Origin of the sequence: Colwellia asteriadis (assembly GCF_039523295.1) — a bacterium.
Lineage (GTDB): Bacteria > Pseudomonadota > Gammaproteobacteria > Enterobacterales > Alteromonadaceae > Colwellia > Colwellia asteriadis.
In genome coordinates this window covers 230,687-346,029 of record NZ_BAAAFA010000003.1, presented here as the reverse complement: position 1 = coordinate 346,029, position 115,343 = coordinate 230,687, and the positions used below count along the sequence as shown (strand labels likewise).

Below are 115,343 nucleotides of genomic sequence, written 5' to 3'. Positions count from 1 at the left end.
AAGGTATTGGCTTACGTGCTCACGCACAGAAAAACCCTAAGCAAGAGTATAAACGTGAGTCTTTTGAGTTATTTACAGAAATGTTAGATAACCTAAAATATGATGTTGTTGGTATTTTATCAAAAGTACAAATCCGTGCAGAGTCTGATGTTGAAGCGGTAGAAGAGCAACACAGAAAGTCGGAGGAAGTTGCTAAAGACTTTCAGCATGAATCAACGCAAAATGAAAGCGCTGCATCGCAAATGCCAAGGGTAGGACGTAATGATCCATGTCCGTGTGGCTCAGGTAAGAAATACAAGCAATGTCATGGAAAACTCTCTTAACTAGTCATTATGACTACTTAAAAAGTATTTAAATCGAATTGTTTATAAAATACCAGTCAATGACTGGTATTTTTTTGTTTTGTCATCAAAAGCCCCTAATACATAGGTTTAGTAACATCGATATAAAACGAAACGTTCATATCGAGTAAGCGAAAGAGGAGTACGCAAGCTATGAGTCAACTTGTTCAGGTTGCTGTTGGAGTTATCACCCGAGTAGATGATAATAATCAGCGGGAGTTTTTTCTAACTAAACGCGCAGAGCATGTCCATCAGGGGGGGAAATGGGAATTCCCAGGGGGTAAGGTCGAAGACGGCGAAACTGTAGCTCAAGCGCTTGCTAGAGAACTTAACGAGGAAGTTGGTATTGAGGTGCTGTCTGGTCAACCCTTAACGGTAATAACGCACGACTACGGTGATAAGTGTGTGTCGTTAGAGGTTTTTATCGTAGAAAACTTCTTACATGAGCCGACTGCGCAAGAAGGGCAGCTACAAGGGTGGTTTTCTTTACCCTCATTAAAAACGCTAGATTTTCCTGCGGCTAATCAGACTATTATTGAGCTACTTGATACGCTAACCTGAACTCAGGTTACAATAGTTTAATAATGTGCCTTAGTCGCTTATTCTGGCTCAACAAAAAATTTATTATGCAGTAAAAACTCATCTTCTAAGGCATCTAGCATTTCTTCGCTTATCGCACTGTCCATCTGTATGGGTTGGCTAATTTTATGCCCTTCTTCTGCCCATTCACCTAAATCAATAAGCTGACATCGTTTTGAGCAAAAAGGACGAAATTCATTGCTAGGTAGCCACGCTACTTTAGCTTTACAGTGAGGACATGATACTTCAAGAGTCATAAGGGCAAGGTGCTATTATTAATGGTAGAAAGGATTATACACCGAAAGAGGATGTGCTAACAGCGAGCAAGTTGAAATTCAGTAGCCTGATTTGAATACCGTCTACCCGTATGCTGGCAAGGTAGCATAAAACGAATAGAGTAACGGAATTTATTGCCACTGACGGTGGGATAATATTGTAAGTTTTGGGCTAATTTTATACGCAATAATAATAGACCTTCGCCATTATCTTGGTAGAAGCCACTATCGGTATTAATGGTTTCAAATTCTGCGCGTTGGCGAATAAAACGTAATACTAGCTTTAGTGCTTGATTTACGTCATTGAGTAAGGTTATCCAGCCTACGACTTCTTGCTGTATTATATGGTGCGGTTGGTTAAGCCAAAAGGTTAACTGAGGCAAATCAAAACTTGAACTACCACCTTGAATAGCAAAACGCTGCTTTAAACCGGCAAGAAACTTATTGTCTTTGAGTTGATACCATGTTGGCTTATTAGAGCGTAAACGGCTTATTAACTTTACTGTTTCAGATAAGTTATCTTCTAGAGCGCTAGTGTCAATATCTGGAGATTTAGACCAAATAACTAAGTTCTGCTCAAGTTTTTCCATGTCTTTAATAAGGTCGCCACGAATATCACAACGCTCAAGCGTATCGATAATGGCAAATAAGCTGTTAAAAAATACTTGATTGCTTATTTGTAGATCACCTTCAATACAACGGTTTGCCTGGGCAAAAAGCTGCTCAAGCTTTAAATAATTACGAATACGCTCATTGAGCGGGTGTTCATATAAAACCGTTGACATACAAAGCTAAAGTCTAATTGCAAAAAAGGTAAAGATATACTACCTCTACCCAAGCTAAATGGCGAATTATTTAGCAATTTTACTTAAAATTAGCTTGATTTCAATAGTATTTTGAGGCGATGTGACTTAATAAAGACTGTTATTTTGCTTAGGCTAAGTTAATAAGTTAAGTCACGCTAAGCTAAGGTATTTACGGTGAAGCTGGTGAACATTATCCAAAAGTAGATTGCTTACATTATTTTCAGTATTATTTACATCATTGCAAATAATGTCATCGGCTAATGAGAGTCTATGCTCTCTACTCGTTTGGCTGGCGATAATCGCTTTAATTTCATCAGTATTACTGGTATCACGTAATAGAGTGCGCTTAATTTGAGTTGCCTCACTAACATCAACCACTAGTAGTCTATCAATGAGTGACATTAGGTTATTTTCAATAAGTAAAGGTGCCACTAAAATACAATAAGGGGAGTTTGCTGCAGCTGTTTGTTGTACTAGTTCAGCTCTAATTATTGGGTGCAGTAAATTATTAAGCCACTCTTTGTCATTGGTATTGCTAAATATTCGAGTACGTAATAAAGCGCGGTTTAATTGACCATCAGCATTAATATAACTATCACCAAAGTGCTCAGCAATTGCATGCAATGCCGCACTGTTAGGTTGAACTACTGTTCGAGCAATTATATCGGCATCAATAATATCGATACCTAAGGCTTCAAACATTGCTGTTACGGTGCTTTTACCGCTACCAATACCGCCAGTTAATCCGATAATAAACTCTGACATGCTTTGCTTCTTATCTTTTAGATTAAGAGATTAAATTAGAGGCTAGATTAGAGATTATAGTAATGTTGCTAAATACCATGACCATAAATTATTGCCCCATAACAGGGTGATCCAACCAGCAATAGCTAAATAAGGCCCGAAAGGGATCCCTTGATCTTTTTGGTGGTTTTTAAAGAGCATTAACGCAATACCGATAATAGCGCCAACAACTGAAGCCATTAAAATTAATATGGGTAATAATTGCCAGCCAGCCCATGCACCAAAAACAGCAAGCAACTTGAAATCGCCAAAGCCCATGCCTTCTTTGCCGGTGAGTAATTTAAATAACCAGAAAACACAAAATAAGCTCATATAACCAGCAGCAGCACCTATAACAGCATCGGTTAACGGGACAAAAGTACCATTAATATTGATTAATAACCCAAACCAAAGTAACGGTAGAGTAATTTGATCAGGCAATAACATATGATCAAAATCAATCATAGTTAGTGCGACTAATCCCCAAGTGAGCAGTAGAACATATAAGGCCTCTATACTTGGCCCATAATGTGCAGCGACAACGAGGCTTAACAATGCTGTTGATAGCTCTACCAATGGGTAACGACTAGAAATACTTTGTTTACACTGGCTGCATTTTCCACGTAATGTTAACCAACTAACTAACGGAATATTTTCATAAAAACGAATTTTATGCTGACAATGCGGACAAGTTGAAACGGGAGTTGATAAGGTAACTTTTTCTAACTTTTTTGCTTTAACATCTTTTACCTCATCAGCTAAAAACTCCCGACACTCTTGGTACCAAGTGTATTCCATCATTTTAGGTAAACGATAAATAACTACATTTAAAAAACTTCCTACTGACAGTGATATAAGCGAAACGGACAAGTAGAAGAAGCTAGGTACTGTTTGAAATAAGTGGTAAATGTTATCTGTTAAGGTTGAAATAAAGCTGATATTGAACAAGTTGAGTTCCTAAGTGGTTTGAATATGAGGATAGTGTCAATTAAGGTCTCGGAAATAGTTTATATACCGAGACCTTAAACTTTATTAATAGTTTAGTTAATTGCTTTACACAACCATACCAATTTGGAAAATAGGTAAGTACATAGCAATGATAAGACCACCAATAACTACCCCTAAAACGGCCATTATCATCGGCTCCAATAGTGCCGTTAAACCATCTACCGCATCATCTACTTGCTGCTCGTATACTACAGCTACTTTAGAAAGCATGTCATCTACAGCGCCAGACTCTTCACCAATAGCGACCATTTGAATAACCATATCAGGAAATATTTTACAATTACGCATCGCTAAGTTCATTTGCATACCTGAAGATACTTCGGTGCGAACCTCTAAAATAGCATCGCGAAATACAGCATTACCTGATGCACCGGCGGCAGAAGCTAACGCATCTATTAAGGGGACACCTGCCGCAAAGGTTGTTGATAGTGTACGAGCATAACGTGCAACAGCTGCTTTTTCTAACAGATCACCAATTACCGGCAGCTTTAAAATATTTTTATCGACTTTATCGCGTAAGCTTTGACTATTGCGATGTGCACGTTTAAATAAATAAGAAAAAGCAAATAATACTCCTAACCCCATATACCAGTAAGCTTGCATAAATTCGGATATTGATATTACTAGTAAGGTAAAGCCGGGGAGTTCAGCGCCAAAGCCAGCAAAAATCTCTTGAAAAACAGGTACCACAAAAATCAGTAATATTGCGGTAACAATGAAAGCGATTACAAGTACGGCAATAGGGTAAGTTAGTGCTTTTTTTATTTTACTTTTAAGGGCTTCTGCTTTTTCTTTATAGGTTGCGATACGAGCATAAATGGTTTCTAGGGCACCTGATTGCTCACCAGAGGCAACTAAATCGCAATATAGATCATCAAAAAATAATGGATGCTCCCGTAAGCAGTCTGACAAGGGAATACCTGAAGAAAGTTTATGACCTATTTCCCCTAAAAGCTTTCGCATTTTTCCGTTGTCATGACCTTTACCAATCATATCAATGGTTTGTACAAGAGGTACCCCTGCGCCAAGCATAGTGGCTATTTGACGCGTAATTACAGCGATATCGGCAGGAGTAATTGCTTTATCGCCCCCCAAGCCAAATAAGGCTTTAGGTTTCTTCTTAACCCTGCTAGGGGTAATACCTTGTTTGCGTAGTTGTGCTTTTAGTTCAATAATATTATTGGCAGGTAATTCACCATTTATTTTTTTACCTTTACGGTTCACACCGTGCCAAATAAAAATATCTTGCTCTTTTACCTTCTCTACTGCTTTGTTTTTTTTTGTTGTTGAGATTGCCATAGTGATACCTAGCTATAACTAGCAAATATAAAATGTAATTAATAAAAGCTAAGACTGTATATACGAGTAATGATGATATAAGGTAAGTGTAGCTTTTATACTTAATGTACAATAACTTAAACTAATATTAACTACTAGTCACGCGATTAATTTCCGCTAAGCTCGTCATACCATTCATGGCTTTTTGCAAACCAGATTGACGTAAGTTATTGTAACCTTCTTTTTGACATTGGGTTGCAATATCAAGTGAGTTACCACCTTCCATGATAATTGAGGCGATTTGAGGACTGATTTTAATAACTTCATAAATGCCAACACGGCCTTTATAGCCACCGGTGCAGTGAGTACAACCTACCGCTTTATATAAGGTGATTTCAGCTAGCTTATCGGCAGGAAATCCTTGCTCTGCTAATTGTGTTTCTGATAATACTTCTTCTTCTTTACATTGCGGACATAAGCGTCTGGCAAGGCGTTGTGCGATAATAATTGAAACTGAGCTAGCAACGTTATATGAAGGCACCCCCATATTTAATAAACGGGTTAGGGTTTCTGCGGCAGAATTGGTATGTAAGGTCGATAATACCAAGTGACCGGTTTGTGCGGCTTTAATTGAAATCTCAGCGGTTTCTAAGTCTCGAATTTCACCAACCATTACAATATCAGGATCTTGACGTAAAAAAGAGCGTAATGCCCCAGGGAAGGTTAAACCAGCGCGATTATTAATTTGAACCTGATTAATACCTTCTAGGTTGATTTCAACTGGATCTTCTGCTGTGGAGATATTTCGTTCTTGAGTATTAAGAATATTTAAGCCGGTATATAAAGAAACGGTTTTACCTGAGCCGGTTGGGCCCGTTACTAAAATCATTCCTTGCGGCTGCTCTAATGCATCCATATAGATTTGTTTTTGCTCTGGCTCATAGCCAAGCATATCAATACCTAGCATAGCACTGGACGAATCAAGAATACGCATTACTATTTTTTCGCCCCACATCGTAGGCAGCGTACTGACACGAAAATCAATTGATTTTTTCTGGGAAAGTGCTAGTTTTATTCGACCATCTTGCGGCACACGACGCTCTGCAATATCGAGTTTTGACATTACTTTTAAGCGAGCCGCCATACGAGCGGCTAAACTGACTGGTGGACGGGCTATTTCCGCTAAAATGCCATCAATACGAAAACGGATACGGAAAGACTTTTCATAAGGTTCAAAGTGTAAATCCGAGGCGCCTTTCTTTATTGCATCAAGTAATATTTTATTAATAAAAACAACAATGGGAGCATCTTCATCGGTGCCATTATTGTCATCTTTTTTAGTTTCTTCAACATCAATGCCGGCAAGTTCATCAGAGTCTATATCACTTATATCTAGAGCACTGCTTTCATCTTCAAGTACTTTTTCAATACAGCTTTGTAAACTTTTCTCATCACATAATATAAGCTCGGTACTATATCCCGTATTAAATTGAATCTCTTCTAATGCGTTTAAGTTTGTCGGGTCTGACATTGCAACAAATAGCACTTTGCCGCGTAAATACAATGGTAGGGCGTTATGTTTTAATATCAGTTTTTCGTTACGAACCCCCTCAGGCATTAAACTGGTATCAAAATTGTTCAGTTGAATTTGCGGGTAGCCAAAACTTTTAGAGAGCACTTTTGCGATTTTAATGCCATCAAGGCTTCTATCATCAATTAAATAACGAATAAAAGGGACGTTTTTATTTTTAAAATCATCTGATATTTCATCAAATAGCTCAGGGGGGATGAGGTTTTGTTTAGCAAGTGCAGATAAAACGCTTGATTGTTGGTGACTTCCTTTCATTTTTTACTTTATCTCGCTTCTGAGTAACTAAAACAACGACATTTTAGCATATTGGTTTCTATCGTCGATTGGAACAATATCAATAATTGTTAAGCTATGATTCAAAACTACAACACCTATACGGTTTTTACCAGCAAGTACTTTAAAATGGTGGCTTTTCGTATATTTTTTTTTAATTGAATTAGGCAGGTTATCATAATCAAAGTTATCATCTTGCAATATTTTACTTGTTAGTTTTTGATAATTGTTAGCCGAATATAATAAAGGCAAATAAGTTAAGTCTAAATCATGACTTGTTTCATTAACCATACCATAATAAATGAAGTTATATGTAGGTAGAGGCAGTTTAGTGTTGAGGTAATTTTCATTTATTTCTTTAACTGGAATTTGGTGAAACATGCTATTTGCATAAATAATAGCAAAAGGTCGTTCATTATATATTTGATTTAGCCCGTATGTTAAGGCTGTGCCTTGCATTGAGATAATAACTAACATATCAAAGGTACGTTCTAATTTACTTTTTTTTGTATTTATTAATACAAATGTTATTAGTGGTCCTAAAACAATATCAACAACAGCCAATGTTAGTATTGCAAACCAAGTACCGTCTAATATTAAGAATGGTTTTGGAAACCAAATATATATGCTAACTAAACTAATAGAGCTTACTATTAGTGTGCTGATGGCTAAATGCCAATAGAAATATTTAGCTTTGACTTTATTCATGTTTGTTTTTAGATTTGTGTATTATTGTTATTTATAACGAAAAAAGCTCCTATAGATAGGAGCTTCTTAATATAATAGCTAGTATTTCTAGTATTTATAAAATACTAATTAACATACACCATTTTCTATACACGTACCAGTTTGTGCCCAAGATAGCGTATTATTAGCAGCTGTTGGGGTAAATATGTAGGTTGAAGAACCAGCATCATTACCTTCACCTGTTATAACAGCTGTTGTAGCAGCAATATTTACAGATGCTACCTCAGCACCAGCTTCGACACCAGCTTGTACTGCCCCTATTTTTGCATATGTATCACAATTTGCTAAATCATAATCACCACGTGTTTGGAAGCAAATATCAATAGCTGATCTTACTGAACCTACAGCTAAAGTAACTTCACTATATCGCGATTTTTCAGTGTATGTATTGTAAGCAGGTAATGCTACCGCCGCCAAAATACCGATGATTGCAACAACAATCATTAATTCAATTAGGGTGAAACCCTTTTGTGCATTGCTTTTTACTTGTTGTAAGTTTTTCATAGTTATATTTCCATTTAATTATCTACGGGGACTAAATTCATACTGCGATAAAATTCTACAAATGTAAAACTTTTTCACAAATTATTTTACTTTATATGCTGGCATACCAGCAATGATTTCTTTTATAACTCATTATTATCTATAAGTTAACTTAAATTTTTAATTATTGTGAGAAACATTGATCTGTGCCCTGATTTTGTTTTATGAGCTAATAAACATAACTTGTTACCTTTTTGTTTGGTATTGCCTTGCTATTTATAAATGTGGGTAATTACAGTTACCTGTGTACCTTATTTTAATTAAATTTAAGAAACTTATATCTGCTATAAATAGCGTTATAGTTAAGAGTCATTATTAATATAGCTATAAAATGCAAAAGATTAAAAAATGTGCGTGATTTTTTTAAAGTGTTTCTGTATAATCCGCGCTCCCTACGTTACAAATGCTTTTGTTTTATTGCTTGATGTACGTCGGCTTTATCAATAAAGGCGCTGGGCTCGATGCTCGAAGGGGCAATGGCGTAGTCCATTTAACCGATGATTTATTACTTATACTAGCTTTAGTTGGGTATTAGGTTGTCATTTAAGTAACACTTTTAAAATTGGGTTTTTTAATGAAAACTTTTGTAGCTAAACCAGCAAGCGTTGAACGCGAATGGTTCTTAGTGGACGCCGAAGATAAAACTTTAGGTCGTATCGCTACTGAAATTGCAAGCCGTTTACGCGGAAAGCATAAAGCAGAATATACTCCTCATGTTGATACTGGCGATTACATCGTTGTAATTAACGCTGAGAAAGTACGTGTAACAGGTAACAAAGCGAAAGGTAAAATTTACTACTCGCATACTGAGTTCCCTGGCGGCCTTAAGCAAATTAGCTTTGAAAAGCTAATTGAAAAAGCACCAGAACGCGTTCTTGAATTTGCTGTTAAAGGCATGTTACCTAAAGGTCCTTTAGGTCGTGAGATGTTCCGCAAATTAAAAGTATATGCTGGTGCTGAGCACAAGCATACTGCACAACAACCACAACTTTTGGAGCTTTAAGCAATGGCTGATAATCAATATTACGGTACTGGTCGTCGCAAGAGCTCTACTGCTCGTGTGTTCATGAAAGCTGGTAACGGTGCAATCACAATTAACAAACGTGACATTTCTGTGTACTTCGGTCGTGAAACTGCTCGTATGGTTGTTCGTCAACCATTAGAGTTAGTTGAAATGTTAGAAAAGTTTGACTTTAACATCTCTGTAGTTGGTGGTGGTATTTCTGGTCAAGCTGGCGCAATCCGTCACGGTATTACTCGTGCATTAATGGAATTCGATGAAACTTTACGTAGTTCTTTACGTAACGCTGGCTTCGTAACTCGTGATGCGCGTAAAGTTGAGCGTAAGAAAGTGGGCTTACATAAAGCACGTAAGAAACCACAATTCTCAAAACGTTAATTTTATTATATTCGGTATTTGTACTGGGTTGTTATCATTATTGGTTTTTATAGTTTAGTAACCTAATCGTAAAAATTATAATTAAACGACTCATTTAAGTGCAGAATATTTAGTAAATATACATTTAAAAAGCCGACATTCAGTGTCGGCTTTTTTATACCCAAAAATTAATGAGTGCTAGGTACCTAAAAAGGTTTCTTTAAAAGCTAATCATTATGATTAAAGCCGTGTTGTTTTTACTTATATTCTTCTGTTTTGATTTATTTCAAACTATTTCAATTTATTTCGTCTTTTACTTAGCCTAAGTTCCTTTTTACCTTGTAAAAAATGGGGGTTTTCTTTATGATCGGAAAAATTTTTTATCGATATACCGCTTGGTATGAATTTGATCTAATAAAAACAAACGCTATGCTTGTTGGTAATTATAATTATATAGCCTCAAGCGTTAAAAAATTGTTTAAATTAGTGTCTTAGTTGGAGAGTATGAATGAGCAATGTGCCTGTTAATAACGGCCGCAGACGCTTCTTAACGGCTGCTACTGCAGTTGTTGGTGGTGTTGGCGTCGTCGGAGCGGCTGTGCCTTTTATTGCTTCCTGGAATCCAAGTGCTCGTGCGAAAGCAGCGGGCGCTCCAGTTGAAGTTAATGTAGGTAAAATACAGCCTGGTCAATTAATCCGTGCTGAATGGCGTGGTAAACCTGTTTACGTAGTGCGTAGAACAGAAAAAACTGTTAATGCCTTGGCTAAACACGATGACCAATTACGTGACCCTAATTCTGAAAATGCTCAGCAACCCGAGTACGCCACTAATGCTTACCGTTCAATTAAGCCTGAATTCTTGGTTGCTTTAGGTGTTTGTACTCACTTAGGTTGTGCCCCAACTCACCACGGTGGCGATTTCGCTGAATTCGTTGAAGGCGTTGATGATGGTTTCTTCTGTCCTTGTCATGGTAGTAAGTTTGATATGGCTGGCCGTGTTTTCCAAGGTGTTCCTGCTCCGTTAAACCTTGTTGTTCCTGAACACTCTTTCATTAACGACGACACCCTGTTAGTTGGTGTTGCACCAGGAGAGGCATAATGTTGACTAAACTCGTTACCGACCTAATGGGATGGGTAGACAAACGTTTGCCTGTAACAGAAGCTTGGAATAAGCATGTTGGGCAATACCCAGCACCAAAAAACTTTAACTTTTGGTACTTTTTTGGCTCTTTAGCCATGCTAGTACTTGTTAATCAAATCCTTACGGGTGTTTGGTTAACGATGAACTATGAACCATCAGGTGAGGGCGCTTTTGCCTCAATTGAATACATCATGCGTGATGTTGATTACGGCTGGTTGCTTCGTTATATGCACTCTACAGGTGCATCAGCATTTTTCGTTGTTGTGTACTTACACATGATGCGCGGCCTAATGTACGGCTCTTACCAAAAACCACGTGAGCTACTGTGGATTTTCGGTATGTTAATCTACTTAGTGTTAATGGCTGAAGCATTTATGGGTTACTTATTACCTTGGGGTAATATGTCGTTCTGGGGCGCACAAGTTATTATTTCGCTCTTTGGTGCTATTCCAATTGTTGGTGAAGACTTAGCAACGTGGATCAAAGGTGACTATGTTATTTCTGGTGCAACGTTAAACCGTTTCTTCGCTCTACATGTTATTGCATTGCCATTGGTATTAGTAATACTTGTATTCTTACACATTCTTGCACTTCATGAAGTTGGGTCAAATAACCCAGAAGGCGTAGAAACGAAGAAGCCTAAAGGTAGTGTTAAACCTGAAGAGCTATCTAAATTTAAGTTCCATGAGAGCTACACGAAGAAATATGATATCGTCGACTCTATTCCTTTCCACCCTTACTACTCTGTTAAAGATATTATGGGTGTTGCAGGCTTCTTAATTTTATTTTGTTGGGTAATGTTCTTCTTCCCAGAAGGTGGTGGTTACTTTATTGAGGCGCCAAACTTTACACCTGCTAATGGTTTGAAAACACCTGAGCATATTGCGCCAGTATGGTACTTTGGTCCTTTCTACACCATTTTACGTGTAGTACCTGACAAGCTTGGTGGAATGCTTCTAATGTTTGCGGCAATTGGTATGTTATTTGCTCTACCTTGGTTTGACCGTGGTACAGTTAAATCTGTGCGTTTCCGCTCAAAGTGGCACTTAGCTAACTTAATTCAATTTGCTATTTGTTTCATAATATTAGGTATTTTAGGTACTATGCCAGCAACACCAATTGCTAACCTTATTGGTGTAATCACAACGTGTGGTTACTTTGGTTTCTTTATCGCTTTATGGTTCTACAGCAAAAACGAGAATACTAAGCCGGTACCAGAGAGGGTTTCTCACTAATGAAAAAATTAATCTTAGCCTTTGCACTTAGCATTGCAGCCCTTGCACCGTCAGCAGCTTTTGCTGCTGGTCCAAGTGTGCCAGTAGATAAAGCAAATAATGATTTATCAGATAAAGAGTCATTAAAAAGAGGCTTTCAAACTTACATTAATTATTGTTTAGGTTGTCACCAGTTACAGTATCAACGTTATAACCGTACTTTTACTGATTTAGGTATTGAAGAAGCGGATGGTGTTGAAAACTATATGTATACTGGTGAAAAATCGGGTGACCATATTACTAACACTATGCCTAAGAAAGACGCGGCTAAATGGTTTGGTACTGCACCACCTGATTTAACATTAATAGCCCGTTTAAAAAGCCCTGATTATATTTACACTTATTTGCGTACTTTCTACATAGATGAGTCGCGTCCATTTGGTGTAAACAATACCACCTTTAAAGATGTTGGTATGCCACATGTATTGCAAGATCTTCAAGGGATACAGGTTAAGGTTGTTGATAAGCCAGCTATTGCCGCAGATCCTGAAAATGGCATTAAAGCGCAAGCAGAAGTTAGCCATTTAGAGCCTGCAAGAGGTGGCACGCTAACAACTGAGGAATATGATGACCTAGTACGTGATTTAACTAACTTTTTAGAGTATGTTGGTGAGCCAAACAAACTTGAGCGTAAAAGCTTAGGTTACTGGGTTATTGCTTTCTTATTCTTCTTCTTTATTATTGCTTATTTACTTAAGAAAGAATATTGGAAAGACGTACATTAAGTTGTTGAAGTAGTCGGTAAAAGTAGGGGGATTTGATAGTTTTATCAAATGCCCCTTTGTTAGTTTTGAATAGATAGAATTTTAGGAGGCCCAATGGCCGTAGCAGCAAACAAACGCTCTGTGATGACTTTGTACTCACTTGCCGATGACATGTATAGTCATCAAACTCGTATAGTGTTAGCAGAAAAAGGCGTGGGTGTAGATATACACTTAGTTGAAATGGGAAATTTACCTGAAGATTTATTGGATTTAAACCCATACGGTACAGTGCCAACACTAATTGATCGTGAGTTAGCGTTATATGAAGCTAAAATTATTGTTGAATACTTAGATGAGCGTTTTCCACACCCACCATTAATGCCTGTTTACCCGGTATCTCGTGGTCGCAGCCGTTTAATGATGCATAGAATTGAGCAAGACTGGTACAGCCTTGCAAAAACTATTAATACAGGTACTGCTGAGCAAGCTGCGAAAGCTCGCCAAGAATTAAAAGAAAGCTTATTAAGTGTTGCGCCAATTTTAAATGAAGCACCGTACTTTATGAGTGAAGAGTATAGTCTTGTTGATTGTTATTTAGCACCGCTATTATGGCGTTTACCTGCCTTTGGTATTGAACTTGAAGGTCAAGGCGCTAAAGAGCTTAAAACATACATGTTACGTTTGTTTGAACGTGAATCATTTCAAGCTTCATTAACGGAAGCTGAGCGCGAATTACGTTTTGGTAACCCTGCCTAATGAGTGATTCAAATATTAACAATATGACTTCAAATAAGCCTTATTTAGTTGGCGCTTTTTATGATTGGATATCGGATAACGATTTAACGCCTTATATTGTTGTTGATGTTAATGTTTATGGCGTTTTGGTACCGATGAACTATGTGGCAGATGGGCAAATAGTGTTAAACATTGCCAGCTCAGCAGTGGGCGCAATTTCTATGGGTGAAACTGCTATAGAGTTTAGCGCTAGATTTGGTGGTAAGCTTGAACATATGACAGTGCCTTACGGGGCTATTGCAGCTATTTACGCTAAAGAAAATGGTGCAGGTACGTCATTACCTATTGAACATCCAAGTGATGAAGAAATAGATGAGGAAACGCTTACATCAGAGCCTGCGCCTGAAAAGTCAAAAACGACGTTGAGTAGTGTTACATCAGACAGTGATGATAGAGATAAGAGTGCTTTGCCTAAAGTAAAAAGCAAGGCAAGTTTAAAAGTCATTAAATAATGACCCAGTAAACATTAACTCATTATTGTAAACACAACTGTTAAACATAAAAAAGCGAGACACTGTCTCGCTTTTCTTTTACTTGATGTTGAGATATTTAACTTAAGTTCATCAGGCTCCATATCTCTTGAAAATATTTAGTCCAGGTATTCAAACGCTTTAAATACCTTATTAACGCCACTAATATTTCGAGTGATATCAATAGCCGATGCCGCCTCTTTGCTGCTCACTAACCCCAACAGAAACACCTCTGCATTCTCGGTGACTACTTTAATGTCTTTACCATTAACGTTATCACTAGCAAATAAAGCTGACTTTACTTTTGACGTTAACCAAATATCGTTGGTTTGTGTTGTCATTGACGTGACAGAGCTAATACGAATTTGGTTATGAATTTTAACCACATCATTAACAGCAGATACAGTTTTCACTGCAAGGTTACTTAAGTAAGTATTTGGCGCCTGACCAACAATTAATACAGTACCGTTAACACTAGTGACATGAAGATTAGTATGTTCACTTAATTCTTTTTGTTTTGCTAAGTCGTTATGAGCGGTAAACTCTATTAATTGATCATCAATTTGTTGGCTCATAGTACGACGGTCTGTAGCAATTGTTGCACCGGCAGTTATGGCTGTTACTGTCGCGACCGCACAGCCTTGGAGTAGTGATATTAAGGTAAGGGCACCGACTAGCTGATAAGTTTTGTTAGTTGGCGGTTTAAGCGTATTTTTAGCCGATAGATTAGGCTTTTTGAAGTAAGCTAAAGAGAACTTCATAGGTTTACTCCGATTGTGGAAATAAAGTGGTATCAATAATTTCGCATAAACTATGCAGTACAACAAGATGCACTTCTTGAATACGTGAGGTACGAGCAGAGGGGACTCTAATTTCCACATCATTAACACCCAGTAAACCCGAAATATCACCGCCGTCAAAGCCTGTTAAAGCGATAATAGGCATATCTCGTGATACTGCGCTTTCAATAGCTTTAATAACATTGCGAGAGTTACCGCTGGTTGAAATCGCTAATAAAACATCACCATTATTGCCTAGCGCACGAATTTGTTTAGAAAACACCTCGTCATACTGGTAGTCATTGGCGATTGAGGTAATGGTTGCTATATCACTACTCAGTGAAATTGCCGGTAAGCTAGGTCGTTCGGTTTCGTACTTGTTTAATAATTGCGAGCAAAAATGTTGACTATGTCCTGCTGAGCCGCCATTACCACAAGCGATTATTTTATTACCGCCGAGCAAACATTGCACTAGTATCATACCTGCGTGCTCCATTGACGGTGCTAATAACTCACTGGCGGCAATTTGTGTTTGAATGCTTTCAGTAAAATTATCTTTGATCTGATCTAACATAAGAAAAATATACCTTGTGACTTATTTTTAAAATTGTTTATACGCGCTATTTTTTGAGTTCTTGATGTCAATTGCTTAGTTCAAGGTGCTAGTTCAAGTTATGAATAAGTAACCTTACTAAAAGGCGCTTTTTAGCCAAGTAACTTCGGGTTTATCTAGGTTGCCTTCTAAGGCGATAACATCAATACGACAAGGGGTATTATATTCATTTAACCCAGCGTTATGGAGATAAAATGTAATAGCATGTTTAATTTTTTGTTGTTTAGCTGGCGAAACAGCATTTATCGCGCCACCAAAAGCTTGGCTTTTTCTGTACTTAACCTCAATAAATACATAAGTTTCACCCTCTAACATAATAATATCTATTTCACCTTGTCGGCAATGTACATTACTATCCACTAAAACTAAACCATGCTGAAGTAAGTAATTAATAGCATACTGCTCAGAAATACTACCAATGGCACTACTGGTTTTAGTTGTTTTATCTTGAGTAAATAATGTGGTGATTTTTTTAGTTAATTTCAACTTCTGAAACCTTGCCGCGTTTATATTCTCCCCACAATAAACTACGGTTTAATATACCATTTTCATGAAGTTGTAATATACCCGTTTGACCATAGTGTCTAATGTAAGGCACCTTTGGCATCAAAGGTAAAGTATCAAGTAAATTATAACTGTCATACCCTAAGGCAAATATGCGTGACAGACTATCGCTGCGATTAGGCCACAACTCTTTACTAAGTTTAGCGAGGCTTTTATTTTGTTTTGTTGAGTCTAATAGCCAAGGAATTTCGGTAAATGTTAATCCTTGCAGATCGGTACTGCTGCTATTGTCATATTGAATGCTATGGCTACGAGAGCTTGCATAAACAGGAATGCTTGGAGCAAAAGGGCTAATATTAACCTCAATGTAAGGTTTAACTAAACGGCTCTCCTTAGAAGAGCCTATTAAGTAAATCATATCTACATCGCGGCGGTTTCTTGTTTGTGTTTTTATTGAATATTTTAAGTGACTTTCAAACTCTTTAATACGCGCTTCACTTTCATGAACATCAAGGCTTGATTTGATATCAGTTTGCATCTTTTTACCAGTATCAAAATAAACCACATCAATAGTAGAGTCGGTCATTAACTGCCATTGCTGAGCAAATGCTTGCGCGATACGCTTACTTACCGCATCATCATGGCTAAGTACAATAGGTTGTTTATAATTAGCATAACTTAACGAGGCGGCGGCTTGCTTACCTTCATCTTCAGGTCGCATTGATAGAGCATAATGTTGAGCCTTTAATGGTAAATTAGCGGGCACATTTAATAACAACGTAGGAATGCTGCTTTGGGTCGGTGTAAGTGAGTTTTCATTATCTGCGAAGTTGTTACTGATGTTATTATCAGACTCTTCAGTAGACATAGAAGGGCTAAGCTCTAGTGCTAAATATTGTGCTAAGTTGTTTCTTAGTAAAGGCCCAATCACAAAATCAATGGTTAAATCAGAAAATTGTTGATTCAAGCTGTTCCAATCTAGCGTGTTAGTATCAAAAAAGTGCAGATGCTTGTTACTGTCTGACTGATAAGCGGCTAAAATACCTTGTTGTGCTGTTAGGCCGGCAAGTTGCTGTGAACCGCTTAACGGTAATAGCACAGCAATATTTACGATTGGCGTGGCGCTAAGGTTTGTTGAAATTAGTTGCTGCACAATTGAATTGGCAGGATGCACGGCAAAGCGACGTTGCCATGTGGCTAAGGCATCTTCAAGTTCTTCAGAGTTTGAACCCCATTGGTTTGCAGTGTTAGTTAATGCTAACCAACCCTTAATGTAAGGTGCGTTTTTTTCTTGTAAAAGCTTAACTTGCCAGGGCGTTAAGGCAGAGAATTTACGCCATAATGCATTAACATTAACTTCACTATCCTCAGGTGTAGAGCTTTCTTGTAATGAAAAAATAAACAACTCTGTTTGTACTAATTCTATAGGTCTGTTTTTACTTTGCCATATGGTGCGCTGTGTTTGGTAATAGTCTAGAGTTAACGCTAAGTTATGCCCTTTAGCGTATGTTTCAATCTCAATCAATTGTTGCTGTACTAAGTCAATTGATTGTTCATCGAGTGCTAATAAGCTTTTTGCTTTAATTAACTTTAATTGATAACGCTGATTAACCGTAGTTTCGTTATGTAATTGCGTATTTGCATTAATAAGCGTTAAACTTTTATCGGCAAGCCATAGTGATTTTTTATAGTGGTTTGGCGTCGTCGCGCCTTCTGTAAACAAGAGTTCGCTGGCACTAATAAGCTCAATAATGGCTTGCTCTGAATTGCCTTCACTGAGTGATTTTTTAGCAAGGGCGAGTTTGTCTGCACTGGTTACAGCATTGTCGGCTTGTGTGTTAACTTCTTTTGTCGGTGTTGTGCTGTTGGTTTTTTTTGGTTGTTGAGAGCTACAACTGGTAATAAGAAAAGCCGTCAAAGTAATTAGGCATAATACCTTTATTGATGAAAATAAATGGCCTAAACGAGTATTAGCGGATGAGCCTAGCGGTGATAAAAATGAAATTGTTTGACCCACAATGAAGAAATCCGTGCATTTTGTTATCAGTATGGGTTTATAATAAACGTCATTGTAGCCCGCCACAACCAAATCAAGTGAAGTAAATATAAATGAGTGAAACAACGGTTAACCCAGGCACGTTATATATAGTCGCCACCCCCATTGGTAATTTAGGTGATATAAGTCAGCGCGCTATTGATATATTAACGCAAGTTGATGTTATTGCATGCGAAGATACACGCCATAGCGGTAAGTTACTCTCTGCTTTTTCGATAAAAAATAAAACGTTATCAATGCATGATCACAATGAAAGGCAGCGCCAAGAACAAATTGCCACTATGTTGCAAGAAGGCAAAACAATTGCTTTAGTTTCTGATGCGGGCACGCCATTAATTAGTGATCCTGGTTTTCACCTTGTGCGCCATTGTCGTAGTTTAGGTTTAACTGTTTCTCCTGTGCCAGGTGCATGTGCGGCAATTTCTGCCTTATCGGTTGCGGGCTTACCAACGGATCGATTTAGCTTTGAAGGTTTTTTACCGTCAAAACCGGGGGCAAGGCAAAGTACGTTATTAGCATTAGAAAACGAACCTCGAACTATGGTTTTTTATGACGCACCAAGACGTGCCATTGATACCGTGAAAGACATAGTAACAACGCTAGGCGGCGAACGTTATGTCGTTATTGCTCGCGAGTTAACTAAAACCTTTGAAACCATTCATTCGGATAGTGCGCAAAATTTATTAGACTGGTTAGAACAGGACCCTAATCAATTAAAAGGTGAAATGGTGCTTATTATTGAGGGCCATAAAGTTGATGCTAATGATATTCCAGCCGAAGCCATTAACACATTAAAGTTATTATTAGCTGAAATGAAACCTAAAAAAGCCTGTGCTATTACCGCTGAAATACATGGTATTAAAAAGAATGCCTTGTACGATATTGCCCTGTCATTAAAGTAGTGCAACAAGGGGGGTAACTTTAACTTGCAGCAAAGCCGACAGCTAGGTAGAATGCGCCTCGAGTTGGCCAGACAATCGCTGCTTTATCGTTGTATTTTGAATTTCGGTTCTTAATAGACAGATAAGGGGGAGGAAAGTCCGGGCTCCAATGAGCAGGGTGCCAGGTAACGCCTGGGCGGCGCAAGCCGACGACAAGTGCAGCAGAGAGAAGACCGCCGATGGCTCACTTATTTATAGGTGATAAAGCACAGGTAAGGCTGAAAGGGTGCGGTAAGAGCGCACCGGGCGACTGGTAACAGTTCGCAGCAGGGTAAACTCCACCTGGAGCAAGACCAAATAGGGTTTCATGATTATTTTAACGCAAGTTAATATAATATAAGCGTGGCTCGCGTGGAAACCGGGTAGGTTGCTTGAGCCTTAGCGCGAGTTAAGGCCTAGACGAATGATTGTCACTTTTTTCATTTTGGTGATTAAAGCTACAAAACCCGGCTTATAGTGCCAACTCAAACTATTCTATAAAAAAACCGCTATATTGCTATAGCGGTTTTTTTTGTTGCTGTTGCGTATATATTGCTAAGTAAACTAAAAGCTGACTTCTAACCAGTCTTGGTTTTTGTCAAAATATAAAGTACGTATATTCCCTTTGCCTTCAATATTTACCATATTGATTTGTGTTGGCCATAAATCACGTAAGCTACCGTTATATAACTTTAACCCAGGAAGCTCCTCAGGTAACTCTACCTCTTGGTAAACCCAAAAAAACTTCCCTTCAGTTTCATAACCAACCTCACTCAGCGCTAGCGGTTTATCATCTAAACTTCGCACTAAGAATTGTTTGGCAACATAATCAGCAAATTGTTGCTGCGTTTCTTTTGAGTTTAAAATATCAGCTTTTTTATCAAATAATGTGTGAACGGCATGCTCAGTATCATGTAAGTAAAAGCGATGCGAGACTTCTAATGTTTTCGCATCTTTACTGATTAACATGGTGGTTTCTGCTGACTTTTGTTGATGGGCAAACGATAGATTGGCCCATAAAATAAACATCATCAGTGGTATGACTTTACCTATGTTTAGTATGCTCATACTAATTACCCTTTTCTTGTTCATCATCAGACTTTTCATCATCGACAGGTTTTAGCTCAGTTTTAATATCTTGCATGATATCGCGCTTAACTTTGTCTGTGCTTTTCTTCGCTTTGTATGCTTGTACTCGTGAAGGAATAATACGGCGTGGGTAGTAGTTGTTTTCTATTTCAACATCTGCAGTTTCCCAACCAGGATCGACAACAACGGAGGCAAGCTCTTTCTTTTTTTCTGTCACAATAAGTTTGCGAACATTCTTGGGAGTGCGTCGCCATATTTCAGCTGGAATATATTGCTCTTCTTTTGTGCCGTCGGTATAGGTTAACTCTAATAATATCGGCATAACTAACCCACCACGGTTAGAAAACTCTAATACATAGTAGTTATTATCTTCTTTAACGGCTCGAGCTAAAACTTCTCGCTCCCATGGTTCCATTTTCTTTAAAAGTTTTTGGTAAGCATTACGCTCTTTATTCGTAACGGTAAAACGGTCATTTGCGTCATAAAAGTCGGTTATGTCTTTATTGCGATCTACCCATAGCTCTTTATTTAATGCTTTATTACGCTCAACAAACAGCGAGGAAGGTTTGTTTTGTTCAATGTCACGTAAGCGAGCAAAGTCTATGTCTGGGTTGTGAGTATCTAATCGCATTTGATAAACTTTATCGATTGAAATATCAACATGGTCAGTGCTGTAGAACCAACCGCGCCAGAACCAATCTAAATCCACCCCAGATGCTTCCTCCATTGTTCTGAAAAAATCAGAAGGGGTAGGGCGTTTGAACTTCCAACGCTGGGCATATTCTTTAAAGGCAAAATCGAAAAGTTCTCGGCCTAAAATAACCTCACGTAAAATATTTAATGCTGCGGCAGGCTTAGTGTAGGCATTAGGCCCTAAGCGCAATACACTATCTGACTGTGTCATAATAGGCACTTGGTTTTCAGATTTCATGTAACCAATAATATCGCGAGGTTCTACGCCCCAAGGAATAGTATGATCCCATTCTCGCCCTGCAACTCCATCAAGGAAACTGTTCAAGCCTTCATCCATCCAGGTCCATTGACGCTCATCTGAGTTCACAATCATCGGAAAGTAAATGTGACCTACTTCATGAATAACAACACCAATTAAAAAACGTTTTTCGGCTTGAGAGTATGTACGACTGCCGTCATCTTGCAGTTTAGTACGAGGTCCATTGAAAGTAATCATTGGGTATTCCATGCCCCCAACTGGCCCATTTACCGATTGTGCAGTAGGGTAAGGATAGTTAAATGAAAAACGTGAATAGACTTCCATAGTATGAATAACAGACTCGGTTGAGTACTTTTTCCATAAATCGCCACCTTCTTTAGGGTAGAACGACATTGCCATCACCTGTGGCATTTCATTAGAGTTTTGTTGGTAGCCTTTAGCATCCCACATAAATTTACGTGAAGATCCCCAAGCAAAATCACGAACGTTATCGGCTTTAAAGTGCCATGTTTTTCGCTTATCGGTACCTTTAGTTTCGTTTTCCAAGGCTTCTGCTTCGGTTACTATGAATACAGGTCGTTTAGCTGTTTCTGCTTGCTTGAGACGTTTACGTTGAGTTTTTGTCAATACCTCTTCAGGGTTTGTTAATTCGCCTGTAGCACTAACAATGTGATCAGCCGGAACATTAATTTCAACTTCATAATTACCAAACTCTAAGGTGAATTCCCCTCGGCCTAAAAACTCTTTGTTAGTCCAGGCTTCATAATCGGTGTAAGCGTGCAAGCGAGGAAACCATTGTGCAAGTAAGAAAATATCATTACCGCCTTCGCGTGCATCTTTTGGAAAATGTTCGTAACCAGAACGTGCTGATACTGCGTCTTCTTCCACAATATTAAAAGCAAAGTCGATGCTAAAGTCTATCGAATCACTTGGTTTGATTGGTTTTGGTAAGTCGATGCGCATTTGTGTGCCAACAATAGTAAAGCTTAATTGATTACCTTTGTTGTCTTTTACTGCGCTGATTTCGTAGCCTAAGTTGTTATCAGCCATAAACTGCTGGCGTCTTAATTCTCCCAAACTTATTTTAGCTGGCGTTTGTTTATCACCTGCTTTGGTATAAGGACCTCGTCGACCAATACCACCAAAGTTATTAGCTGTATTGGCAATAGAGCTTTCTTTAAAAATATTCTGATCAAGTTGTACCCACAGATACTTTAACTGATAAGGGGAGTTATTATGATAGGTAATTTCTTCGTGACCTGTAATGCGGCGTTTTTCCTCATTGAGTGACACTTTAATTTTATAATCGACACGCTGCTGCCAATAACGCTCACCAGGCTCCCCTGCTGCGTTTCGATAAACATTAGGTGTAGGTAGTACTTCGCTAAGCTGGCGAAACTTATCTTCAAAGTCGCCTTTTGTTTGTTTAATCGCTGATGCGTTAACCGCTGTAGCAAAGGTTATTGGCAGTAGTGCTGCTAATGCAATATAGTTTTTAATATTCATTTTTATCATTTTATGTTGCTTTTAGTGGGTAGGAGTAATAAATAATTGTGTTGTCGTTATAGCAATGAGGTAACTACTTTGTTGCTATGTTAGTTACTTTATTGGTGCTGTTTTATTGGGCTAAGGTGGGTGTACTTTTTGTTTTGGTATATAGGGTAATCTTTTTTTTAATTGTCGCCCTAGTGAGCAATTTATTAATAGTAGCATTAGCACTTAGCTCTTTTAAAGGCGATGAAAGCCGCAGGTATTGCCGCAATAAAAGTGCAGATAAATATCATTGCTAGCCATTGTATATTAATAATAGCCATAATATTTTCACTCAATGCTAGACCAAAGTTATCAACTAAGTAAGGTTTTGTCATTAATAAGAATAAATAGAGTAATATTACAGCAATACTAGTGCTTAGTAATGTGATCATCATAGCTTCAAGTTTAATAAAACAATATAGAAAGAATGATGAAGCCCCAATAGCACGCAAAAGTTTAATTTCTTGATCGCGTTCACGAATAGAGCTCAGCATCATGGCGCTTAACCCTATAATTGCAGATATAAAAACAAACAAAGAAATAAGCCGAAGCACATTCTCTAGAATAGCCATTGTTTGCCACAGCTCTGCGATGGCAACGCCAGGTAAAATTGCGAGTAATGGTTCATCTTTACTCGTGTTAATGTTTCGTTGAACAGTAAATGTTGACATTTTAGACTTCAGGCCAACCATTAAGGCGGTAATACTTGTTGGTGCAGTTTGGTGTTGCCAATTTACATGTAATGCATCTAAACCTTTTAAGCTAATGTGTAGTGTTTGATCAACAGGTGTGCCAGTGGCCTGTAAAATACCAACAATGGTAAATGGCGTATCATCATGGTTACTAAAGCTTGTACTAACCAGACCATGAGCTAGCGTTATTTTATCTCCTAATTTATAGCCTAGTTTTTTTGCGATATCAGCGCCTAATACCACATCAAATATATGCTCAAATGGCTTTCCATTATTAAAAGTTAACGGTTGTTGGTCACCATATTTAAAATGGGTAAAGTAACTTTGGTTAGTGCCTAGCACTCGGTAGCCTTTATGAGAGTCACCAAGGGAAATAGGGATAGTCCATGCGACTCGTTCATCAGTAGAAATTTTAGTAAACGCTTCCCAACTAATATTATTGGTAGGTGAGCCCATTCTAAAAACAGAATAGAGTAATAAGTTTAAGCTGCCTGTTCTTGTACCTACAATTAGATCAACTCCTGAAATCGTATTAGCAAAACTTGTTTTGGCTTGTGTTCTGATATGTTCTACGCCAAACATAACTAAAATACTGATAGTCATAGCTAATAGAGTTAATAGAACAGAGCCTTTACGATTAAGGAGGCTTTTAGTGGCAATACGTAAGAACATTATTGTTTGTTAACAATCTTATTGATACTCGGTAGTGCAGCTGACCGAGTGAAGTACTGATTGAGTTGTTGGTCATGACTAACAAAAAGCACGGTGATTTTTTGAGTTGTACATAGCTCTATTAATAAGCGCATAAAGTTTTCTTTATTATATGGATCAAGTGATGAGGTTGGCTCATCAGCAATTAATAGTTTAGGGTTGTTGATTAGCGCTCTTGCGATAGCTACACGTTGCTGTTGCCCAATACTTAGTAAGTTAATAGGTTTATGCCAACTCTCTATTGGCATGTTTAAGGCCTCTAATAAGTTATGTATTTTCTTTACCAGTGCAGTCGTATTGCTTGGCTTATTTTTACTTGAAAAATAATGCGCTAGGCGAATATTCTCAACACTATTCAAATATGGAATAAGATTAAAGTTTTGAAAAATATAACCTATATTGTTAGCTCTAAACCTATTGCGTTGATGATCGGTCATTGCTTCTAAAGACTCGCCTAAGACATTAATGCTACCAGAGGAAGGCAACAGAATACCGCTTATCAGGTTTAGCAAAGTTGACTTTCCACAACCGGAAGGACCATAAATAAATAACTTTTCACCAGGGTAAACTTCCCATTTATCAATACTTAGCACCTGGTTTTTAGGTGTGTCAGGGTAATGAAAATTAACGTTTTGTAAGGAAACAGACATTGATTAATGGCTTTGGCTAAAATATAAGTGTTATATTATAACAATTATATTTTGGAGTAAATGTAGTTTTAAACTGAGGAGAATTTTTAGGTGGAGTTTAATCGAGAAGCAATGAAAGGAGTTACGGTAAAAATAGCAATATTGTTAATTTTTATTCTTCTCTCTTTTTACTTTTTTAAGGGGGAAAATAAGTCTATTACCTCAGATGTTACACAGCCTGTTATAGAAGAAAAACAGCAGCAAGAAAATGAGAGTATTTTTGTTAGCGATATAGACTCAGCCTCTAAACTTAAATCTGATAATGAAGTTGATACAGCGACAAATACTAACCCGATCAACCCTTATAATAGCTCTCCTAATACGCAGCAATATAATACACTCGAATGGATTGCACTCATTCCAGAAAAGGAGCTCGAAGCACTTTTAAACCCGCCTGAGTACTTAGAAGAAATAAGCGACGGGACATTAGAAGATCAACTCGATAATAAACTTCAAGGTATTAAAAAATCAGTACCTGAAGATAGTTATCAACAAGCATTAGTCTCTACAAATATTATTGAGGCAATGAATGGAGAAAATATACGTATCCCTGGATTTGTGGTACCGCTTGAAATTAATAAAGCTCAAGTGATAACTCGTTTTTTTCTTGTGCCATTTTTTGGCGCATGTATACATGCACCACCACCGGCGCCTAACCAAATTATTTATGTAGAATCAGAACAAGGTATTATTATGGAGTCGCTATACGATGCTGTGTGGGTTTCAGGAAAACTTGCAACCACACTTGTTGAAAACGATATGGCTACAGCGGCTTACTCAATGCAAATGCATTTCATTGAAGTTTACGATCAAAGCTACTAGGGGCTGTTGATCTTTCACGGTTAAATTTTGTTCGAGATAAAAGCGTTTTAATCACGGCGGACAGTGTGTTGCCTAGTCATTCTAAGCAAATACTGTTCAACAAAGCGTAAAATGCTTTTAGCCGAATCCTTCGGACAGCGTTTGTTGGTCATTTTTACTGCGTTATCGCCTTTTTAGGTAACGCTACATGGATGTAGTTTATTAGACAATGCAGGAGCTTATTGTCCTGAATAACTACATTACAAAGGCTCTGCCTTGTATAAATACCCAACAAAAAGCTGCAAAAATAATCTCGAAAGATCAACAGCCCCTAGTGTAACCCTAAAGTGAAATAGTACTTATTTAAAGTACTATTTTTTTGCACCACACGAATATAAACAAGGCGCTTTTTTATGACTTAAATTAAAGTTTTTATAATGGCTATAAGCAATAATTATAGAGCCGATAACGGTCATTGTTTTTTCACCTAAACTACCTATATTTTCTTCTCCTAACAACACTGCTAAAACTAAAAAAATCAAACCAACTACACCAATAAAAAGCACCGATATTTTATTATGTTTTTTATAACCTAATATTAATGCATAGCAGCTGATAGGAACCACAATAAGCACCATGGCATAATGATATGTTTCTTGCTCTAGTGATAATTGAGCAATACTAGGTAGTAATATAATGAGTAGCGGTAACGCTAAACAGTGAGCTAAGCATAACAGTGATATACCAATGGCTATTTTATCACTAGTGATAGATATTTCTTTCATTGAACGAGCCTTATGTTTTATTAAATTTTTGTATTTTTATCCTAGTTGCCATTTCACTCTGAACATGAGTTACAAATACAATTTAGTTCTATGTGTGAGGATAGTAATTGGTACCCTGTTTCTTTTATATTGCTGTCTAATGCCGCCAAGTGAGACTGGTTGAGCTCAATTTCATCTACACGCTGACATTGGTGACAAAAAAGCAATTGTGAAATAGTTTGCTCTGGCGTACTTTTAATATGTCGACAAGCTACATACTTGTTAGCAATATGTAGTCGGTGAATGAGTTGAGATTGCTCTAAAAACTCTAAAATACGATAAACAGACATTGGGGGTAATGATTGTTGAAAATTACGCTTGAATAAGTCAATCAACTCATATGCCGATACGGCTTTACCAGCCTGTAATAATAAGGTCAGCACGAGTTTTCTTTTTGAGGTCAGTTGCACTCCAAGCTGTCGACATTTATCTTCCGCTTGCGTTAATCGTAACTGCGTTACGTCCATGTGATTACCTTAATTTAATGTCAATATTGTTTTTGAGGGGGTTAATAAATATGAGCCTTGCTTGTTTTCGCGTATCCATATTGCCCGTACTTGTTCAATGGCTGGGTAATGCTTAAATAACTCAAGTGAAATATTGTTTACTTTAGAGATTGATGCACAAGTAAATTGATAATTAATTTCTATTTCTGCGTGATTTTCGGCTCTGCTTGAGCGATTTTTATATGGTTTTGTGGCTTTGTGGTTTTGTGTTTTTGGGTCAACAGCCTGGGTATCAATTAAAGTATCTATTAACCGGCAGTCACCATTATCGAGCGTTAATATATTGTTAGTTGAAGCAAGATTATTTTTAATACGATTCAACGTAGCCAGTTCCTGTTCAGTAGCGGCCTGATGTTCAAACCCGAGTAAACTGTCAGCAGGTGATAAAATTTGTACCATTAAACTATTACCCTCAATGACCATTGTTAACTCAGCATAGCCATGTTGGTGTGTATTATGTTTATTCGTATTATGTTTATTCGTATTATGTTTATTAGTATTGTGAGTAGAGCAGGTTGTATGATCGTGTGCTAGTGCAATACTGTGTGAAGCCGCACTATTAAGTAGTAGTAACTTTAAAGTTACTACTATTAAATACTTTACTTTTGTATTGCGTATTAAACTCTCCATTAGACTAATTCACAAAATCTAACGTGAGCAATAAGCGGTGTTCATTTTGAGCAAGGATCGGTGAGCGGTGCACTAAGCCAGCATTTTCATTGTTATACCATGACTCCCCTTTTAATAAAGCAACATCTCCCGATGATAATTGCTGAACAGTAGCGTCAGGGTTAATAATACCAGAACATTCATCACTTAGTCCTTCACTGCCTGCACCTAGTTTTGTGCGATTTACTGCATTATGAGGTAGCCATTGTGTTGCCGAACCATAAAAGGTGGTAATTAAACGGCAAGGTACTTTATCAACATGAAACTTGGGGCACATAGGGCTATCGAGTAGCTTCAATCGTAACCCCGCATATTCTAAATCAAAAAGCGTACAAAACATGTCAACCAACAAGCAAATATGCTCGCTAAGCTCTTTACTTGTCTCAATATCTGCGAAGCACTCCCGCACATGTTCGCGTATATTGTTAGGGCTTACAGTCATTATGCTCTTAAACGCGGGCTTTTTAAGAATGATTTCTTCAATACATTCTTTCATATTGCTCGGTAATGGTCGTTTCCAAACCGCTAAGTTGATATCGTCTTCATAAATATCTGCAAGTACTGAGTAGTGTTCAGACATCGTTGTGCGCCGTAAAATGTTTGTTTCGCATTGACTTTTTTGAAGCGTGTTATTCGTATCTATCATCGATAATACCTGCCAAGCGGCGTGTTAAATTATAATGTATTTAGTTGTGTTGTTATTTACGGTATCTGAAGCTTATTCGTAAATAATGAACTGCATACTAATGTGATATAGTAACATTATCAAATGGTATTTATTTTTTTATTAGTTTATTTTTAATGTGTTACTTATTCACTTCTATTTTATTTTTGTGATTTTATCTTTTTATCGGCTACTTTTACTGACAGTGAGTAAGCTGGAGTATTATGCTGTGATAGCTGCTCTACAGAGGATAAGTTACCGTTTTGATTGTTATCCAAGCCGCTGTAAATATGAGGCTTTATTGCCGTGTTAATTGTTAACTTTTGCTATAAAGTAAAGGTAGAATGGTTTATTTCTCAAAGATGTTAATAAGAAGGTGGGGTAGAGCCCCCCACCATTAAATAAAGCGTTTTAAGTTTTTGATATCAAAAGGTGGCTTTGTCTTTTGGGTTGCGACTCATCAATACCAAAAATGCTGACATAAACAAGACTAGTGTTGCTGGCGTTGGTATGGCTGATGCGCCAATAATACGTCCATCATCTAACCTAACGATATACCCTATATCGGCAAATGAGGCTAAAGTGGTGTTACTTAACGTGGTGGGGAAGTTTAAATAGCCCGTCATTAAATCTGAGTCATTGCCTGTAGGAGTAAGCCATGTTTCATCCCAATGGCCGTTTGCTGTACCTGGGCCGCCGTCTAATTCTACGGGAATATAGCTTGCTGAGGGCAAGTTAAACTCTTCTTGGTACATTGCTAAGCCATGTGCGCCAGTATATTGCCCAGTACCATTAACATAAACACTCTGATACCCCAAAAATCCATAATCAGAAGGGTTCCATAAGGTACCAAAACCCATAACATGAGCCATTTCATGAAGAATAACGGCAAACAAGGCGCCCGATGATTCTAAGCTTGCTAAGTCCGCTATATCAAAGCGCATACTACCTATGGTGGTATATAAAAAACCATCAGCTCCTCCAACGTAATTTGGTCCTGCACTGCCTAATATTCCATTTACACCATCAATATCTTGGCCTGATGCGTTAATTGTTAATGAAATATCTGCATCAGCTTGCGTGCCAATTATATGGCTTTGCCAGAAACTTGAAGCAATATCAAAAATAGCTGACTGTGAAGTTGTTAAGCCACCATTGTCAGCAATATTAATGTTAAACAATCCAGCATTAGCAGTAAGTGATGATAGGGCCAATATCGAACCACATAACATGCCTTTAAATAAATTTTTCATATAACCTCCTTCAAATGATTAAAATATACTTTATAAACTCTTTGGTAAAATAGTAAATAGTATTTATTACAATGGTTTACTTGGTTTTTATATGATGTTCTTAGTGAGTTTTTATTGGAGTATAGTATAAAAATCATTAACACATTTTTTATGGTGCTTTTGGCCGCTGTACAGATTGACTCTTTGAGTTGTGGCAACTTGTTCAGTGATAATATCTAAATGCTGTAATCATATTAAACTTAACTTTTGTACGGTTGAGTAAACTATTCATTTATTTAATTTCTAATTTCTAATTTCTAATTTCTAATTTCTAATTTCTAATTTCTAATTTCTAATTTCTAATTTCTAATTTCTAATTTCTAAGTTCTAAGTTCTAAGTTCTAAGTTCTAAGTTCTAAGTTCTAAGTTCTAAGATAAGTAATTAGTATTGCCGTTTTGAAAATTAAAAATCAATACTATGTACTAGAGGCTGTTGACCTTTCACAGTTAAATTTTGTTCGAGATGAAAGCGTTTTAATCGCGGCGGACAGCGTTTGTAGGTCATTTTTACTGCGTTATCATCTTTTATGTGACGATACATGGATGTAGCTTATTAGACAATACAGGAGCTTATTGTCCTGAATAACCACACGACAAAGGCTTTGCTTTGTATAAATACCCAACAAAAAGCTGCAAAAACAATCTCGAAAGATCAACAACCCCTAATATATTTTGACTATACTGGAGAATAAACCTTAATTGATTAGACACTTAGCTTAAGTGTCGCTATGCTCTTATAGTACGTAAATACCTAGGATTGTTATGATCATTTTTAAGATCTCCACCGCCGTTAGTATATTTTTCGTCATGCTATTTTCCACTAAAGCTGCGTTAAGTAGTACGCTGATTAAAGTTGTCGATCAGCATAATACTCCTTTAGCTAATGTTGTTATTGAGTACCTGCCCGCTAATATTAAGTTTAAAAAAGCAGATCCTACTGAAAACTTGAAAGAAAACTCTCCCCCAGTTTATGTGATGGACCAGCTTGATAAAGCGTTTGTACCCGACTTACTTGTTATTCCCAAAAATAGTTTAGTTAGCTTTCCAAATAGTGATGATATTCGTCATCATGTTTATTCTTTTTCTGCTGCGAAAACCTTTGAATTAAAGCTTTATGCAGGCCAACCTAAAGAACCAGTACTTTTTAACAATGAAGGGCTTGTAGTTATGGGGTGTAATATTCATGATGCGATGGTTGGTTATATATATGTTTCAAATAATGATGATGTTTTTATTAGCAATGAAGAAGGTGAAGTGTTAATTAATACTACATTATCTACAGGTGATAAATTACAGCTTTGGCATGCTAATGCTAAAGCTGGAATAGATAATCGCACTTTAATGGCGTTTGATAAGTTATTGATAAATAATAATGAAGTACAATTACTATTGCCTGTTAACTCTCCAGTAGAGCGCAATAGCTTTGAAGATTTATTTTCACATGCTCACTAAGCTTAGCTTCAAAGCACAAGTTACCTGGCTATCAACCAGCTTAATTTTACTGACGGTAGTGTTTCTAACGGTAAGTAATTGGCTGCGATTTGCTGATTATGCTGAGGGACAAATTGATAACCAAATGTACTTCGCACAAAATGTGCTAGAGCAAAACCTTAATCAACAAGAAAAAATGCTCATTACTGCAGCCAATGTATTAGCCGCAGACTTTGGTTTTAAACAGGCTGTAGCGACGCTTGATAATAAAACGATAGATAGCGCACTACTTAATCATGGTAAGCGCATTAATGCCGACTTAATGATGTTATTAGATGTTGAAGGGAAATTAATCACCAGTAGCTCATCTTATGTATTTAATGCCCAAATGATTGAAAGAAACATCAATAAATTGCCCTTTCGAGATATACATGCTCGACTACTAAGTATTAATAATAATGTCTTTCAAGTGATTGTTGTTCCTGTAAAGGCTCCTAGAACCATAGCTTATACAGTTATCGGCTTTAAATTTGATAAAGAGGTATTGGTGCAATTTAAAAATTTAATTGCTCTTGATGTTACTTTAATTGATGGTGATACCATCATTGAGTCAAGTATTGAGGACGCTGTCATTAAGGAAACTTTGCTTAACAGCGCGAATGAACAATCAGTAAACCTATTATCAGCAAAATCTAATTATTTTCATAAAAAAATTCAGCTAGGTAATGCCAATAAAGTACAAGCCATATTATCAGCTTCATTACTTGGTATTTATGAAGACTTTAACCAGTTAGTGACGGCTATTTTAATTATCGCTTTAATTGTTATTTTTATTGCTATTGTTTTATCCCGCCTGTTATCACAAGGCTTAGCATCACCTTTAACTATTTTGATGAACCTCACAAAAAAGATGAGTCAAGGTGATTTTGGTGTTCCTAAGCTCGCTAAACGACTCCCTGTTGAATTTACCGAATTATATCAAGGTTTTTCAATAATGAGCTCGGCAATAGAACACCGTGAGCAAGAAATTATTTACCAAGCAGATCACGACTTATTAACCGGTTTGTATAATAGACATAAAATTGTCAGTAAAATAGAAGCGCATTTAAGTAATAATGTTCCTTTGTTACTCGTCACTTTTAATATTAAAGGCTTTAAGGCGCTTAACGATACTATTGGTGTGACCAATGCCGATGGCATATTGAAAGAAATATCCGTTAGAATTACTAAATACCTTACTGCTTTGAATATTGGTCAGTTAAATGAGGCTGTTGCCGCACGTACTAACTCCGATGAGTTTTTACTAGTGATGCCCATTGAAAGTATGGGTGAAGTAAACGGTTTAATTGAGTTATTACAAATCGAGCTCAACCTACCTTTTTGGGTTGATGATATTAAAATTAGTTTGTCGCTATATTTTGGTGTTGCAAATTCAATAGAGCACGGCGTTGATTCGCAACGTCTAATAAGGCGCTCTACTATGGCGGCTGTTTCTGCTTATCAAGAGCAACTATCTTTACGATTTTATCAAGAAGGTGAAGATGAAGCTTACCTGTATAATTTACGATTAATTGAAGAGCTAAAGTCGGCTTTAGAAAGTGAAGTCAGTCCGCTTTTTATGAATTACCAACCTAAACTCAACCTTGTTACAGGGAAAGTCGATAAACTTGAGGCATTGATTCGCTGGATAAATAAAGAAGGTGACTTTGTTAACCCCGAGTTATTCGTTGATTTAGCTGAAAAGTCAGGTTTAATTGTTACCTTAACTCGATGGGTTATTTTACATGTAATTCAGCAGGTTGCGCACTGGAATCACGCTGAACATTATTTTAAGGTTTCAATTAATTTATCAGCGCAAGACATTCAGCATGAGGAATTTATTGAGTACTTACTGACAACGGTTAGGGATTATCAGGTTAAACCCCAACAAATAACGCTAGAGTTAACAGAAAGAGATTTGGCAGAAAACGAAAAATTAGTAGCCTCACGCTTAGAACACTTGAAATCTTTGGGTTTTGAGGTATCTGTTGATGACTACGGTATTGGTCAGTCTTCATTAGCTAAGTTAAAAAACTTACCAGTTGATGAGTTAAAAATAGATAAAGTGTTCATTTTAGCTCTAGATCAATGTAAAAAAGATCAAGACATTGTGTCATCAACGATTTCTTTAGGGCATAAACTAGGGCTTAGAGTGGTAGCTGAAGGAGTCGAAAATAAAGAAAGTTTGGCGTTACTCGCTAAATTTAATTGTGATTATGTGCAAGGCTATTATTTATCTCGCCCTGTAACTGCGGAGAAATTTATTCAGTGGTATGAAAGTTATGAACCATCTATTTAGCGCATTACTGTTATCACTGGCTATGATTCCTACACTGAGTACTGCTAAGGGAAAAATACTAGCGACGCCAGGGGTTGCACAAGTTGAGGGAGCTGGCGGCGGCGGTTTAGTGCCATGGGCACAATTAGCGGGCTATGCTAGCGAAGATGAAATTGCGTTGTCTGCTTTTTGTACTCAGGCAACGGTGAGCGACTTTAAATTAAATAGTTGTGGTGCACAAGTTAATTTATACGACAGGGTAGAGGTTTCGTTTGCTCAACAAAATTTTGATGTTGATCCACTATCATTAACCCTTTCACAAAATATTATCGGCCTTAAATTACGGTTGTATGGTGATTTAATTTATAGCTCTTGGCCACAGTTGTCACTAGGTCTTCAACATAAATCTATTGCAGATAATGACATTGCTTATGCGTTAGGCGCTAAAGAAGATAGCGGTACAGATGTTTATTTAGCGGCAAGCAAACTACATTTAGGCTTGTTGGCAGGGTATAACGTTTTGTGGAATACATCTATTCGATACACTAAAGCCAATGAAATGGGGTTGCTTGGTTTTGGTGGTCCTACTGAATCTGGTGCATTACAGCTAGAAGCATCGGTTGCAGTCTTACTTAATAAGCATATTGCTATTGGTACAGAGTATCGGCAAAAGCCTGATAATTTAGGCTTAAAGGAAAGTGATTGGCGTGATGTTTTTATTGCCTGGTTTCCTAATAAACATATTAACCTAACTTTAGCTTACGTTGATTTAGGCACTATTGCCGCAGTGCCTGAGCAAACAGGCTGGTATCTTTCACTCTCAGGCTCTTATTAATGCTTAAATATTTTAACAGTATACTGATAATACTATTACTGGCCCTTATTGGTGGCTGCAGTGGTAATAAAGCAACGAGTCAAAATAATTTATATTACGACGTTGGTGAGCGGCAAGGAATTGAACGCTTGGTTGATGCTTTTATTCAGCGTATTGGTCAAGATGAAACTATATTGCCTTATTTTGCTAAATCGAGTGTGTCGCATTTTAGAGCAGGCTTTATTGAACATTTTTGTGATGTGATTGGTGGCCCATGTCAGTATCAAGGAGATACTATGAAAGATATTCATACAGGTATGAATATAAATGAGGCGAGTTTTAATCGTATTGTTGAGCTGTTAATTTTAGCAATGGAGGATGTGGATATTAGTTATCCAGTGCAGAATAAAATCCTTGCCAGATTAGCGTTATTACGAAGTGAAGTTATCCATATTTAACACCAGAATACTTTTAGCCCCAAATAAAATTTTGGCAGCCTTAAAAACTAACGACTATATTTAGATAACGCTTCATTCAGATATTAACTGAATGAAGCGCTATCACCTTCAAATGGACTTCAAAGGTATTTAACTTTACTCGTTATCTATATTGAGGTTTACATGCTTAAAAATTTAAAACTCTCTGCTCAATTAAACATCTCATTTACACTTATCCTCGTGTTATTAATTATTATTTCAGTACTCTCCTATCGTGGCTTGAATCAAGGGTATAGCAACTTCACTAGTTATAGAGGTTTAGCTGTTGACACTAATTTAGCCGGAAGAATTCAAGCGAATATGCTAATGGTTAGGTTAAATGCTTTAAAGTATTTGGGAGCACCAACACCTGAGGTATTAGCTGAATATAAAGAGAGATTAGCGCAAATGGATAGCTTTTTAATGGAGGCTAAAAATGAAATTAAAAACCCAACAAGAGCGGCTGATATTAATAGCGCTATTACCCTTATTGGTGACTATAGAAAGGGGTTTGAGCAAATAGTTAGCCTTATTGCGTTACGCAACGATATTGTCAATAAAGCGCTTAATCCATCAGGTCGCAGTATGAGACAAAATATAGCAGCGCTTTTAGAGCTTACCCATAAAAATGGGAATACTAGTGCGCATTATGCTATCGCCAAAACAGAAGAAGCGCTGTTACTTGGTCGTTTATACGTAGTGAAATTTCTCGTCACCAATAATAAAGGCGATTATGAGCGGGCTCAGTTAGAGTTAGGTGAAAACCTTGTCCGAGAAAAGAACCTACTTGTCGGGCTATTAAGCTCTAATCAAGAAAAAGATTATCTTCGTCAATTTGAACAAAACTATAATAGTTATTTATCTGCATTAGAGAGCGTCTATGATGCTATTGTTCAACGCAACGACATTATTGACAATACGCTTAATCGTATAGGGCCAATCGTTGCTGATAAAGTTGAGAGTGTAAAACTTTCAGTAAAAAAAGAGCAGGATCTACTCGGGCCAAGTGCTCAAAAAAATGCTGAGAACTCTGTCTCTTTAGTTATGTGGGTATCGTTAATAAGTGTTGTTTTAGGGGCGACTATGTCTTGGTTTCTTAAAGAAGCAATTAAACGCCCTGTTGGTGGTGAGCCTTTAGAAATAGCGAATATTACTCATTCAATTTCAGGAGGGAATTTAACTTACGACTTTGGTGATACACAAACAGCTACGGGTATATATTTAGCGATTGCTGAAATGACAAATAAGCTCAAAGAACTTATCGGAGGAATTGTCGAAACAGGCAATGAAATAGCCAGTAGTGCCAATCAAATGTCTGTTGTTTCAGATCAAACAAGTGATGCGGCAATGGCACAAAAAGAGTTAACTACACAAGTGGCTGCTGCTATTAATGAAATGTCATATAGTATTCAAGAAGTTGTTAAACATGCAGCTGACTCATCTATGGCTGCATTTGAGGCAAAAGGAAAAGCTGAAAAAGGTAAAGAGGTGGTAGATGGCACTATCGCCTCTATTGAAAACCTTGCGAGTAGCGTCGAAGAGTCAGTAGAGGTTATTAAATCGCTTGAGAAAAACTCTCTTGAAATAGGCACTGTTGTGCAAGTAATACAGAGTATTTCAGAGCAAACTAATTTACTCGCGTTAAATGCAGCTATAGAGGCAGCACGTGCAGGCGAGCAAGGGCGAGGTTTTGCTGTTGTTGCTGATGAGGTGAGAGGGTTAGCGCAAAGAACACGTGCGGCAACCAGCGAAATACAAGACATGATTCAAACTCTGCAAACTGGAACTAATGATGCCGTAAAAGTCATGAATGAAAGTAAAGATGAAGCGCAAGAAACCGTAGGGAAATCTAAAGAGACTGGTGATGCGCTTGCGAGTATTTTAGAAACCATTAATTTAATTAACGATATGAACACACAAGTTGCTACTGCAGTAGAAGAGCAGTCGGTTGTCGCGAGTGAGATCAATAGCAATATCACTTCAATCAGTGACTCCGCAGAAGTTACCGCTAATGGCGCTAGTGAAACCGCAGAATCGAGCCAGCACATGTCAAGCTTAGCTCAAAAACTTCAAACATTAGTCGGTGGCTTTAAAGTTAGCTAACTTTACTTTAGGTTAACTGCTTATCGTCAGTTTTAAGGCAGCTGTTTACTAAATGCAGTTGCCTTTTTATTACCGCGCCCAAATATTGCTCATATATTTATAGGCGTCCTGTTTAATATGATAACTTGTCTTTGAATATGAGCTTTTTCATTTAATTGTATGTTATTAATAGTAATCTAGGGTAGAACCCTTGTATTATCGTATATAATTTACACCTAAGGAATAAAGTTGTGAGTGAACGTCTACCTATTAATATTGAAAAGTCTAATGAGCTCATCACATTAACCCAAGGGAAGATACACTCAGTAACTAATAAACTAGAAGCACAGCTAAACTTCCAAACCATGATGGCAAACTGGTATGGAGATGAAGACAACATTATTGCTATTTCTTTATGGCTTTATACGCCGACTGAGTTTGATGGCGTGAAAATGCAATATCATGGCACTCACGAGCTAAAACATTTTTCTGATGATGTTTTTAGTATATTCACACCTGTTCATGGTGGTGATTTAAATTGTTATATTATGATCACTGAAGCTGAGTTAACCTTAGTTGCGAAGCACCCCAAAGTATTACTGCCTCTTTTAACCACTAAATTAACCAAGGTGTTAGGGCTTATTGCTAAGCAACTGGCCTATCCAGAATTACCTTAATATTTGCCCGAGATTCAATATTAATGGCTATTAGTCGAACCCGTTTAGATCGCTTTATTAGTGAACACTGCCAAGTTAATCGAAAAGCCGTGCGGCTGTACCTTGCTCAACAGCGTATAACGGTTGACGGTATCATTATCAAAGACGTAGCTCATATTGTTGATAAGTTTTCTCTTATTTGTATGGATGACAAAGTACTACAAGCCAATGAAGCCCGATATATTATGCTTCATAAGCCTATAGGTGTTGTATCAGCCACAAAAGATGAGCAACATAAAACCGTGATCGATTTATTACCTTACTCAGATAAGCGTGAATTACACATTGTTGGGCGTTTAGACTTAAATACTTCTGGACTAGTTTTACTCACCAATGACAGTCGTTGGTCTGAAACGTTAACCCAGCCAGAAAGTAAAGTTGAAAAAGTTTATCAAGTGACACTGAAGAACCCCTTAACGAGTGATTATATTCAAGCATTTGAACAAGGAATGTACTTTGAATATGAAGGTATTACTACTTTACCCGCTAAGTTACGAATTTTAACGAGCCACAGCGCCGAAGTAGTTTTACTTGAAGGTCGTTACCATCAAATAAAACGGATGTTTGGTCGTTTTCGAAACCCTGTGGTTGCCTTACATCGTAGCGCTATTGGTCAACTTAGTTTAGATTATTCGCTCAAGGTTGGCGAAAGTCGGCTGTTAACTTCGCAGGAAGTTGCTATGATTAATAATAACTCGTAATTATGTCACTCGCATTTGAAAATAGCCTGAGTATAATACTAAGTTCAACCGTTCCTAAATTCAAAATAACAATTACTTTTTAAGTGTAACTGGAAGATATTAATGAATAAATCACTATTTTTAGCATTGCCGTTAGGTTTCTTATTAGCGAGTTGTTCTAGCTCCGAGAATACATGTGAAGATATAACTTTAGCCTCAGAACAAATTCAAGAGTGCCAAGCTTTACACCGTAAAATAATTAATGCAAAAGGTGATGTGTTAATCAGAACCGAATTAGAAAGACGTTATCAGCAAGACTGTATTGAGATTCGTTACTATCGCGATGAGCATCAAGCAGCTATTTGTGGTAACAAGCATAAACTAGAAGAGATTAAGCAAAAAGCTAAGAAAGAGGCAAAAGAAATACAAGAATAAATTTAGTAATTACCTAGCATTATTCTCGATAAGCAATGGTAGATTTTAGTGTATAAATAGTTCATTATACTGAATAATAATTTAGTTGAGTGATTGGTTTCCAGAGTAGGCTTAATGTCGCGTCTGTCGCTAAAATGGCATAAAACCTAGCTCTAATAAAGATAACGTTGGTTTGATGGGTAAAATAGACAATAAGTGCGATCAACAGACTGAAGTAACTAACCACTCTGAAGATATCGAATTACTGCGTCAAAAAAATGATGACTTGCAAGCTCGTTACACAGCATTATTTCGTTTAAATCAATTATCTCAAGAGTGTGATGAACTTAATCACTTCTATGCTCAAGTACATCGAACAATTGCTTCACTAATGACCGCAGAAAATTTATTTATTGTTTTATACGATCAAACATTTTCCTTACTTGAGTTTGTTTATTATATTGATGAAGTTGATGAGTGTCCTGAAGGAAAAATAGATTTCGCAGATTATGAAGGCTCTTTTACATCCTTAGTTATAGAGTCTAAACAGCCCTTACTTGTAACTCCTGAAATAGATCAACAGTTGCAAGATAATGCGCTGGTAAAAGAGTTTGGTGTACGTGGTACCGATTGGTTAGGTGTACCGTTATTGCATAACGACTTGGTTATTGGTGTTATTGCCGTGCAAAGTTATAGTGAAAGTGTACGCTACCAAGAAGCCGACTTAAAGTTACTGACCTTTGCTGCCCAGCATGTTGTTGGCGCTATGGTGCGTTTGCAAGATCAACAACGTTTGAAAAATGCGGTTAATGCACGCACTAAAGAGTTAATGGCACAAATTCGTGAGCGTGAAAAAGCTGAAGTATTACAAGAGTCGTTATATAAAATTTCAGAATTGAGTACTGATGTTAATCTTGATATTAATACGTTTTACAGTAGCGTACACGATATTATTGGTAAATTAATTAACGCAAAAAACTTCTTTATTGCAAAGTATAATATAGAAGAAGAGTTATTAGAGTTTTGCTACTACGTAGACCAAAAAAAAGATGATCTAATTGAAGAGTTCAAACCGCGAAAGTTATCGAACCGTTTTTCTGAGCTAGTCTTACGTAATCGCAAAACAGTTTTACTCAGTTATGAAGATATGCTTGAGCTGTATAAGCAAGGCAAAACACAAAAACCTCATAAAAATATATATTCCTGGCTAGGTGTACCATTAATTTATTCCGATAAATTATTAGGTGTAATGGTTATTCAAAGTTACGAAAGTAAAACTATGTACACCGAAGGTGATGCTGAGTTATTGAACTTTGTTTCTAACCATGTTTCTGCAGCAATTAAGCGTAGAGAGTTAGCTGATTTTGAGCGACGCAGTCATGAGCTATTAGAGCAACAAGTGAAATTAAGAACGTTAGCGCTTGAAGATGAAATAACGCAGCGTAAACAAGCCGAAAAGCTATTAAAACATACAGCTGCTCACGATAGCTTAACGGGTCTTCCTAATCGCACTGTTTTTATTGATTTATTAAGCCACGCTATAGCTAGTCGTAAACGTAATACTGACTTTTCATTTGCGGTACTTTTTCTAGACTTAGACCGTTTTAAAGTCGTTAATGACAGCTTAGGCCATCATGCAGGCGATACGTTATTAAAAATAATTGCAACTGAATTACAAAGTATCGTTCGAGAAAAAGACACGGTAGCACGCCTTGGTGGCGATGAGTTTGTTATTTTAATTGAAGATATTGACACTCAAGGAGAGGCATTTGACGTTGCCGATAGAATAACAGAATTCCTTAGCCAGCCTTTTACTATTGAAGATCAATTAGTTTATACCGGCACAAGTATTGGTATTCTTTTTGATGATGACCGTTATGATAGCGCGGATCTGATGCTAAGAGACGCTGATACGGCAATGTATCACGCTAAAGATAGCGGTAAAGGGCGTTATGAAGTTTTTGATGCTAGCATGCATAAAAAAGTTCAACACGCGTTAAGTATGGAAGCTGATATAAGAGAGGCCATTAGCAAACAAGAGTTCATTCCTTATTTTCAGCCTATTTTGCGATTAGATAATGAAGAATTACGCGGCTTTGAAGCACTGGCCCGTTGGCAGAGCGACAAGCGTGGCTTCGTGTATCCTAATGACTTCATTCCGTTAGCAGAAGAAACCGCACTGATCCAAGCTATTGATATGCAAATAATCGAAAAAGCTTGTCAGCAAGTTCGTACTTGGCAACTAGATCTTGGGTGTAGCGAGCTTTATGTAAGCTGTAACTTATTCTCCCAACAATTTTTTAGTAGCAACTTACCGAATCAAATTAAACGAATTTTACAACGCTCTGGCTTAGCGCCTAAAAACTTGCGTATAGAATTAACTGAGCGTGCTTTATTAGAAAATACTGAAATTGTTTTAACCAATATGCAAGCGCTGAAAGAAATGGGCGTAAAATTATTGCTGGATGATTTTGGTACGGGTTACTCAAGTTTAAGTTACCTACATCGCTTTCCGCTTGATGTTCTAAAAATAGATCGCTCTTTCATTAGTAATGTTCATGAGCACGATAATCATAGAGCTATTATTAAAACCATTGTTGATTTAGCGACCAATTTACAAATGGCAACGGTAGGCGAGGGCATTGAAAACTTAGCCGATGCCGAGCTCTTACAACAAATGGATTGTATGTATGGGCAAGGCTATTATTTTGCTAAACCTATGTCTGCTGTTCAAGCGAGTGCGTACATACAAGAAAAAATACAAAGCAACTCAATATTGAAGTAATTTGCTATTTTAAACCATAAGCTAATGTGTCTTAATTCTTCTGGATTATTAAAAGTGATATAAAGATGCTTATCAGAATAAATATAGACGACTTATTATATAAATTACATCGCTATTTGTTTCTCCCTAACAGCTAAGCTTTTTTATTTTTGCACCCGTTGAAATAATAAGATAGCAGCTACAACTTATTAAAAACCATGTGTAATGCTGTGTTTTATTCTAAATTCAGTTTTTTATATGGGTAAAACTGGAATTTAACCAGCACATTCTGTCGAATACCTCCTAAAATGCGCCAATAATTGTATGCTGTCTAATACGATGAAAGAAGATCATTTTTACATACATTTTGTTAAAGTGATTAAGTAGATTATGTTACTACTATCTTTCTTTAAGAAAGTAACTATTAATACAACGAGACGTTTGATCATGAATCGCTCAAACGTTTAAAACACAAATCTTCAAGTAGGTTGGGTATATCTATATTCGTTACTATAACTAGGTATAACTTAATTTACTTTTAAGGATATTTACATGCTTTTTACTGATTCACTACAAACTGATTGCCCAATTCGTCAAAAAATTCGCGAGTTCTATCGTATTGATGAAAATATTGCTGTTGATCATATTTTACCTGCCGCAGAGGTAAATGTGAGTGCGCGTAGTCGTGCATGGGATCGTGCTCGCCGCATGGTATTGCAAATTCGTCAAGACCAAGAGGGTAATGGTGCAATCGATGCATTATTAAATGAATACTCACTTTCATCTGAAGAAGGTGTGGTATTAATGTGTTTAGCCGAAGCGCTATTACGTGTACCAGATAAGCATACACAAGATGTATTGATTCGAGACAAAATATCAAAAGGTCAATGGAGCTCACACTTAGGCTCTAGTGAATCATTGTTTGTAAACGCTTCATCATGGGGACTTTTAGTTACTGGCTCTATGGTAGATTTTGCCGACAAACGTAAAAAAGACCAATTTGGTTTATTGAAAAAAACCATTGGTCGCTTAGGTGAGCCTGTAATTCGTAAATCAATGAACTATGCCATGAAAGTCATGGGTAAACAGTTTGTTATGGGTGAAACCATTAAAGCCGCTACTGAGCGTGCAGCCACCAAAGAACAACAAGGATATGTGTACTCATACGACATGCTCGGTGAAGGTGCACGTACAATGGCTGATGCTGAGCGTTACTTAAAATCATACCAAGACGCTATTGATGCAATTGGTAAAGTGGCCGTAGCATCAGGTAAAAATAATCCGCGTAAAGTACCAGGTATTTCAATTAAGCTATCTGCTATTCATCCACGTTATGAATTTAGTCATCAAGGTCGAGTAATGGCAGAGTTGGTGCCAAAGCTTAAAGCACTTTGTTTACAAGCTAAAAAATACAACATTGGTCTAACGGTTGATGCTGAAGAGTCTGAGCGCTTAGATATTTCATTAGATATTATTGAAGCTGTATTTACCGATAGCGAGCTAGGTGACTGGCAAGGTTTTGGTTTGGCGATGCAAGCTTACCAAAAGCGAGCTATTTATGTTGTTGAATGGTTACGCGACTTAACATTACGCAGTGACCGTAAAATGATGGTACGTTTAGTTAAAGGCGCGTATTGGGATACTGAAATTAAAAACGCCCAAAAAGATGGTTTAAGTCATTTTCCTGTATTCACACGTAAATCATCAACAGATGTTTCTTACCACGCGTGTGCTAATAAATTGCTTGAATATCGTGACACTATGTATCCGCAGTTTGCGACACATAATGCCTACACCGCAGCAACTATCATCGAATTAGCAGGTGACGACAAAGAAGGTTTTGAATTCCAGTGTTTACACGGTATGGGAGACTCTTTGTATGATCAAATCGTGCGCGACGAAAGTATCCAATGTCGAATTTATGCACCAGTTGGTCATCATGAAGACTTACTCGCTTATTTAGTAAGACGTTTATTAGAAAATGGTGCTAACTCTTCATTTGTTAATGCCATTGTTGATGAAAGTCAGCCAGTTGAAGCATTACTTGCCGATCCTGTTGAGAAAACTCAACGCCTAAAAGAAAAATATAATACCCAAATTATTAAGCCGATTGACTTATACGGTGAAGAGCGTGATAACTCTAAAGGTTTAGACTTAACCGATGTTAACGAAATCACTCCGTTAAAAACAGCGTTAGATACATGGTTTGAAGATCACTTAATAACCGAGCAAGATGTACCTGAAGGTGCTAATGCTGTTAGAAACCCTGCCAACCATACTGAGGTTATTGGCTTTCACCAGCACCATAATGCTGATGAAATGTTAGCAATGATCGATAAAGCTGATACCGCCTTTATTGAATGGTCAAAAACACCGGTAAGTGAACGTGCAGCTTTATTATGTCGTATTAGTGATATCTTAGAACGTCATATGGACGAGCTAATCGCCCTTTGTATCAAAGAGGCTGGTAAGGTTGCTCAAGATGGTATTGATGAAGTACGTGAAGCGGTTGATTTTTGTCGCTATTACGCAGCAAGAGCGGTGAAATTAAGCGAAGATGATCGTCTTGAACCACGTGGTGTTGTTCTTTGTATTAGTCCATGGAATTTCCCTCTAGCTATATTTTTAGGTCAAGTTGCCGCTGCTATTGCTACAGGTAATACCGTATTAGCAAAACCTGCTGAACAAACAGGTTTAATTGCCTTACGTGCTATTGAACTAATGAAATCAGTAGGCTTACCTGAGAACGTTGTACAAGCGGTTATTGCTCGCGGTAGCGTGGTTGGTAGTACTATTATTCCTGATGCTCGTGTACAAACAGTTATGTTTACTGGATCAACTGAAACTGGCACACGTATTTCGCAAACTTTAGCAGAGCGAGGTGGCGATCAAGTACCACTTATTGCTGAAACGGGCGGCCAAAACTGTATGGTTGTTGACTCAACCGCGTTACCTGAGCAAGTGGTTGACGATGTTATTTCATCGGGCTTCCAAAGTGCGGGTCAGCGTTGTTCAGCATTACGCGTTTTATTCTTGCAAGATGACATTGCTGATAATGTGATTACTATGCTTAAAGGTGCATTAGCAGAGCTACACATAGGAAACCCAGCAAACTTAAGCACGGATGTTGGTCCTGTTATTGATCAAAAAGCACTAGATGCGTTAAATGCACATGCAAGCTATATGAGTAAACATGGTAAGTTGCTGTACCAATGTGAATTTTCAGAACAAGTGGTAGATGAAAATGGTCACTTCTTCTTTGCGCCGCGTTTATATGAAATTGACGATATTAGTGTTCTTAAGCAAGAAGTTTTTGGTCCTTGTGTACATATAGTTCGCTTTAAAGGCGAAGATATTGAAAACGTTATTGAAAAAATTAATGGTACTGGTTTCGGCTTAACTATGGGGATTCATACTCGTATTGAACATCGTGCGGTTGAATTAGCTAAGTTATCTCGAGCGGGTAATATTTATATTAACCGTAACATGATTGGCGCTATTGTTGGCGTACAGCCTTTTGGTGGTCGTGGTCTTTCTGGTACAGGCCCTAAAGCGGGTGGTCCAAACTATTTAACGCGTTTAGTAAAAGAAAAATCAACCCCAGATGCTGATGAGGTCATTTTCCCAGAGAAAAAAGAAACACGTTTAACGGATGACGCACAAGGGGAACATGAAGCTATTCGTATAATGGATAAAGCGAATTGGGCTGAACAAGAGTGGCGTTTAACAGACTTAAATACGCGAATTTCTTGTGTACGCCAATTACTGGCTAAAATTTCTCATGTTGAGATTGTTGACGATTTAGCCGATAACTTAAATAGAACAATTACCTCAGCACGCTCTCAGTTAATTGATATTGAAAAGCGTATGCGAAGAGCTCAAGAGTTACCTGGACCTACGGGCGAGTCCAACATCTTGTACTTAGAAAACCGCGGTAACATTATTTGTTATGCCGATGAAGATGTTAACTTCCACTTCTGGGTGCTTTCTGTTGTGACGGCATTAGCAACAGGTAACACCGTTGTATCAGTTGTATCAGACTTATTTTATCAAGAAGCATTGGCTTTTAGAGATAAGTTTCTTGCAACTGGCGCAGGTAAAGATGTATTTCAAGTTGCTAAATTAACTCACTTAGAAGCAATGCTAGCGCACCCTGCACTTGCAGGTGTCGTGGTAGATAGTCTTTGTAATAGTAAGCACTATATTAGTGAGAAGTTAGCGCAACGCCCAGGTGCTATACTGCCAGTTATTAGTTCTGAATACTTTGATAATCTAATTCAGCGTCTAGTAACAGAAAAAACAATTAGTATCGATACTACAGCCTCAGGTGGTAACACATCATTAATGACAATGATTGAAGCTGAAGAGTAAGCGTTAAATCGTTTATTTAATCTGAACTCGGTTTAAAAGATATTTAACAAATTGAAATATCAGCAAAAATTACTTTTATGAATCGCTAGCTTGATAGTTTTTCTTCTTTTCATATGATAAGCAAGGCAAATTTCGCGTCAATAGCTGGCCTATTGCAAGTAAATTTAACGAAGAAGTTAGGAAAATTAGCTGCTAGAGAAACATTTGTTAAGCCGAGCTCTGGTTATTTAGACTGCTATGATAAAGGCGCAATCATTTGATTGCGCTTTTTTTTTAGAATTTTATATGGCAATATTCAAAAATTACCACATAACGTAAGTGCTTTATGTCAAATTCCAAAAGAAAACCTTTAGATCGTATTGATAAAGTTATTTTATCCACCTTACAAGGTGATGGGCGAATCTCTAATGTTGAGCTTGCTAAAAAAGTAAACCTTAGCGCAAGCCCTTGTTTAGACAGAGTAAAGCGCTTGGAGAAAGAGGGCTATATTGAGCGTTACGGCGCTTTTTTAAATGCAAGTATGCTGAATTATGGTATGACTGCTTTTATTCAGGTCACACTTAATTGTACAACATCAGATGCATTCAAGTTATTCAAAAAAGAAATCGTTACCATAAAAGAAGTGGTTGAGTGTCACTTAATTGCAGGTGGTTATGACTACCTTTTAAAGATTCGATTTGCTGATATTGCTAATTATCGTCTAGTGTTAGAGAAAATAGGCGACTTACCGGTTATTTCACAAACCAGTACCTATATGGTAACGGAACAAGTGAAACGCGATAGCGGAGTGCCATTAGAGTAACAATTCTGTATGCTCGTATTGCTAGTCTAATTACAAATAGAAGGGATAACAATGAACGTACATGATTATGCATTGCAAGCTAATGGCTCTTTTGCATTACCTGATGCCTGCTTTAAAGTAAAAGCATTAATGGAAGACGAAACCGCTGAAATTGCTAATTTTGCTGATGTAATTGGTACAGATCCTTCAATGACATCAAGGTTATTGCAAATAGCCAATAGTGCTATTTATAGCTTCCCTGGTGAAATAAGTACTATCTCTCGTGCTATTACTATTATTGGTACACAAGCCATTTATAACATGATGCTGGTTGATGTTGCCGCTTCCGCTTTTAAACACTTTGAAAACCAAGCGATAGATCTAAAGCGATTTTGGCGAATGAGTATTTATTGTGGTTTAGTTTCTAAAAATTTAGCCATTAAAGCAGGTATCAGAGATATTGAACGCTTGTTTGTCGCAGGTTTATTACAAAATTTTGGAGAGTTGTTAGTTGCTAAAATAACCCCCGAAATTGCTCAACATTGTGAAAAATACACCAGTGATGATTTGCCTTGGCAGCGACAGCAACAGGTATTAGGTTTTACTTATACCGATATTTCTGCAGACTTATTAAAAATTTGGCAATTACCAGAGAAAATAATAATGCCGATTCGATTTTTTAATCAGGCGCAAGATATTCAAATAAATAAAGATGTGAAAGTGCTTTATTTGGCCTCTCGATTAGCGCTAATTGATAGTAATAGCGATGAGTTTACTAATGAGGCTTTAATCGATAACGATTTATGTGACGCACTTGGGCTATCTAGTGATGATTTAACACAAGTTAACGAAGTAGCATGTGAAGAGGCGGGGAGCATTTTAGCGTTAATGAACCCTAAGTTATTTTCCCAGTAAGTCAACTAAGTATAAAATAAGACGGCGGACTATTGGAGTCTGTCATTTCAATCGATTATTTTAGTTAATGATTTCAGTTAATGGTTTCAAGCAGTTATTGAAATAGCGCTTATTGAGGTGCTTTTTTGGGAATATCGGTTTGATAGACTTCTTTATAGGCACGATTAAAGTCTTCAATATCAGCTTTATCAATATAATGGCTATGCGCTTCGTAAAAAGCGTGAGTTTTATATAGTTTTCTCAATACGTTATTAATATCGGCAATCACCTCTTTGCCGAATTCGCTTTTATTGCACGCAATATGTCCTGTGATATAGCTAGGCATATTGGCAATTTCAAGAGAGACTAAATCCATCTCAATAGAAAGTGTATTTAAAGACTCTTTAATCATGGTTGGGTAGTCAATAATATAGTTAATACGCTCTTTAAATAGCATCTTGACCAATGCTCTAGAGCGATTTCCTCCACCTCGAACAATAATGTTGTGCGCATTTAAACTCGCTATTTGTTCATCTAGCATAGCACCAAAAGAGCGACCTTCATCAACGCCTAATAAATTTTCATGACTTTCTGAAAATAAACTCGATAAGTTTAGTAATTGTTGTTGTTCGTTTAATGCCGAAAGCGGTATTTTTGAAAATGTATTTTCTTTTTTATAATAAAGGTGTAAATCTAAGTAAAGATTAATGGGTAAACTATAAATGAACTTTTCCAAACGTTCGGGTGTTTTTATTCGATTTGGCGCGCAACTATTGGGAAGCTTTTCTAATAAGCGATTAATACTTGGTCCTTGAGCGAGATGTACTTTAAATTGATATTGAGGCAGGTTTTCCATTAATAGCCTAATAGTATCATTGGCGGTAGAAAGCTTTTCACTACTAGGTCTTAGTAATGTTTCATGATCATTTACTTCATTTGTTAACCAATATAGTTCCATATTGTCTGGCGTACTTGCATTAGACAATTGGCAAAAAAACAAAGATAAAGCACAAAAATAAAAAGTAATGAAGCGCATTGATAATATTAAGTTATTTTATAATTAGTACTTTATTTTAGCTGAATTCGTACTTTTTTTACACCGATTATATATCATTTTATTATCGTTTTTAGCCTAGCATATATGATGTGTCATTGTTTTATTTATGGCAGCCCGTAGTGGTTAATAATGTAACGCTCAGTAAATAAAGGTTTTTAAAAGCAAGACAAATTTAATAAAGCTTGTTAGCATCAAATGTAATAATTATTAGTCCATTACAATAAAAAATAAAGGAAGACTATGGCAGCCTCTAGAGAGCATTTTAGCTCACGCATTGGGTTTATTTTGGCGGCCGCTGGCTCAGCGGTTGGAATTGGGAATTTAGTGGGGTTTCCTGTTAATGCAGCTAAAAATGGCGGCGGTGCCTTTTTAATACTTTATGCTTTATTTGTTTTTTTGATTTGTTTGCCTGTGATGATTGCCGAAATGGCGGTTGGTAGGAATACCGCTAAAGAGCCTGTTGGGGCTTTCAAAACGTTGAGTCAAGGCAATAAAGCTTGGGGAGTTGCAGGCTTACTTGGTGTATTAACTCCGTTTATGATTGCGGTGTTTTATATGGTGATAACCGTCTGGATTTTTGGTTACATCGTTTTAACGGTAACCGGAAATTTAGATTACTTAGCCAGTGGCGCGGGCTTTGGTGAATTCATTAACAGTCCTTACCTTTTTGTTGCCTTATTCGCTGTGGCGGGTATTGTCAGCTTTATTTTAGCGGCAGGGGTGAAAGACGGTATTGAAAAAGCGGCTAAAACATTAATGCCAGCTTTATTCGGTATGTTAATTATTATGGTGGCTTTTGTCTTAACGTTAGACAATGCTATGGCAGGTATTGAATTCTTTTTAATCCCAGACTTTAGTAAATTAACACCAGGGGTTATTAATGGTGCGCTATCCCAGGCATTTTTCTCATTGTCTTTAGGTATGGGCATTTTACTAACCTATGGCTCTTATATAAACAAGCAAACCAATATTCCTAATTCTGCAAAACTCGTCGCTATTACCGATACTTCGGTCGCTTTTATTGCGGGTTTGATGATTTTACCCGCAGTATTCTCATTTAACCCTAATGTTAACCCTAGCCAATTAGAAGATAGTACAGTAGATTTGATTTTTACTTTTTTACCTAAGATATTTTTAGCGCTACAAACCTCTATTGGTTATGTGGGCGCAAGTGGCGTCGCAACCTTCTTTTTCGTATTGGTATTTTTTGCTGCTATTACATCGCTGGTTTCTATTATTGAAGTGCCGGTTTCTTACTTAGTGACAGAGAAAAAGCAAACGCGTAAAAAAGCATTAGGTTACCTAACACTTACCGCTGGGGTCTTAACTCTGTTTGCTATGGTCTCTTTTGGCATGGTCGATTTCTTTAGTCAATTTACATTTTATGCAGGGAAAGATAAATCATTTTTTGTTGTGGTATATGATGTTTTTTACGATACTATTTTACCGCTAAACGGCTTTTTATTGTGTATGTTTGTGAGCTACCGTTGGAAGAAAAAGCAGCTATCTGAAGAATTAAGCATAGGTAATGAAAACTATCGAGGTTCTTGGGTAGAAAAATACATTAACTTTTCATTAAGTACATTTATTCCATTAATTGTGTTGCTCATTTTTATTAATACCGTGGCAACCAAGTTCTTCGCCGTTAACATTTTTGGCTTATAAATGATTGAATTTATTTCAGCAACAGACTTTAGCGATACACAGCGATTATTTCATGGCCGTGGTCATGCCTACCCTGAATTAACTCATGTTAATGTTGATTGGTTTAATCCTGTTGTGCTTATTACCTTATATAGCCCTGTTGATGAACAATGGTTGCTAAGACAAGCGCTGGCATTGCAGGCGTTAATTCCTGAATGTCAGAGCGTACAAGTGCAGCGACGCTATGAAAAGATGGCACCGATGCAAGTTTTGTTAGGGGAGAGCATTGAACAAACGGTTGTGCAAGAGCAAGGGCTAAAGTTTAATATTGAGTTAGGTAAAGCACAAAATAGCGGTTTGTTTTTAGATATGGCTAATGGGCGTGCTTGGGTTAAAGAGCATGCGGATAATAAAAATGTTTTAAACCTATTTGCTTACACTTGCGCCTTTTCGTTAGCGGCCACTTTGGGCGGTGCTAGTCGCGTTGTTAATATTGACTTAAGTAAAGCGTCATTAAGTAAGGGGCGAGAAAATCATCAGTTAAACCTGTTATCTAAAAAAGAAGGGAAGCAGGTGGTTTTTGAAGGTGTTGATATTTTTAAATCAAATAGCCGAATAAAAAAATATGGCCCTTACGACTTATTAATTTGTGATCCTCCTTCCTTTCAAAAAGGTAGTGTGAATATTGAGCGAGATTACGCGAAAATTATCCGCCGTATTCCACAGTGGATGAATGCTGGCGCTAGGCTTATGCTATGTTTGAACTCTCCAGACTTAGATGAAGACTTTCTAAAGGCTGAAGTCGCTCGTGAATGTCCGCAATGTCAGTTTAATTATAAGGTTGATAACCCTGAAGTATTTAAAGAAGCTCAAGCAGGGAAAGGGTTAAAAGTGCTTATTTTTACTTATTTACCAGAACACTCATAGAGAATTGGCTGACGATAGATTTATCTTTTACTCTGCTCGCTTAATACGCCAAAAGCGGGCAAACCTTGGAACACCAGCTTGCGTTAAACCATTAAATTTATAAGTGATGATACTACCTATTGCTGGGGGATTTTTGCGTTCGTCATCACTAAACCCTGAGCCAATTTTAAAGACAACACCTTGTTCTGTTTTTACTTGTAATGCCCCCATCATACCTATGTATTTACCTTTGCCTTCGGTATAAGCAATAACAGTTGCTTCAGCATCATCAAACCTCTTTAGTTTAAGTAAAGCCTTATTTCGTCCTACCTGATAATAGGCACTCGCTAAATGCAGCATTAGCCCTTCACCTTGCATAGCAATTACGGTATTAAGCTTACTATTAAGCGCTGCTAATGTTGGTAAATGCTCTTGCGCTATCATCTGTAAATAATGAGATTTTGTGTTTTGAATAACCCTTTGCATTTGCTGTACGCGTTTTGAAAAGGGGTGATTATATTTAGGTAAATCAAAAACCATAAAGCGAACATTCGCCCAACAGCTACTCTGTTGATCTTCAACAATTGGACGACGTTTAATACACGACATTAATAACTGAAAAGTGTTTCTTCCTAACCAGAGTTCTCCATCCATGGGTGTTTGGGGCCAGTTTTGAGTAAACCACATGGGTGTTTTTATTAGGTTACCTCCTCGACTAATTAGTTGTGTGCCATTCCAATAACCGCGCATACCATCGAGCTTTTCTGACACATAGTAATGACTAATATCATCACTATTTTGCTCCGGTTGCTTTTTTATTGCACCTTTACTAAAGCTGAGGGATTTTTGTATGTGAGGTTTTTCAACAGCCTTCGTATAAGGGGAAATTGTCAGTAGTAATAGCAATAAAGATAATGTAGTGGTCGATATTACTCTGCAGTAATGAGTCATCATTAACATCCGTGTTATTGAGTGTATTAGTAAGAGTAGTCTATATTTTAAGAGTCACGATAGGTTTGACCAAAAGCGTAGCAAGGAGGCTATGATGAAAACAAAGGGTATGAAATTAATATTATCGGTTGTTTGTGTAGCCGTAGTTTTTTTGAGTGTTAATGTTGAGGCAAAAAAACGTTGTCGTCCTTTATTAGAAAAATTGCAAAATATACAAGCTTTGCAAAGAAGTGGTTATGGCTTAAAAAAGGGGCAAAGTTTAAGGGCAAGGGAAGATAAGGCGAGAGATAAGTGGTGGCAGTGTGAACGCTCATCTAGCTTTAAAACAAAGAGTAAGAGCAAAAAAAAGCGAAGTAAAGCTCAGGGTAGTAGCAACAAGGCTAAAGTAATCTATAAAAAATCAAGAAGTAAAAAAACTAAAAACGTTGCGGCCCCTTTTGCTAGTAAACAACGTATTGAAGTTAAATCTAAATACCCTAGAGAAAAGCAGTTTGCTTGGTTGCATTTTTATCAACGACCTGAGCGTTGCCATCAACCTAAGAGCTTAACTACATTTGCTTTTTGTAGTGAAGACAGGTTAATGCAACAAGCAGAGTTTGAGCATCAATATGTTGAGCCGGCTGCTACAGATTAATTTACTATTATCGCTTACATGCTTTTTTGATAGTCAGCTTTGTGCTGGCTATGTTGAGCTATCATTGCGTTTATGCCTTCTTGGTCATAATCACGCAAACCGCTTAGCAGCATATGCTTTTCACCGCGACCAATCACTTCACCGTTTGATAGTAAGTTAAACGCTAATAAGGCATCACCGCGTTTTCCATCAATCGTTAAGCTAGTTTGAGCTAAAACGAGTGAAATATCGTCAGTATTTAGAGTAAACAAGTCTATAGACATACTTTGGTACATAACCATTGGACGAGCAGGGTTAATCATTACATTATTCTCAGCCATCAGTTTGACTAATATATCGGGGAAAGTATGACCTGAAAAGCTTACATATGCTTTAGTGAGCGCATTAATTAAGCTAGTGTTAGTGGTGCTTTTACCACTTGCTTGTACACTTAAATAAACCTTGTCTGCGTCATCTTTGATATCGTAACTATTATCAATATGGGTTGGGAAGGTGAGTGCTACGTTATCGTTAACCATACCAGAAAAATCAAAGGTCATTTTTTCATAAAGGCCAGACTTGGCAATGATCACTGAGAATAATAAATCACCAGGAACACAAAAACGCTTAGCGTCAATGTTATGTAAGGGATTAAAGTCATCCGCAACTTGTTTGGCAAAATCACTGCCTTGTTGTCGAGTAAAGCTTATTTTATCAGCACTTACAGGGCAGTAGTTTTCAATAAACATTTTCTGGGTTGACATAATTATTCACTTCTCAATTAACATTAAAAACAGCGCATTCTAGCAGTAGTTTACAGTGAAATCGAAGTTTTGTTATCGAAAAGTAGCAGTTATTGATGTTTTTTCGTGTAAAGGTCAACCAGATGCTCTTTCTTTTGCTTCGTTAGCTTTCGTAATTGGTATTCTCTACTGGCTGCGGTGCTTTTATTAAGGGCTTCTTCTTGGTAAGCCAACGTTACGGGTCGTTTTGCACGGGTATATTTTGCCCCAAGTTTACTGGTATTATGCTCGTGTAAACGGCGGGAGACATCTGTAGTAATACCTGTATATAAACTATTGTCATTACAGCGTAGTAAATATACCCACCAAGTCGTTTGCATTGTCATAGGTAACATTGTGCCTTATTAGATAAATTGATGGTAAATAAATGTGTTAGAAATTTCAAATACAGTAAATTTAGCTGATTGGGAAATAGAATTAAGTGCTATTCGCTCGCAAGGTAACGGTGGTCAGCGTGTAAATAAAGTAGCGACGGCAATTCATTTACGTTTTGATATTAAACGTTCATCATTACACGCAGTGTATAAAGAAAAACTACTTAAATCAAAAGATAGTCGCATTTCAAAAGATGGCGTTATTATTTTAAAAGCGCAATCATTTCGCACTCAAGAGATGAATAAAGAAGATGCTTTAAACCGTTTAAAAGAGATCATTCAACAAGCGATGGTTGTAGTGAAAAAAAGGCGAGAAACTAAACCAACCAAAGGCTCGGTGATGCGTCGCTTAGACTCTAAAGCTAATAGAAAAACAATAAAGAAAACGCGACAAAAAGTTCAGTTTTGAGTGGACTTATAACATTTGACCCTTAATCGATTTGAACGAACTTAATACACAATTAATGAAAGAAGAGAGCAATATGGTTATTAGTGAAATAGGTGCTGTAGAAAAGTTAACGGCTCAGCTTGATGAAAACAATTTAGTGCATTACCAATTACCGTTAGCCAGTATTAATGGCGAAAGTACTAAGCAGAGTATTGAGTTGAACCCTTTAATAGGTAAAGAAGTTACGTTAACTTTTTCTGGCATGATTGCGTGTAAACATTGTGGTAAAAAAACTAAAAAAAGTTATTCGCAAGGTTTTTGCTACCCTTGCATGGCAAAACTAGCGCAGTGTGATTTATGTATTATGAAACCTGAAACTTGTCACTTTCACCTAGGTACTTGTAAAGAGCCTGAGTGGGGAGAGCAACACTGCATGGTTGAACATTACGTGTATTTGGCTAATAGCTCAGGGCTTAAAGTTGGTATTACGCGTCATACTCAATTACCTACACGTTGGATTGATCAGGGGGCTAGCCAAGCGCTTGCTATATTTAAAGTGCGAACACGTTTACAGTCTGGCTTAGTCGAAACAGCATTAGCTGAGTTTATTAGTGATAAAACGAATTGGCGCGCAATGTTAAAGGAAGCGCCTGAGTCCCTCGATTTAAAAGAAAAAGCCAAAGAGTTAATGCCAAAAATAGCGGAGAAACTTTCTCAACTGCGTTTAGAGTTTGGTGACGATGCTATTGTCGCATTAGATGAAGAAGTTCAAGATATTCACTACCCAGTGAGCGAATACCTCACTAAAATCAGCTCGTTTAATTTTGATAAAACGGAGCAGGTTTCAGGTGTATTACTCGGAATAAAAGGACAGTATTTAATCTTCGATAAAGGCGTTATTAATATGCGAAAGTTTAGTTCATATCAAATTAACATAGCGTATTAAGGTAATTTATAACTATAATCGTTAATAACATAATTAATTTGTATTGTTGGGGCTTAAGGATGCGATTAGAAGAGTATATTGAACAAGTGAGTGATGTTTTTGTTTTGTCTGATTCCTTTTTACGTATCAAAGAACTCGTTGATGATGAAGCCTCTACTATTGACGATATTTCAGAGGTTATTCTACTCGATCCTGCTTTAGCTGGTAGTATTCTTAAATTAGCCAATAGCTCTTTTTTTAGCTACCCAGGTAAGATTGATACTATTTCTAAAGCAGTTTTAGTCTTAGGGATCACTGAAATTTATACGTTAGTTCTCGCTTATTTTACTACCGAGGCATTCAAGTTAGACGATGAAAACAATGATTATTTAGAGCAGTTTTGGTTAAATAGTATTGATTGTGCTTTATTAATTAAGTTTTTAGGTGTTCACCTTAATGTTGCCAATGCTGAACGATTATTTATCTTAGGACTTTTGCATAACTTAGGTGAGCTAGTCGTTCACCAAGTTACCCCTGAGGCTATTTCTCGTTGTCGCGAGTCTGACTTACTACCCTGGCAGCAACAGCGCGCCGTTTTAGGTTTTAGTTACGGAGAGTGCTCTGCAGAGTTATTAAAGTACTGGCAGTTACCTTATAGCTTATTCTCATCTATCCGAAATCAGGATATTAACGAGGTAGCTCTACAAAGTATAGAGACGCAGCTACTCTATATTGCGAAACGGGTTACCTATAAAAGCATGGTTATGCCTAATGAAAGTATTAAAGCATTATCATATCAAGAGTTGATAGGTGAAGAGTTACTTGAACAGTTAGAGATAACAGATGAATTACTTGCTAATGCCGTTGACTATTGCATGTTAGATCGGATGGGAATGTTATCAATATTATGCCCCAGTGCAATGGTTATTTATTAAATAACCTGAACACGGGTTACATATTATAAGTGCAAGCTTATGAATAGTGTCGTGATAAATAACAAAGCGCTAATTATAGATAAATAGCGAATAATAAAATATTTTAGGTAATAAAAAAGGACATCTATTAAATAGTATGTCCTTTTTTTTAATTATTATAACGAGTAACTAAAGCTACTCAGTTATTAGTAATTAAAGAGCAACGATGTTTTCAGCTTGAGGACCTTTTTGGCCGTCAGTAACTGTAAATTCAACTTTTTGACCTTCAGCTAAAGTTTTGAAACCTTCGCCAACGATAGCGTTAAAGTGTGCGAAAACGTCTGGACCATTTTCTTGCTCGATGAAACCAAAACCTTTAGCTTCGTTAAACCATTTTACTGTACCAGTAGTAGTAGACATAATGTGTATCCTATAAATTTAAGAGTAATTCGTTAGTTAAATCAATTTATTTAACTAATCGGGGTTTGCTAAAAAGAGTTGCTATTACTTATAAATCAGGACGTGCTACATATGTCTTACCAAAGGTAAGAAAGTTTTTAACATCGAAATGGTGTACAAAAATATAAAACTAACTTCAAGCAGGGGTATTATATGTTTTATTGAATGTAAGTCAATATAAACATCTTGCGTGGCAGATATATAATAACGTGAATTACAATATATCTGCCTGTGTTTACGGGTTTTTTATAACTTAAACTCTTGTACAGAGTGTTGGAGTTCTTCGGCTAAACGGGCAACTTCACTACTTGATGTTGCTGTTTGTTTGGAGCCCTCAGTGGTTTGCTCTGCAATAGCAACAATAGATTCAAGGTTTTCACTAATTTCATTAGCAACCACACTTTGCTCTTCGGCAGCGGTGGCAATTTGAGAACTACGATCAAAAGCTTCATGTACGGCATGGGTAATTGTTTCTAACGCAGTATCGGCTTCTTCACTTTGTGTTACACAGTCACTCGCTTTGGCTTTACCAGTATCCATTACTGTAACGGCTTTAGTTGCGCCACTTTGTAATGCCTCAATCATGGTTTGAATCTCAGAGGTAGACTCTTGCGTTCTACTTGCTAAAGTTCTTACTTCATCAGCAACTACAGCAAAACCACGACCTTGTTCGCCTGCTCTCGCCGCTTCAATAGCAGCATTTAAAGCAAGTAGATTGGTTTGCTCTGCAATACCACGGATAACATCTAAGATGCTACCAATAGAAGCACTGTCTTGTTGTAATTGATTAATAACTTGAGAAGCAGAGTCAACTTCGTTGGCAAGCTGCTCAATAGTTTGGCGATTTCTTGCTGAAATAACTTTCACTCGTTCAGCTTCGTCATCAGCATGTTTAATTTCATTTAAGGCATCGTTAGCACTGGCTAAAACACTTTGAGATGTGCTGCTCATTTCTGTTGTTGCAGAAGCCGCTTGCTCTACTTGATTTCGTTGTTCTTCAATTGCCGTTGTACTTTGTGCTGTTACTGCTGATGTTTCTTCAGCAGCTGCCGAAAGCTGTGCTGAGCGGTTAACAATACTTTCAATAAGGTTACGTAAGCTATCAATTAACAAGTTACAGTTTTTAGATAGTTGCGCAAACTCATCTTTACCACTTTCATCAAGTTTATGAGACAAGTCACCTGAAGCGACAATGTTTAACATTTTATTAACTCGCTCTAAAGGTCGAGTAATACTTAACAAGGTGAATCGAGCAATAACAATTGCGATAACAATGCTAATGATCATAATGATGACAGTTTGATTGTTACTACTATTTACTGAATATTCTACTTGTTCAGCAACATCAAGGGTCGCTTCATTAGCAAGTTCAATTTGATTCGCTAATAAGTTATTAATATGAGTGGCATTTTTTTCTACATTTTCAAGCATTAGTTCAGCTTGCTGTCTGGCGTTAAGTTGGGCTTTTTTATTGGCAATAAAACCGTCATTCATCGATATAAGGTTTTGGATGTCATTAAAAGATCCCTGTACATCTTGTGCTACGGAATTTACTTTGTTGATATTTAGTTCCGAGATTATCTCATCGACAGATTGCTTCGCCCCTGAAAGGCTATAAGATAGCTCACTCTCAATAAGTTCAGCAGTGCTCAATGATAAAGTGTCTCTATATTCAAGGGCAGAAGATACTAAAGAATTTAATTGGTTTTCAAGTTGCTCACTTAAATTAATTGCTCGTTGTAGCTTAGTGTCAGCTAAATCATGATCGGCTAAATCAAGTAATAAAGTTACCATATCATCAGCTTGTTCTTCGAGAGTATCAATATCATTAATTAACTGCTTTTTTTGGTTAATACTGATTTTATGATTTTTGAATAAACTTAAAGATGATTGAGAGTAATCGTTGTAGGATGCTTCGATTTCACCCAAGCTTGCAAGTAATGTTTTTTCATTTGAAATTATTTGCTTTAAGTGAGAAAGTTTCTGATCAAACTCACCTTGAGTATTTTTATAATTAGTTAACTCTTTGGCCAGTAAATTTAGCTCAGTTTGATAATATGCTTTTAATGTTAGGTTAGTCATTTGACTAATTTGCAAAGCAAGCTGATTGCTACCTTTTAAGGTTGGAATAGCTAAGTCTCGTTGCTGGCTTGTCGCGCTATGGATAGTACTTAAGTTTGAAAGAGAGATGACACTAGTGAGTACTAGCAGAATTGTTAAAATGGCAAAGCCACCAATTATTTTCATCGCGACAGTTAAATTCATATAGTTCACCATTGGTTTGGGTTGTCCCCAGATTAATTCATTAGATTAACTTACTGCAAGTTATACGGCTCGTCTATCCATAAGTAGTATAAATAGGATAATACAAAGATATTTGTAATTTTAGCTGATAAGCTTGTAAGTTATCGGCTATTGATAATATTTATTTAATGTTATTTTGTATTATATTTCAAGTGAGGAGGCGCTTAAGTCTACTTATTTATATTTAGCTTGTTATTCGAACAATACTAACGTGTTATTTGTATAAAATAATACCTGTTGGTGTAAGTATTTATTGGTGAGCTTGCTCAATAAATACTTTCTTATCGCCCCAGCGTAGTAGAGTCAAATGACTACCCCACACACAGCCAGTGTCTAGCGGATAAATATTGCTATGAGAGCTATGACCCATTAAAGATGCCCAGTGACCGAAAACCCATGGGGTTTTATCAATTGTTTTGGATAGTGTAAACCAAGGAACTAAGTGCTCAGGTGTTTCCTCTGGAGTATTTTTATGGTGAAACTCTAAAGAGCCATCCATAAAGCAGTAACGCATACGTGTTAGTGCGTTAACACTGTAACGAAACCTTTCCTCTTCGGTTAGTGAAGCTTGCCATGAATTTGGTTTTTCTCCATACATTAACGCTAACCACTGATTACGCTCAGTAGAGATCAGTTTTTGATGTATTAATTGTGCTTGCTCAAGTGCATCCTTTAATAGCCACTGAGGAGAGATCCCTGCGTGACTCATATAGGCGGATTTTTTTTTATCGGGAATTTTTTGAATGAGAGGCTGTGCGGCTAACCAATTAATTAATTCATCTGCATCGGGTGATGTCAAAAGCTTATCTAGTTTATCTGCAGCTTTAGCTTTTTTAATACCAGCATAAACCGCCAGTAAGTGTAAGTCGTGATTACCTAATACCACTTTAGCACTATCGCCTAAGGCTTTGACAAAGCGTAAAGTTTCTAATGAGCTAGGGCCTCTAGCGACCAAGTCACCAGCCAAGTATAAAATATCGCAATCACGGTCAAAATTAACACGCTTGAGTAGCGCTTTTAATTCGCTATAACATCCTTGTACATCACCAACTAAATATATTGCCATTAGTCGAGCATATCGGGATTTACTGCATTAGGTGAGTCAGTCATTTGTTTTTTAGCCATGTGTCGTTTACTTTTTTTCGGCTTATTGTCTTCTTGAACTGGATTGTCGGTAATAAAATTCGCTAGGGTAATATAGTCATCAATTGATAAGTTTTCAGGGCGTAAGTTTGCATCAATATTTAAGCTTTCTAATTGCTCGACAGAAATTAAGTTTTTAAAGCTATTGCGAATAGTTTTTCGGCGTTGATTAAATGCCGCTAAACAAACAGTATTTAAAGCAGCAATATCTTTAACTGGGTTTTTAATCTCTTTATGAGGGATTAAACGCACAATGGCCGAGTCTACTTTAGGTGCTGGCTTAAAGGCTTCTGGGCCAATTTCCATTACAGGTAAAACCTGACACTGATATTGCGTCATAATGGATAAACGACCATAAGCTTTACAGTCAGGTCCTGCAGCCATGCGCTGTACAACTTCTTTTTGCAACATAAAGTGCATATCTTTTACTTGTGACTTAAAGGTTAATAAGTGAAAAATAAGCGGTGTTGAAATGTTATACGGCAGATTGCCGAAAATACGTAATGGTTTGTCTTCACTGGCGAGTTGTGCAAAGTCGAACTTGAGCGCATCGGTTTCATAAATAGTTAAATGTGGTGCTAAAAAAGGATGGTGACGTAAACGATGAGCAAGATCTCTATCGAGTTCAACTACGGAAAGTTTTTTTGCACGCTCTATTACCGGCTCAGTTAATGCACCTAAACCTGGGCCTATTTCTATAAGGTTTTCACCTGGCTCTGGATTGATCGCATCAATAATGTCACTTATTACCGCATCATTGTGTAAGAAATTTTGACCAAAACGTTTTTTTGCTTGGTGACCTAAATGGCTTTTACTATTCATTAATATCTCGTTGTTAATAATGGCGCTAATATCGCCATTATTTTTTGATTAAGCTGTGGTTATACTTTGATTACTTTAGTGTAGAACTCATTTACTTTTTAGCGAAGTAATAAACCCGTAGTCATGTTTACTATGACTTATTTAAGCATAAGCTGATGGCGCTTTTCATTGCCTCCATCATACTGCCAACATCGGCAGTACCTTTACCTGCTAGCTCTACAGCTGTTCCGTGGTCAACCGATGTACGAATAAAAGGCAGCCCTAAGGTGATATTGACTGAAGAGCCAAAACCTTTGTATTTTAATACAGGTAAACCTTGATCATGGTACATCGCTAAAATGGCATCGGCATCGCGAAGGTATTTATCTTGAAAAATAGTATCGGCGGGTAAAGGGCCAATAACATCAATACCTTCAGCACGTAACTCGTTTAAAGCCGGTTCTATTACTTCAATTTCTTCTCGGCCTAAGTGACCATCTTCTCCAGCATGTGGGTTAACACCACAGGCATAAATTCGAGGGTTACTAATCGCGAATTTCTCAATGAGATCATGATGCAAAATACGGGTGATTTTTTGTAAGCGCTCATAGGTTACGGCTTTTGAAACATAGGCTAACGGTATGTGAGTGGTAACTAAGGCCACTCTTAAGCCTTCTGTTGCTAGCATCATAACTACGTCACTACAGTTTGCTTGATGCGCAAAGTATTCGGTATGACCACTAAAAGCAATACCTGCTTTATTTATCAACCCCTTGTGTACAGGGCCTGTGACGATGGCATCAAACTCACCAGAGATATTTTTCTCACTGGCGAGGCGTAAGGTTTCAACAACATAACTACCATTATTACTGTTTAAAGTGCCCGCAATACAGGTGTCAGGCAGCTCAACATCTAGCACAGTAAGAGTGCCTGCCTGTTGTGCTTGTACTGCATTATTTTTGTCGTAGTCAATTAAGGTTAGTGGTAATGATAATTGTTGAGCACGTTCTAACAAAAGTTTTTTAGAGGCAATGACAACTAGCTCTACTGGCCATGCTTGTTGGGCAATCGTGATAACAAGATCTGGGCCAATACCTGCAGGCTCGCCAGGCGTAATGGCAATGCGTTTAGTCATTACTTGGTGTCCTGTTCAAAAATTTCAATATAAGCTTCGTTACGTATTTCACTTAACCAACGTGCACTCTCGGTACCAAATTTACGGTTATATAGCATTTGGTAGGCTCTGTTTTCATTCATTTGTGAGGTTGCATCAACCATGCGTCTGTCTTCAAGTTGAATAATGTGCCAACCAAATGAAGAGCGGAATGGTTTGTGGTACTCACCTGGCTTCATTGTCGCTAAGGCGTCTTGGAATGCTTTATCATATTTCGTTGGGTCAGCCCAACCTAAATCACCACCGCGAACAGATGTTGGTCCATCAGAGTGTTCTTTTGCAAGTTCAGCAAAATCAGCTTCGCCAGCTTCGACTTGATTTAATAACCCTTGTAATAACGATTCAGCTTTTGCGTCGCTTAAAATAATCGAAGGTTCAATCAAAATATGTCTCGCTTTCACTTCTTCAACTTCTACGACTTGTTTGCCGCGGATGTCGAGCACTTTTACAATACTAAAACCTAAGCCTGTTCTAATGGGCCCAACGACGGTGCCTTTCTTTTCACCATCAATTAGTTCAGCAAATAAGGTTGGCATTTCATTGATATTTTTCCAGCCTAAGTCACCACCACTTAGTGCATTCTCATCACCTGATGATGCAATAGCTATTTTTGTAAAATCTGAACCATCATTAAGTAATTTGATAACTTGATCAGCACGGGTTTTAGATGCCGTCATATCCGCTTGCGTTGGATTTGACGGAAACTGAATCAGAATATGACCTAGATGATACTCTACATTGTTATTGGTTTGTTCTTTCATAACCGCAAGCAAATTTGTTACTTCTTGAGGGGATATATAAATACGACGCCTCATGGTATTACGTTTTACTTCACCTGAAATAAGCTCTGTACGAACACTTTCACGGTATTTCTCATAATCTAAACCTTCACTAATAATAGACTCTCTAAATTGAGCTAAGGTTAACTTGCTTTCTTTGGCCATATTAGTAATGGTTTGGTCTAACTGAGCATCGCTTACTTGAATACCCATACGTTCACCTAATTGCGTGATCAGGTTATCGTTGATTAGCTTATCCATTACCTGAATGCGTAAAGCTGACTCGCCAGGTAAGCTTTGATTGTTTTTTTTGGCTTGTAATTTAATGCTTGCTAGTAAATCAGTTACTTCGGATTCAAGCACTACGCCAGAGTCAACAATTGCAGTTACGCGGTCTAATAGCTCTTCTTTAGCGTGAGCGTAATTAAAAGAGCCGACAATAAGACTTGTGATTAAAGCGAAGTTTTTAAGTGAATTTTTCATATAAATTTTATGTCTTCTTTTTTAAAGTGTTAGCAGTTTAATAGTTAATGTAAGTTAATCTGCTTTAATTATTTAAATAGTAAGGGCGCTTATAGCCAAAGATACTATCATTAAACATTTCTTGTGTACCAATAGCGGACTGCTGCCCATCAAGCCCTTTAATAATAAACTGTACCATGAAACCGCTATCAAATTCATCGCGCTTCTCGATATCATTATTATTTTCATCTAGATTAGAATTTATGTGGCGATGGTAGGCAACACGTATAGCCCAACAACAACTTTCATATTGAAAACCAGCATAGCTTTCTAAGCTTCTTTGTTGTTTTAAATCTTGAGTTATACGACCAACAAAAGACCAATTACTATTAATGGCCATACTAGTGAGCGCAGAGACTTGCTCTAAGCTATTACCTGAGACATCACGAGTATACCTATGGTTCAATTGTAAGGTATTAAATTTATCAAAGTGGTAATCTAAGTTTACTTGGCCTTTATTGGTGAAGTTCCCTAGGGTGTTATATTGAATGTCACCACTTATTTGCCATTGATGGTTTAAGCGAAAGAAAACATCAGCGGCAACAGAAGACTCTTTGGTGGTTAATGGTGTTGTTTGTACTAAAGCTGTGTTGTTATTTTCAGTAATGTTACGACTTGATAAATATTGAATACGACCAACACTAAAGCGAAATACCTCTAAATTTGAAGTGTCCAATATTCGACTGGTTATACCCCAAGTGTATTGATTCGCTGCAGATATCCTATCTAAACCACTGTAACGTCTATCACGGAAAAGTCCGTTGTAATCCTCTTGTAAGCTGGTTGTGTCGTATAAACCAATATTAGATTGGTCTTTTTCGGGAATGTACAAATATTGTAATTGTGGCTCAAATGTATGGCGATAATCGTTACCAAATGCAGTCATATTGCGATCAAAGTTAATGCCGCCATGTACACGTACTTTCGGTAAGGTTCGTTGTACGGTTTCGTCTAAAGGGCTGCCAACGTTAATATTACTTTGTTGATAATAGGTGTGCATAAGCTTCATTTCTGAGTTAAGAAACCAAGCTGGAGTTGATATTGGTAACGTAACTCCGGCTTCTACGTGATACCTATTTGCTTCAACTTGTCCCTCTTCAGCGGCTTGAAAACTGCTCATTTCAGAGTAAAGTTCAAATTGCCCTGATAAAAAGTTCAGCGGTTGTTGTGCCGCTATTTCTATATGAGGAATGGTTTTATAGCTAGGGTTGTGGCTACCTAAGACTTCGAAATCTTGTAGTTTTAGGGTGGTTTGCCATTGCTCGCCAAAATAAGATAATTCACCTAACTGGTATAAGTAAGCATCATTAGAGTTGTATTGCTTACTCCCAATATCAACGAGGTAGTTGTCATCACTGATTGTGGTGTAATCTATGTATGCACGAAAGTCTTCAGAGAAAGTACCGATGTGCTGAAATCTTGCTAAATAGCGAGGATCACTACTTTTTAAGGCTTTATCGTTATTTAAGTACTCTAAATCTATTTGACCTGATTGTAAGCCAGTTAAATAACGTACTTCTGTTTGTAGTTGCATGCCACGTTTTGACATGTAATGAGGAGTAATTGTTGCGTCTAAGTTCTCTGCTATATTCCAATAAAATGGTGTTTCAACCTCTAATCCTGAATTACTTGAGCTACTGATTTTAGGATAAAGAAAGCCACTAGTACGCTTTTTTGAAACAGGAAATGAGAAATAAGGAACATAAAGAATTGGCACATCCATCACTCTAAATTGAGCATGGTATGCTTCACCAAAGTCGCCAGTGGCAGATAAATTAATTTCTTTAGCTTTTATTTGCCAGCTAGGTACTTCGCCAGCGCACGTCGTGAAGGTCGAATCTAATAAACTTAAACGCCCATCAGTACTAACAAATAGTTTGCCTGCGCTACCGTGACCAGGGTTACCATTAAGTTGGTATGCTGCATCAGTCATCGCGGTAGAGCTTTCTTGTTTACTTGCGCTGAGACTATTTGCAAAAATATTAATATCGTTGCTTTGGTATTGAATATTGCCTAAAGCCTCTATGCTCATTTTAAGTCGATTAAATGACAATTCATCAGCAATTATTTTTTGACTTTTATCGACTAAGGTCACACCACCGCTAAATTGTGCAATTTGATCTTTTTCGATACCAGCATAATGCGAATATATGTTAATACTATTGTCATTAACTGTAGGTGTATTAGCTCCTATTTCTGCAAAAGTGGGAATAGGACAGAACATAGGCTTGGTTTCAGGTGCTTCGCTAGGTGTGGCTGAGTTAGCGCTTACTTCATGTGTAAGGCATAATAAGAAAAGGCAGAGAGAAACATTTATTTGTCGGGAAAAAAGCATTTAATATCCGGAAAAGTGGCGATAATGTTAATAATGATGATTTTTAATGTGATGAACTCATTATTTTAATGCTAAATCCAGTTATAATATAGCAATTTTTTGCGTTGTCTTTAAATCTTATGCTTTTTTAGCAATGTTATTTCTAAATCTTTTCAATAGGTCATAGTTTATATGCGTATTTGGGGTAAAATCTTAGGTTTTTTATTCGGTTTAATGTTGAGTAAAAATATTGTTGGTGCATTACTTGGAGCTTGGCTAGGGCACCTATTTGACCGAGGCCGAGGTTTTGATTTCAATGCTATGTCAGGCAATGAAGAAGATGATGTTTCCCGCCAAGCAACATTTTTTTATAGTACCTTCTCAATTATGGGGCATGTCGCTAAAGCGAAAGGGCAGGTAACGAGTCATGAAATTGCTTTTGCTAGTGCTTACATGGACAAATTGGGCTTAACAAGCCAGCTACGTAAACAGGCACAAGATGCTTTTAGAGAAGGTAAATCGGAAGCTTTTCCGCTCAAAGATCGTTTAATTAAATTTAAGCGTATCATGGGCAACCGTCAGGATTTATTGCTGATGTTTTTGGAAATCCAAATTCAAGTTGCATTTAGTGATGGCGAGCTCGATAAAGAAGAGCGTGCAGTGTTGCATACCATTGCTAAATATTTAGGTTATTCTGCGCGCGAGCTTGATAATTTATTGGAAATGATTATTGCTAGTGCATCATTTCATCAGCAATCAGGGTCGTCAGGGAGACAACAAAGTAGTCAAACAAGTGGTCAACAATTAAATAATGCTTATAAAGTTTTAGGTGTTGAAGCAAGCACCCCAATGCCAGCAATTAAAAAGGCATATAAAAAGTTAATGTCACAGCATCACCCCGATAAGTTGATTGCTAAAGGTTTACCGCCAGAAATGATGGAAACAGCTAAGCAAAAAACTCAAGATATTCAAGCCGCTTACGATTTGATTTCTAAACAGGTGAAGTAGTAAATGGGTTGCCTAGCTAATGGCTACCAGCCAATAGATTTCAGCCAACCATTAATTTGACTTAATAATTCATTATTAGGGTAATAGCCAGAGAGTGTATTGTTAAGTTGTCGTTGACGGTAATAAACTTTCATTTCTTGAGCTGATGACGACATTCGCATCGGTATCGCGGCGATTACACTGGGATGATCGTAATGTAAATAAAGATCGAGTAAAGGCAGTTCTAATAAAGCAACATTTTTAGCAAGGTCTTCATTGAGTTGAGTTTGAAGATCTCGGCTACCTCTGCGATAACTGCTTAATAGCACCAACGCATTAGGCGCGGTGGTTAACTTAGCTACATCATCTGCAGGTTCTGTATTCTCACTTAATAAATCGACTAAAAAGGCGCCATTGTTACCTTGTGCTATTACAATCACAATACCGGGATGTTCTTTCGCTTTATTCATTGTTGCGGTAAGTATTGCAGCAAGTTGCTTTTTATACTCAGTGATTAAGGGGGTATTTTGCTCTTGTTGTTCGGTTGCTGTAAGCGCGGTTGACGGATAACCTTCGGGTTTATCGTGAGGCTGAATCGTTATAGTAGTCCAGCCATGTTTTGGTAACGCCTTACGTAAAAAATTAATCGCTTTTGGGTTAGTTGCTCCTTGTTGCCAATCAGGTAATAAAATGGCAACGCCCTTACTGTTAGCCGTTGTGAATTTTTGTTCTAAGGTTAGATAGCTCTCAGGACCCGCAAGTAAAGGTTTAACCCGTTCTGCTGCGATATAATGCTTTAAGTCTTGTGTATGTTGAACGCCGTAATTTATCGGCATAGGTTGCTGTTCTTTTTCTTGCTCTTTATTTGGTGAGTCTGTTTTTGTTTTCGCTTGTTCGGTAGCCGTGCTTTCTTTCGTTTTTTCGGTTGCTTTACTTTCCTCAAATGCTTGAGTATTTAACGCGAGTACGCTTACAGTTAACAAGATAATACATGGTAATGAGAAAAGCTTAATGGGCATAATTATTGTTTCTCCAATGTATTTATCATGATCTCAGCTTATTGAGTGTTTTTATATATAGTACTTGCTTATATCTTATCGACACTTTTATACCAAGCGTTAATTACATTCTATATTTTATCTAAATATGTAACCATTTCAGTGATTAGTTAAACGGACATGGTGCGTTAAAGCTGACCTGCGCTTGAGTGCTTGGGTGTGTAAAGCTTAAGCTTAGCGCGTGTAACTGTAAGCGAGGGCTTAACGCTAACGCTTGTGGGTTTGCATAAAGACGATCACCCAAAATAGGGTTTCCTAACGCTAGCATGTGTACGCGTAATTGGTGCGAACGACCAGTAACAGGGCTAAGTTCAACCAAAGTGCTATTACGTTCATTACTGGTATCACGGCTCAGTACTTTGTAATGTGTTAGTGCGGCTTTACCGTAGTCATGGTCAACCATTTGTTTAGGGCGATTAGGCCAATCACAGATCAAGGGTAAATCGACACTACCTTGATCTTGTGCAACCTGACCGTAAACTCTGGCAATATAGCTTTTTTGGGTTTGTCGCTTTTCAAATTGGCGACTAATCGCTACATGAGCTGGCTTATTTAGCGCTAATAGCATTAAACCAGAGGTAGCCATATCAAGGCGGTGCACTATGGTTGCTGTTGGTAATACGCGTTGTACTCTATTTTGTAAGCAGTCTTGATGCTCAGGTAAGCGCCCAGGTACGCTTAAAATACCACTGGTTTTATTAATGATAACAATATCACTGTCTTGATAAATAATATCAAGATACGGTGACATTGGTGGGGTATAAATAAAGTCTGGGTTAGCAGCCATACATTTCCTTTTTTATAGCAGGGGCTTATTCATAACCCCTGCTAGTTTTTTGTTAGTGGGTAACCACTATCATACGTATCGCTTCAAAGGTGAGTTGTGCTTTGTCTATATAATGGCTCAACTCCTGTTGCTGTGTGGCAATAAAGTCTATTTCTTCTTGGCGTACACTCGGGTTTATGGCTTTTAGTGCGGTTAACCTTTCTTGCTCTTGTGTCAGCTTAATGTTCATCATGGCTAGTGCTTTTTCTTGAATGGCATTAATTTCTTTATCGCCATGAGCTTCTGCTTTAGTCACTAATGGGCCAATTTGACTTTTTAATGCTTTTACTAACTGCAATGCCATTTGCTTTTTAACCGGAGCAAGCTGCTTGTCTAACACGTCTTCACTGACTTTTTCTGCGAGATTGTTACCATTTTTATCCACTAAAATACGAATAGGCGTAGTCGGTAAATAGCGCCCTAGTTGTAAGTTAGCAGGCGCTGTTGCTTCTACAGTAAATAAACACTCTAAAAAGAAAGTACCAACGGGTAACGCTTCGTTCTTTAAAAGCCCGATACTGGCATTACCAATATCGTCACTAAGCACTAAGTCTAAAACACCACGCACCATAGGATGATCCCAAGTGAGTAATTGATAGTTCTCGCTTATCAGGGCAGTATCACGATTAAAGGTAACTGTTGTGCCATCTTCAGGTAAGCAAGGGAAGTTGCTATTGAGCATGTGCTCAGTTGGATTTAAGGCTATAGCATTATCGGCTTTGTCGTCTTGTTGAACACCAAAAACATCTAATGCTTGAAACATAAACTGAGGGAGGTTGATATCATTATCAACAGCCGCTATTTTCTCTACTAATTCGTGGGCACGACCTTGACCTGACGAGTTCAGCTCTAATAATTTATCACGGCCTGACTCTAACTCGGCTTTGATGTCTAAATGCTTTTGCCAACTCTGCGCGATTAATGTCTCTGCTTCGCTTGATTGTTGTTGAGCCGTTAAAGCTAAAGATAATAACTGTTCACCAAAGCTTTCAAACACTACACGGCCAGTAATACAGGTGTTTTCAAAAGCTTGCATGCCTTGGTGATACCAGTCAAATAACAAGTGCTGAGCAGAGTCACTGAAATAAGGTACATGTAAGCGAATAATTTCTTGTTGGCCAATACGGTCTAAGCGACCAATACGCTGCTCTAATAAATCAGGGTTGCTTGGTAAATCAAATAATACTAAATGATGCGCAAACTGGAAGTTTCGACCTTCACTGCCTATTTCAGAGCAGAGTAATAATTGGGCGCTGTCTTCATCTTGTGCAAAATAAGCAGCTGCTTTATCGCGCTCAAAAATAGATAAACCTTCGTGGAATACTGCCGCGCGTATTCCTTCTTTAATACGAAGAACGGCCTCTAAATCAATCGCGGTTTGTGCGTTGGCACAAATCACTAAAACTTTCTCTTTATTTAATGACTTTAATAGTTCAATTAAATAATCAACACGGGGATCAAAGTCTGTCCAGGTTTCGCTGTGGTGATCTAAGCCAAAGAGCATTTCAGGGGTAAAAATAAATTTAGCTTGTGGTGATGTCAGCAGTGCCTCAGGTGAGTCACTTAACATAAGCTTATTAATCGCTTCTTGATATTGTTCAGGCATCGCAAGAGCGGTTGGTTTGAGCTCTCTTGCTGGAAAGCCTTTAATCGTGTTGCGTGAGTTTCTAAATAAAATACGCCCAGTACCGTGTCTATCTAAAAGCTGTTTTAATAATTGTTGACGGGTATTTTTGGCAACTGTTTCATCTTTATCATTAAGTAACGGTAATTGCTTGGCAATATCAACTTCAGCTAATAAGCGAGTAAGGGTTTGTGCTTGCTCGCTTGTTAATGTTTGTTTTTCAACTAGGGCGTTAGCTGCACTGGCAACAGCGCCATAATGTGATTCTTCCTCAGTGAATTTTTCGTAATCGAAGAAACGATCAGGGTCAAGTAAACGTAAACGCGCAAAGTGACTTTCATGACCTAGTTGATCAGGGGTCGCGGTAAGTAATAATACCCCAGGAATCACTTGAGCTAATTGTTCAATACATTGATATTCAAGGCTTGGGTTGTTTTGTTGCCAATTAAGATGATGGGCTTCATCAACCACCATTAAATCCCACTCTTCGCTTAGTAGTGCTTCATACCACTCAGGGTTTTTAGTAATAAAATCAAGGTTAACTAAAACTAATTGCTCAGAGCTGAAAGGATTAACTTTTTTACCATCTACATATTCACCGTGCTGACTGCTTTCTACGCAGCGATCTGTATCGAATAAACTAAATTGCAAATTGAAACGGCGTAACATTTCAACTAGCCATTGGTGCATTAATGACTCAGGCACGATGATCAATACTCGCTTAGCGCGACCACTGACAAGCTGTTGATGAATAATAAGCCCCGCTTCAATGGTTTTACCTAAACCTACTTCATCGGCAAGTAATACTCGTGGCGCAAAACGGCTGCCTACTTCATCGGCAATATAAAGTTGATGGGGAATTAAACTGACTCTACCACCAGTTAAACCCATTAAATCTGACTGTTGTTGCTGGTATTGATGACGTAATGAGTCCTTGCGTAAACGGAACCAATCAAGTCGGTCAACTTGGCTGTTTAATAAGCGGTCGTGTGGTTTATTAAACTTTATGAAGTGGTCTATCATCACTTCTTTTAATGACGCTGACTCTTGAATATCTTGGCGTATACCTTCGTAAGTGATGATGCCGTGAGCTTCACTATACGACTCTACTTTTAACATCCAGCCTTCATGACTTGGAATAATATCGCCAGTATTAAAAATAACACGCGTTAATGGTGCGTTTTCTTTAGCGTATTTTCTTGATTCGCCTGTGGCGGTAAATACGATATTGACAAACCTATGCTCGACACCGGTAACTGTACCTAGTCCTTGATCTGATTCACTGTCACTGATCCAACGTTGACCGGGTTTAAATGGCATAGGCTTAATTCTCCAACTACTAAAATAATATTGTTCCCCTAATAATGTAGACAAATTATACAGAAAATTCAGGGGCAAAAAAGGGGCGCTATATTACTCTTTATCATAGAAGTGATCATTAAAAAAATAACCTATTGAAGGAAAAAATTATGCTTGCTAACTGAGAATGATGGTATTACTGTGAACAGGCTATACTTATAATCATAAGTGATGCGTAGATATTGTTTTTTTGTGCTTGTTTTATATGAATTTATATTAGGGACGTTGACTTTCGAGATTGTTTTTGCAGCTTTTTGTTGGGTGTTTATACAAGGCTGAGCCTTTGTCGTGTGGTTAATCAGGACAATAGGTTCCAACATTGTCTAATAAGCTACATCCATGTAGCGTTACCTAACAAGGTGATAACGCAGTAAAAATTTCCAACAAACGCTGTTAGAAGGATTCGGCTAAAAGCGTTTTACGCTTTGTTGAACAGCCCCTAGCTTTAATTAACCTAGAGTTGATTTATTACTGTTTTGTATTTGTTTTGTCAGTTAATCACGGAGATTGCTTATGACTGAAGAAAATATGAAGAACGAAAACGCCGCCGTAGAAAATATCATTTATATCTTAGACACGAATATCCTCTTGCACGAACCCTTTGCATTCCTTTCTTTTAAAGAGCACGACGTTGTTGTGCCTATGACTGTACTTGAAGAGTTAGACTCAATAAAAGATAGAAATAAAGATGTTAGTCGCGATGCCCGTGTGGCAATACGCGCACTTGAAGATACATTACGCGACGCTTCGCCTGAGCAAGTATTAACGGGAGTGAAATTACCACAAAATGATGAGCAACATCCAAGTGGTTGTTTAGCGATTATAAACGACTACGCACTAACGCAAACCGCAAGTGTATTATCGTTTAATGAAAACGATAATCGTATTATCAATGCCGCGCTTCATATTCAAAAGAAACATCCGAACAAAAAAATAGTCTTGGTTACTAAAGATATTAATATGCGCTTAAAAGCTAAAGGAGCAGGGCTAGCACATGTTGAAGATTATCGTACTGACCAATTAATTGATGATATTCAATTTTTAACTAAAGGTTATCATAAGTTTGAAGGTGATTTTTGGCAAAACATTAACTCGGTAAATAGTGAAGCAGAAGGACGAAATACCACGCATTACGTTAGCAAGTCAGTAGTGCCTCTAAGCTATATTAATGAATACCTTATTGACGAAACCGAGAACTTTGCGGGAAAAATTACTGGTTTTGACGATGAAAATATCTCTATTTTAGACTTAGGGAGAGATCGCCTACTCGCTAAAAATGCATGGGGCATACACCCTAAAAATATTTATCAGGGAATGGCGATGGACGCTTTACTCGACCCTAATATTGATTTAGTCATCTTAACGGGGCCTGCCGGTTGCGGTAAAACGGGTATTACGTCAACAATAATATCAATATTTGTGCAGACCTCAGTAAAAATAAAGTCTCTAGCTCATTTTTTACAAAGAAATATTATAAAAAACTTCTCATTCACTAATCAAATTAAGACTCCTTCTAAATTATTCTTAGGAGAGTGTTATGTTTAAAAATAAAATAATTATGGATTTAACTAGTAGTCACGGATTAATAAAAAATAATCTTGAGGTAAATCAATAATGAAAAATTCAAACGAAAATAGAAATCCACGTGTACTCGATACATCAGCTTTAGTACATGATCCTAAGAGTCTCTTAGCATACAGAGATGATATATATATCTGTCTAACCGTGCTTGAAGAACTAGACAACTTAAAAGAGCGCACAGACAAAAATGTAAGCCAAGACGCTCGTGCTGTTATTCGAATGCTTGAGGACATCATTAACGGTCACTCAAGTGAAGAAATGGAAAAGGGTATCCAGCTACCTTCTACTGAAACCGCAAAACGCGGAAAATTATTCATTGGTATTGATACTCAGATAGACTTTGCTAAAGAGTTAAAGCATGCCATCGGTAGTGATGCTGATAACCGTATTATCAATTACGCACTTCATTTGCAAAATACATTAAAGGAAGATGTGTCGATTGTAAGTCGTGATATCAATATGCGCTTAAAGGCACGGACAATTGGTGTTGATGCCGAAGATGTACTTGTCGATAATCAAATTTCGGATGTTGATTTACTCTACACAGGAGTTCAATCATTTACTGGTGACCTGTTTGATCGCTGTGAAGAAGAAAAAGATTTTGCGATGTCTGGAAAGTTATACCGTTTCAATCGTGATATTTTTAACGACGAAGCTCAGCCGAATATGTATTGGTATGATGAAGTTGGTCACGTTGGGAAAATAAAGGAAGTAACTGATGAACATATCTTCACGACATTACTTCAAAGAAAACCTGAAAAAATATGGGGAATACTTCCTAAGAATCAACGCCAAGCAGTCGCTTTAGATCAACTTACCGATCCTGATTTTGATCTAAATATCATCCTTGGCCCTGCGGGTTCCGGTAAAACTTTTTTAGCGATTGCGGCTGGGTTACACCAAGTTCTTGAATTAAAGCAATATAAAAAAATCGTTGTCGTGAGAAGTCGAGATTTCATGGATGATGATCCAGGCTTCCTCCCAGGTGATCTAACTGAAAAATCATTACCTTTGTTAGCTGGTGTTACAGATGCTTTGATTTCAATGCATTCAGACGATGAAGATGATGAAAAGAGTACTCGCGCTACTGTCGAACATATTATTGATAGAGCGAATATAGAGTTTACTTCCATGGCTTATTTTAGAGGTAGATCAATTGATGATGCCGTTCTCATTATTGATGAAGCTCAGAATATGACGAGAGCGCAAATGAAAGGAATGCTTAGTCGCGGTGGTAAAAACTGCCGAACTATCGTACTTGGAAATCTTGCGCAAATTGATGATAGGTTCGTTACTCCTGCATCATCAGGAGCTAGTGCAGCAGTTAATATCTATCGTAACTATGAAAAAGGTAGTGTTTTGATATTCGATGAAGTTGAAAGAAGTTCTCTAGCTGATTTCACAGAAAAGAATTTTTAGACCTAATTATCAATTGATTTAAATATGTAATAACAGCCATAGCTTTTAATTAAGCTATGGTCTGTTAGAGAGGCCAGCCTCCACCTTAGCAGGCCAAATAGAGTGATGTGATCTAAGTAAAAAGGCGCTGGTTTATTAGGTAGTGAATCAATCTAACACGCGATAAATAATCTTCTTTTGAATGTCATTCAATTTCACTCGTATATTTACCTTTATTTTGTAAATTCAAATCACACTTGTGATAGATAAATCTTGCTCACTTTTTTAGGTCTGTTTTATTTATAAAACAATGCCAGATGATATTTAGAGTATTTATTTTTTAGTATAGATTTCAATATATTAACTATGAGAAAATGATTGGTAGGAGTTAATTAATAGGAGATGACATAAATAATAATATTAAGGTAAGAAAATGAGCGTAAATTGTTTTTATAAAAGTGAATTAACAGAAGAGTTGAAAAAAGAGCTACTTAACAGAAAAGATTTTAGCAATAAAGATCAGGAAATCCTGCACTTTATGTTATTTGAAATAATCAAAGAGTACGAATTTTCAAAAATTTTAATTCAACAAAATGTAAGTGTGGCTGATGATGAAGGCATCGAATATTTATATTTTATTGACGGTCAGTACTTACCATTTCAACAAAGAAAAGATTTCGCAAGGTATGTTTTCAACAAATCTAAATTTGCGACAGATTTAAAAATGTCTTATCAATATCACAATCACAATGGCGAAGTCCTTATTAAATTTCTAGAAGCTGCGACAGCAGCATTAGTTGATTATGCTATTTCAGGTGTATTTAAAGATATAGTAAGTAATGGAGGGCTATTTGTTACGGCTCCAATAGAAACGGCTTAATGTGCTTCAATCCTCCTAATTATGGACGCTGCTCGTATTAAAGTTCCCCTCATCGAGAAAAATCTTTTAGCCATGATATGTATTACCTTGATGAATAATATCAATGCAGTAAAAACTGTTTATCATATTACTTAAAGTGGAATTTAGTGTAATAATAGACATGGCTTTGTATGTTTAATCTTGTAAAGTCAGGCCGTATCAAAGAGGCCAGTTCCCACATTAGCGGACGAAATGGATTTACTTTGATTAGTTAGTTAATTCGCATAGCGGATCATTTTCCAATAAAAATTTATTCAACAATAAGTGCAGTGGGCTTTTTGTTGTTTATTTTTGTATTGGTGAATAAATGTCGCTAAAAAATGACGACTTGCTTAATAATGTTAAAAGACAAGCAAAAAGGCTTTCGAAAAAATTATCTATTCCGCTTGGCCAAAGCCAAGAAATGTTGTCCTATGTTGTTTATGGCTGTGATAGTTATGGACAGTTAATTTCATTTCTGAAGTCTGATTCCTTTGAAAATCAAAATCTGATATTAGCGGCTTTACACCCAAGAGCAGAAGACTTCCTTCTAAAGCTCCTTCATACAGATATGAATAATATTTTATCTCGCTTTAATGAAAGAGTTGAAAAAATAAAAATAAACGAAAATAGCGTTGTTGAAATTTTCGGTATTGAACCAACTGATTTTAAAAGTAAAATAAAATAAAATCCTTTTAAATTATACAGATATGTATAATTCTGTTCTGTTTACAATCGTTTTACTCTCATATATATTAGCAAAAAAGGCTGTACGGACAGCCTATGCCTACACATATTTAGCTGATATTTAAATATGAACGATGAAGCAGAGCATCCGTAAAAATTTGGTTTTCATAATTAACAAACTGGCGTTAGTAGGCTGTTGTTTGTTTTAATTTATGGATAACTAAATGATCACATCAGACACATTAATCTTAAAGTTAACACTCCAAGCTAAACTCCTTGCAAAATTCCTAAATTTACCTGAATCATTTGGTTATGATTTATTAGCAACAACTATCTACCAACATATAGACTTTGAAGATTTATGCGACTCAATAGCTGAATTTAATTATGCATCAAGTTTTGGGGCTTTATCTGAATATCAAAAGTTAAAATACGTATTAATATGTGAAGTGGAAGACAAAGAATTAATTGAAGATCTTCATTTAGAAATAGAACAAATGGCGATTCGACTAGAATCGAAGGCAGTAATAAATATTTCTAAAATTGATCTAATATCAAACCTATTCAAATTATTTGGTCTCGAAAATGAGTCAAAATACATTGTAGATGCCGAGCACATCGAATTGGATTGGCAACTATGTTTTGATTCATTACAAGATCATCAAGCTGTTTTAAGCACTGATCTGTTAATCAATGAAATACCATTCCGTTTTCTAGCAACAAAAGTTTCATTTGATGAGTTCTCTGTTGATAACGTAAAGCATTCACTTCATACGAATCTTACACAATCAGATGACTCAACTGCTAAAACAAACGAAGAAAGAATAAAAATAGATGAACATATAAAATGGGTAGGTGATAGCTGTGACTGCTTATCAAATTTTGAATCAGATACTCCTGACCGAAATCCTTGTTATTTTAAAATAAATAACCAAAACTATCTGGTATATGGTTTCCCATTATCACCGCATTTGTCAATCACTGACATTGGACACGCCTCCAATATTAATATTCGGATAAAAGATACTGAAGAAAAGCAGGTGTTTATTTTAAATTTAGGAAGTGAAAGATTAACTCTTGAGTGCATTTTTCTGAACAAAATCGAGGACGGTGAAAAGTGCTATTCACCGAAAAACCAATGGATTAATGATTCACTTTTATCTCGTAAAGATGCATGTCAATTTCGAATTGTTTTCAATAACTCATATTACCTAATGATCTTGAGACCTTTTGCTCACGTAGATTGGCTGGTGAATGCGTTATGATAAAAACATTCTTAAAAAGCGCAACAGTATTGAGTGTTTTTGATTTCCATAATGATGAGAAAATTTTTCTTGGGGAAATGTTATTCGGTATTGTTCATTCAGATCAAACGTATCTATTTGAGAAAGGGCAAAGGGTAATAACATCAATTATCAAATCTCAAAATAACTTTGAATTCATTACAAAAAGCGATAATTGTTATGTCACTGAAGATAAACCCGAAAGTTTTGAGTTGAGATTATCTGAATTTGTAGTTATGAGACATTTGTTGCTTTCACCTGCTGAAGTAATTGAAGCAAGAGAGAAATTAGAGCGTGAAGATGCAAAACGATTACATTGAACGGTGGTCAAATGATACATAGTCAAAGAGCAATAATGACCTCAGTCGATCATCTCAATGAAAATTTTGAAGTCAAAGTAAATAGGTGCCCAACTGAATTTTAAGATGATTCAGATAGCAGTGTATTATTTTCACTGCCAAAAGATAAATTCAGTGACTATTTTGAAGTTGGTGATTTGATTGAATTCAAAAGCCTGGGTAGTTCCAGCCTAGAAATTGCCAACTTAAGCTGCAAGGTGCTTAGGCCAGCTAAGTTTAAACGCGAGCTAAACTCAATATTGAGGCGGTTAGATGATCATCATCATCCGTTGAAACGATGCATTTTATTAACCGAAGATAGCCTTGTTTTATTGTCTATAGACAAGAACACTGAAGAGTTAATGCTATTAAAGAATCAGCAAAAAATTTAGAGTAATCATGAAAAATTTTGAAGATAAAGTTGTTAAAGTGATCTCTAAACTCACTTGTAATGGTTGTGGCGAACATGCAACTCAAGATGACTACGAATTTCATGAGTTTATAAGTATTGATCATAAATGTGGCTATGGAAGTATTCACGGTGATGGCAATCAAATCAGTATTGATCTCTGCCAGAAGTGCTTTGCTGATATGTGCGGTGATAGTTTAACCGTTATTGAGCCTAATGATGAAAAGCATGATAGTTGTTCACGAATTGATGTAAAAGATATTTTGTCAGCAAATAAAATAAGTAATCAGGAAGAGTTAACGTCTGCGTTAAAGCGGCTTGATCAACTGTGGGATGCTCAACACCTTTCAGAATCTGGAGGTGAGTTTCATCAACTAGTTGACTTGATTACTGCTTTTGAAGGGAAAAGCAGTAATCATATTTTGGAACAGTTTATGCCGCATCAGATGATTTTATGTCGGAGCGTGCAATTACTGTTGGTAAATCTTAACAAAGTGGTATTAACAGTAGTAGGTGTTAACGATTTATATTCTGCCTGCATAACCCTAAAAGGATTAACTATCTAAAGATTTTATGATCCCACATGCTTCAATAGTATTGTTTGAACCACAAGCACTTGCCATCTGTTGTAACTCTGCTTTAAGCGCTCTTAATTCTTTCATGCGCTTATTCACTAATGCGAGTTGCTGATCAATTAATGCATTAACGCTAGAGCAGCTTTCTTCTGGCTTATTTTTTAATTCGATAAGACGTTTAATATCATTGAGTGATATATCTAGGCTGCGACAATGTTTTACGAATTCCAATTGTTTTAGTGCTTTACTATCATACAGCCTAAAATTACCTTCTGAACGGTTTGGATTTAACAGCAATCCTTCTCTTTCATAATATCTAATTGTCTGTATTGAACAACCTGATTTTTTTGAGAACTCGCCTATTTTCATAAAATTCCCTAACAAACTTGACTCTATAGTTACTATAGGATTTATAGTAATAATATACAAGTTAACCGGAGTATAAAATGGCTGAGAAATATTTAAATAATACGAATGTTGTTAATTTTGAACACAAGAATATCCAATCTCTTATTAATAAACGAGGGTGGAAAAATTTGGATGATTTCAACAAAATTGGTGCCGCTTATCAGTTTGTAAAAGATGAGATTCTCTTCGGCTATAATGAAAGCGATGATATTGCAGCAAGCGATGTGCTAGCAGATGGTTATGGGCAATGTAATACTAAGGGTAATCTATTAATGGCACTCTTGCGTGGATTAGGTATCCAGTGTCGTTTCCATGGTTTTACCATTGATCAGCAATTACAAAAAGGTGCCATTCCCAGCTATATATTTTGGCTAGCACCTAAATATATTATCCATAGTTGGGTAGAAGTTTATTTTGATGGGCACTGGATTAATTTAGAGGGCTTTATATTAGATAGGCAATACTTAACCTCACTACAGCAGAAGTTTAACCAAGAAAAAGATGATTTTTGTGGTTATGGTGTTGCGACAAAGTGCTTTTCATCACCAGATACAGATTGGCGTGGAGAGGATACCTATATTCAAAAAGAAGGTATCCATGACAACTTTGGACTTTATAATTCCCCTGATGAATTTTACCTAGAAAAAGGCACAAATTTATCAGGAGTAAAACGTTGGTTGTATCAACGCGTGATCCGTCATTTGATTAATATGAATGTATCAAAAATTAGAAATACAAAAGCACTGGAGGTACAAAATGCACAACCATAGTCACAGTCACCATCATGAAAAAAACGACCGCATTGGTTGGGCGTTTTTTCTTAATGTGATATTTACTATTATTGAATTTATTGGCGGTTGGCTAACCAACAGTACCGCGATAATGGCTGATGCAGTTCACGATCTTGGTGATAGTCTTTCAATAGGTTTTGCGTGGATTTTAAGTCGTTTTTCAGATAAAGAAGCATCAGACAAATTCAGTTATGGTTATCGCCGACTTACACTTTTTGGTGCATTGGTAAATAGTATCGTTTTGATTATTGGTTCTATTTGGGTTTTATTTGAAGCAATACCGAGGTTGTCCAATCCTGAAATGCCTGTAGTTGAGGGGATGCTGGGACTTGCCATACTCGGTGTTGTCGTTAACGGATATGCGGTATTTAAATTAAAAGCGGGTGAAACACTAAATGAAAAAGTGCTGACATGGCATCTACTTGAAGATGTACTTGGCTGGGTTGCTGTTCTTATTGTTTCTGTCGTACTTTTTTTTGTTGAACTGCCAATTTTAGACCCTTTATTATCAATTGGCTTCACGCTATTTATCTTATTTAACGTTTTTAGAAACTTGAAATCAACGTTGGTACTTTTTCTTCAAGCGGCACCAGAAAAAGAGACCCAAGAACGTATTAAACAATCATTAATGGAATTTCCAGAAGTTAATGGTATCCATCACATGCACTTTTGGTCACTAGATGGTGAAAGTCACGTTTTAACAGCTCATCTTGAGCTGAGTGACAACTTTGAAGTTGAAAACTTAATTAGACTTAAACAAGAAGTTGCAACTAAATTAGCTTCCTATCATTTATCGCATACGACGATAGAGTTTGAGTTTTTAAATGAAAGTTGCCGAGACGATGCGAATTAAACTTTAAAAGTTGAAATAAAAAAGATTAAATATAAAAGCAGCTTAAACATAAATTAAGCTGCTTTTGGGGCATTAAATTTCGTCAGATTGCTGTTTACTAATCTCTGAGCCATGCGCCCACTGATATAAAACAGGTAATACAAACAAAGTTAAAATGGTAGAAGATACAATACCGCCGATAACAACTGTTGCTAGTGGTCGTTGTACTTCTGCTCCAATTCCAGTGTTTAGCGCCATTGGAATAAAACCTAAACTTGCAACTAGTGCCGTCATTAAAATAGGTCTTAAACGAATGATGGCACCTTCAATGATCGCTAAGTAAAGATCGCCTTTTTCATGCCAAAGGTCTCGAATAAAAGCCAACATAACCAAGCCATTTAATACGGCAACACCTGACAATGCAATGAAGCCGACACCTGCCGAAATAGATAAAGGCATGTCTCTTAAATAAAGAGAGAATACGCCCCCAGTTAATGCTAAAGGCACGCCACTGAAAATGATCAATGCATCTTTTAATGAACCAAATGCAATAACCAAAATACCTAAGATAACAACTAATGTGATCGGCACAACTAAGCTTAATCTTTTACTCGCTGACTCTAGTTGTTCAAACGTTCCGCCATAATCAAGCCAGTATCCTGCTGGGATTTCTCCTTCCTGATTAATTTTAGCTTTCACTTCTTTGACAAAACCGCCTAAATCTCTACCACGTACATTGACGGTAACCACAACTCTTCTTTTTCCGTTCTCACGGCTAATTTGAGCAGGTAAATACTCTGATTTAAGCTCTGCAACTTCTTCAAGTGGCACATAGTTACCATTCTCAAGTGGAAGCGGCAGATACTTCAAGCCATCGATATCCGTTCTTATTTGCTCTGGTAAACGAACAACTAACTCAAACCGTCTGTCACCTTCATAAATGATCCCCGCAGATTCACCGCCTATTGCTGTGGCAACCCAGTCTTGCAGTTCAGTAACACTCAAACCATACCTACCAAGCGCTTCGCGTTTAGGGATTACCGATAAAGATGGAACACCTGTGACTTGTTCCATTCGGGCATCTGCTGCACCATCGACGGTTTTCACAATATTTAGAATATCTTTTGCGGTCAGTAATAACCGATCCAAATCATCGCCAAATACTTTGATACCTACGTCTGCTCTAACACCTGAAATCAATTCATTGAAACGCATTTGAATAGGTTGAGTGAATTCATAGTTGTTGCCAGGAATGTTTTTCAATACCTCTTCCATTTCTTCAACTAATTCACTCTTCGGTTTTGAAGGTTCATTCCAATCTTTGCGTGGTTTTAATATAACAAAGATATCAGCAATACTCGGTGGCATTGGGTCAGTCGCAACTTCTGGAGTACCGATGCGCGAAAATACTTTATCAACCTCAGGAAATGCTTTAATACGTTTTTCAAGTACTTCTTGCATTTCTACTGATTGCTCTAGGCCAGTCGAAGGAATTCTTAACGCCTGTAGTGCAATATCACCTTCATTTAATTGTGGAACAAATTCTGTCCCAAGCGTAGTTGCTAACCAAAGGCTATACCCCATTAACAGCGTTGCAAATGAAACAATAATCCAACGAAATTTCATTGCCATAATTAGCAATGGTTTATAGATAGACTTGGTTGAACGAATAACAACACTTTCTTTTTCGCTGATTTTACCTTTCATAAATATCGCAACAGCAGCAGGAACCAGTGTAACTGAAAGGATCATGGCTGATATTAACGCCATTACGACAGTTGCCGCCATAGGATGAAACATTTTCCCTTCAACACCAGTTAGGGTGAAAATGGGTATGTATACCACTGTGATAATGGCTACACCAAACAGGCTTGGACGTATGACTTCTGAAGTGGCTTCAAAAACAGTATTTAGTCGTTCCCTTAGGTCTTGCCTATGACCGTTGTGTTGCGCCTCAGCTAACCGACGAACAGAGTTTTCAACGATGATGACAGCCCCGTCCACTATCAAACCAAAGTCCAATGCACCGAGGCTCATTAAATTGGCAGATACTCCTGCTTGTACCATACCTGTAATTGTCATTAACATTGATAGTGGTATTACGGCGGCTGTTATTAATGCGGCGCGTAAATTTCCAAGCAACAAGAAAAGTACAACGATAACAAATAGCGCACCTTCAACGAGATTTTTGGTAACGGTTGCAATCGCTTTATCTACTAAAGTTGTTCTATCGTAAACAGGCTCGGCGGTAATACCCTTTGGCAGAGATTTTTGTATTTCGCTGAGCTTCTGTTCCACTTCTAAAGCAACGGTGCGAGAATTCTCACCAATCAGCATCATGGTTGTACCAAGCACTGTCTCAATGCCATTACGAGTAGCAGCCCCTGTTCTAAGTTCTTTTCCTATAGCAACATTGGCAACATCACTTATTTTTACAGGAATACCATCGTTCTTTTTGATGATGACATTGAGGATTTCATCTATTGACGCAAGTTGCCCAATGGAGCGCACCAACACTTGTTGTCCGTTTTGCTCTATATAACCCGCGCCACGGTTATCATTGTTTTTACGCAATGCATCAGATATTTCTTCAAAGCTTACACGATGAAAAAGTAATTTTTCAGGTTTCGGCGTGATGTGATATTGCTTGTTGTAGCCGCCGATGCTGTTGACCTCAATGACGCCTTTAACTTGAGCCAATTGCGGTTTAATGATCCAGTCTTGAATTTCCCTCAGGGCAATAGCGGTATAAGGTTCTCCATTAGACATTTTAGCGTCAGGAGAAGCTTGCAGTGTATACATAAATATTTCGCCAAGCCCTGTAGAAATAGGACCCATTTCTGGCTCTAAGCCAGAGGGAATAACGCCTTTTATCGCAGCTAGTCTGGCATTGATTAAGTTGCGTGCGAAATAAATATCTGTTCCCTCTTCAAAAATAACGGTTACTTGGGATAAACCATATCTTGACAGGGAACGGGTGTGAGACAGTTTTGGTAGTCCAGCTAACGCGGTTTCTACAGGAAAGGTTACCCTTTGCTCTGCTTCTAAAGGTGAATAACCGGGAGCAGAAGTATTTATTTGTACCTGTACGTTTGTTATATCTGGAACTGCATCAATGGGAAGTTTTTGATAACTCCACATACCAACGCCGATGATTACCATCAGCAAGCTTAATACTAAGTAGCGCCTATTTATTGCAAGACGCAAAATTGATTCAATCATATTGCGTCTCCTAATCGTCGTCTTCTACTTCAGATTTCAATATATCTGCTTTAATCAGATAACTGTTTTTGTTTACATATTCAGCGTCTTTACTGAGGCCATCAATGACCTCGATATAGTTTTTGTCTGAACGACCGAGGACAAGTGGTGCAAACTCATACTCTTCATCTTCTTTTACAAAGACACCAAATTGTCCTCCCAGTTCTTGGATAGCAACTTTCTCAACGGCTAAATCCACCTTGAATTGATTTATTTTGACGTTGCCTTTTAATAATTGACCTGACGTTAGCTTTAACTCAGTGTTGTTTAAACGTACACGTGCTAAAACATAAGACTGATCTTTAGCTGGAATTATATTGGTGATGGTTGAGTTGAATGCCTGTTCACCATGCTCAATATCAACAGGTTGACCGACTTTAATTTGATTATATTGGCTGGTAAACACCTTAAATTCAGCCCACAAGGTGTCAAAATTGACGATTTCAAACAAGCTAGTGTTTTGCGTGATACCGCCAATATTTCCATTTCGCTGTAAAACAGTCCCAGAAACAGGCGATGTTATTTTATAAGTATTTAAGCTCTCATTAGATTCAATAACGGCTAATAGATCGCCTTTTTTTACCGTATCACCAACAGTGGAGTTTATTGTCTTTATAACGCCGTTATATCTAGCGCCAACTTGAAATAATTGTTCAGCGCCTATCGTCGTAGAGCCGTATACAGGGATAGTTTGGTTCAACGTTTTTGAAGCTAAATAGGCTGTTTCAACACCAACCTTTTTTGCCATGTTATTGTCGATTTTGCTTATGCCTTCTTCGCCTTCATGTTCATCTTCACTAGCGAAAACACTTTGAATGGGTGACAAATACCCAATAAAAATCAATAGTGCGAGTAAATAGTTTTTCATTTTTAATTCCTAAACGATTCAGTTAATAACTGAATCAATAAATTGTTATTAAGCTTAAAGTGATGCTTTTTTTAGAGTGACAGCGCTTCGTTTGTTAGTTTTTCTATCTCTGCGCCATAAATTAGGGCAGCAGATGCCGCATCAATGAGGGTTCGCCGAGCATTTAACAGCTCTTGTCTAGCCGATACATAATCAAGATATCCATATCGACCTTTTTGATAGGCGTCTTGAGTATCTTCCAGTGCATCTTCAAGCATTGGGATAACCGACTGCTTTAATGAATTAGCTGTTAATATGGCTTGTTTTCTATTGGAGTATGCTCGTAGTAAGTGATTTCTAAACCTCAACTTAGTCGCCTCTTTCTCTATGGCAACTTGATCACGCTCTGCTAAGGCACTAGCGATTGCGCCAGAATTTCGCTTTTCAGCAAACAAAGGTAAGCTAAAACCAGCGACCAGTGCCGTATCATTGGCTTCTTGAGAGCGCCTAACACCAACAGACCATTTGATATTGGCCGTTGACTCTGTTTTAGCCAACTGTAATTCGGCCTCTTTTAGTCGCTGCTCACTTGCATAAACTTGAATAGCAGGGTTTTTCTCTAATTTCGCAAAGAGACTACTAAAATCACTATCATTACCAAACTGAAACAGATCACCTTTTACTTCAGAGAAGGTTACAGAGTTTTCCCCCCAGTAGGCTGCTAATGAGAGCTTCAAATATTCCAAGCGCTTTTGTTCAGATTGAAGGGTGAGGTTAGCCTGAGCAATAACCGCTTTTGATCGTTTCACTTCCGCCTCAGGAGTAGCACCTGCGCGGTTACGCTGAGATACAATCTCTAACGTTTCTTGTGCTAAGCTCAAAGCATTCCCCGCTAGCAAGACTCTTTGTTGGGCTGCAAGTACTTCCACGTACTTCTCAGTGACTTGAGCCATTAAGTTAAGCGCAGAGACTTCTTTCTCAGCATTGAGTAGTGCTCTTGATTTTGAAACAAGTCCAATTCGCGCTGAGCGTTTATCTCCCATTTCGATAACCGAAGATAGAGCGACTGTTAATTCAGCACTGTCGAATGCATTAAATTCACCTGAGCCTGCAAAGTTCTCAGCTTCAATTTCTAGTTCATAAGCGGGATTTAAACTTGCTGTTTGTTCTTGTCCTGTTAATGCCGTTTGCTTGAAATCAAATGTTTTAAGTTCTGGATTTTGTTTAAGCGTCCACTGAATTGCCTCTTGAAGGTTTAACTGCTTTTCAAAGGCATAGACATTAAATGTAAAAAGTGACAAAGCGAGAAACGCGATATATTTAAGCCGAGGTGTTACACACCTCAATATTGCTATCTTGCGATGCACACAGGTATTAAGTGCCATGTATACTTTCCTATAAATTTATATGTGATATTTAGGTCATTAACATTTGACCTTTCTTAATTTTCTATAAAATTTAGGCGTATTTAGGTGGGCGAAATGGCACCGAGATATAGCCTTTTAGCTCAGGAGACACTAAGGAGTAGGTAAGGAAGTGATCTGTTGCTTGTAAAATATTACAAGAAGAATCTGCATTTAAAAATAATTGACAACAGCAACAAAAATTACAATTATCAACTGAAGTGTTGTTATTGCTAACCTTTATTAAACTGGAGTCTTCTGGAGCTTTTACCGGGGTAATAGGCTCAGTTAGTGATGTATTAAAAGAACTTTCAATTAGGCTACCTTCAAGCTCTTCTAGCGAAAAAAACACAGACTGCACCACGATTAAAATCATTATCACGTATGATATATGTGGTTTTAAATATGATGGGCGCATTAGGTTCATTACTCTCTATTTAATACTTTAGCTGTAAGATACGGCGAGCACCGTTTAAAACGACAAGAGCAATTATCAAACCAATAACTAAATCTGGATAACGGCTGCTTGTTACTGTAACTAATAAACCAGCTAAGATTACGCCAACGTTTGCGATAACGTCATTTGCGGAAAAAATCCAACTCGCTTTCATATGAGCGCCGTCTTCTTTATTGCCAAATATTAAAAACAGACAAGCAATGTTAGCAATTAGCGCTATTCCACCAAATATCATCATTAAAGATGACATAGGCTCACTACCATAAATAAAGCGTCTTACGACTTCACTCAAAGCACCTAGCGCTAGAATAATTTGAAGCACACCAGATATATGTGCTGCTCTATGTTTCATGCTGATACTTTTACCGACAGCATATATAGCCAAACCATACACCGCAGCATCAGCAAACATATCTAATGAGTCGGCAATAAGGCCAGCAGACTGCGCAATAATCCCGGCAATTATCTCTACAAAAAACATGATTCCGTTAATAGCCAGCAACCATTTTAGTGTTGATGCTTCTTTCATCTCATTTTTTTGGGCTAAATCTTTTGCTTTTTCAGCTTCAATACTGCAACTTTTTTTTGTTGATTCTAATTGAGAGCCTAAATTTAGTGATTGGAGTTTATTTGTGATCTCTTCTAAATTGTCATCATGGAAAACTTTAACCAATCGATTAGGGATATCAAATTGCAACCCAACGGAAGGCTTAATAGAGTCAAGCGCTAACCTAATCAATCTCTCTTCTGAAGGACAGTCCATTTGAGGCACTTTATATGTACTGACAAACGCACCACTATAGTTATCTAATTGTGTATCAATTTTTAAGTCTCCGTTGATAGGAGATGATTGACACTGACCACTACATTTTTCTGACATATTTAACATTCCGAAACAATATTAAAATAAGTATAAAATCTATAGTGGCTATAGAGTCAATAGGTTTGATACTCTTTATTGGTGTGTTTTCAACATTAAGTATTTATTAGGACGATTTAACTTCTCTAATAAAATTCTAACTTTAAGAGTAGCTCAGTAAAATAGCTGCTCTTAATTAAGTTAGTGGTGATGCTCAATGAATGATTATTAACTATTGTGTAAATTATGAGGCTTTGTGATTCCTTGAACGATACATATACAGCGAAAATAATATCAGAATTGTTAGCTGAGCTATTATACCTTGCCATGTTGATCCGACACCTATCCAATCAATTTCCACCGTAATTGGCAATGGAGAGATTCCAATAACGCCAGCCTCTTGAAGAGCTGAGATGGATTTACCCATTAATATGAATGATAGAACTAAAAGCAAGTAAGTTGTTGTTGAAAAGAAACGGGCAATTGGCAATTTTACAGAATATTTAAACATTCCCCATGCAATAATTGATAACACAGCTATCCCGAATAAAAATCCACCGATAACAAATGAGTATTGAGTCGTTGATGCTTGTGTTAACAGTGATTGATAGAATAAAACCGTTTCAAAAACCTCTCGGTAAACAGCGATAAATGAGAGCACGGTTAATCCCCAAAGTGTACCTGCCTCTAATTGTGTATTAATGTGCTTTTGAATGTATGCCTGCCAATGTTCAGCATTCGTTTTGCTATGCATCCAAATCCCTACATAGAATAACATCACCGCTGCAAGCATTGCAGCAATACCTTCCATGACTTCACGACTCGCACCACTGATACTGATCATTGACTGGGCTACCGCCCAAGTAGCAAATCCCGCTAATAGCGCACTCAGCCAACCAAAATGGACATATTTTAAAGCATCATGACGTTTAGTTCGGATTAACACTGTTATTAAAGCCAGTACAACCAGTAACGCTTCTAAACCTTCTCTGAGCAAAATAACTAAGCTTGCAGTAAAAAGAGCCTCGTTTGATAGAGTGGTTTCTATCAGAAGTTCTTCTGCGTTATTGAGTTGTCTCACAGTAACTTCCATAAGGCTTTCAAGTTGATTAACCTGTTGCGCGTTACTTAAAGCTTGGCGAAGCTTAATCAAGTTTCCTTCGATACTTTTACGTAAATTTGTGTCTCGTGCATCCAAACTATTTTCAATTAATTCAAAACCATCTAGATAAGCACTCACAGCAAGTGTTTTGGCCTTCTCATACTCTTCATTTTTATACGCAATGCTTGCGGCAGCTAATTGAGTTTTGGTTATAGCTAAAGGACTACTTTGATTGGTAAACAATAATTTTGGATCGGCTCTTAACCCTTCAATTTCATTTTTCTTTAACCCGTCAGTTTCTGTAGATAATTTTAATGGACTATAATTTATCCAGTTTTGTAATGAAATTGATTGTGATGGTTTTGTTAATTCACTTGATGATTTAAATGCCAAACCACCTACATAAAATGCAAGGGACCATTTCTGCTGTTCTTTTAATTGTGTAAATGCAGGCATGGCAGTGTCATCAAGCCCATTAGATATAGCATCAAATAAGCCTAAAAGTGAACGGTTTTCTGCACGTGTTTTATCGGTAAAATCGGTAGGAGCAGGCTCTAATCCCGATGCTAAAACACCATTTCCTTGACCTGAAATACCATGACAACTCGCACAGTTATTTTCAAATAAAGAAAACGTCGCTTCTTTAGAAGTTAACCTTTTAGGGAGAGGTAGCTCTGGCATCATAGCCAATAATGAAATTCGTAACTCAGATGTAATTTTCCTGACAATATTTGCATTTTGCTTAGTTGAAATAGCTGTTTGTAAAGCTAATGCTTTCTCATTGAGTGAACGCATATAATTATTATTAATTGACGTTTTTTCAACTATCAACTTGGAGAATTCAAGCATTTCTTGATATTCATCATCGTTAATAATTTGGCCGTCCTTAATAGCCGACTCATAATCAACACCTACATATTCTGCTAATTGTATAATTTGTCGATGCTGCGAAAACTCTTCCAAATTAGAAGCTATACAAAATTTTGAAAAAAATGCTGTGACTAGCAAGATCAAATAAGCTAGCGGCTTTAAATAGTTATAGTATTGGTTTTCCTGTTTTACTTTTGGGGAAAAGGGCATAAAATGAGTTCCACAGATCAAATCTAAATGATATTTATTATCATATTGTAAAATCTATAGTGGCTATAGAGTCAAATGAAAAAATTATTTTAAGTGAAAAGCCTGAAACTTAAGGAAACATCTAGTTTAAGTGAATTGTTTCTGCTAGTATTTTAAATACTATATTTAACAGGTAATAACTTTGAATCTAAATGTTGTGCTAAAAATGCTCTTAGTCGTTTCGATTGTTTTACAATCGTTAACTGCTGTCGCATCCTCAACATCTGAGAATCACCAAATTGATATAGAACATCTTCAAACTCAACATGATCATGCAGATGATCGAAATGTATCAAATGATAATGTAGATGATGAACAGCATAATGAAAAAGATTGTCACCACTGTGGTCATTGCAGTGGCAGCCACTTATCTTGGATTTTAGTTAATAGTTCAAATGCCACGGGCAAACTAAACATTTTCAATAAAACGCCTTATCAAATTGATCAAACAAATACTTTCCTTGAAGCGATACTTCGCCCACCCATTTCTTAATTTGACTGATTTTTAATGACCTATTTGTCCATGAAAAGGATTAAGGGTTCGTGTTTATAAATTAAAAAATTAAGAAGTTTTATGTATATATTTTTAAAAAATGCAGGTTTAGTCCTGTCATTATGTATGGCTGTGAGTTTTTCAGTTGCCAGTTATGGCAAAGAGAAAAGTATTTCATGGCTTGATAGTCAAATAAATAAAGATCCCGAAGTTGTTGCGGCTAAAGAGTTACTTAATGCAAGTAGTCATAGAGCAAAAAGCTTAACTCAAGCCGTATATAACCCAGAGCTTGAAGCAAGCTATGAAAAAGAAGGTGATTTTGATAATTACTCTATTGGTATCAGTCAAACGATTGATTTTTGGGATAAGCAATCAGCAAATAAAAGCATTGGTGAAATTGATGTTTATGCAAATCAGCAACAATTGTTATCTTTACTCGATTCTAAAAAGGCTAACGCTTTAACTGCATTAGTTAATTGGCAAGCAGCGAAAAAGGCGGCTCAGTTACTTTCAGAAAGAGAAAATCAATTACAAACGCTCGTTGGAATTGTTGAAGATAAGCGAAAAGCCGGACTTCTAGAGCCACTTGACGCTGAACTGGTCTATTTAAACTTGTCGCAAATTTTTAGTGAAATATCTGAGTCGCAAATTGCTTTGAAAAATGCAGAGGTAAAGGTTCAGGAGTTATTGCCTGATTGGACGCCTAATACTGCCAATTTGTTCTCATTTACTTTTGGAGCAACAAGCTATTCATTTAACTCCCAGTGGGTTGAAGATCATCCAAAAGTTAAACTCGCTAAAGCGCAATGGAAGGGACAACAATCTAAAGCTCAGCTAACCACTATGGAATCTAAAGCTAATCCAACCATTGGAGTTAGCGCAGGGAGAAGTGGAGATGAAGACTTGGTTGGTTTGACTTTCTCAATTCCTTTAAACATCAGAAATAACTATTCAGATACTGTTAAAGCCGCTTATTCAGAAGCAATTGCAGCAGAGGCTAACTTTCGGTCGGTATATCGAAAACAGTCTTTTGAAGCAAAAGCTAATTATGAATCGCTTAATGTAAGTAAAAAATATTATGAGCAATGGCGAAAACTCACACAAGGCAGATTAGATAGCAGCGAAAATTTATTAAATAAGCGCTGGGAAGCTGGTGATATTAATACTTCTGACTACTTACTTGCATTAAATCAACGTGCGGAAGGGCTTCATGCAGGAATACGTTTGGAAAATCAATTCAAGCTTGCAGAAATATCCTTCGTTTTAAGTATGGGTCAGTTATCCAAATTTGAGATTTAAACGTTTTAATTTTTCAGTAGCGAAAAACGAAATCTTAAATTTATTAAAAATATAGGTTACAAAAATGAATACAATATTTAGTAAAAAATTATTAGCCGTAGTAATTAGCAGCCTGTTAGTTGGGCTTACTATAAATCATCATGCTTTTGCTCAGTCGTCAGATGGTACTGATTCTGTCGCAAAGGTTTCGAAGCAAGATGTAAAAAAACATAAAGATGATCATGACGATCACGAAAAGGGACATGAAGAAGAAAAAGATGACCATGATGAGCATGATCACGAACAGGGACATAAAGAAGAAAAAGATGACCATGACGAGCATGATCACGAACAGGGACATAAAGAAGAAAAAGATGACCATGACGAGCATGATCACGAAAAGGGACACAAAGAAGAAAAAGATGACCATGACGAGCATAATCACGAAAAAGGACATAAAGAAGAAAAAGATGACCATGACGAGCATGATCACGAAAAGGGACATAAAGAAGAAAAAGATGGCCATGATGAGCACGGCCATGAAGGTGATAGTAAAGAGGGAGAAGAAGAGCATGAAGAAGGTATCACTATTGATCCAAAGAAGATGTCTCTAGCTAATATCAAAGTTGAAAGTGTCAATCCTGAGTATCAATTCAGCACCATATATGCTCCAGGTGAAATCAAAGCTAATGGTTATAAAAGCTATGTCGTATCGCCTCGCACAGAGTCAGTTATTATCAGTCGTCATGCAGCCCTTGGTGAGCATGTAAAAAAAGGTCAGAAGTTAGTCACATTATTTAGTGACGCAATGTCACAAGCTCAAGCAGACTATTTAATTGCCTCTACTGAGTGGCAACGTGTAAAAAAACTAGGTAATAAAACGGTTAGTGAAAGTAGATTGCTACAAGCAGAAACCACCTATAATGCGAGCTATGGTAAACTCATCGCGTTAGGGTTAACTGAAAAAGCAATTGACGATATTTCTAACAGAGATATTAAGGCATTTGGACAATATACATTAACTGCTCAGCGTGAAGGTGTTGTGCTTCAAGACGACTTTATCCAAGGGCAACGTGTTGATGCAGGTGACTCAGTAATGCTGTTAGCTGATGAAAAAGAATTATGGGTTGAGGCAAAAGTCTCTCCAAATAAAAAGCTGAATTTATCAATTGACTCTCCTGCGATTCTTAAATTAGAAGGCCAGAGTTACAATGCCAATGTTATCCAAGAAGCTCATACAATTGACCCTATTACTCGTACTCGAATTATTAGATTAGGAGTAGCAAACTCGGATGATAACCTTCATTCAGGCATGTTTGTAAAAGTTTACTTTCAGTTCGCCACAAAGCAGAAAGTGATGGCAGTGCCAGAAGAAGCATTGATCCGTAGTGCCGATGGTGATTGGACCGTATTTGTCGAAGACCACCCTGGAGAATTTAAAGCTGTAGAAGTAGAACTAGGCCGAGCCTTAGGTGGTTTTAGAGAAATCATTGGCCTTGATAGTGGAACGCGAATTGTAACCAAAGGTGCATTTTTTGTTGCGTCTGAAATCGCTAAAGGCGGATTCGATCCGCATAACCACTAAGGGGCAAAACTATGTTTAATAAAATAATAGATTGGTCTGTTAATAATAGACTCCTGATTTTGATTGCGCTGTTTGCCACCATGGTTGGCGCAATTATGGTTATTCCAAAACTAAATTTGGATGCCTTCCCTGATGTTACTAATGTTCAAGTTGCTGTGAATACTGAAGCGCCAGGACTGGCTGCTGAAGAAGTTGAACAGCTCATTACGTACCCCATTGAAGCGGTAATGTATGCCTTACCTGATGTAGAACAAGTGCGCTCAATTTCTAAAACAGGCTTGTCTGGCGTAACGGTTGTTTTCAAAGAAGGCACCGACATTTACTTTGCAAGACAACTCGTATTTGAGCGTCTTCAAGCCGCAAAAGAACTGATACCTGAAGGTGTTGGGACACCCGAAATGGGGCCAAACACCTCAGGGCTGGGCCAAGTATTTCAGTACCTTCTTATTTCTGATAAAGATGCAGGCTATGATGCTATGGCGCTTCGAAGTCTTAACGATTGGATTGTGAAGTTACTCGTTATGCCTGTCGATGGTGTTACTGATGTACTCTCCTTTGGAGGTATTGTTAGGCAGTACCAAGTAAATGTAGATCCATCTAAGCTTCTTTCTTATAACTTAACCCAAGAAGACGTTGTTGGTGCCCTAGATAACAACAATGCCAATGTTGGCGGATGGTATATGAATCGTGGGCAAGAGCAGCTTGTTATTAGAGGTACAGGTTGGTTTGAAAGTGGTGACGCTGGAATAAGTAATATTAAACAAGTTCCCGTCAAAACAGTTGATGGGACGGTTGTGACGGTTTCGGATATTGCTAAAGTTGAAATGGGCAGTGAAATTCGTCAAGGTGCTGTCACTATGACGCGAAAATCACCCAATGGTAAAGTAGAGAACTTAGGTGAAGTTGTCTCTGGTATTGTCTTAAAACGCATGGGGTCAAATACTAAAGCTACCATTGATGGTATCAATGCAAGAATCCCATTGATTAATCAAGCATTACCTAAAGGTGTTCGCTTTGAGCCATTTTATGATCAGGCTGATTTGATTGCAAAAGCCGTTGATACGGTAGTTGATGCACTTTCACTAGCATTTATTTTCATATGTATTGTATTGGCTCTATTCTTAATGAATTTACGTGCAACCTTCTTGGTATTAATTTCAATTCCAATTTCTATTGGTATTGCGTTAATGATCATGGCTTGGTGGGGGATATCTGCTAACTTGATGTCGCTAGGCGGAATAGCTGTCGCTATTGGTATGCTAGTTGATGGTTCAGTCGTGATGGTTGAGAACATGTTTAAGCATTTAAATAGACCAGACTCTACCCATTTAAAAACTGTAAAAGAAAGAGTGCCTAGTGCTGATACTGATCCACATGATGTAGAACAAGATGAGCATGGTATTAAATTACGTCTTCAAAATGCTGGTAAAGAAGTGGCTCGTCCCGTCTTTTTTGCAGCCTCTATTATTTTAGTCGTATTTACGCCTTTATTTAGCTTTGAAGGTGTTGAGGCAAAGTTATTTCAACCTATGGCGATAAGTATCATTTTAGCTGTTATATCCGCTATTGTGGTAGCGTTGTTTATAGTGCCAGCACTGGCAACTTATCTATTTAAATCTGGTGTAAAAGAGAGGGAAAGCTTTGTTCTTAAACCATTAGATAAACTCTATAGAAAAGGTCTAACATTCGCTTTAAAACATACCAAGTTAATTATCTCAACATCTTTGTTATTGGTTGTGTCAGCTTTTGCGTTAGTTCCCTACATTGGTACTGAGTTCGTTCCAGAATTAGAAGAAGGGACGATTAACTTAAGGGTAACCCTTGCACCTTCTTCTAGTTTAGATACTGCGCTCACTGTGGCACCAATTCTAGAAGAAAAACTAATGGCTTTTCCTGAAGTAACCTATGCATTAAGCCGAATTGGACGAGCAGAAATAGGCGGAGATCCTGAGCCAGTTAATAACATAGAAATTTACATTGGGTTGAAGCCAGTTTCCGAGTGGACAAGTGCATCTAATCGATATGAACTTCAAGAAAAAATGGAGAGATCTTTAGAAGAATTCCCAGGGTTGTTACTCAACTTTTCTCAACCTATTGCGACTCGTGTTGATGAGCTACTATCTGGGGTTAAAGCTCAGTTGGCGATAAAGTTATTTGGCCCTGAGTTAGACGTTTTAGCAACTAAAGGGCAAGAGATCGAAGCAGCTATAAAGAGTGTTGACGGTGCAAGAGATGTTGCTCTTGAGCAAATTGCAGGTGAAGCGCAACTTGTCGTAAAACCTAATAGACAAGAGCTATCGCGCTTTGGACTTTCAGTTGTTGATATAATGGAAGTTGTGCGAGATGGCATTGGTGGCGTCGAGGCAGGGCAAATTATTAACGGCAATGAACGCTACGATATTTATGTGCGTATTGAAGAAGAATATCGACGAAATAAGGAAGCTATTTCAGACATTCGAATTCAGTCACCAACAGGTGCCTGGGTACGCTTAGGTGATGTTGCAACTGTTTCATTTGAATCAGGTCCTCCTCAAGTAAGACGCGATGATGTTCAAAGGCGTGTCGTTATTCAAGCAAACGTTCAGAATAGAGATATGGGCAGTGTAGTAGCCGACATCAGAAAAGTTATTGCTGAGAAAGTTGACCTACCTTCAGGCTACTCGGTAGCAATAGGTGGACAATTCGAAAGCCAGCAGCGTGCTCAAAACAGACTAGCTATTGTTGTACCTCTATCTTTAGCGCTAATTGCATTGTTACTTTACTTTGCTTTTGGCTCTGTTGGTCAAGCTATGCTGATTTTAGTGAATGTGCCACTTGCCGTTATTGGTGGTGTATTTTCTTTGTATCTTTCAGGTCAGTACCTATCTGTACCAAGCTCTGTCGGCTTTATTACCTTATTCGGTGTAGCGGTATTAAATGGGGTTGTAATGGTAGAAAGTATAAACCAACGAATAAAAGATGGTTTAGAGGCTTCCAAGGCAGTTTTTGAAGGAGCAACGTCAAGATTAAGACCTGTACTTATGACAGCAATTACATCTGCATTAGGGTTAATCCCAATGCTAATGTCAAATGGTGTAGGTGCTGAAATACAACGTCCGCTTGCCAGTGTTATTGTCGGTGGTTTGGTAACTGCAACGTTGTTAACACTGTTTGTATTACCTGTTCTGTATGAATGGTTTTCAAGGAAGAAAATAGAAGAGTTATCCCGTTAAATAGATTGACCAAATGCGAGGTTTTCACTTGTTTAAACAGTGTACCAATGGAAACCTTGCGTTCTACTTTTTACTATCGTTCTAATTTAAATACCCAATAAACAACCTTAAGTATAACTTCAGCTATTCTTAAGGTTAATTGGGTAACATTATTTATATTTTTGATTAATAGGTTTATACAGAATTGAAAGTTCTAATCATAGAAGATTCTACATCATTAAGACGTAGCTTAAGGATCGGCCTATCTAACCTAGGCTTCACGGTTGATGATACTGGAGATGGCTCAGAAGGTTTGAGCATGGTATTGGCTGGGGATTATTCTTTACTAATATTAGACTTAATGCTGCCCTCTGTTGACGGAATATCAATATTAAAAGCTATTCGAAAAGCTGGAAAAGATATCCGCGTATTAATTTTATCCGCGAAAGATCTTACAGATGATAAAGTTGATGGCTTACTAAATGGTGCTGATGATTACCTCACCAAGCCATTTTCTTTTGATGAACTACATGTCAGATTACTTTGTTTGATGCGCAGAGGTAGTTTGAATGTAAACGATAGCACTATCAGCATCGGTTCAATATCATTAGATTTGCATTTAAAGTTACTCAAATGCGGAGATACGGACGCTAACTTAACGCCCAATGAATACAAAGTCGTTGAATGTTTATTTACTAATCAAGGAAAAGTTATTTCTCCAGAAAAACTTAGCGAGTATCTTGCTGGGCAATATGATGCTATTGCAAAGAACTCTTTAGAAGCTCACCTTTCATCAGCTCGCAAGAAAGTAAAAGCTATTGGCTATGAGCTTCCCATTAAAACCAAACGAGGATTTGGTTACTTTGTAGAGAATCACTAGTGAATTCAATTCATAATAAACTAAGCCGCTATTTATCTATTTCTATCTCTATACTTTTGGTTTCGATATTATTGGCAACTGATATTAGTGTCGATACATGGATCAGTGAACAATTCACTCGTGCAATGGTTAGCAAGGTTGGATTATTAGAAACGTTAGTGGAGGAAGATGAAGAAGGATTAGAATTTGATTTCGCAGGTGAATTTATGCCTGAATTTGAAGGAAAAGAAAACCCGGAATACTTCCAACTTTGGTATAAAGAAAACGTTTTTGAGCGTTCTGATACTTTGGAGTTTTTTGAAATCAGAGACTTACCAAGATTAAACGTAAAATTAGGTGAATCTATTTTTTTAGATATAACACTTCCTGATGGAAGAGCTGGAAAAATGCTATTTACTAAATTTCTTCCGCAAATTGACTCTGAACTTAGGGAAAATTTAGGCTTAACCAGAGAAGAGTTTGCAAAAAATCAAAAACCTATGGAATTTGCTTATGCACTAAGCACAGAGGAGTTAGACTACGTCCTATGGTTTGTAGATGTTATTTTTATTATTACTTCTATTTTTGCCGTATTCACAGTACGAAAAATTGTCACCATTGTAGTTTCTAGCAGTTTAAAGCCAATAAATGAATTTAATAATCAACTGAGCAAGATAAGTTTAAATTCTGACAATTTAGAAGTTTCTGTAGAAAATTTACCGCAAGAGCTTATTCCTATAGCGAAGGGGGTTAACCAGTTTATTAAAGAAAACCATAGTCTATATATGCGCGAACAACGGATAACTTCTGATATTGCTCATGAATTAAAAACACCTATAGCCGAACTCTTAAGCTTGAGTGAAGTGGCCATGAAGTTCCCCCATGAAAAGCAGATTACAGATAACCTTAGCAACGATGTATATGAAATATCTTCTCGATTAAAACATATTGTTAACAGCATCATGTTATTACAAAAAAGTAGTAGTACGCATGAGTTAGACAAAAGCAAAGTGGATATAATCGAATTATCCAGTAAAATTATCAACAGAGAAAACTTTGATAATAAAGAGGTAAAACTACTACACAAAACAACTCCTTTAATAGTAGTAACTAATAGGTTTGCTTTAGACACTATCCTTTCAAATTTAATAAATAATGCATTTTATTACAGTCCAAATGACACAGCTATAGACATATTGACATCGAAAGCATCTGACGACAAAGCTATAATAAAAATATCCAATATCAGTAACCAAGAATGCCAAGAAACTGATTTACAGTTATTCTTTGATCCATTATGGCAAAAAGACCAGTCTCGAACATCAAGGGACCGATTTGGCTTAGGGTTAGCAATCGTAAAGTCCTATTGTGAAAAATTAGGCGCGACCGTTTCAGTATCGTTAGATGGCAAGACGATAACATTTACTGTAATCTTGTAATGGAAAAGCGTCTTAACCTCACTCTATTTATTGTTAGTTTTATTTATTCATGCAATGCCTTTGCAAGTGAAATTATCATTGATGGTTCTATTGACGATTTAACTTGGCAAAAAGTTGAAACAAACTCGACTAATTACCAAGTTATTCCACAAACACTGACAAGAACAGAAGGTAACTTCACTTACCAAGTATTAACAACTGATCAAGGTATTTACTTAGGCATTTCTGCTGCGACAAAAACAGCTTTAAGAATAAGAACACAGGAGAATGATTCACTGTTTACCAATGATCATGTCCAAGTTATGTTAGATATGAATAATACTGAGCAAACCAGTTATGTATTCTCGGTCAATCATCAAGGTTATTTTTATGATGGCATTTATAAACAAAACAAAGCGTTAGATCTAGACTGGAATACTCGGTGGTACTTTAAAACAAAAGTAATCCTTAATTCTTGGAAAACAGAGATTTATATCCCTTGGTCATCCATGTCTTTTTCGATTCAAGAACGCAATAGATTTGGTCTGTCTATTACCCGCTATGATGAATCTACCAATGCGACCTATTCATCAATTCCAGCAAACGTTTCAATGAATAGCTTTTTGACAAAATTCAGCAAAGAAGTAGTTCAAATAGACAATCAATCAAGGCTAGATATTTTTCCATACATCTCAACTAATAGGGACATTGCAAACAATAAATATGCTGTTGATATTGGTGCAGAAATATTCTGGAAGCCAACGAAAACCCAGCAATTAAGTGCAACCGTAAACCCTGATTTTGGGCAGGTCGAGTCTGATGAATTAGTCGTAAATTTTTCAGCCGTTGAGAGTTTTTATTCAGAAAAACGACCTTTTTTCAATGAAAATCAAAGTATATTTGATGTTGCAGGACCAGAGAGCCTTAGAGTAGTACATACGCCAAGAATTGGTGGGGATTCATATTACGATGAAGATTATTCAGGGGAGTTAGATTCTGCATTTAAATACACTTTTAGTGATGAGCAATTAGACATAGGGCTTTTGTCTGCTTTTGAAAGTGAAAATCAAGGACAAAAAGGTCGAGATTTTTGGTTATTAAGAGGTCAGTATCATTTAGGTCTCAACAACTTAGGAGCGTCACTGAATAGGGTGTTCACACCTAGCATTGATCGTGACGCGACGATTGCTGAACTTGATTTTAATTATGCTTACTCAGAAAATACTGAGCTAAATTTCGGCATAATTAACTCTACAATTGAACAAGGCTCCACAACAACGAGTGACTTAGGTTGGTGGATCACCGGGAGCACGGAACCATACGAGCAGCATAGCCATGAATTTAGTCTTTTTAGTTACGGAGAAGATCTACAGTTAAATGACATTGGTTATGTTAAGCGAGTAAATCGCACGCAATTTGAATATGAATATCAATATCAAGTCCCGGATTTAAATTTATGGTCAATAAGGGATATTGCATTTTCGGTAGAGACTGAAATTAAAACAAACCATCAAGGAGAAGAATTACCCAATGTTGCTGGAACGGGAATTGAAGTTGTCACAGATAATGAATTTGAATATCAGCTTTCTGTTGAATACGGCTCTTCGGGGGATGATGACTTGCTGACAAGAGGGAATAATTCCGTTTGGCTGCCTTCATTTTACATTACAGAGATAGAAGCAAGCTCTCCTGAATATAACTGGGGGACAATTGGAATAGAGCTTGAGTTAGGCACTGAAGGATTATCTGGTAATTTTTATAATATTGAAAGCAGCATTGAACAGCAGTTCAATGACAATATCTATTTTGTGGTAACGCTGTCTCAATACAACAGTGACAGTTGGCTCGATTGGGATGAGAACAATACGATAAATGAGTTTAGTTTTACAGAGCAAGGTGTAGAGCTAAGTCTTGATTATCAAATTACAGAAAATCAGGAATTACGTGTTAAATTTGAATCCGTTATTGGTAAAGCACAACACATTAATCAATACGAAGTTGGGGCTGACGGTAAGTTGAGTATGAGTGGAGATCAAGACGATTTTTCATTTTCTGAAAGCGCGTTTCAACTCCGCTATAAATACGCTTTAAGTAAACTCACAGCCTTTTATCTTAGCTATGGATTTGGTGGTGAGTTTGAAGATGATATAGCCAAATTTGGTAAACGCAATTTATATAAAAAATCTGTCGAATCTAAAGACGTTCATAATATATTCGCAAAAATTCGACTTCACTTTTAACCTTATTCATATCTTAATAATCTTCTAAGAAGTTTCAGTTTGAACTAAGCGAATCTTAAGTTTCAATGTTTAGCATGAAATCACTAACATTAAGGTGATTTTATGCCAGCTAAACTGACTGCTAGACTACGATATTCTAATACTAGATTTCTCCAATGGAAGCCTATAAGCATTCTTTGTTTAATGAGTACTGTATTAATTAGTATGGCATTAAATAAAAGTGTTTATTTAACTAGCCAAAAAGATATTTTTTCATTAAGTAATAGCGCTCTACAAATAATGCCGAGTGAGTTTTGGAACAACGTTACCTATATGGGCGATGCTCTAATACTCATTCCTTTGCTTTCCTTTATTTGCCTCATAAATACGAGAATGTGGGCGGCCATGTTCGGAGCCGTACCATTAGCATTTTCTCTAAGTCATTTAGGTAAAAACTTTTTTGCTATTCCAAGACCTGCTGCTGTTTTAGATCACCAAAATATGACTATTATTGGCGATACACTAACTGCTTTTACAAGTTTTCCATCAGGCCATACCATCACAATTTTTACAGCCATGTCTGCGATTGTTTTTGTGGGTATTAAGGAGACTACATTCAGCAAACAACTTAAATCAGGTTTGTTAATTACTTTTATTTTAATAGCTACGTTGGTCGGAGTTTCGAGAGTTGCCGTTGGTGCCCATTGGCCTGCTGATATTTTAATAGGCGCAATAATAGGCATCATTGCAGGTTTAAGTGGAGAATATTTATCAAGAGAATATTCAATGTGGTGGCACTCGAAGAACGAAAATCGAGCTTATTTGGGATATTTCGTTCTTTTTTTCTCTTTCATATTATTAGCATGTGTAGTAAGCGGAAAGTATCCTGAATTGGTAATAATTTGGACGGCAATAATGGTCAGTGCTTTAGTCGGCACATATATAACATTAAAAGCACTATTAAAAAATGAGAGCTAAACTCCCTTTATCTTTTTCGATTTTGAAGGCAAGTCATTACACTTTTTTAATCAGCGTAGTGATTGCTATCACGTATAATTTTTTATTGTTTGATTATGTTGTACAAAATACCAACGTTTGGAGCGCTAGCGGATTAGGAGTATTAATATCAACTGTTGTCATAGCTTTTATATTTTCATACACAATATTTTCATTACTTACGTTAATTTCATTATCAATACTTAGAACATTTCTCGTCATTATCACAGTAATAAATGCTATTGCCATATATTTTATGATGACTTATCAAGTTGTGTTAGATAGAACTATGATGGGAAATATTTTTAACACGCGCTACTCTGAATCAGTAGAGTTGTTATCAATAAGTTTAATTATTTTTATCGTCATGTTTGGTTTAATTCCAGCCTTGCTGTTAACCCAAATAAAAGTTAAACAACTTGATAGAGTTAGAGTATTAGCAAATGCTTTAATAGCGTTTATAGTCTCATTTTCATTTCTCTATGCAAATTCAACTAGCTGGCTATGGATTGATAAACATGCAAGTATCTTAGGAGGTAAAATATTACCTTGGTCCTATATTATAAATTCAACTAGGCATCATTCGTCTATTAATCGCTCTACAGAGGGACAGAAAGTATTGCCTGACGGGGTATTCACCAGTAACAATAAAATGGTATTTGTATTGGTGATTGGCGAAACCGCTCGTTCAGATAACTTCTCACTGTATGGCTATTCCAAATTAACCAATCCCAAATTACAGCAACAATCTAACTTGTTAGTACTTAACAATACTAAGTCATGCACAACCTACACCACAGGCTCTCTAGCTTGTATGCTCGCGCCTAGTAATCAACACTTAGGGTATGAAGCGTTACCAACCTATCTAACTCGGCAAGGGGTTGACGTGCAATGGCGAACCAATAACTGGGGAGAGCCACCTATAGAAGTGTCAAGTTACGTTAAAGCAGGTGAATTACGATCTAAATGTAGCGGTAATGGCTGCAATTTAGATGAAGTATTACTGACAAACTTAACGGCCACAATCGAATCATCTGATAAAGAAAAAGTCTTTGTTGTATTGCACACTAAAGGCAGTCATGGTCCAAGTTATTACACACGATACACAAAGGAGTTCAATCAATTTATTCCTGTATGTCGTGATGAAGAGGTTAGTAAATGTAGCTCAGAGGAACTAATTAACGCCTACGACAATACGATTTTGTATACCGATCATTTCTTATCGACACTTATCAATAAATTAGAAAAAATAAAAAATACATCGGCAGCCATGATGTACATTTCTGATCACGGTGAATCACTGGGCGAACATGGTCTTTACTTACATGGTACACCGTATTCTTTTGCTCCTGATTATCAAAAAAACATACCTTTTTTCATTTGGTTGTCAGACCAATATCTAGATGAAAATATATTTAACGTTAGCAATATTCGTCAAGCACCAAACCACTCTCAATTTAACGTATTTCATACTGTCTTAGGAGCATTTGGTTTTGAATCACCTGTATATGAAAGTGCGATGGATGTTTTACACAAACCTGAAGATTGAAAATAGTTGAAATCATGTGCTCTTATCATTGTTTTATTAAAAACACAGTATTAATAATATCTTTCTTGTTATTAGAGGCTCAGGCGGCCTCAATTGTCGTCGAAGATTCAAATGAAATTTCTAAGTTGAATCCTTACACAGCGAAATACACAGTATCGCGAGGTGATAATAAATATGGCAATGCAACTAGAATATTAAGTGAAAACTCCACTACATATACTCTAACATTTAATACGAATGCATCTATGTTTTTCTACAGTATAGAAACACTCCAAACGAGCACTTTTCTTTGGCAAGAAAATAAAATAATACCATTAATTTATAAAGGAAAAGACGCAAGAACGTTTAAAGATGATAAGAATTTACAGCTCAGTTTTAACCATGAACAAAGCATTTTGACGGTTGAAAAAAGTGGTCAAAAACAAGAAGAAAAACTATCTTACGGCTTATTAGATCCTTTGTTAGCCTATGAAGCAATTAGATTAAAAGCGATAGCACACGATAAAAATTTCAACGTAAAAAATTTGCAATATATGATTTATGATCTTGGTGGGATAAAAGAATATAACTTCATAAACAGTGGACCATTTATCGTTGAGACTTCTCTGGGGGAAGTTAATTGCATTAAGTTAAGCAGAATACGAAAAAATAGTGATAGAAAAACACATGTGTGGCTAGCAGTTGATTACGATTACATTCCTATTAAAATTTTACAAGAAAACAACAACGAAGAAGTGGCAACGCTTGCTATAACATCACTTGTTCAAAGCAAAGAACTGAAGTAGATCCCCTCGTTATTAAAGTCAGACTAAATTGTGACAAATATCAGTTTGGCTTAAGTCAATCTTAAGTCAACAAAATTATCATAACGTCATACTCTCAAGAGGTGGCTTTATGAAGAAGCATTTTGTTATTAGTCTTTTTGCAACATTCCAAGTTTGTTTAATTAGCAAAGCCCAAGCAGCGAACACAACTGCAAATAATTGCAATCAAAAAGAGAGTGTTGAATTAACTACCAATGACATTTTCAACCTAGAAGATCCTGAAACTATATTTCTTCATCGTTGGGCCAATTTATTTCATATCAAAACTAAGAATAAAACGCTCTATAACGAAGCGGCATTCTTTCTCGAAAAATGTGACGTAGACCACGAAGATCTTAAAGAACTTGAGCGACACCTTAGAGGCAAAAAATACATAAGAGATGCGCGAGTTGCCTTTAAAGAAAGCTCAGAGAAAGTTTCTGTTGAAACATGGGATAACTGGTCATTAATGCCAACCGTGGATTTTGGCCGTAAAGGCGGGAAAAATAAATATGCAATTGGTATCAAAGACAGAAACTTATTTGGGCTAGGCATTGATGCTGAGCTTGAATCATTTACCAATGATCAACGCAGTGGTTATAAATTTAAAACGCATTTTCCATTGTTCCTCAATAACAACATTAATGCACAGATAAATTTCACTAGCAGCGATGATGGTACTTCTGAATCCGTCTTTATAAAAAAAGACTTTGTAAGTTTTGATACCAGCAATGCATTTAATATTGGCTTTGATAACTTTCAACAAATAGATACACAATACAAGCTAGGCGCTACTTACAATCAATTTGAGCATAATCAAAGATATTCAACGGCTAGCTGGCAGTGGCTTAAAAAAGATTCGAAAGCAGATACTTTACGGTTTGGCATTGGTTTTACCAATGAACTACATGAATTTGCAGTGATTAACGAGACACAAAACGTAGATATAATTTCTGTCGCACCTTCGGATAGAGAGTTTATATACCCTTATCTTAGTGTTGAGTATTTGAAAAAAGACTTCAGAAAGCTCACTAACCTTAATCTGATAAATCATATTGAAGATTTCAATCTCGGTTGGAATTTAACGACTCAAATTGGCTCTGATATTGGTAATACAGATACCTCTCCAACGCTGCTCTGGCGATCCAATTTGTCTAAAGGTATTGAAATATATAATGACGCTTTTTGGTTTATTACAGCAACCTTTGAAGGAGAAATGTATAGCGATTCCGGTAATGCGAATAGAGCTGTATTTAGCCTCAATAATGAATATTTTCACAAAATAAACAATAACTGGGGTGCCTATTTAAAAAACAGCAGTCAATTCAGTGAAAACCAATTTAAAGATAGCCCTATTGTATTGGGCGGTGAATCTGGTTTAAGGGGATATCCATTACAGTACAGGCACGGAAATCACAGCACCCAATTTACAGCAGAAGCTCGGTACTACCCTCACATCAATATCTATAAATTAGTTGAATTAGGAGCTGCCGCTTTCATAGATACAGGCAGAATTTTTGGTAGTTCAGATAAAACCGCTAACCAAGATGCATGGATGACTTCTGTGGGACTTGGTGCTCGATTTTACTCTACTCAAACCAGTGAAGCACGTGTCATTCATGTCGATATTATCAAGCCATTAACCTCTGATGCCAATGGTGTTGAATTTCGCATCACAACCAAACATTCTTTCTAAGGAAGCTAAGTGTTCAAAATTATAAATTTTTTAAACCAAATTAAGCTCACAACTAATCAATTAGTCATTTATACCTGCATATACATCACTTTAGTTTTGAATTTCCCATTTTTGAGTAAAACAGCGGTGGTGGTTACAGCCTTTGAATCTTACAATCTTTTTTTCTTACTGTCTGTCCCTGTTTTTTTATTGGCATTGTCTATTTTCGTTCAATGCTTTTTATCCTTTCGATGGATAACAAAACCACTTCTCATCTTATTGGTTTTATTGTCGTCTGTTCTTTTTTATAGCACTGTGACATACGGTATAGTTTTTGATTATGGCATGATCCAAAATACAGTTGAAACGGATACGGCTGAAGCACTTTCTTATTTTAACTTCTCCGCAATATTGTTCTTTCTATTTTTTGGAGTAATACCTTCACTTGTTATTGCCAACGTTCAATTGACCTATAGTTCTTTTGTCGGGGAACTACTAGCACGGATAAAATTACTTAGCGGCAGTGTAGGTGTCGTATTTCTAATTGCAATAGTATTTTATTCAAACTATGCATCTGTTGGCCGAAATAATCGCGATTTAGTGGGTTATCTAACGCCATATGCTTTGATTGATTCAACAGTAAAATATGTTCGAAAAAACTATTTGTATCCTCCGTTAAGATTTAGTTTGTTAGACACTTCTCCAACCATTAAAAGTGATGATAGTACCAAACGTATTACTGTTTTAGTGCTAGGTGAAACAGCAAGATCCCAAAATTTTTCTTTAAATGGGTATGAAAAGAAGACCAATAGCTTAACTAAAGATTTAGGAGTTGTCTCATTTAGAGATGTTACCTCCTGTGGAACAGCAACTGCGGTATCTGTACCTTGTATGTTTTCAAGGTTAAACAAAAAAAACTACGAAAAAAGAGTGGCGGTAGCACAACAAAACGCCATTGATTTAATTCATTTGGCAGGAGCTGATGTGTATTGGATCAGCAATAATAATGGTAGCTGCAAAGGTGTTTGCTCACGGGTAAAAACGGAGCAAATTTCGACTAATAGTAAAAATCCATTATGTGATGGTGAGTACTGTTTCGATGAAGTGCTTGTTGACGAATTAAGAAAGAAACTTCATTCCGTCACAAGTAACAAAACCTTAATTGTATTGCATATGATTGGCTCTCATGGACCCACTTACTATCGGAGATACCCGGAAAATAAACGAGTATTTTATCCAGATTGCCAACGCAGTGATATTCAAAATTGTAGTCAAGAGGAACTAGTAAATACATACAACAATACTATTGCTTACACTGATTTAGTTTTATCAGAGGTCATCAACGAGCTTGAAACATTGAGCAACGTAAGCAATGCCAAAACGTCAATGATTTATGTCTCTGATCATGGTGAATCATTAGGTGAAAGTGGTGTTTATTTACATGGATTACCTTACGCATTTGCACCACAAGAACAAATTAAAGTGCCCCTTATTTACTGGGGGGATAAAGTACATCATGAAGCAAAATTAGCATGTTTAAATAGTATAAAAGGACAACCGATGTCCCATGATAATATATTCGATATTTTATTGGGTGAAATGGAAATAAATTCAACAGTCTATCAGCCTAAAAACAATCCATTCAATCAGTGTACTGTTGATATCGCTTTAGCAAAAACAACGTCACAAACAACACCTCAAGGAGTTAAATAATCCGTGTTTGATAATAAAAATAAACCTAAAGGTCTTAAAAGAATTTATCTAGCAACATTAAATTCAACAAGAGCATTCAAATGGTTATTAAAGAATGAGGCTGCATTCAGGCAAGAGTTAATGTTACTTATCTGTTCAATTCCGTTAACCTTTTTATTCAAGATTACGTTAAAAGAGCAGTTAATACTGATAATCTCTGTACTTTTTATTATTTTTACCGAGATAATAAACACGGCTATAGAGGCCATAGTTGATCGTATTGGTCTAGAAATACACCCATTATCTGGTTTAGCTAAAGATTTAGGATCTGCCGCTGTATTAATTTGTATTTTAATAAGTAGTGGGGTTTGGGTTATAATATTGCTATAAACTAGTGAGAGATGATTAACTTGGAAAAAATAAAGTGTAAATTGAGCATAATATCCAAAATATGGCAAGTTTTTGGGAGTTATCAATTTATGACGTTCGTCTTTTTTTCTGTTTCTTTTAACTCTTTTGGTCACAGTACGCTAAAGTGTGCCACCACTCACTACCCTCCTTATACGATTTATAACCCAAAAAATAATACCTTCAGTGGTTTAGATATGGATATTATTTATGAGTTGTCTAATAAGTTAGATGTAAGTTTTTCCATAGACAATCTCCCTTGGTCAAGACTAAAAAGCGAGATCTCAAAAGGGAATTACGACTGTTACTTTTCTCTTGGTAAATTCAAAGACAGAGAGGAGTATTTAGAGTTCACTTCAATCCCAATGCACATTACCAAGGTCGCTATTTTTTATACTAAAGGTGTATTGTTTGAAGATATAAATTTCACAGAGATAGAAATAGGTGTTCACCGGGGGATAAATCTGCATAAAGAAGTAAAACTTCCACAGAATTTTGAGACGGCAAACATACGTAAGATTCAATCAAATGAGGCATTGTTTGAGATGCTCCGTTTAAATAGATTGGGAGCAGTTGTAACTAGTTATGAGGTAGGAAAATACATACTTAAGTCAAAATCAATTGAAGACAATTTTAGCACTTTAGTGATAGAAGGATATGAGCTACCTGTCTATTTAGCTTTTACTAAAAACAAAGTTGATGTTAATAAATTTAATTCTGCTTTAAGAAAATTAGATTTTCCTCATTTTTAAATCAAAATTAAGTCTATTTTAAGTAATTCTTAAGTTTCACCTAATACAGTAAACATCGTTTTATTACTCAAATGAATTGCGATGTATACTTCTATCTACAGCTTTATTAGACCATTTTTCCTATTTTCATTTTCTATCATAGCGTTTCTAACCTTGATGAGGTCTGGATTCGCTATCTGGCAATTTGATAGATTTGATGATTTTAGAAGTATTTGGAACCTCCTCACGAGTGGCTTCCGTATAGACTTAAGTAGCGTTGGTTACTTATGTGCGATTCCTGCTTTGTTGCACCCTTGGATGTCAAAAACTCGGTTTCAAGATTATTGGTCACTTGCTTTGCGAATTTGGTTTTTGGTCTGCTATATGGTTATTCTGTTTTTTGAATTAGCGACACCTGCATTTATCAATGAATATGGCTTTAGACCTAACAGGCTATTTATTGAATATTTGGCTTACCCTGATGAAGTAACCAGAATGCTAGTCAATGGCCATTTAGTGACATTAGTTGTTGTATTTACTTTATTATTATTACCTATAAAAAAACTATGGCAATTATCTCATTATCTTGTAACAAGCAATGAAAATATACCAAATACTAAAGTAATAAACAGAATTGTCGCTTCTTTCATACTCGTTTTAGTCATTATTATCGCTGCGCGAGGCACACTAGGCCATAGACCTATCAACCCTGCCTTAGTTTATTTCTCTACTGATCCGCTAATTAATTCACTCACCTTAAACTCAACATACAGTGTTGCTTATGCGCTTAATCAATTTGGTGATGAAAAAAATGCGGCAAAGTTATACGGTAAGATGGATGAAAACAGAATCATTGAGCTGGTCCGTCAATCAACAGGACTACCCACTGATAGCTTTAAAAGTAACAAATTACCATCGCTAGCTACTAGGTTACCTGGTTATAAAGGTAAACCTAAAAACTTAGTTATCATTCTTGAAGAAAGCTTGGGTGCTCAATATGTATCATCTTTAGGTGGTATTCCATTGACTCCAGAGATAGATAAATTAAATCAGGAAGGCTGGGCATTCAAACGCCTATATGCAACAGGAACTCGATCCGTTAGAGGAATAGAAGCGGTAATTACTGGGTTTACGCCAACGCCATCTAGAGCTGTTGTAAAACTAGATAAGTCACAAAAGGATTTCTTTACTATCGCATCATTACTTAACAAAAATGGATATGAAACTCAATTTATCTACGGTGGAGAAAGTCATTTCGACAATATGAAAAGTTTCTTTTTAGGAAATGGCTTTACCGACATAGTTGACTTTGACGATATTAAAAACCCTCAATTTGTTGCCTCTTGGGGTGCGAGTGACGGTGATCTATTTAATCAAGCTGATACCGAATTGACCAAGCTTCATAACCAAGGAAAGCCTTTCTTTAGTTTTATATTTACTTCAAGTAACCATGACCCCTTTGAGATCCCTGATGGAATTATTTCACCAATCCAATACAATAATGAACAATTAAAGCAATATAATGGTAAAGAATTACTTCGCCATAAAGCCATTCAGTACGCAGATTATGCTTTAGGAGAATTTATTGCAAAAGCTAAGACACAACCATATTGGGAAAACACAGTATTTCTCATTGTAGCTGATCACGATGCTAGAACTTACGGTACGGAATTAGTACCAATTACAAACTTCCATATACCCGGTGTTATTTTAAATTCTGGTAAAGCATCAATTTCTGATGAGAGAGTTATTAGCCAAATAGATCTAGCTCCAACGCTTCTTTCTTTAATGGGCATAGATAACAATTCCCCCATGTTAGGGCAAGACCTGACAAACCCAAATGCATCAAACAGAGCCATGATGCAGTATGCAGAAAATTTCGCTTATATGACGAAAGATGAAGTAACTATACTTCAACCTAGTAAAGCACCTCTAAATTTTAAATATAATTATGAACAAAACAAACTATCTCCACAACAAGTTAACTCAAAACATACAGAAGTCGCATTGGCACATGTATTGTGGGGAAGTTTAGCTTATAAAAACCATTGGTATTCCTCTAGTGAATACTAGGAGTCATCAAAGGGTTGAAAATACAAAAATGAATGAAAATATTGTAGTTGAAATTTTTGGTATTGAAATAACTGATTTTAAAGGGAAAATAAATTAAAGTCCTTTTAAATTATACAGATACGTATAATTGTTTACTATTTACAATAACATTGCACTCATTTATATTGGCAATTAAGGCTGAACGGACAGCCTATGCCTACACATATTTATAATTAAGTATGAACGATGAAGCAGAGCATCCGTAAAAATTTGGTTTTCATAATTAATAAACAAGGCGTTAGTAGGCTGTTGTTTGTTTTAATTTATGGATAACTAGATGATTTCAGCTCTTACCTTAAATCACAAATTGAGACTTCAATCGAAATTTCTCTCTAACTCACTCAATCTACCTCAAGCTCATGGTAAAGATTTATTAGCCAGGGCAATCTATTGCACACCTAATTATGATTCTTTAACTGAATTACTTTTTCAAGTAGTGTGCGATGCGAAAATATTCGGGACAATTCAACATCACTGGTTAAAGTACCTTCTGATCTGTGAATGTGAAGATCAATTACTTATTGATGATCTACACAAAAGCATTGAATACATGGCAAAACGACTCGAAGCAATGGTAGTCATTAATGTAAGCAAGATTAGATTGATTTCTATGCTTTATGAGCTATTCGGTTTAGGAGATGAATCGAAATACATTATTGAAGCGCCAAGTGAGTTTAGTTTTGACTGGAAACCTTATTTTAAAACGTTGAGCAATAACGAATCCGTTCTTTATTGTGATTTCATAATTAATCAAATTGCTTTTCGACTAATTGCCACTACATTTTATCCGAAAAATTTTAGAGAAAATAATTTAGATAAACCGTTAGTTAAAAATTTAAAACAGGATAACGAAGATACAGAAATTAGCATATCTGAATTGCCGTTTATAGAAGATCATAAAAGTTGGTTTTTAAATAGTGTTAACTTTTTTACTAATTTTGATTCACTTTGTGATGATGAAGTCCCTTATGTATATTGTATTGAGGGCAAAAGGTATGCGGTATATGGTTTTCCTTTATCTCCAAGCTTAATAGAAGAAATCGATAGTAATTTACCAACACTCAAGGTATCAATTAAAAATATTCCAGAGAAACAGGTTTTTATATTTAATTTTGATCAGCAAAGACTAGTATTAGAGTGCATTCACGTTGAAGCTCCGGCTATATCTATGATCAGTTATTGTGAATTTAGTAATGGCGTTAAAGAAACACTTCTTAACCATAAAGACGCACGAAAATTCCCAATCATTCTTCATCAATCATATTTCTCCGCAAATATTCGACCATTTTGTGATATGGATTACTTGGAGAATTCTATATGAATGAATCATTGAAATAGCAATCAACAGAGTTGTCAATTGATAATGCTCGAAATGAGTGATTTACTTTTGTTGCTCCTAAGGCGAATTAAGCAATTTCGTTACTTGTTTTGAAAATACTTATCAAAGCATTATTAGTAACAATGCGTTAGGTCATTTAGATATGACAGCTATTGTTAGAGGCGTAAATGAAAGATCACCTCGAAATCAATATAAATTACAATAAGTGTTAATGATTGTAATTGAGAAAAGTATTTCAGCTACAGCCTATGGCGCTTTATTCAACTGCACACAAAGTGAATGGATAATTTGACAGCATTACCATGAAGAAGTGATAGATTAAATTTGTTATTGAATCAATACCTCAGATTATTTGTCCGTCAACAGAAAAACAGATAAGTTTGCTGATGAAATCAGCCGAGTATTGAAAATAGCTTTAAGTGAAGAGATCAGATATTCAAAAGATAAATTCAGTAATTTCATATCAGAACATATTGGATAGTAAGAGCAAACTACTTTTGTAAAATATTTGGTAAGTGAGTTGGGTGACAGATATTGGGTAGGGTGCCTAGATTGTTATTTGAGTCGGATCACACAAGATATTTTTAATATGTTATGAAAGAATACCAATGCAACTGATGATTATGCAAAACAATTTAAGCAATTGGTCGATTTGAGAGAGGATGGTAAGTACAGTAAAAAACACTTTTTCAACTTAGCAGGTGGTTTTTATTAATATTGTGTATGGAGAAAAGGTTTGCAATTATATAAGCAACATTTTTAATCCAATTAATATTAAGGTTATACCGCCTAATAGTTCAGCTTTACTTTCTAGCCAGGTCCCACTTCTAGCGCCAACAAACACTCCTACCCAACTAAAAAACCAAGTAGTAACTCCAATTAAAGCGCATGAAAGAAGGGGGTTTACCTCTAGTATTGTAAGAGAAAATCCAGCGGCCATTGCGTCTATGCTCGTTGCAATAGCGAGAACTAACATCACCCTATGAGTGATGTTAGCAATATCTTTTTCTATGCCATCAGAAACTGATTCGTAGATCATTTTGCTGCCAATTAATAGTAGAAGAAAAAATGCCACCCAAGGTGCATATGCTTCGACCCAGCCAAAAACACCTTTTCCGCCCAAATACCCTATTAAAGGCATCACACCTTGAAAAAAGCCAAAATATAGACCTGCAATTATAGCAAGAGAGTTAGTCTGCTTTATTCGCTTTGAGCCTAATCCTATAGATACTGCAAATGCATCCATGCTCAATGCTAATGCTAGAACTACTACTTCAAACATGTAATATACTCCAGTTAATATTTGTCATAAAAGGTAAGTGTTTCCAACCATAATGGTTAAAGTTAAGTAGTAGCCAATAGCCATGCTAACAAATCCCCTTAGGTTTAATCATGGCGTATTTCAATAGAGATATGTGAGAGTTGTGGCAAGATTTCCTTTAAAATACGTTCATATTCTTCAGAATCTAATGGTTCACCAGATGTCACTTTAAGTATGGCTGCTTGATGACCTGTCGCTATTTTCCATACATGAATATCGTTGATCACAGTGTTCTTTTTGCTTAATGCATCTGAAATCTTATCGAGAGTTGGCTTTTTCACAGACTTATCTAAAAGAACTTCACTGGATTCCTTAATTAACCCATAAGACCAACGAAAAATGACTATTGCACCTACAATTCCCATTAATGGGTCCATCCATAATAAACCGATATATTTCCCTACTAATAAAGCAACAATGGCTAATAAAGAGGTTAGCGTGTCAGCAAGTACGTGAAAGTAGGCTGCTTTCATATTATGGTCGTGATCGTGGTGGCCATGCTCATCATGATGGTGATGATGATCTTCATGTAAAACAAAAACAGAAGCGAAGTTAACAATTAAGCCGATGATTGCCACAATAATAGCTTCGTTAAAATGAATTGATTGTGGCTCCAATAACCGCTGCAAAGATTCAATAATCATCATCAATGCGACAATTGCTAATGCAATAGCACTGGCGAAACCACCTAATGAATTTACCTTGCCAGTACCAAAACTAAACTCTCTATTATTTGCGTGTTTTTTAGCATATGAATAAGCAAAAATTGTAATGAGAAATGCTGCTGAGTGGGTTCCCATATGCCATCCGTCAGCAAGCAGGGCCATAGAGCCTGACCAAGTTCCAGCGGTAATTTCAAGTACCATAATGACAGTTGTTAACCAAAAAACAATTTTCACTTTGCTTTCATTGCCCTTACTCTCAAGGCCGAAATCATGGGAATGTTCCCATTGAATGCTATTGTCACTTTTCATTATCTTCCTAAATGATGCTTATAAATTAGCATCTATCTAATTATTTTTATATACTGTACCCCAGTACACTATATTTGATCAAGGTGAATAACATGTCGCATACAATTTCAGGTAAGAAAAAACTTCTTAGTCGTGTAAGACGAATAAAAGGTCAGGCTATTGCTATAGAGTCTTCTCTAGAAGAAGATCCAGATTGCATGGCAATCCTACAACAGGTAGCTGCGATTAAAGGTGCGGTTAATGGGCTGATGAAGGAGGTATTAGAAGATCATTTGAGGGAGCATTTAGGTGCAGAGGATATGACAAAAGAGGAACGATTAGAGGAAGTAGAAGATGTTATTTCCATTCTTAAAAGCTACTTAAAATAGAACTCTTAATGAAACAAATCGGAAAAACCGATTGCCTCTCGGTTTTTTGTGTGGCACTATCCTATTACTTAAAAAATGGCGATTGAAATTTATGTTACTCGGTGAATTAGAAAAACAAGTTTTAGAATATCTATGGAAAAATCAACCTGCTGATGCCAAGCAGGTGCATAGCTATTTTGAAAAAGACCGAGGCGGATCTCTAAATACCATTCAAAGTACGCTAGAACGCTTGTTTAAAAAAGATTTGTTAAGTAGGGTAAAAAACGGCCACGCTTATCAATACTTTCCAAAAGTTGCAAGGCAAGAGCTGATAGGTCAGTTGATTAAAAGTATTACTCATGATTTTGTTACTGAAGATGAAAATAGTGTTGTTGCTGCTTTCTCTTCTATTTCATCAGATCTAGATGAAAAGCAGCTAGATAAATTGGAAGCAATGATTGAACAACAACGTCAAAAAATACATAAGAATTCTGAAAAATGATTTATGGCCAATGGGCATTAGTATTTAATTTGCTCACGGTGGGGGTTTTAGCCTTTATCGTGGCTAACATATTTGTCTCAATTACTTTTTGGTTAGTCAAAAGTAAGTTGCAACACTATGCGGTATCAACTCGTAAATCATTATTATGGTTATTCGTGCTTGCTCCGTGGCTGATATCTTTATGTGCCACACTCTTTTTTAGTCCACTATTTCAAAACGGTTCAATATTTGTTTGGTTGACAGACCTTGCTCATTGGCACCATCCTGATATTTTCTATTTTATGAGCTGGCATAGTGCTAGTTTACTTATTTTTACCAGTTTTACTCTGTATATTTTTATACGAAAAATAACTCCTCTTTATCGTAATCATCATCAAATTAATTTGTTACGTGTATTAGGGATTGAAAATAGTAAGCAAGTCTATTTCATTGAATCATCTATACCTATTGCATTCACTGGTGGTGTGTTTAGGCCATCATGCTTTATATCTACGAGTCTTGTTGAGCAAACAAGCGCTGATGATATAAAAATAATTATTCAGCATGAGTTAGCTCATGTTCATTATTTTGATCCATTAAATAAATGGCTTTTCTCATTTTTCTCAGCTTATTTCGCTAATAATGTTAAACAGTTATTGATTTCCATGATGTCGCTATC

The 115,343-nt window shown here is 36.9% G+C and carries 101 protein-coding genes, 1 other RNA gene and 1 pseudogene (2 of these 103 running past the window's edge); 59 read left to right on the top strand and 44 right to left on the bottom strand.

Annotation, left to right across the window (positions count from 1 at the left end; translation table 11 throughout):
- Both secA and mutT read left to right on the top strand, forming a co-directional pair.
- A protein-coding gene (gene secA, locus ABD005_RS06350) for a preprotein translocase subunit SecA (protein WP_215981429.1) crosses the window boundary here: on the top strand, positions 1 to 323 show its 3' portion. It extends 2,359 nt beyond the left edge of the window; only the last 323 of its 2,682 coding nucleotides appear in the window; its start codon lies off the left edge, out of view; the stop codon is at positions 321 to 323.
- Positions 324 to 494: 171 nt separating this feature from the next.
- A complete protein-coding gene (gene mutT / locus ABD005_RS06345; protein ID WP_343816313.1) occupies positions 495 to 902 on the top strand; it encodes an 8-oxo-dGTP diphosphatase MutT in 408 nt (135 codons plus the stop codon).
- 38 nt (positions 903 to 940) lie between these two features.
- On the opposite strand, the gene yacG is transcribed toward mutT, so the two are convergent.
- The 8 genes from yacG to ABD005_RS06305 all read right to left on the bottom strand — a co-directional run bounded on the left by yacG (position 941) and on the right by ABD005_RS06305 (position 8,185).
- Positions 941 to 1,177 carry a DNA gyrase inhibitor YacG gene (gene yacG / locus ABD005_RS06340; RefSeq protein WP_215981427.1) on the bottom strand — a complete coding sequence of 79 codons (237 nt, stop codon included), beginning with the start codon at positions 1,175 to 1,177 and terminating at the stop codon, positions 941 to 943.
- A 56-nt stretch (positions 1,178 to 1,233) separates the two neighbouring features.
- The gene (gene zapD, locus ABD005_RS06335) at positions 1,234 to 1,980 is read right to left on the bottom strand and encodes a cell division protein ZapD (RefSeq protein WP_343816309.1); all 747 of its coding nucleotides are present in this window, start codon (positions 1,978 to 1,980) and stop codon (positions 1,234 to 1,236) included.
- Positions 1,981 to 2,151: 171 nt separating this feature from the next.
- Complete coding sequence (coaE, locus tag ABD005_RS06330; protein WP_343816307.1) at positions 2,152 to 2,766, bottom strand: dephospho-CoA kinase; 615 nt, start codon at positions 2,764 to 2,766, stop codon at positions 2,152 to 2,154.
- Between the two features lie 54 nt (positions 2,767 to 2,820).
- The gene (locus ABD005_RS06325) at positions 2,821 to 3,723 is read right to left on the bottom strand and encodes a prepilin peptidase (RefSeq protein ID WP_343816392.1); all 903 of its coding nucleotides are present in this window, start codon (positions 3,721 to 3,723) and stop codon (positions 2,821 to 2,823) included.
- A 114-nt stretch (positions 3,724 to 3,837) separates the two neighbouring features.
- On the bottom strand, positions 3,838 to 5,091 hold the full coding sequence (locus tag ABD005_RS06320; RefSeq protein WP_343816304.1) for a type II secretion system F family protein: 1,254 nt from the start codon (positions 5,089 to 5,091) through the stop codon (positions 3,838 to 3,840).
- A gap of 127 nt (positions 5,092 to 5,218) precedes the next feature.
- The gene (gene pilB, locus ABD005_RS06315; protein ID WP_343816301.1) at positions 5,219 to 6,916 is read right to left on the bottom strand and encodes a type IV-A pilus assembly ATPase PilB; all 1,698 of its coding nucleotides are present in this window, start codon (positions 6,914 to 6,916) and stop codon (positions 5,219 to 5,221) included.
- Positions 6,917 to 6,943: 27 nt separating this feature from the next.
- Entirely contained in the window at positions 6,944 to 7,642 is a 699-nt protein-coding gene (locus ABD005_RS06310; protein WP_343816298.1) for a hypothetical protein, read from the bottom strand.
- A gap of 108 nt (positions 7,643 to 7,750) precedes the next feature.
- Entirely contained in the window at positions 7,751 to 8,185 is a 435-nt protein-coding gene (locus ABD005_RS06305) for a pilin (RefSeq protein ID WP_343816295.1), read from the bottom strand.
- Positions 8,186 to 8,798: 613 nt separating this feature from the next.
- Between ABD005_RS06305 and rplM the strand changes: the two genes are divergently transcribed.
- The 7 genes from rplM to ABD005_RS06270 all read left to right on the top strand — a co-directional run bounded on the left by rplM (position 8,799) and on the right by ABD005_RS06270 (position 13,968).
- On the top strand, positions 8,799 to 9,227 hold the full coding sequence (rplM, locus tag ABD005_RS06300; RefSeq protein ID WP_215981421.1) for a 50S ribosomal protein L13: 429 nt from the start codon (positions 8,799 to 8,801) through the stop codon (positions 9,225 to 9,227).
- A 3-nt stretch (positions 9,228 to 9,230) separates the two neighbouring features.
- Entirely contained in the window at positions 9,231 to 9,623 is a 393-nt protein-coding gene (gene rpsI, locus ABD005_RS06295; protein WP_215981420.1) for a 30S ribosomal protein S9, read from the top strand.
- Positions 9,624 to 10,110: 487 nt separating this feature from the next.
- Positions 10,111 to 10,701, top strand: a complete 591-nt coding sequence (gene petA, locus ABD005_RS06290) for a ubiquinol-cytochrome c reductase iron-sulfur subunit (protein ID WP_343816291.1) — start codon at positions 10,111 to 10,113, stop codon at positions 10,699 to 10,701.
- The gene (locus ABD005_RS06285) at positions 10,701 to 11,978 is read left to right on the top strand and encodes a cytochrome b (RefSeq protein WP_343816288.1); all 1,278 of its coding nucleotides are present in this window, start codon (positions 10,701 to 10,703) and stop codon (positions 11,976 to 11,978) included. The genes petA and ABD005_RS06285 overlap by 1 nt, the downstream gene beginning before the upstream one ends.
- Entirely contained in the window at positions 11,978 to 12,742 is a 765-nt protein-coding gene (locus ABD005_RS06280) for a cytochrome c1 (RefSeq protein WP_215981417.1), read from the top strand. The genes ABD005_RS06285 and ABD005_RS06280 overlap by 1 nt, the downstream gene beginning before the upstream one ends.
- A gap of 93 nt (positions 12,743 to 12,835) precedes the next feature.
- The gene (sspA, locus tag ABD005_RS06275) at positions 12,836 to 13,477 is read left to right on the top strand and encodes a stringent starvation protein SspA (protein WP_215981416.1); all 642 of its coding nucleotides are present in this window, start codon (positions 12,836 to 12,838) and stop codon (positions 13,475 to 13,477) included.
- Complete coding sequence (locus ABD005_RS06270) at positions 13,477 to 13,968, top strand: ClpXP protease specificity-enhancing factor (RefSeq protein WP_215981415.1); 492 nt, start codon at positions 13,477 to 13,479, stop codon at positions 13,966 to 13,968. The genes sspA and ABD005_RS06270 overlap by 1 nt, the downstream gene beginning before the upstream one ends.
- A 137-nt stretch (positions 13,969 to 14,105) precedes the next feature.
- Here ABD005_RS06270 and ABD005_RS06265 read toward each other — a convergent pair whose 3' ends face one another.
- The 4 genes from ABD005_RS06265 to ABD005_RS06250 form a co-directional block, all read right to left on the bottom strand.
- Positions 14,106 to 14,747: a BON domain-containing protein gene (locus ABD005_RS06265; protein ID WP_343816281.1), complete on the bottom strand. Its 642-nt coding sequence runs from the start codon at positions 14,745 to 14,747 to the stop codon at positions 14,106 to 14,108.
- A 4-nt stretch (positions 14,748 to 14,751) separates the two neighbouring features.
- On the bottom strand, positions 14,752 to 15,339 hold the full coding sequence (locus tag ABD005_RS06260; RefSeq protein ID WP_343816278.1) for a phosphoheptose isomerase: 588 nt from the start codon (positions 15,337 to 15,339) through the stop codon (positions 14,752 to 14,754).
- Between the two features lie 117 nt (positions 15,340 to 15,456).
- Complete coding sequence (locus ABD005_RS06255; RefSeq protein WP_252739020.1) at positions 15,457 to 15,864, bottom strand: YraN family protein; 408 nt, start codon at positions 15,862 to 15,864, stop codon at positions 15,457 to 15,459.
- Positions 15,851 to 17,899 (bottom strand): penicillin-binding protein activator, encoded by a 2,049-nt coding sequence (locus ABD005_RS06250; RefSeq protein ID WP_343816274.1) that lies wholly within the window; start codon positions 17,897 to 17,899, stop codon positions 15,851 to 15,853. The genes ABD005_RS06255 and ABD005_RS06250 overlap by 14 nt, the downstream gene beginning before the upstream one ends.
- Positions 17,900 to 17,991: 92 nt before the next feature.
- On the opposite strand from ABD005_RS06250, the gene rsmI reads away from it, so the two are divergent.
- Together rsmI and rnpB are read left to right on the top strand one after the other, a co-directional pair.
- Complete coding sequence (gene rsmI / locus ABD005_RS06245; RefSeq protein ID WP_343816272.1) at positions 17,992 to 18,840, top strand: 16S rRNA (cytidine(1402)-2'-O)-methyltransferase; 849 nt, start codon at positions 17,992 to 17,994, stop codon at positions 18,838 to 18,840.
- A gap of 59 nt (positions 18,841 to 18,899) precedes the next feature.
- An RNA gene (gene rnpB, locus ABD005_RS06240) (RNase P RNA component class A) lies at positions 18,900 to 19,350 on the top strand.
- Positions 19,351 to 19,422: 72 nt separating this feature from the next.
- Here rnpB and ABD005_RS06235 read toward each other — a convergent pair.
- From ABD005_RS06235 to ABD005_RS06220, 4 genes are all read right to left on the bottom strand, one after another.
- On the bottom strand, positions 19,423 to 19,926 hold the full coding sequence (locus tag ABD005_RS06235; RefSeq protein ID WP_343816269.1) for a DUF6702 family protein: 504 nt from the start codon (positions 19,924 to 19,926) through the stop codon (positions 19,423 to 19,425).
- A gap of 1 nt (position 19,927) precedes the next feature.
- Positions 19,928 to 22,405, bottom strand: coding sequence for a M1 family metallopeptidase (locus ABD005_RS06230; protein WP_343816389.1), 2,478 nt, complete (start codon positions 22,403 to 22,405; stop codon positions 19,928 to 19,930).
- Between the two features lie 206 nt (positions 22,406 to 22,611).
- Positions 22,612 to 23,796 (bottom strand): ABC transporter permease, encoded by a 1,185-nt coding sequence (locus ABD005_RS06225; protein WP_215981410.1) that lies wholly within the window; start codon positions 23,794 to 23,796, stop codon positions 22,612 to 22,614.
- A complete protein-coding gene (locus tag ABD005_RS06220) occupies positions 23,796 to 24,485 on the bottom strand; it encodes an ABC transporter ATP-binding protein (protein WP_215981409.1) in 690 nt (229 codons plus the stop codon). The genes ABD005_RS06225 and ABD005_RS06220 overlap by 1 nt, the downstream gene beginning before the upstream one ends.
- A gap of 90 nt (positions 24,486 to 24,575) precedes the next feature.
- Between ABD005_RS06220 and ABD005_RS06215 the strand changes: the two genes are divergently transcribed.
- Positions 24,576 to 25,346: a DUF3299 domain-containing protein gene (locus ABD005_RS06215; protein ID WP_343816261.1), complete on the top strand. Its 771-nt coding sequence runs from the start codon at positions 24,576 to 24,578 to the stop codon at positions 25,344 to 25,346.
- 350 nt (positions 25,347 to 25,696) lie between these two features.
- On the opposite strand, the gene ABD005_RS06205 is transcribed toward ABD005_RS06215, so the two are convergent.
- From ABD005_RS06205 to ABD005_RS06185, 5 genes are all read right to left on the bottom strand, one after another.
- Positions 25,697 to 26,110 carry a MerC domain-containing protein gene (locus ABD005_RS06205; RefSeq protein ID WP_343816258.1) on the bottom strand — a complete coding sequence of 138 codons (414 nt, stop codon included), beginning with the start codon at positions 26,108 to 26,110 and terminating at the stop codon, positions 25,697 to 25,699.
- A gap of 53 nt (positions 26,111 to 26,163) precedes the next feature.
- Positions 26,164 to 26,616, bottom strand: coding sequence for a Fur family transcriptional regulator (locus tag ABD005_RS06200; RefSeq protein ID WP_215979813.1), 453 nt, complete (start codon positions 26,614 to 26,616; stop codon positions 26,164 to 26,166).
- Between the two features lie 9 nt (positions 26,617 to 26,625).
- A complete protein-coding gene (locus ABD005_RS06195; protein WP_343816254.1) occupies positions 26,626 to 27,285 on the bottom strand; it encodes a ZrgA family zinc uptake protein in 660 nt (219 codons plus the stop codon).
- A 4-nt stretch (positions 27,286 to 27,289) separates the two neighbouring features.
- Positions 27,290 to 27,904: a DUF1826 domain-containing protein gene (locus ABD005_RS06190; RefSeq protein WP_343816251.1), complete on the bottom strand. Its 615-nt coding sequence runs from the start codon at positions 27,902 to 27,904 to the stop codon at positions 27,290 to 27,292.
- Positions 27,905 to 28,413: 509 nt separating this feature from the next.
- Positions 28,414 to 29,241, bottom strand: a complete 828-nt coding sequence (locus ABD005_RS06185; RefSeq protein ID WP_343816248.1) for a leishmanolysin-related zinc metalloendopeptidase — start codon at positions 29,239 to 29,241, stop codon at positions 28,414 to 28,416.
- An 801-nt stretch (positions 29,242 to 30,042) separates the two neighbouring features.
- On the opposite strand from ABD005_RS06185, the gene ABD005_RS06180 reads away from it, so the two are divergent.
- The 12 genes from ABD005_RS06180 to ABD005_RS06125 all read left to right on the top strand — a co-directional run bounded on the left by ABD005_RS06180 (position 30,043) and on the right by ABD005_RS06125 (position 47,041).
- Complete coding sequence (locus tag ABD005_RS06180) at positions 30,043 to 30,732, top strand: methylamine utilization protein (RefSeq protein ID WP_343816245.1); 690 nt, start codon at positions 30,043 to 30,045, stop codon at positions 30,730 to 30,732.
- Positions 30,722 to 33,049, top strand: coding sequence for a bifunctional diguanylate cyclase/phosphodiesterase (locus tag ABD005_RS06175; protein WP_215980745.1), 2,328 nt, complete (start codon positions 30,722 to 30,724; stop codon positions 33,047 to 33,049). Before ABD005_RS06180 ends, ABD005_RS06175 begins: the two co-directional genes overlap by 11 nt.
- Positions 33,024 to 33,863, top strand: a complete 840-nt coding sequence (locus ABD005_RS06170; protein WP_215980746.1) for a DUF3034 family protein — start codon at positions 33,024 to 33,026, stop codon at positions 33,861 to 33,863. The genes ABD005_RS06175 and ABD005_RS06170 overlap by 26 nt, the downstream gene beginning before the upstream one ends.
- Complete coding sequence (locus tag ABD005_RS06165; RefSeq protein ID WP_343816242.1) at positions 33,863 to 34,300, top strand: group I truncated hemoglobin; 438 nt, start codon at positions 33,863 to 33,865, stop codon at positions 34,298 to 34,300. Before ABD005_RS06170 ends, ABD005_RS06165 begins: the two co-directional genes overlap by 1 nt.
- 162 nt (positions 34,301 to 34,462) lie before the next feature.
- Positions 34,463 to 36,421, top strand: a complete 1,959-nt coding sequence (locus ABD005_RS06160; protein WP_343816239.1) for a methyl-accepting chemotaxis protein — start codon at positions 34,463 to 34,465, stop codon at positions 36,419 to 36,421.
- Between the two features lie 230 nt (positions 36,422 to 36,651).
- Entirely contained in the window at positions 36,652 to 37,077 is a 426-nt protein-coding gene (locus tag ABD005_RS06155) for a hypothetical protein (protein WP_343816236.1), read from the top strand.
- A gap of 23 nt (positions 37,078 to 37,100) precedes the next feature.
- Positions 37,101 to 37,817 (top strand): pseudouridine synthase, encoded by a 717-nt coding sequence (locus ABD005_RS06150; RefSeq protein ID WP_343816233.1) that lies wholly within the window; start codon positions 37,101 to 37,103, stop codon positions 37,815 to 37,817.
- Between the two features lie 102 nt (positions 37,818 to 37,919).
- Positions 37,920 to 38,231 (top strand): hypothetical protein, encoded by a 312-nt coding sequence (locus ABD005_RS06145; protein WP_215980751.1) that lies wholly within the window; start codon positions 37,920 to 37,922, stop codon positions 38,229 to 38,231.
- A gap of 175 nt (positions 38,232 to 38,406) precedes the next feature.
- Positions 38,407 to 40,995 (top strand): sensor domain-containing phosphodiesterase, encoded by a 2,589-nt coding sequence (locus ABD005_RS06140; protein ID WP_343816386.1) that lies wholly within the window; start codon positions 38,407 to 38,409, stop codon positions 40,993 to 40,995.
- 531 nt (positions 40,996 to 41,526) lie between these two features.
- On the top strand, positions 41,527 to 45,345 hold the full coding sequence (gene putA / locus ABD005_RS06135) for a bifunctional proline dehydrogenase/L-glutamate gamma-semialdehyde dehydrogenase PutA (RefSeq protein WP_343816228.1): 3,819 nt from the start codon (positions 41,527 to 41,529) through the stop codon (positions 45,343 to 45,345).
- Positions 45,346 to 45,670: 325 nt separating this feature from the next.
- The gene (locus tag ABD005_RS06130) at positions 45,671 to 46,147 is read left to right on the top strand and encodes a winged helix-turn-helix transcriptional regulator (protein ID WP_215980753.1); all 477 of its coding nucleotides are present in this window, start codon (positions 45,671 to 45,673) and stop codon (positions 46,145 to 46,147) included.
- 51 nt (positions 46,148 to 46,198) lie between these two features.
- Positions 46,199 to 47,041: an HDOD domain-containing protein gene (locus ABD005_RS06125; RefSeq protein WP_215980754.1), complete on the top strand. Its 843-nt coding sequence runs from the start codon at positions 46,199 to 46,201 to the stop codon at positions 47,039 to 47,041.
- 109 nt (positions 47,042 to 47,150) lie between these two features.
- On the opposite strand, the gene ABD005_RS06120 is transcribed toward ABD005_RS06125, so the two are convergent.
- Positions 47,151 to 48,056 carry a hypothetical protein gene (locus ABD005_RS06120; protein WP_343816223.1) on the bottom strand — a complete coding sequence of 302 codons (906 nt, stop codon included), beginning with the start codon at positions 48,054 to 48,056 and terminating at the stop codon, positions 47,151 to 47,153.
- Positions 48,057 to 48,317: 261 nt separating this feature from the next.
- On the opposite strand from ABD005_RS06120, the gene ABD005_RS06115 reads away from it, so the two are divergent.
- Together ABD005_RS06115 and ABD005_RS06110 are read left to right on the top strand one after the other, a co-directional pair.
- On the top strand, positions 48,318 to 49,742 hold the full coding sequence (locus tag ABD005_RS06115; RefSeq protein WP_343816220.1) for a sodium-dependent transporter: 1,425 nt from the start codon (positions 48,318 to 48,320) through the stop codon (positions 49,740 to 49,742).
- Positions 49,743 to 50,648 carry a class I SAM-dependent methyltransferase gene (locus ABD005_RS06110; RefSeq protein ID WP_343816217.1) on the top strand — a complete coding sequence of 302 codons (906 nt, stop codon included), beginning with the start codon at positions 49,743 to 49,745 and terminating at the stop codon, positions 50,646 to 50,648.
- 27 nt (positions 50,649 to 50,675) lie between these two features.
- Here the strand turns inward: ABD005_RS06110 and ABD005_RS06105 are convergent, their stop codons facing one another.
- Positions 50,676 to 51,581, bottom strand: a complete 906-nt coding sequence (locus ABD005_RS06105) for a DNA ligase (protein WP_343816214.1) — start codon at positions 51,579 to 51,581, stop codon at positions 50,676 to 50,678.
- An 88-nt stretch (positions 51,582 to 51,669) separates the two neighbouring features.
- Here ABD005_RS06105 and ABD005_RS06100 point away from each other — a divergent pair, with 88 nt between their 5' ends.
- A complete protein-coding gene (locus ABD005_RS06100) occupies positions 51,670 to 52,212 on the top strand; it encodes a hypothetical protein (protein ID WP_343816211.1) in 543 nt (180 codons plus the stop codon).
- Between the two features lie 14 nt (positions 52,213 to 52,226).
- On the opposite strand, the gene ABD005_RS06095 is transcribed toward ABD005_RS06100, so the two are convergent.
- Together ABD005_RS06095 and ABD005_RS06090 are read right to left on the bottom strand one after the other, a co-directional pair.
- Entirely contained in the window at positions 52,227 to 52,955 is a 729-nt protein-coding gene (locus ABD005_RS06095) for a DUF3581 family protein (RefSeq protein ID WP_215980759.1), read from the bottom strand.
- Positions 52,956 to 53,044: 89 nt separating this feature from the next.
- A complete protein-coding gene (locus ABD005_RS06090) occupies positions 53,045 to 53,320 on the bottom strand; it encodes a GIY-YIG nuclease family protein (protein ID WP_343816208.1) in 276 nt (91 codons plus the stop codon).
- 43 nt (positions 53,321 to 53,363) lie between these two features.
- On the opposite strand from ABD005_RS06090, the gene arfB reads away from it, so the two are divergent.
- The 3 genes from arfB (at position 53,364) to ABD005_RS06075 (ending at position 55,616) form a co-directional block, all read left to right on the top strand.
- Complete coding sequence (gene arfB / locus ABD005_RS06085; protein WP_343816205.1) at positions 53,364 to 53,777, top strand: alternative ribosome rescue aminoacyl-tRNA hydrolase ArfB; 414 nt, start codon at positions 53,364 to 53,366, stop codon at positions 53,775 to 53,777.
- Between the two features lie 73 nt (positions 53,778 to 53,850).
- Positions 53,851 to 54,702: a DUF2797 domain-containing protein gene (locus tag ABD005_RS06080; RefSeq protein ID WP_343816202.1), complete on the top strand. Its 852-nt coding sequence runs from the start codon at positions 53,851 to 53,853 to the stop codon at positions 54,700 to 54,702.
- 59 nt (positions 54,703 to 54,761) lie between these two features.
- Positions 54,762 to 55,616 (top strand): HDOD domain-containing protein, encoded by an 855-nt coding sequence (locus tag ABD005_RS06075; RefSeq protein WP_215980762.1) that lies wholly within the window; start codon positions 54,762 to 54,764, stop codon positions 55,614 to 55,616.
- A gap of 192 nt (positions 55,617 to 55,808) precedes the next feature.
- Here ABD005_RS06075 and ABD005_RS06070 read toward each other — a convergent pair whose 3' ends face one another.
- The 7 genes from ABD005_RS06070 to lptD form a co-directional block, all read right to left on the bottom strand.
- Positions 55,809 to 56,015 carry a cold-shock protein gene (locus ABD005_RS06070; protein ID WP_033092258.1) on the bottom strand — a complete coding sequence of 69 codons (207 nt, stop codon included), beginning with the start codon at positions 56,013 to 56,015 and terminating at the stop codon, positions 55,809 to 55,811.
- Between the two features lie 285 nt (positions 56,016 to 56,300).
- Positions 56,301 to 58,319 carry a methyl-accepting chemotaxis protein gene (locus tag ABD005_RS06065; protein ID WP_343816195.1) on the bottom strand — a complete coding sequence of 673 codons (2,019 nt, stop codon included), beginning with the start codon at positions 58,317 to 58,319 and terminating at the stop codon, positions 56,301 to 56,303.
- A 289-nt stretch (positions 58,320 to 58,608) separates the two neighbouring features.
- Positions 58,609 to 59,424 (bottom strand): symmetrical bis(5'-nucleosyl)-tetraphosphatase, encoded by an 816-nt coding sequence (locus ABD005_RS06060; protein WP_343816193.1) that lies wholly within the window; start codon positions 59,422 to 59,424, stop codon positions 58,609 to 58,611.
- Entirely contained in the window at positions 59,424 to 60,323 is a 900-nt protein-coding gene (gene rsmA, locus ABD005_RS06055; RefSeq protein ID WP_343816191.1) for a 16S rRNA (adenine(1518)-N(6)/adenine(1519)-N(6))-dimethyltransferase RsmA, read from the bottom strand. The genes ABD005_RS06060 and rsmA overlap by 1 nt, the downstream gene beginning before the upstream one ends.
- A 130-nt stretch (positions 60,324 to 60,453) precedes the next feature.
- Positions 60,454 to 61,437 (bottom strand): 4-hydroxythreonine-4-phosphate dehydrogenase PdxA, encoded by a 984-nt coding sequence (pdxA, locus tag ABD005_RS06050; protein ID WP_215980766.1) that lies wholly within the window; start codon positions 61,435 to 61,437, stop codon positions 60,454 to 60,456.
- Positions 61,437 to 62,738 (bottom strand): peptidylprolyl isomerase SurA, encoded by a 1,302-nt coding sequence (gene surA, locus ABD005_RS06045; RefSeq protein WP_343816189.1) that lies wholly within the window; start codon positions 62,736 to 62,738, stop codon positions 61,437 to 61,439. The genes pdxA and surA overlap by 1 nt, the downstream gene beginning before the upstream one ends.
- 64 nt (positions 62,739 to 62,802) lie before the next feature.
- Entirely contained in the window at positions 62,803 to 65,112 is a 2,310-nt protein-coding gene (lptD, locus tag ABD005_RS06040; protein WP_215980768.1) for an LPS assembly protein LptD, read from the bottom strand.
- 171 nt (positions 65,113 to 65,283) lie between these two features.
- Here lptD and djlA point away from each other — a divergent pair, with 171 nt between their 5' ends.
- Complete coding sequence (gene djlA / locus ABD005_RS06035) at positions 65,284 to 66,099, top strand: co-chaperone DjlA (RefSeq protein WP_215980769.1); 816 nt, start codon at positions 65,284 to 65,286, stop codon at positions 66,097 to 66,099.
- Positions 66,100 to 66,122: 23 nt separating this feature from the next.
- Here djlA and ABD005_RS06030 read toward each other — a convergent pair whose 3' ends face one another.
- From ABD005_RS06030 to rapA, 3 genes are all read right to left on the bottom strand, one after another.
- Positions 66,123 to 67,097, bottom strand: coding sequence for a DUF3530 family protein (locus tag ABD005_RS06030; protein WP_343816186.1), 975 nt, complete (start codon positions 67,095 to 67,097; stop codon positions 66,123 to 66,125).
- Positions 67,098 to 67,242: 145 nt separating this feature from the next.
- The gene (locus ABD005_RS06025) at positions 67,243 to 67,923 is read right to left on the bottom strand and encodes a pseudouridine synthase (protein WP_343816184.1); all 681 of its coding nucleotides are present in this window, start codon (positions 67,921 to 67,923) and stop codon (positions 67,243 to 67,245) included.
- A 52-nt stretch (positions 67,924 to 67,975) separates the two neighbouring features.
- The gene (rapA, locus tag ABD005_RS06020) at positions 67,976 to 70,906 is read right to left on the bottom strand and encodes an RNA polymerase-associated protein RapA (protein WP_343816182.1); all 2,931 of its coding nucleotides are present in this window, start codon (positions 70,904 to 70,906) and stop codon (positions 67,976 to 67,978) included.
- A gap of 552 nt (positions 70,907 to 71,458) precedes the next feature.
- Between rapA and ABD005_RS06015 the strand changes: the two are divergent.
- From ABD005_RS06015 to ABD005_RS05985, 7 genes and pseudogenes are all read left to right on the top strand, one after another.
- Positions 71,459 to 72,334, top strand: a pseudogene (locus tag ABD005_RS06015) (PIN domain-containing protein); the annotation flags it as partial.
- Between the two features lie 225 nt (positions 72,335 to 72,559).
- Entirely contained in the window at positions 72,560 to 73,945 is a 1,386-nt protein-coding gene (locus ABD005_RS06010) for a PhoH family protein (RefSeq protein WP_343816180.1), read from the top strand.
- Between the two features lie 412 nt (positions 73,946 to 74,357).
- Complete coding sequence (locus ABD005_RS06005) at positions 74,358 to 74,804, top strand: hypothetical protein (RefSeq protein ID WP_343816178.1); 447 nt, start codon at positions 74,358 to 74,360, stop codon at positions 74,802 to 74,804.
- Positions 74,805 to 75,150: 346 nt separating this feature from the next.
- Positions 75,151 to 75,510 (top strand): hypothetical protein, encoded by a 360-nt coding sequence (locus ABD005_RS06000; RefSeq protein WP_343816176.1) that lies wholly within the window; start codon positions 75,151 to 75,153, stop codon positions 75,508 to 75,510.
- Between the two features lie 223 nt (positions 75,511 to 75,733).
- Complete coding sequence (locus tag ABD005_RS05995; protein ID WP_343816174.1) at positions 75,734 to 76,774, top strand: hypothetical protein; 1,041 nt, start codon at positions 75,734 to 75,736, stop codon at positions 76,772 to 76,774.
- Positions 76,771 to 77,112: a hypothetical protein gene (locus tag ABD005_RS05990; RefSeq protein WP_242285782.1), complete on the top strand. Its 342-nt coding sequence runs from the start codon at positions 76,771 to 76,773 to the stop codon at positions 77,110 to 77,112. The genes ABD005_RS05995 and ABD005_RS05990 overlap by 4 nt, the downstream gene beginning before the upstream one ends.
- A gap of 417 nt (positions 77,113 to 77,529) precedes the next feature.
- Complete coding sequence (locus ABD005_RS05985) at positions 77,530 to 78,105, top strand: hypothetical protein (RefSeq protein WP_343816171.1); 576 nt, start codon at positions 77,530 to 77,532, stop codon at positions 78,103 to 78,105.
- On the opposite strand, the gene cadR is transcribed toward ABD005_RS05985, so the two are convergent.
- Positions 78,094 to 78,483: a Cd(II)/Pb(II)-responsive transcriptional regulator gene (gene cadR, locus ABD005_RS05980; RefSeq protein ID WP_036985255.1), complete on the bottom strand. Its 390-nt coding sequence runs from the start codon at positions 78,481 to 78,483 to the stop codon at positions 78,094 to 78,096. The two genes, ABD005_RS05985 and cadR, sit on opposite strands and share 12 nt — an antisense overlap.
- Positions 78,484 to 78,560: 77 nt before the next feature.
- Between cadR and ABD005_RS05975 the strand changes: the two genes are divergently transcribed.
- Together ABD005_RS05975 and ABD005_RS05970 are read left to right on the top strand one after the other, a co-directional pair.
- The gene (locus ABD005_RS05975; RefSeq protein ID WP_303451115.1) at positions 78,561 to 79,292 is read left to right on the top strand and encodes a transglutaminase-like domain-containing protein; all 732 of its coding nucleotides are present in this window, start codon (positions 78,561 to 78,563) and stop codon (positions 79,290 to 79,292) included.
- Positions 79,279 to 80,166 (top strand): cation diffusion facilitator family transporter, encoded by an 888-nt coding sequence (locus tag ABD005_RS05970; protein WP_008114333.1) that lies wholly within the window; start codon positions 79,279 to 79,281, stop codon positions 80,164 to 80,166. Before ABD005_RS05975 ends, ABD005_RS05970 begins: the two co-directional genes overlap by 14 nt.
- 72 nt (positions 80,167 to 80,238) lie before the next feature.
- On the opposite strand, the gene ABD005_RS05965 is transcribed toward ABD005_RS05970, so the two are convergent.
- From ABD005_RS05965 to ABD005_RS05940, 6 genes are all read right to left on the bottom strand, one after another.
- Complete coding sequence (locus ABD005_RS05965; protein WP_303451118.1) at positions 80,239 to 83,367, bottom strand: efflux RND transporter permease subunit; 3,129 nt, start codon at positions 83,365 to 83,367, stop codon at positions 80,239 to 80,241.
- 10 nt (positions 83,368 to 83,377) lie between these two features.
- A complete protein-coding gene (locus tag ABD005_RS05960; RefSeq protein ID WP_303451120.1) occupies positions 83,378 to 84,274 on the bottom strand; it encodes an efflux RND transporter periplasmic adaptor subunit in 897 nt (298 codons plus the stop codon).
- Positions 84,275 to 84,345: 71 nt separating this feature from the next.
- Positions 84,346 to 85,638 carry a TolC family protein gene (locus ABD005_RS05955; RefSeq protein WP_343816163.1) on the bottom strand — a complete coding sequence of 431 codons (1,293 nt, stop codon included), beginning with the start codon at positions 85,636 to 85,638 and terminating at the stop codon, positions 84,346 to 84,348.
- Between the two features lie 73 nt (positions 85,639 to 85,711).
- Positions 85,712 to 86,008: a hypothetical protein gene (locus ABD005_RS05950; RefSeq protein ID WP_343816161.1), complete on the bottom strand. Its 297-nt coding sequence runs from the start codon at positions 86,006 to 86,008 to the stop codon at positions 85,712 to 85,714.
- An 85-nt stretch (positions 86,009 to 86,093) separates the two neighbouring features.
- Positions 86,094 to 86,993 carry a cation efflux transmembrane domain-containing protein gene (locus ABD005_RS05945; RefSeq protein WP_343816159.1) on the bottom strand — a complete coding sequence of 300 codons (900 nt, stop codon included), beginning with the start codon at positions 86,991 to 86,993 and terminating at the stop codon, positions 86,094 to 86,096.
- A gap of 223 nt (positions 86,994 to 87,216) precedes the next feature.
- Positions 87,217 to 89,154 carry a cytochrome c/FTR1 family iron permease gene (locus ABD005_RS05940; RefSeq protein ID WP_343816157.1) on the bottom strand — a complete coding sequence of 646 codons (1,938 nt, stop codon included), beginning with the start codon at positions 89,152 to 89,154 and terminating at the stop codon, positions 87,217 to 87,219.
- A gap of 205 nt (positions 89,155 to 89,359) precedes the next feature.
- On the opposite strand from ABD005_RS05940, the gene ABD005_RS05935 reads away from it, so the two are divergent.
- The 16 genes from ABD005_RS05935 (at position 89,360) to ABD005_RS05860 (ending at position 111,523) form a co-directional block, all read left to right on the top strand.
- A complete protein-coding gene (locus ABD005_RS05935) occupies positions 89,360 to 89,686 on the top strand; it encodes a hypothetical protein (protein WP_343816384.1) in 327 nt (108 codons plus the stop codon).
- A gap of 81 nt (positions 89,687 to 89,767) precedes the next feature.
- Positions 89,768 to 90,985: a TolC family protein gene (locus tag ABD005_RS05930; RefSeq protein ID WP_343816155.1), complete on the top strand. Its 1,218-nt coding sequence runs from the start codon at positions 89,768 to 89,770 to the stop codon at positions 90,983 to 90,985.
- Between the two features lie 64 nt (positions 90,986 to 91,049).
- Entirely contained in the window at positions 91,050 to 92,549 is a 1,500-nt protein-coding gene (locus ABD005_RS05925; protein ID WP_343816153.1) for an efflux RND transporter periplasmic adaptor subunit, read from the top strand.
- 11 nt (positions 92,550 to 92,560) lie between these two features.
- Positions 92,561 to 95,761, top strand: a complete 3,201-nt coding sequence (locus ABD005_RS05920) for an efflux RND transporter permease subunit (RefSeq protein ID WP_343816151.1) — start codon at positions 92,561 to 92,563, stop codon at positions 95,759 to 95,761.
- Between the two features lie 184 nt (positions 95,762 to 95,945).
- Positions 95,946 to 96,620: a response regulator transcription factor gene (locus ABD005_RS05915; protein ID WP_343816149.1), complete on the top strand. Its 675-nt coding sequence runs from the start codon at positions 95,946 to 95,948 to the stop codon at positions 96,618 to 96,620.
- Positions 96,620 to 98,038, top strand: coding sequence for a sensor histidine kinase (locus ABD005_RS05910; protein ID WP_343816146.1), 1,419 nt, complete (start codon positions 96,620 to 96,622; stop codon positions 98,036 to 98,038). The genes ABD005_RS05915 and ABD005_RS05910 overlap by 1 nt, the downstream gene beginning before the upstream one ends.
- Positions 98,038 to 100,257 carry a DUF5916 domain-containing protein gene (locus tag ABD005_RS05905; protein ID WP_343816143.1) on the top strand — a complete coding sequence of 740 codons (2,220 nt, stop codon included), beginning with the start codon at positions 98,038 to 98,040 and terminating at the stop codon, positions 100,255 to 100,257. Before ABD005_RS05910 ends, ABD005_RS05905 begins: the two co-directional genes overlap by 1 nt.
- 183 nt (positions 100,258 to 100,440) lie before the next feature.
- The gene (locus ABD005_RS05900; protein WP_343816141.1) at positions 100,441 to 101,214 is read left to right on the top strand and encodes a phosphatase PAP2 family protein; all 774 of its coding nucleotides are present in this window, start codon (positions 100,441 to 100,443) and stop codon (positions 101,212 to 101,214) included.
- Positions 101,204 to 102,781 (top strand): phosphoethanolamine--lipid A transferase EptA, encoded by a 1,578-nt coding sequence (gene eptA, locus ABD005_RS05895; RefSeq protein WP_343816138.1) that lies wholly within the window; start codon positions 101,204 to 101,206, stop codon positions 102,779 to 102,781. Before ABD005_RS05900 ends, eptA begins: the two co-directional genes overlap by 11 nt.
- Positions 102,778 to 103,566 (top strand): DUF3108 domain-containing protein, encoded by a 789-nt coding sequence (locus tag ABD005_RS05890; RefSeq protein WP_343816135.1) that lies wholly within the window; start codon positions 102,778 to 102,780, stop codon positions 103,564 to 103,566. The genes eptA and ABD005_RS05890 overlap by 4 nt, the downstream gene beginning before the upstream one ends.
- A 109-nt stretch (positions 103,567 to 103,675) precedes the next feature.
- Positions 103,676 to 105,280, top strand: a complete 1,605-nt coding sequence (locus ABD005_RS05885) for a BamA/TamA family outer membrane protein (protein ID WP_343816132.1) — start codon at positions 103,676 to 103,678, stop codon at positions 105,278 to 105,280.
- A gap of 9 nt (positions 105,281 to 105,289) precedes the next feature.
- A complete protein-coding gene (locus ABD005_RS05880; protein ID WP_343816129.1) occupies positions 105,290 to 106,972 on the top strand; it encodes a phosphoethanolamine transferase in 1,683 nt (560 codons plus the stop codon).
- Between the two features lie 3 nt (positions 106,973 to 106,975).
- Complete coding sequence (locus tag ABD005_RS05875) at positions 106,976 to 107,341, top strand: diacylglycerol kinase (RefSeq protein WP_343816126.1); 366 nt, start codon at positions 106,976 to 106,978, stop codon at positions 107,339 to 107,341.
- An 89-nt stretch (positions 107,342 to 107,430) separates the two neighbouring features.
- A complete protein-coding gene (locus tag ABD005_RS05870; RefSeq protein ID WP_343816123.1) occupies positions 107,431 to 108,111 on the top strand; it encodes a substrate-binding periplasmic protein in 681 nt (226 codons plus the stop codon).
- A gap of 81 nt (positions 108,112 to 108,192) precedes the next feature.
- Positions 108,193 to 110,163 (top strand): LTA synthase family protein, encoded by a 1,971-nt coding sequence (locus ABD005_RS05865; RefSeq protein WP_343816120.1) that lies wholly within the window; start codon positions 108,193 to 108,195, stop codon positions 110,161 to 110,163.
- A 316-nt stretch (positions 110,164 to 110,479) separates the two neighbouring features.
- A complete protein-coding gene (locus ABD005_RS05860; protein ID WP_343816117.1) occupies positions 110,480 to 111,523 on the top strand; it encodes a hypothetical protein in 1,044 nt (347 codons plus the stop codon).
- 760 nt (positions 111,524 to 112,283) lie between these two features.
- Here ABD005_RS05860 and ABD005_RS05855 read toward each other — a convergent pair.
- Complete coding sequence (locus ABD005_RS05855; RefSeq protein WP_343816114.1) at positions 112,284 to 112,823, bottom strand: manganese efflux pump MntP; 540 nt, start codon at positions 112,821 to 112,823, stop codon at positions 112,284 to 112,286.
- Between the two features lie 104 nt (positions 112,824 to 112,927).
- The gene (dmeF, locus tag ABD005_RS05850) at positions 112,928 to 113,836 is read right to left on the bottom strand and encodes a CDF family Co(II)/Ni(II) efflux transporter DmeF (RefSeq protein WP_343816111.1); all 909 of its coding nucleotides are present in this window, start codon (positions 113,834 to 113,836) and stop codon (positions 112,928 to 112,930) included.
- A 92-nt stretch (positions 113,837 to 113,928) separates the two neighbouring features.
- On the opposite strand from dmeF, the gene ABD005_RS05845 reads away from it, so the two are divergent.
- The 3 genes from ABD005_RS05845 to ABD005_RS05835 all read left to right on the top strand — a co-directional run.
- Complete coding sequence (locus tag ABD005_RS05845; RefSeq protein ID WP_343816108.1) at positions 113,929 to 114,204, top strand: metal/formaldehyde-sensitive transcriptional repressor; 276 nt, start codon at positions 113,929 to 113,931, stop codon at positions 114,202 to 114,204.
- Between the two features lie 91 nt (positions 114,205 to 114,295).
- Entirely contained in the window at positions 114,296 to 114,685 is a 390-nt protein-coding gene (locus ABD005_RS05840; RefSeq protein WP_343816106.1) for a BlaI/MecI/CopY family transcriptional regulator, read from the top strand.
- Between the two features lie 59 nt (positions 114,686 to 114,744).
- Positions 114,745 to 115,343, top strand: partial view of a M56 family metallopeptidase gene (locus ABD005_RS05835; protein WP_343816103.1) — the 5' portion only. The gene runs 307 nt beyond the window's last position; the window shows 599 of its 906 coding nt (coding positions 1-599); it begins with the start codon at positions 114,745 to 114,747; its stop codon lies beyond the right edge, outside the window.

Coding starts and splice junctions, on each gene's coding strand:
- ABD005_RS06060 (WP_343816193.1), bottom strand. CDS start 59,424: ATGGCAATATATTTAGTTGGTGATGTACAAGGATGTTATAGCGAATTA.
- zapD (WP_343816309.1), bottom strand. CDS start 1,980: ATGTCAACGGTTTTATATGAACACCCGCTCAATGAGCGTATTCGTAAT.
- ABD005_RS05870 (WP_343816123.1), top strand. CDS start 107,431: ATGACGTTCGTCTTTTTTTCTGTTTCTTTTAACTCTTTTGGTCACAGT.
- ABD005_RS06265 (WP_343816281.1), bottom strand. CDS start 14,747: ATGAAGTTCTCTTTAGCTTACTTCAAAAAGCCTAATCTATCGGCTAAA.
- ABD005_RS06235 (WP_343816269.1), bottom strand. CDS start 19,926: ATGAGCATACTAAACATAGGTAAAGTCATACCACTGATGATGTTTATT.
- ABD005_RS06260 (WP_343816278.1), bottom strand. CDS start 15,339: ATGTTAGATCAGATCAAAGATAATTTTACTGAAAGCATTCAAACACAA.
- surA (WP_343816189.1), bottom strand. CDS start 62,738: ATGAAAAATTCACTTAAAAACTTCGCTTTAATCACAAGTCTTATTGTC.
- ABD005_RS05855 (WP_343816114.1), bottom strand. CDS start 112,823: ATGTTTGAAGTAGTAGTTCTAGCATTAGCATTGAGCATGGATGCATTT.
- ABD005_RS06125 (WP_215980754.1), top strand. CDS start 46,199: ATGAACGTACATGATTATGCATTGCAAGCTAATGGCTCTTTTGCATTA.
- cadR (WP_036985255.1), bottom strand. CDS start 78,483: ATGAAAATAGGCGAGTTCTCAAAAAAATCAGGTTGTTCAATACAGACA.
- ABD005_RS06030 (WP_343816186.1), bottom strand. CDS start 67,097: ATGCCCATTAAGCTTTTCTCATTACCATGTATTATCTTGTTAACTGTA.
- ABD005_RS06115 (WP_343816220.1), top strand. CDS start 48,318: ATGGCAGCCTCTAGAGAGCATTTTAGCTCACGCATTGGGTTTATTTTG.
- ABD005_RS05860 (WP_343816117.1), top strand. CDS start 110,480: ATGATTTCAGCTCTTACCTTAAATCACAAATTGAGACTTCAATCGAAA.
- ABD005_RS06090 (WP_343816208.1), bottom strand. CDS start 53,320: ATGACAATGCAAACGACTTGGTGGGTATATTTACTACGCTGTAATGAC.
- rsmI (WP_343816272.1), top strand. CDS start 17,992: ATGAGTGAAACAACGGTTAACCCAGGCACGTTATATATAGTCGCCACC.
- ABD005_RS06025 (WP_343816184.1), bottom strand. CDS start 67,923: ATGGCTGCTAACCCAGACTTTATTTATACCCCACCAATGTCACCGTAT.
- ABD005_RS05995 (WP_343816174.1), top strand. CDS start 75,734: ATGATCACATCAGACACATTAATCTTAAAGTTAACACTCCAAGCTAAA.
- ABD005_RS05955 (WP_343816163.1), bottom strand. CDS start 85,638: ATGGCACTTAATACCTGTGTGCATCGCAAGATAGCAATATTGAGGTGT.
- ABD005_RS06185 (WP_343816248.1), bottom strand. CDS start 29,241: ATGAAAAATTTATTTAAAGGCATGTTATGTGGTTCGATATTGGCCCTA.
- ABD005_RS06320 (WP_343816304.1), bottom strand. CDS start 5,091: ATGGCAATCTCAACAACAAAAAAAAACAAAGCAGTAGAGAAGGTAAAA.
- ABD005_RS06280 (WP_215981417.1), top strand. CDS start 11,978: ATGAAAAAATTAATCTTAGCCTTTGCACTTAGCATTGCAGCCCTTGCA.
- ABD005_RS05985 (WP_343816171.1), top strand. CDS start 77,530: ATGAAAAATTTTGAAGATAAAGTTGTTAAAGTGATCTCTAAACTCACT.
- ABD005_RS05885 (WP_343816132.1), top strand. CDS start 103,676: ATGAAGAAGCATTTTGTTATTAGTCTTTTTGCAACATTCCAAGTTTGT.
- ABD005_RS06200 (WP_215979813.1), bottom strand. CDS start 26,616: ATGGACGTAACGCAGTTACGATTAACGCAAGCGGAAGATAAATGTCGA.
- ABD005_RS06190 (WP_343816251.1), bottom strand. CDS start 27,904: ATGTCTGAACACTACTCAGTACTTGCAGATATTTATGAAGACGATATC.
- ABD005_RS06160 (WP_343816239.1), top strand. CDS start 34,463: ATGCTTAAAAATTTAAAACTCTCTGCTCAATTAAACATCTCATTTACA.
- ABD005_RS05975 (WP_303451115.1), top strand. CDS start 78,561: ATGGCTGAGAAATATTTAAATAATACGAATGTTGTTAATTTTGAACAC.
- rpsI (WP_215981420.1), top strand. CDS start 9,231: ATGGCTGATAATCAATATTACGGTACTGGTCGTCGCAAGAGCTCTACT.
- ABD005_RS05840 (WP_343816106.1), top strand. CDS start 114,296: ATGTTACTCGGTGAATTAGAAAAACAAGTTTTAGAATATCTATGGAAA.
- ABD005_RS06270 (WP_215981415.1), top strand. CDS start 13,477: ATGAGTGATTCAAATATTAACAATATGACTTCAAATAAGCCTTATTTA.
- ABD005_RS05845 (WP_343816108.1), top strand. CDS start 113,929: ATGTCGCATACAATTTCAGGTAAGAAAAAACTTCTTAGTCGTGTAAGA.
- ABD005_RS06285 (WP_343816288.1), top strand. CDS start 10,701: ATGTTGACTAAACTCGTTACCGACCTAATGGGATGGGTAGACAAACGT.
- mutT (WP_343816313.1), top strand. CDS start 495: ATGAGTCAACTTGTTCAGGTTGCTGTTGGAGTTATCACCCGAGTAGAT.
- ABD005_RS06080 (WP_343816202.1), top strand. CDS start 53,851: ATGGTTATTAGTGAAATAGGTGCTGTAGAAAAGTTAACGGCTCAGCTT.
- ABD005_RS05920 (WP_343816151.1), top strand. CDS start 92,561: ATGTTTAATAAAATAATAGATTGGTCTGTTAATAATAGACTCCTGATT.
- ABD005_RS05905 (WP_343816143.1), top strand. CDS start 98,038: ATGGAAAAGCGTCTTAACCTCACTCTATTTATTGTTAGTTTTATTTAT.
- pilB (WP_343816301.1), bottom strand. CDS start 6,916: ATGAAAGGAAGTCACCAACAATCAAGCGTTTTATCTGCACTTGCTAAA.
- ABD005_RS05970 (WP_008114333.1), top strand. CDS start 79,279: ATGCACAACCATAGTCACAGTCACCATCATGAAAAAAACGACCGCATT.
- rapA (WP_343816182.1), bottom strand. CDS start 70,906: ATGCCATTTAAACCCGGTCAACGTTGGATCAGTGACAGTGAATCAGAT.
- ABD005_RS06195 (WP_343816254.1), bottom strand. CDS start 27,285: ATGGAGAGTTTAATACGCAATACAAAAGTAAAGTATTTAATAGTAGTA.
- ABD005_RS06175 (WP_215980745.1), top strand. CDS start 30,722: ATGCTCACTAAGCTTAGCTTCAAAGCACAAGTTACCTGGCTATCAACC.
- ABD005_RS06220 (WP_215981409.1), bottom strand. CDS start 24,485: ATGTCTGTTTCCTTACAAAACGTTAATTTTCATTACCCTGACACACCT.
- ABD005_RS06010 (WP_343816180.1), top strand. CDS start 72,560: ATGAAAAATTCAAACGAAAATAGAAATCCACGTGTACTCGATACATCA.
- ABD005_RS05935 (WP_343816384.1), top strand. CDS start 89,360: ATGCTCTTAGTCGTTTCGATTGTTTTACAATCGTTAACTGCTGTCGCA.
- ABD005_RS06105 (WP_343816214.1), bottom strand. CDS start 51,581: ATGATGACTCATTACTGCAGAGTAATATCGACCACTACATTATCTTTA.
- ABD005_RS06170 (WP_215980746.1), top strand. CDS start 33,024: ATGAAAGTTATGAACCATCTATTTAGCGCATTACTGTTATCACTGGCT.
- ABD005_RS05960 (WP_303451120.1), bottom strand. CDS start 84,274: ATGAAAAACTATTTACTCGCACTATTGATTTTTATTGGGTATTTGTCA.
- ABD005_RS06180 (WP_343816245.1), top strand. CDS start 30,043: ATGATCATTTTTAAGATCTCCACCGCCGTTAGTATATTTTTCGTCATG.
- ABD005_RS05990 (WP_242285782.1), top strand. CDS start 76,771: ATGATAAAAACATTCTTAAAAAGCGCAACAGTATTGAGTGTTTTTGAT.
- ABD005_RS06230 (WP_343816389.1), bottom strand. CDS start 22,405: ATGAATATTAAAAACTATATTGCATTAGCAGCACTACTGCCAATAACC.
- ABD005_RS06150 (WP_343816233.1), top strand. CDS start 37,101: ATGGCTATTAGTCGAACCCGTTTAGATCGCTTTATTAGTGAACACTGC.
- ABD005_RS06070 (WP_033092258.1), bottom strand. CDS start 56,015: ATGTCTACTACTACTGGTACAGTAAAATGGTTTAACGAAGCTAAAGGT.
- ABD005_RS06310 (WP_343816298.1), bottom strand. CDS start 7,642: ATGAATAAAGTCAAAGCTAAATATTTCTATTGGCATTTAGCCATCAGC.
- ABD005_RS06225 (WP_215981410.1), bottom strand. CDS start 23,796: ATGTTCTTACGTATTGCCACTAAAAGCCTCCTTAATCGTAAAGGCTCT.
- ABD005_RS06165 (WP_343816242.1), top strand. CDS start 33,863: ATGCTTAAATATTTTAACAGTATACTGATAATACTATTACTGGCCCTT.
- ABD005_RS06205 (WP_343816258.1), bottom strand. CDS start 26,110: ATGAAAGAAATATCTATCACTAGTGATAAAATAGCCATTGGTATATCA.
- ABD005_RS06000 (WP_343816176.1), top strand. CDS start 75,151: ATGTCGCTAAAAAATGACGACTTGCTTAATAATGTTAAAAGACAAGCA.
- ABD005_RS06110 (WP_343816217.1), top strand. CDS start 49,743: ATGATTGAATTTATTTCAGCAACAGACTTTAGCGATACACAGCGATTA.
- ABD005_RS06305 (WP_343816295.1), bottom strand. CDS start 8,185: ATGAAAAACTTACAACAAGTAAAAAGCAATGCACAAAAGGGTTTCACC.
- ABD005_RS05865 (WP_343816120.1), top strand. CDS start 108,193: ATGTATACTTCTATCTACAGCTTTATTAGACCATTTTTCCTATTTTCA.
- ABD005_RS06120 (WP_343816223.1), bottom strand. CDS start 48,056: ATGCGCTTCATTACTTTTTATTTTTGTGCTTTATCTTTGTTTTTTTGC.
- coaE (WP_343816307.1), bottom strand. CDS start 2,766: ATGTCAGAGTTTATTATCGGATTAACTGGCGGTATTGGTAGCGGTAAA.
- djlA (WP_215980769.1), top strand. CDS start 65,284: ATGCGTATTTGGGGTAAAATCTTAGGTTTTTTATTCGGTTTAATGTTG.
- petA (WP_343816291.1), top strand. CDS start 10,111: ATGAGCAATGTGCCTGTTAATAACGGCCGCAGACGCTTCTTAACGGCT.
- rsmA (WP_343816191.1), bottom strand. CDS start 60,323: ATGAATAGTAAAAGCCATTTAGGTCACCAAGCAAAAAAACGTTTTGGT.
- ABD005_RS05940 (WP_343816157.1), bottom strand. CDS start 89,154: ATGCCCTTTTCCCCAAAAGTAAAACAGGAAAACCAATACTATAACTAT.
- eptA (WP_343816138.1), top strand. CDS start 101,204: ATGAGAGCTAAACTCCCTTTATCTTTTTCGATTTTGAAGGCAAGTCAT.
- ABD005_RS06140 (WP_343816386.1), top strand. CDS start 38,407: ATGGGTAAAATAGACAATAAGTGCGATCAACAGACTGAAGTAACTAAC.
- ABD005_RS05930 (WP_343816155.1), top strand. CDS start 89,768: ATGTATATATTTTTAAAAAATGCAGGTTTAGTCCTGTCATTATGTATG.
- ABD005_RS06095 (WP_215980759.1), bottom strand. CDS start 52,955: ATGTCAACCCAGAAAATGTTTATTGAAAACTACTGCCCTGTAAGTGCT.
- dmeF (WP_343816111.1), bottom strand. CDS start 113,836: ATGAAAAGTGACAATAGCATTCAATGGGAACATTCCCATGATTTCGGC.
- yacG (WP_215981427.1), bottom strand. CDS start 1,177: ATGACTCTTGAAGTATCATGTCCTCACTGTAAAGCTAAAGTAGCGTGG.
- ABD005_RS05945 (WP_343816159.1), bottom strand. CDS start 86,993: ATGTCAGAAAAATGTAGTGGTCAGTGTCAATCATCTCCTATCAACGGA.
- pdxA (WP_215980766.1), bottom strand. CDS start 61,437: ATGACTAAACGCATTGCCATTACGCCTGGCGAGCCTGCAGGTATTGGC.
- rplM (WP_215981421.1), top strand. CDS start 8,799: ATGAAAACTTTTGTAGCTAAACCAGCAAGCGTTGAACGCGAATGGTTC.
- lptD (WP_215980768.1), bottom strand. CDS start 65,112: ATGCTTTTTTCCCGACAAATAAATGTTTCTCTCTGCCTTTTCTTATTA.
- ABD005_RS05925 (WP_343816153.1), top strand. CDS start 91,050: ATGAATACAATATTTAGTAAAAAATTATTAGCCGTAGTAATTAGCAGC.
- ABD005_RS06130 (WP_215980753.1), top strand. CDS start 45,671: ATGTCAAATTCCAAAAGAAAACCTTTAGATCGTATTGATAAAGTTATT.
- ABD005_RS06005 (WP_343816178.1), top strand. CDS start 74,358: ATGAGCGTAAATTGTTTTTATAAAAGTGAATTAACAGAAGAGTTGAAA.
- putA (WP_343816228.1), top strand. CDS start 41,527: ATGCTTTTTACTGATTCACTACAAACTGATTGCCCAATTCGTCAAAAA.
- ABD005_RS05900 (WP_343816141.1), top strand. CDS start 100,441: ATGAGTACTGTATTAATTAGTATGGCATTAAATAAAAGTGTTTATTTA.
- ABD005_RS05965 (WP_303451118.1), bottom strand. CDS start 83,367: ATGATTGAATCAATTTTGCGTCTTGCAATAAATAGGCGCTACTTAGTA.
- ABD005_RS06100 (WP_343816211.1), top strand. CDS start 51,670: ATGATGAAAACAAAGGGTATGAAATTAATATTATCGGTTGTTTGTGTA.
- ABD005_RS06145 (WP_215980751.1), top strand. CDS start 37,920: ATGAATAAATCACTATTTTTAGCATTGCCGTTAGGTTTCTTATTAGCG.
- ABD005_RS06065 (WP_343816195.1), bottom strand. CDS start 58,319: ATGAATTTAACTGTCGCGATGAAAATAATTGGTGGCTTTGCCATTTTA.
- ABD005_RS06075 (WP_215980762.1), top strand. CDS start 54,762: ATGCGATTAGAAGAGTATATTGAACAAGTGAGTGATGTTTTTGTTTTG.
- sspA (WP_215981416.1), top strand. CDS start 12,836: ATGGCCGTAGCAGCAAACAAACGCTCTGTGATGACTTTGTACTCACTT.